Annotated in this window: 79 protein-coding genes, 2 tRNA genes and 2 pseudogenes; 40 read left to right on the plus strand and 43 right to left on the minus strand. The window is 58.5% G+C overall.

The window, feature by feature from the left end; all coding sequences use genetic code 11:
• The first annotated feature begins 121 nt into the window (after positions 1-121).
• Positions 122-1,840, plus strand: coding sequence for a lysophospholipid acyltransferase family protein (locus ACKLKD_RS18240; protein WP_080924519.1), 1,719 nt, complete (start codon positions 122-124; stop codon positions 1,838-1,840).
• Between the two features lie 142 nt (positions 1,841-1,982).
• Here ACKLKD_RS18240 and tauD read toward each other — a convergent pair whose 3' ends face one another.
• The 7 genes from tauD to ACKLKD_RS18275 form a co-directional block, all read right to left on the minus strand.
• Entirely contained in the window at positions 1,983-2,834 is an 852-nt protein-coding gene (gene tauD, locus ACKLKD_RS18245) for a taurine dioxygenase (protein ID WP_004147277.1), read from the minus strand.
• On the minus strand, positions 2,831-3,658 hold the full coding sequence (tauC, locus tag ACKLKD_RS18250) for a taurine ABC transporter permease TauC (protein WP_008805332.1): 828 nt from the start codon (positions 3,656-3,658) through the stop codon (positions 2,831-2,833). Before tauC ends, tauD begins: the two co-directional genes overlap by 4 nt.
• Complete coding sequence (gene tauB, locus ACKLKD_RS18255; protein ID WP_009307890.1) at positions 3,655-4,422, minus strand: taurine ABC transporter ATP-binding subunit; 768 nt, start codon at positions 4,420-4,422, stop codon at positions 3,655-3,657. Before tauB ends, tauC begins: the two co-directional genes overlap by 4 nt.
• A gap of 11 nt (positions 4,423-4,433) precedes the next feature.
• The gene (tauA, locus tag ACKLKD_RS18260; RefSeq protein ID WP_025713484.1) at positions 4,434-5,396 is read right to left on the minus strand and encodes a taurine ABC transporter substrate-binding protein; all 963 of its coding nucleotides are present in this window, start codon (positions 5,394-5,396) and stop codon (positions 4,434-4,436) included.
• Between the two features lie 225 nt (positions 5,397-5,621).
• Positions 5,622-6,554, minus strand: coding sequence for a homocysteine S-methyltransferase (mmuM, locus tag ACKLKD_RS18265; protein ID WP_025713483.1), 933 nt, complete (start codon positions 6,552-6,554; stop codon positions 5,622-5,624).
• Positions 6,541-7,950 (minus strand): S-methylmethionine permease, encoded by a 1,410-nt coding sequence (mmuP, locus tag ACKLKD_RS18270; protein ID WP_025713482.1) that lies wholly within the window; start codon positions 7,948-7,950, stop codon positions 6,541-6,543. The genes mmuM and mmuP overlap by 14 nt, the downstream gene beginning before the upstream one ends.
• An 82-nt stretch (positions 7,951-8,032) precedes the next feature.
• Positions 8,033-8,161: a hypothetical protein gene (locus tag ACKLKD_RS18275; RefSeq protein ID WP_165931837.1), complete on the minus strand. Its 129-nt coding sequence runs from the start codon at positions 8,159-8,161 to the stop codon at positions 8,033-8,035.
• A 62-nt stretch (positions 8,162-8,223) separates the two neighbouring features.
• On the opposite strand from ACKLKD_RS18275, the gene eat reads away from it, so the two are divergent.
• The 3 genes from eat to eutC are packed head-to-tail and all read left to right on the plus strand — an operon-like array spanning position 8,224 to position 11,774.
• Entirely contained in the window at positions 8,224-9,603 is a 1,380-nt protein-coding gene (gene eat / locus ACKLKD_RS18280) for an ethanolamine permease (RefSeq protein ID WP_042939282.1), read from the plus strand.
• 9 nt (positions 9,604-9,612) lie between these two features.
• On the plus strand, positions 9,613-11,001 hold the full coding sequence (locus ACKLKD_RS18285; protein WP_080924520.1) for an ethanolamine ammonia-lyase subunit EutB: 1,389 nt from the start codon (positions 9,613-9,615) through the stop codon (positions 10,999-11,001).
• Positions 10,998-11,774: an ethanolamine ammonia-lyase subunit EutC gene (gene eutC / locus ACKLKD_RS18290; protein ID WP_023297110.1), complete on the plus strand. Its 777-nt coding sequence runs from the start codon at positions 10,998-11,000 to the stop codon at positions 11,772-11,774. Before ACKLKD_RS18285 ends, eutC begins: the two co-directional genes overlap by 4 nt.
• Before the next feature lie 439 nt (positions 11,775-12,213).
• Here eutC and ACKLKD_RS18295 read toward each other — a convergent pair whose 3' ends face one another.
• Positions 12,214-12,357: a hypothetical protein gene (locus ACKLKD_RS18295; protein WP_042929599.1), complete on the minus strand. Its 144-nt coding sequence runs from the start codon at positions 12,355-12,357 to the stop codon at positions 12,214-12,216.
• Between ACKLKD_RS18295 and ACKLKD_RS18300 the strand changes: the two genes are divergently transcribed.
• Genes ACKLKD_RS18300 through ACKLKD_RS18320 form a run of 5 tightly spaced genes read left to right on the plus strand, consistent with a single transcriptional unit; the run spans position 12,350 to position 16,881 of the window.
• Complete coding sequence (locus ACKLKD_RS18300) at positions 12,350-13,456, plus strand: ABC transporter substrate-binding protein (RefSeq protein ID WP_004147267.1); 1,107 nt, start codon at positions 12,350-12,352, stop codon at positions 13,454-13,456. The two genes, ACKLKD_RS18295 and ACKLKD_RS18300, sit on opposite strands and share 8 nt — an antisense overlap.
• Before the next feature lie 19 nt (positions 13,457-13,475).
• Positions 13,476-14,375: a branched-chain amino acid ABC transporter permease gene (locus tag ACKLKD_RS18305; protein WP_002890128.1), complete on the plus strand. Its 900-nt coding sequence runs from the start codon at positions 13,476-13,478 to the stop codon at positions 14,373-14,375.
• On the plus strand, positions 14,375-15,424 hold the full coding sequence (locus tag ACKLKD_RS18310; RefSeq protein WP_087805530.1) for a branched-chain amino acid ABC transporter permease: 1,050 nt from the start codon (positions 14,375-14,377) through the stop codon (positions 15,422-15,424). Before ACKLKD_RS18305 ends, ACKLKD_RS18310 begins: the two co-directional genes overlap by 1 nt.
• The gene (locus ACKLKD_RS18315) at positions 15,411-16,193 is read left to right on the plus strand and encodes an ABC transporter ATP-binding protein (RefSeq protein ID WP_087805532.1); all 783 of its coding nucleotides are present in this window, start codon (positions 15,411-15,413) and stop codon (positions 16,191-16,193) included. The genes ACKLKD_RS18310 and ACKLKD_RS18315 overlap by 14 nt, the downstream gene beginning before the upstream one ends.
• Positions 16,186-16,881, plus strand: a complete 696-nt coding sequence (locus ACKLKD_RS18320) for an ABC transporter ATP-binding protein (protein ID WP_004204908.1) — start codon at positions 16,186-16,188, stop codon at positions 16,879-16,881. Before ACKLKD_RS18315 ends, ACKLKD_RS18320 begins: the two co-directional genes overlap by 8 nt.
• Positions 16,882-16,997: 116 nt before the next feature.
• Here ACKLKD_RS18320 and ACKLKD_RS18325 read toward each other — a convergent pair whose 3' ends face one another.
• The gene (locus tag ACKLKD_RS18325; protein WP_002890108.1) at positions 16,998-17,168 is read right to left on the minus strand and encodes a hypothetical protein; all 171 of its coding nucleotides are present in this window, start codon (positions 17,166-17,168) and stop codon (positions 16,998-17,000) included.
• A 761-nt stretch (positions 17,169-17,929) separates the two neighbouring features.
• Here ACKLKD_RS18325 and ACKLKD_RS18330 point away from each other — a divergent pair.
• The 4 genes from ACKLKD_RS18330 to ACKLKD_RS18345 are packed head-to-tail and all read left to right on the plus strand — an operon-like array spanning position 17,930 to position 20,987.
• Positions 17,930-18,739: an ABC transporter substrate-binding protein gene (locus tag ACKLKD_RS18330; RefSeq protein ID WP_002890106.1), complete on the plus strand. Its 810-nt coding sequence runs from the start codon at positions 17,930-17,932 to the stop codon at positions 18,737-18,739.
• Between the two features lies 1 nt (position 18,740).
• On the plus strand, positions 18,741-19,559 hold the full coding sequence (locus ACKLKD_RS18335) for an amino acid ABC transporter ATP-binding protein (protein WP_025713478.1): 819 nt from the start codon (positions 18,741-18,743) through the stop codon (positions 19,557-19,559).
• Positions 19,556-20,308 carry an amino acid ABC transporter permease gene (locus tag ACKLKD_RS18340; protein ID WP_165931838.1) on the plus strand — a complete coding sequence of 251 codons (753 nt, stop codon included), beginning with the start codon at positions 19,556-19,558 and terminating at the stop codon, positions 20,306-20,308. The genes ACKLKD_RS18335 and ACKLKD_RS18340 overlap by 4 nt, the downstream gene beginning before the upstream one ends.
• The gene (locus ACKLKD_RS18345; RefSeq protein WP_012968861.1) at positions 20,298-20,987 is read left to right on the plus strand and encodes an amino acid ABC transporter permease; all 690 of its coding nucleotides are present in this window, start codon (positions 20,298-20,300) and stop codon (positions 20,985-20,987) included. Before ACKLKD_RS18340 ends, ACKLKD_RS18345 begins: the two co-directional genes overlap by 11 nt.
• A 3-nt stretch (positions 20,988-20,990) precedes the next feature.
• Here ACKLKD_RS18345 and ACKLKD_RS18350 read toward each other — a convergent pair whose 3' ends face one another.
• The 6 genes and pseudogenes from ACKLKD_RS18350 to ecpR all read right to left on the minus strand — a co-directional run bounded on the left by ACKLKD_RS18350 (position 20,991) and on the right by ecpR (position 27,786).
• The gene (locus ACKLKD_RS18350) at positions 20,991-21,701 is read right to left on the minus strand and encodes a fimbria/pilus periplasmic chaperone (RefSeq protein ID WP_087805534.1); all 711 of its coding nucleotides are present in this window, start codon (positions 21,699-21,701) and stop codon (positions 20,991-20,993) included.
• Positions 21,670-23,313, minus strand: coding sequence for a fimbrial adhesin EcpD (ecpD, locus tag ACKLKD_RS18355; protein WP_012968862.1), 1,644 nt, complete (start codon positions 23,311-23,313; stop codon positions 21,670-21,672). Before ecpD ends, ACKLKD_RS18350 begins: the two co-directional genes overlap by 32 nt.
• Positions 23,303-25,828, minus strand: coding sequence for a fimbrial biogenesis outer membrane usher protein (locus tag ACKLKD_RS18360; RefSeq protein ID WP_087805537.1), 2,526 nt, complete (start codon positions 25,826-25,828; stop codon positions 23,303-23,305). Before ACKLKD_RS18360 ends, ecpD begins: the two co-directional genes overlap by 11 nt.
• Before the next feature lie 25 nt (positions 25,829-25,853).
• Positions 25,854-26,522, minus strand: a complete 669-nt coding sequence (locus ACKLKD_RS18365; protein WP_025713474.1) for a hypothetical protein — start codon at positions 26,520-26,522, stop codon at positions 25,854-25,856.
• Positions 26,523-26,581: 59 nt separating this feature from the next.
• The gene (gene ecpA / locus ACKLKD_RS18370; RefSeq protein ID WP_025713473.1) at positions 26,582-27,169 is read right to left on the minus strand and encodes a common pilus major fimbrillin subunit EcpA; all 588 of its coding nucleotides are present in this window, start codon (positions 27,167-27,169) and stop codon (positions 26,582-26,584) included.
• A 74-nt stretch (positions 27,170-27,243) separates the two neighbouring features.
• Positions 27,244-27,786 (minus strand): annotated as a pseudogene (gene ecpR, locus ACKLKD_RS18375) (ECP biosynthesis operon DNA-binding transcriptional regulator EcpR).
• Positions 27,787-28,615: 829 nt separating this feature from the next.
• Here ecpR and phnC point away from each other — a divergent pair.
• The 5 genes from phnC (at position 28,616) to ACKLKD_RS18400 (ending at position 32,730) form a co-directional block, all read left to right on the plus strand.
• The gene (gene phnC, locus ACKLKD_RS18380; protein WP_025713471.1) at positions 28,616-29,458 is read left to right on the plus strand and encodes a phosphonate ABC transporter ATP-binding protein; all 843 of its coding nucleotides are present in this window, start codon (positions 28,616-28,618) and stop codon (positions 29,456-29,458) included.
• A 22-nt stretch (positions 29,459-29,480) separates the two neighbouring features.
• A complete protein-coding gene (phnD, locus tag ACKLKD_RS18385; protein WP_025713470.1) occupies positions 29,481-30,419 on the plus strand; it encodes a phosphonate ABC transporter substrate-binding protein in 939 nt (312 codons plus the stop codon).
• A 67-nt stretch (positions 30,420-30,486) separates the two neighbouring features.
• Positions 30,487-31,359, plus strand: a complete 873-nt coding sequence (gene phnE, locus ACKLKD_RS18390) for a phosphonate ABC transporter, permease protein PhnE (protein WP_025713469.1) — start codon at positions 30,487-30,489, stop codon at positions 31,357-31,359.
• Entirely contained in the window at positions 31,356-32,240 is an 885-nt protein-coding gene (gene phnE / locus ACKLKD_RS18395; RefSeq protein WP_025713468.1) for a phosphonate ABC transporter, permease protein PhnE, read from the plus strand. The genes phnE (ACKLKD_RS18390) and phnE (ACKLKD_RS18395) overlap by 4 nt, the downstream gene beginning before the upstream one ends.
• 319 nt (positions 32,241-32,559) lie before the next feature.
• A complete protein-coding gene (locus tag ACKLKD_RS18400; protein ID WP_085386411.1) occupies positions 32,560-32,730 on the plus strand; it encodes a LysR family transcriptional regulator in 171 nt (56 codons plus the stop codon).
• Positions 32,731-33,078: 348 nt separating this feature from the next.
• On the opposite strand, the gene ACKLKD_RS18405 is transcribed toward ACKLKD_RS18400, so the two are convergent.
• Both ACKLKD_RS18405 and ACKLKD_RS18410 read right to left on the minus strand, forming a co-directional pair.
• The gene (locus ACKLKD_RS18405; protein ID WP_087805541.1) at positions 33,079-33,756 is read right to left on the minus strand and encodes an HAD family hydrolase; all 678 of its coding nucleotides are present in this window, start codon (positions 33,754-33,756) and stop codon (positions 33,079-33,081) included.
• Between the two features lie 94 nt (positions 33,757-33,850).
• Positions 33,851-34,720 (minus strand): DMT family transporter, encoded by an 870-nt coding sequence (locus ACKLKD_RS18410; RefSeq protein WP_087805544.1) that lies wholly within the window; start codon positions 34,718-34,720, stop codon positions 33,851-33,853.
• Positions 34,721-35,132: 412 nt separating this feature from the next.
• On the opposite strand from ACKLKD_RS18410, the gene ACKLKD_RS18415 reads away from it, so the two are divergent.
• Positions 35,133-35,699, plus strand: a complete 567-nt coding sequence (locus ACKLKD_RS18415) for an NlpC/P60 family protein (protein ID WP_025714945.1) — start codon at positions 35,133-35,135, stop codon at positions 35,697-35,699.
• Between the two features lie 43 nt (positions 35,700-35,742).
• Here ACKLKD_RS18415 and phoE read toward each other — a convergent pair whose 3' ends face one another.
• Positions 35,743-36,795 carry a phosphoporin PhoE gene (gene phoE, locus ACKLKD_RS18420; RefSeq protein ID WP_025714946.1) on the minus strand — a complete coding sequence of 351 codons (1,053 nt, stop codon included), beginning with the start codon at positions 36,793-36,795 and terminating at the stop codon, positions 35,743-35,745.
• A gap of 290 nt (positions 36,796-37,085) precedes the next feature.
• Between phoE and proB the strand changes: the two genes are divergently transcribed.
• The 4 genes and pseudogenes from proB to ACKLKD_RS18440 form a co-directional block, all read left to right on the plus strand.
• Positions 37,086-38,189, plus strand: coding sequence for a glutamate 5-kinase (gene proB, locus ACKLKD_RS18425; RefSeq protein ID WP_025714947.1), 1,104 nt, complete (start codon positions 37,086-37,088; stop codon positions 38,187-38,189).
• Between the two features lie 10 nt (positions 38,190-38,199).
• A complete protein-coding gene (gene proA, locus ACKLKD_RS18430) occupies positions 38,200-39,453 on the plus strand; it encodes a glutamate-5-semialdehyde dehydrogenase (RefSeq protein WP_080924522.1) in 1,254 nt (417 codons plus the stop codon).
• A 113-nt stretch (positions 39,454-39,566) separates the two neighbouring features.
• Positions 39,567-39,642, plus strand: a tRNA-Thr gene (locus tag ACKLKD_RS18435).
• 175 nt (positions 39,643-39,817) lie between these two features.
• A pseudogene (locus ACKLKD_RS18440) lies at positions 39,818-39,940 on the plus strand (Arm DNA-binding domain-containing protein); the annotation flags it as partial.
• Positions 39,941-40,245: 305 nt separating this feature from the next.
• Here ACKLKD_RS18440 and ACKLKD_RS18445 read toward each other — a convergent pair.
• The 3 genes from ACKLKD_RS18445 to ACKLKD_RS18455 all read right to left on the minus strand — a co-directional run bounded on the left by ACKLKD_RS18445 (position 40,246) and on the right by ACKLKD_RS18455 (position 42,048).
• Positions 40,246-40,710 (minus strand): HNH endonuclease, encoded by a 465-nt coding sequence (locus ACKLKD_RS18445; protein ID WP_025714949.1) that lies wholly within the window; start codon positions 40,708-40,710, stop codon positions 40,246-40,248.
• A gap of 273 nt (positions 40,711-40,983) precedes the next feature.
• Positions 40,984-41,733 carry an SAM-dependent methyltransferase gene (locus tag ACKLKD_RS18450; protein WP_080897020.1) on the minus strand — a complete coding sequence of 250 codons (750 nt, stop codon included), beginning with the start codon at positions 41,731-41,733 and terminating at the stop codon, positions 40,984-40,986.
• A gap of 57 nt (positions 41,734-41,790) precedes the next feature.
• Positions 41,791-42,048, minus strand: coding sequence for a YjhX family toxin (locus ACKLKD_RS18455; protein ID WP_002889848.1), 258 nt, complete (start codon positions 42,046-42,048; stop codon positions 41,791-41,793).
• 461 nt (positions 42,049-42,509) lie between these two features.
• Between ACKLKD_RS18455 and glaH the strand changes: the two genes are divergently transcribed.
• The 6 genes from glaH (at position 42,510) to csiR (ending at position 49,825) form a co-directional block, all read left to right on the plus strand.
• Positions 42,510-43,487: a glutarate dioxygenase GlaH gene (glaH, locus tag ACKLKD_RS18460; protein WP_025714951.1), complete on the plus strand. Its 978-nt coding sequence runs from the start codon at positions 42,510-42,512 to the stop codon at positions 43,485-43,487.
• Between the two features lie 27 nt (positions 43,488-43,514).
• The gene (lhgO, locus tag ACKLKD_RS18465; protein WP_080897021.1) at positions 43,515-44,783 is read left to right on the plus strand and encodes an L-2-hydroxyglutarate oxidase; all 1,269 of its coding nucleotides are present in this window, start codon (positions 43,515-43,517) and stop codon (positions 44,781-44,783) included.
• Positions 44,784-44,806: 23 nt separating this feature from the next.
• Positions 44,807-46,255, plus strand: coding sequence for an NADP-dependent succinate-semialdehyde dehydrogenase (gabD, locus tag ACKLKD_RS18470; RefSeq protein ID WP_087805546.1), 1,449 nt, complete (start codon positions 44,807-44,809; stop codon positions 46,253-46,255).
• Positions 46,256-46,267: 12 nt separating this feature from the next.
• Complete coding sequence (gene gabT, locus ACKLKD_RS18475; protein WP_025714954.1) at positions 46,268-47,551, plus strand: 4-aminobutyrate--2-oxoglutarate transaminase; 1,284 nt, start codon at positions 46,268-46,270, stop codon at positions 47,549-47,551.
• A 135-nt stretch (positions 47,552-47,686) separates the two neighbouring features.
• Positions 47,687-49,087: a GABA permease gene (gene gabP, locus ACKLKD_RS18480; RefSeq protein WP_002889795.1), complete on the plus strand. Its 1,401-nt coding sequence runs from the start codon at positions 47,687-47,689 to the stop codon at positions 49,085-49,087.
• A gap of 45 nt (positions 49,088-49,132) precedes the next feature.
• On the plus strand, positions 49,133-49,825 hold the full coding sequence (gene csiR / locus ACKLKD_RS18485) for a DNA-binding transcriptional regulator CsiR (protein ID WP_025714955.1): 693 nt from the start codon (positions 49,133-49,135) through the stop codon (positions 49,823-49,825).
• Positions 49,826-49,922: 97 nt separating this feature from the next.
• Here the strand turns inward: csiR and crl are convergent, their stop codons facing one another.
• The 3 genes from crl to gpt form a co-directional block, all read right to left on the minus strand.
• Entirely contained in the window at positions 49,923-50,321 is a 399-nt protein-coding gene (gene crl, locus ACKLKD_RS18490) for a sigma factor-binding protein Crl (protein ID WP_025714956.1), read from the minus strand.
• A 57-nt stretch (positions 50,322-50,378) separates the two neighbouring features.
• A complete protein-coding gene (gene frsA / locus ACKLKD_RS18495; protein WP_025714957.1) occupies positions 50,379-51,623 on the minus strand; it encodes an esterase FrsA in 1,245 nt (414 codons plus the stop codon).
• A 105-nt stretch (positions 51,624-51,728) separates the two neighbouring features.
• Positions 51,729-52,187 carry a xanthine phosphoribosyltransferase gene (gene gpt, locus ACKLKD_RS18500; RefSeq protein WP_002889733.1) on the minus strand — a complete coding sequence of 153 codons (459 nt, stop codon included), beginning with the start codon at positions 52,185-52,187 and terminating at the stop codon, positions 51,729-51,731.
• 257 nt (positions 52,188-52,444) lie between these two features.
• On the opposite strand from gpt, the gene pepD reads away from it, so the two are divergent.
• Positions 52,445-53,902, plus strand: a complete 1,458-nt coding sequence (gene pepD / locus ACKLKD_RS18505) for a cytosol nonspecific dipeptidase (RefSeq protein WP_025714958.1) — start codon at positions 52,445-52,447, stop codon at positions 53,900-53,902.
• Positions 53,903-53,944: 42 nt separating this feature from the next.
• On the opposite strand, the gene ACKLKD_RS18510 is transcribed toward pepD, so the two are convergent.
• Positions 53,945-54,397, minus strand: coding sequence for a GNAT family N-acetyltransferase (locus tag ACKLKD_RS18510; RefSeq protein WP_080897022.1), 453 nt, complete (start codon positions 54,395-54,397; stop codon positions 53,945-53,947).
• 2 nt (positions 54,398-54,399) lie between these two features.
• A complete protein-coding gene (dinB, locus tag ACKLKD_RS18515) occupies positions 54,400-55,455 on the minus strand; it encodes a DNA polymerase IV (RefSeq protein ID WP_025714960.1) in 1,056 nt (351 codons plus the stop codon).
• A 159-nt stretch (positions 55,456-55,614) separates the two neighbouring features.
• Between dinB and ACKLKD_RS18520 the strand changes: the two genes are divergently transcribed.
• A complete protein-coding gene (locus tag ACKLKD_RS18520) occupies positions 55,615-56,481 on the plus strand; it encodes a glycerophosphodiester phosphodiesterase family protein (RefSeq protein WP_025714961.1) in 867 nt (288 codons plus the stop codon).
• Between the two features lie 221 nt (positions 56,482-56,702).
• On the opposite strand, the gene nqrM is transcribed toward ACKLKD_RS18520, so the two are convergent.
• From nqrM to ACKLKD_RS18555, 7 genes are read right to left on the minus strand one after another with little or no spacing between them, the layout of a single operon-like run.
• Complete coding sequence (gene nqrM / locus ACKLKD_RS18525; RefSeq protein ID WP_165931887.1) at positions 56,703-56,918, minus strand: (Na+)-NQR maturation NqrM; 216 nt, start codon at positions 56,916-56,918, stop codon at positions 56,703-56,705.
• A 2-nt stretch (positions 56,919-56,920) separates the two neighbouring features.
• Positions 56,921-58,144 (minus strand): NADH:ubiquinone reductase (Na(+)-transporting) subunit F, encoded by a 1,224-nt coding sequence (nqrF, locus tag ACKLKD_RS18530; protein ID WP_087805550.1) that lies wholly within the window; start codon positions 58,142-58,144, stop codon positions 56,921-56,923.
• A 12-nt stretch (positions 58,145-58,156) separates the two neighbouring features.
• Positions 58,157-58,753, minus strand: coding sequence for an NADH:ubiquinone reductase (Na(+)-transporting) subunit E (gene nqrE / locus ACKLKD_RS18535; protein ID WP_004177335.1), 597 nt, complete (start codon positions 58,751-58,753; stop codon positions 58,157-58,159).
• A gap of 6 nt (positions 58,754-58,759) precedes the next feature.
• Complete coding sequence (locus ACKLKD_RS18540) at positions 58,760-59,398, minus strand: NADH:ubiquinone reductase (Na(+)-transporting) subunit D (protein ID WP_002889716.1); 639 nt, start codon at positions 59,396-59,398, stop codon at positions 58,760-58,762.
• A complete protein-coding gene (locus ACKLKD_RS18545) occupies positions 59,391-60,185 on the minus strand; it encodes a Na(+)-translocating NADH-quinone reductase subunit C (RefSeq protein ID WP_025714963.1) in 795 nt (264 codons plus the stop codon). Before ACKLKD_RS18545 ends, ACKLKD_RS18540 begins: the two co-directional genes overlap by 8 nt.
• Complete coding sequence (locus ACKLKD_RS18550) at positions 60,178-61,416, minus strand: NADH:ubiquinone reductase (Na(+)-transporting) subunit B (protein ID WP_025714964.1); 1,239 nt, start codon at positions 61,414-61,416, stop codon at positions 60,178-60,180. The genes ACKLKD_RS18545 and ACKLKD_RS18550 overlap by 8 nt, the downstream gene beginning before the upstream one ends.
• A gap of 3 nt (positions 61,417-61,419) precedes the next feature.
• Entirely contained in the window at positions 61,420-62,763 is a 1,344-nt protein-coding gene (locus ACKLKD_RS18555) for a Na(+)-translocating NADH-quinone reductase subunit A (protein WP_087805551.1), read from the minus strand.
• A gap of 411 nt (positions 62,764-63,174) precedes the next feature.
• On the opposite strand from ACKLKD_RS18555, the gene dpaA reads away from it, so the two are divergent.
• Positions 63,175-63,915, plus strand: coding sequence for a peptidoglycan meso-diaminopimelic acid protein amidase (gene dpaA, locus ACKLKD_RS18560; RefSeq protein ID WP_025714966.1), 741 nt, complete (start codon positions 63,175-63,177; stop codon positions 63,913-63,915).
• Here dpaA and ACKLKD_RS18565 read toward each other — a convergent pair.
• Together ACKLKD_RS18565 and lpcA are read right to left on the minus strand one after the other, a co-directional pair.
• Complete coding sequence (locus ACKLKD_RS18565) at positions 63,886-64,653, minus strand: class II glutamine amidotransferase (protein WP_004204630.1); 768 nt, start codon at positions 64,651-64,653, stop codon at positions 63,886-63,888. The genes dpaA and ACKLKD_RS18565 overlap by 30 nt on opposite strands.
• A gap of 74 nt (positions 64,654-64,727) precedes the next feature.
• Complete coding sequence (gene lpcA, locus ACKLKD_RS18570) at positions 64,728-65,309, minus strand: D-sedoheptulose 7-phosphate isomerase (RefSeq protein WP_004145825.1); 582 nt, start codon at positions 65,307-65,309, stop codon at positions 64,728-64,730.
• A gap of 239 nt (positions 65,310-65,548) precedes the next feature.
• On the opposite strand from lpcA, the gene fadE reads away from it, so the two are divergent.
• The 3 genes from fadE to ACKLKD_RS18585 all read left to right on the plus strand — a co-directional run bounded on the left by fadE (position 65,549) and on the right by ACKLKD_RS18585 (position 70,289).
• Positions 65,549-67,993 (plus strand): acyl-CoA dehydrogenase FadE, encoded by a 2,445-nt coding sequence (gene fadE, locus ACKLKD_RS18575; RefSeq protein ID WP_087805555.1) that lies wholly within the window; start codon positions 65,549-65,551, stop codon positions 67,991-67,993.
• Positions 67,994-68,171: 178 nt separating this feature from the next.
• Positions 68,172-68,942, plus strand: a complete 771-nt coding sequence (locus ACKLKD_RS18580; RefSeq protein ID WP_042930147.1) for an amidohydrolase — start codon at positions 68,172-68,174, stop codon at positions 68,940-68,942.
• Between the two features lie 246 nt (positions 68,943-69,188).
• Positions 69,189-70,289: an AI-2E family transporter gene (locus ACKLKD_RS18585; protein ID WP_025714969.1), complete on the plus strand. Its 1,101-nt coding sequence runs from the start codon at positions 69,189-69,191 to the stop codon at positions 70,287-70,289.
• Positions 70,290-70,317: 28 nt separating this feature from the next.
• On the opposite strand, the gene eamB is transcribed toward ACKLKD_RS18585, so the two are convergent.
• Positions 70,318-70,908 carry a cysteine/O-acetylserine transporter gene (gene eamB, locus ACKLKD_RS18590; protein ID WP_025714970.1) on the minus strand — a complete coding sequence of 197 codons (591 nt, stop codon included), beginning with the start codon at positions 70,906-70,908 and terminating at the stop codon, positions 70,318-70,320.
• Positions 70,909-71,011: 103 nt separating this feature from the next.
• On the opposite strand from eamB, the gene ACKLKD_RS18595 reads away from it, so the two are divergent.
• On the plus strand, positions 71,012-71,893 hold the full coding sequence (locus tag ACKLKD_RS18595; protein ID WP_080897024.1) for a LysR family transcriptional regulator: 882 nt from the start codon (positions 71,012-71,014) through the stop codon (positions 71,891-71,893).
• Between the two features lie 59 nt (positions 71,894-71,952).
• Here the strand turns inward: ACKLKD_RS18595 and ACKLKD_RS18600 are convergent.
• A tRNA-Asp gene (locus tag ACKLKD_RS18600) sits at positions 71,953-72,029 on the minus strand.
• Positions 72,030-72,162: 133 nt separating this feature from the next.
• Positions 72,163-72,894, minus strand: coding sequence for a DNA polymerase III subunit epsilon (gene dnaQ / locus ACKLKD_RS18605; protein ID WP_004204621.1), 732 nt, complete (start codon positions 72,892-72,894; stop codon positions 72,163-72,165).
• A gap of 64 nt (positions 72,895-72,958) precedes the next feature.
• On the opposite strand from dnaQ, the gene rnhA reads away from it, so the two are divergent.
• The gene (gene rnhA, locus ACKLKD_RS18610; RefSeq protein WP_004204620.1) at positions 72,959-73,426 is read left to right on the plus strand and encodes a ribonuclease HI; all 468 of its coding nucleotides are present in this window, start codon (positions 72,959-72,961) and stop codon (positions 73,424-73,426) included.
• On the opposite strand, the gene ACKLKD_RS18615 is transcribed toward rnhA, so the two are convergent.
• The gene (locus ACKLKD_RS18615; RefSeq protein ID WP_025714972.1) at positions 73,423-74,145 is read right to left on the minus strand and encodes a class I SAM-dependent methyltransferase; all 723 of its coding nucleotides are present in this window, start codon (positions 74,143-74,145) and stop codon (positions 73,423-73,425) included. The genes rnhA and ACKLKD_RS18615 overlap by 4 nt on opposite strands.
• Positions 74,146-74,177: 32 nt before the next feature.
• Between ACKLKD_RS18615 and gloB the strand changes: the two genes are divergently transcribed.
• Together gloB and mltD are read left to right on the plus strand one after the other, a co-directional pair.
• Positions 74,178-74,933 (plus strand): hydroxyacylglutathione hydrolase, encoded by a 756-nt coding sequence (gene gloB, locus ACKLKD_RS18620; protein WP_080897025.1) that lies wholly within the window; start codon positions 74,178-74,180, stop codon positions 74,931-74,933.
• Between the two features lie 71 nt (positions 74,934-75,004).
• Positions 75,005-76,372 (plus strand): murein transglycosylase D, encoded by a 1,368-nt coding sequence (mltD, locus tag ACKLKD_RS18625; protein ID WP_025714974.1) that lies wholly within the window; start codon positions 75,005-75,007, stop codon positions 76,370-76,372.
• A 59-nt stretch (positions 76,373-76,431) separates the two neighbouring features.
• Here mltD and ACKLKD_RS18630 read toward each other — a convergent pair whose 3' ends face one another.
• The 3 genes from ACKLKD_RS18630 to ACKLKD_RS18640 form a co-directional block, all read right to left on the minus strand.
• Entirely contained in the window at positions 76,432-77,202 is a 771-nt protein-coding gene (locus tag ACKLKD_RS18630) for a class I SAM-dependent methyltransferase (protein ID WP_080897026.1), read from the minus strand.
• Between the two features lie 87 nt (positions 77,203-77,289).
• A complete protein-coding gene (locus ACKLKD_RS18635) occupies positions 77,290-78,087 on the minus strand; it encodes an endonuclease/exonuclease/phosphatase family protein (RefSeq protein ID WP_087805559.1) in 798 nt (265 codons plus the stop codon).
• A gap of 102 nt (positions 78,088-78,189) precedes the next feature.
• Entirely contained in the window at positions 78,190-79,380 is a 1,191-nt protein-coding gene (locus ACKLKD_RS18640) for an MFS transporter (protein ID WP_025714977.1), read from the minus strand.
• 104 nt (positions 79,381-79,484) lie between these two features.
• Here ACKLKD_RS18640 and yafC point away from each other — a divergent pair, with 104 nt between their 5' ends.
• On the plus strand, positions 79,485-80,390 hold the full coding sequence (yafC, locus tag ACKLKD_RS18645; protein WP_008805249.1) for a DNA-binding transcriptional regulator YafC: 906 nt from the start codon (positions 79,485-79,487) through the stop codon (positions 80,388-80,390).
• A gap of 45 nt (positions 80,391-80,435) precedes the next feature.
• On the opposite strand, the gene dkgB is transcribed toward yafC, so the two are convergent.
• Positions 80,436-81,239, minus strand: coding sequence for a 2,5-didehydrogluconate reductase DkgB (gene dkgB / locus ACKLKD_RS18650; RefSeq protein ID WP_025714978.1), 804 nt, complete (start codon positions 81,237-81,239; stop codon positions 80,436-80,438).
• Between the last annotated feature and the right edge of the window lie 158 nt (positions 81,240-81,397).

Below are 81,397 nucleotides of genomic sequence, written 5' to 3' on the forward strand. Positions count from 1 at the left end.
CGGATGAGGCGTTAGCCGCTATCCGGGAAACCTCCCCCGCTGCGACCGAAACTTCACCCAACTGTAATCTGAACGACATCTCTACCTTCTACTGTCTGGGCAGGACGGAGGAGGAGCCACTATGTTTAGTCTCGACAACGTACTCGATGACCTGTGGCCTCAGGCGAGGCCCGCCCCCTGGCAAAAGAAACTGTTAAAAAAGCTGTTTTATGAGGAAGAGTTTCAACAATTTGCCGACCGTCATCGCCATCTGAAGGGGCTTGATACGGTCGAACAGGTACTGGAATACCTCAATATCCGTTGTGCCATCCCGGCACACGATCTCGAACAAATCCCCGAATATGGCCCGCTGGTCATTATCGCCAACCACCCCACCGGCACCCTCGATGGCCTGGCGCTCCTGTATGCGGTATCCCGCGTGCGCCGCGATGTCAAAGTGGTCACCAACCGCATGCTCACCCACCTTGAGCCCCTGAGCTCGCTGTTTATCCCGGTGGATAACATTCATGGCCGCACCGCTAAAGCAGCGCTGCAGCAGATGGACCAGCAGCTGCAGGCCGGCGGGGTGCTGATCTTCTTCCCGGCGGGGGAAGTCTCCCGTCTGACCCGTCGCGGCATCCGCGATAAAAAATGGCACTCCGGCTTTATTAAGCTGGCGGCAAAATATCGCGCCCCGCTGCTGCCGGCGTGGATTAACGCCCGCAACAGCGCCCTGTTTTACGCCAGCACGCTGGTCTCCGACAACCTGCCGCTGCTCCTGCTGATGCAGCAGATGTTTCGCCGGCGCAACAGCAGCCTGCCGGTGCGCATCGGCCAGCAGATCCCCTGGTCGAGCTGGTTCGATGCCAAGTCCAGCGCTCGCGAGCTTACCGGCCGCTGCTATCAGCACCTTGAACAACTGCGCAAAGGGCTGCCGGGGCAGTTCAAAACCGAAAGCGCCATCGCCCGTCCGGAAGACCGGGCATTGCTCAAACGCGAACTGCATAAGGCCGAGTGTCTGGGCCGCACCGCCGACGGCAAAGTGATTTACCTCTGGCAGCGCAACGGCCAGGAGGACGCGCCGCTGCTGCGCGAGCTGGGGCGTCTGCGGGAAATCGCCTTCCGCGCGGTCGGGGAAGGCAGCGGCAAACGGCGGGATATCGACGGATATGACGACGACTATCTGCATCTGATCCTGTGGGATGAAGACGATCTGGAAATCGTCGGCGCTTACCGCTTTATGCCGACGGCCATCCAGCTGGCACAGCGCGGCCTGAAAGGGATCTACAGTTACAGTCTGTTCCATTACGACGGGCGGATGGACGATGTCCTGCAGCACGGCATTGAGCTGGGGCGCAGCTTTATCCAGCCGCGCTACTGGGGGCGTCGCGGGCTGGACTACCTGTGGTCCGGCATCGGCGCTTATCTGGCGCGCTATCCGCACTATCGCTATCTGTTTGGTCCGGTGTCGATTTCTGGCGGATTGCCGCCCGCCGCCCGCGATCTGCTGGTGGCATTCTACCGGATGTGGTTCCCGGCGACGCATCCGCTGGCGGAGTCGCGTCGACCTTATCCGGCGTCGCTGCCCGACGTGCTGGCGCAGTTTGGCGGGGAGGATTACAACGACGACCTGGCCCGGCTGAAGTCCCTGCTCGGCAACCTCGGCTGCGCGATCCCGCCGCTGTATAAGCAGTACTCGGAAGTGTGCGAGCCGGGCGGCGTGCAGTTTATCGATTTCGGCAGCGACCCGGATTTCAACAACTGCGTGGATGGTCTGGTGCTGGTGGATCTCACCTACCTGAAGGCCAATCGCTACCAGCGCTATATTGGCGCGCATCTGGGTGCGCAAAAATCGGCATAAAAGCTTTTTCCCGGCTTGCGGCGCGTTGCGCCTTAGCCGGGCTACCGTTTCCGACGGATCGGTAGCCCGGAAAAGGCGCGTCAGGCGCCGCCTCCGGAAAGCAGCGGGCAATGTTCTCCGCGGCTCGCGGCTGATACAAGCCTTACCCCGCCCGGTAATACGGCTTATCGCCGAGGATCGTCGCCCGGTGCATGATCCGCCGCTGAGGCAGATAGTCGGCGTTGGCGTAATGCTGCGTCACCCGGTTATCCCAGATAGCGACATCGTTCGGCTGCCAGCGCCAGCGCACCTGAAACTCCGGTTTAGTGACATGAGCAAACAGGAAGTTCAGCAGCGCTGCGCTCTCTTTCTCACTCACCTCGACAATTCGCGTGGTAAAGCCTTCATTAACGAACAGCGCCTGCTTGCCGGTCACCGGGTGGGTACGCACTACCGGATGCAGCAGCGGCGGATGCTTCGCCACCGCTTCCTGCCAGCGCCGATGCTCGGCTTCGGTCTTGTTGTACTTATACTCCTGGAACGATTTGCGGAAATCGTGTTCGGCATGCAGGCCGCTCAGCAGCTGCCGGAAGGGTTCTGACAGCGCTTCCCAGGCGGCGATGCCGCTGGTCCACAGGGTGTCCCCGCCGGTCGTCGGCAGCTCTTTCGCCGCCAGAATGGCGCCGGCGGGCGGCGTGTCGATAAAGGTGACATCGGTATGCCAGTTGTCATTATCCGGCGGATTATCGTTGTGGGTATCGAGGACGATAATCTCCTCCACCCCTGGGGCGTGAGGGTAGACCGGATGGATATGCAGGTCGCCAAACCGCAGCGCCAGATCGCGCTGTTGCGCCGGGGTGATATTCTGCTCGCGCAGGAATACCACCTGATGACGCAGCACCGCGTGATACAGCTGTTCAAACTGGTTGTCGCTCAGCGGACGGGTTAAATCTGCCCCGCTCACCTGCGCGCCAATATACGGCCCCAGCGGGGTAATGCTCAGACGTTCACTCATTGTACTTCTCCATGCCAGGGCGTCAGGCGCCGCTGCAGCGCGCGCAGACCCAGTTCCAGTAAAAAGGCGATAATGGCAATCACCGCGATCCCCGCCAGCACCACATCGGTGGCGAGAAACTCGCCGGCAGACTGCACCATAAATCCTAATCCGCGGGTGGCGGCGATCAGCTCAGCGGCCACCAGCGTTGACCAGCCCACCCCGAGACCAATGCGCAGCCCGGTGAGGATCTCCGGCAGCGCGCCGGGCAGGATCACCAGCCACAGCACCTGCGCCCGGCTGGCGCCCAGCGAACGGGCGGCGCGAATCCGCACCTGCTGCGCGCTTTTTACCCCTGCCAGCGCCGACATGGCTACCGGCGCGAAAATCGCCAGGTAGATCAGCAGGATCTTAGAGGTTTCACCGATGCCAAACCAGATCACCATCAGCGGTAAGTAGGCCAGCGGCGGCACCGGACGATAGAGTTCGATCAGCGGGTCGAGGATCCCGCGCACCGTTGAGTTGAGCCCCATGGCGATCCCCACCGGCACGCCGATAAGCACTGCCGCCAGCAGGGCGATAACGATCCGCGTCAGGCTCGCCGCCAGGTGCTGCCAGAGCGTCGCATCCATAAAGCCCTGCGGCCCGGCGATAGTGATAAGCTTTTGCAGCACCTGGCCCGGCGGCGGCAGAAACAGCGGACTAATCAGCTGCAGCGCCGCGACCGCCCACCAGACGGCCAGCAATACCGCCAGGGTCGCCACGCTGAGGGTAAGCTGACGGGAGAGCGGCCAGCGCCATTTCAGCGTCGTCTGACGCGGTTTGTCGTTCAGTACCACGCTCATGAGAAAGCCTCCCGTTGGTCAAACACCCGGCTCAGAATGTATTCCCGCTGTTCAATAAACTGCGGGTCGGATTTGATGCTGCGGCAGGATTCGCCCGCGACAAAGCGACGGCTGAAATCAAGCCGCAGTCGCTCCACCACCCGTCCCGGCCCCGGCGACAGCAGCACCAGCTCGGTGGCCATAAAGATAGCCTCTTCAATGTCATGGGTGATCAGCAGCACCTGTTTGCCGGTCTCATGCCACAGCTTCAGCAGCAATGTCTGCATCTGCTCGCGGGTAAAGGCGTCAAGCGCGCCGAAGGGTTCATCCAGCAGCAACAGCTGCGGATTCGCCGCCAGCGCCCGGGCGATGCCCACCCGCTGACGTTGACCGCCGGACAGCTGCCAGATAAAGCGCTTTTCCGCCCCTTCGAGGCCGACCTTCTTCAGCATCTGCGCCGCCGCTTGCCGGCGCTGCGCTTTATCCACGCCCGCCAGCTGGAGGCCCAGCGCCACGTTATCCTGCACATTGCGCCACGGCAGCAGACCTTCATTCTGGAAGACCACCCCGCGCTCTGCGCCCGGCCCGGTCACCCGCTGACCTTCGAGGGTGATGCTGCCGTGCTGATAGGGCACGAATCCGGCAATCAGGTTCAGCAGAGTGGTTTTACCGCAGCCCGAAGGCCCCAGCACCACCAGCAGCTCCCCACTCTCCAGCGTCAGATTGATATCCGCCAGCGCCGGTTTACCGCCGTAGTCGGCGGAAAGATGCGAGATTTGCAGCATCGCCGCCTCCTTTACTTCACAAAGCGGTCAGTAACGTACTGACGATAATCGGTTCCCGCCGCAGGCACTTTGCCCTGCTCTTTCAGGAAGCGCGCGGTATCGACGATGGCCTGATTGACCGGCCCGTTCAGCGCCTGCGCCTGCTCAGCGGCGGTCAGGTAGGTGTTCCCCTTCACCAGCCCGGGGACATCAGCCTCCGGCACGCCGCTCAGGCGCGCCAGCTTGCTGATGTTGTCCGGCTGTTTCAGCCATGCCTCCGGGTTGGCGATGTAGGGCTGCTGGGCGTCGATGGCGCTTTTAGCGAACGCTTTGACGATCTCCGGATGCTGCTCGGCGAAGTCCTTACGGACTACCCAGACGTCAAGCGTCGGCGCGCCCCACTCCCCCACCAGGGAAGAATCGGTCAGCACCTTGCCCTCTTTTTCCAGTTCGTTAACCGCTGGCGCCCAGACGTAAGCGCCATCGATATCCCCGCGCTGCCAGGCGGCAATGATCGCTGGCGGCTGCAGGTTAATAATCTGCACCTGACCCGGCTTGATGCCCCAGTGTTTGAGCGCCGACAGCAGGCTGTAATGGGTGGTGGAGATAAACGGCACGGCAATGCGCTTGCCGATCAGATCTTCCGGTTTGGTGATGCTCTTTTTCACCACCAGCGCTTCGGAGTTACCGAGCTTTGAGGCAAGCAGGAACACTTCGATCGGCACCTGCTGACTGGCGGCCACCGCCAGCGGGCTGGAGCCGATATTGCCGATCTGCACATCGCCGGAGGCCAGGGCACGCACCACGCTGGCGCCGCTGTCGAATTTCCGCCAGTCGACGGTCGCGCCGCTGGTTTTGGCGAAGGTGTTGTCCGCCTGGGCGACTTTCGCCGGCTCAGCGGAGGTTTGATACGCCACGGTCACGTTGACCGCCTGCGCCTGGAAGGCGGCGACGGCCAGCGCCGCCAGAAGAGTAATTCGCGATGTGAATGCCATAGTGTCTGCTTCCCCTGAGTTGTTATAGGTGCAGTATTTCCGGCATCAGGATGCAGATGAAGTAATTAAAAATTCTGGCTAATAGCGAATCGTTTTTAGAACAAAAGCGGGAAAGGATAGTTGGTTTTGTGCGGTTGATGAGTGGCAGAGGGTTGGCGCCGGGTGGCGGCGACGGATCGCGCAAGGTGTAGGCCGGGTAAGCGCAGCGCCACCCGGCAAAAAAACTCAGCGCTTCGCGTTAAGCTCAGCAATATCCTTCGGCGTGGTGCGGCAGCAGCCGCCAATCAGCTTCGCCCCGGCCGCCAGCCACTGCGGCAGATAATCCGCCAGGGTGGCGCAGGCTTCGCCATGATGGTGCCAGGTCTTGCTCACCGCGTCATAATGTTCGCCGGAGTTAGGATAGACCACCAGCGGCAGCGTCGTCAGGCTGTGCAGATGCGCCAGCGCCGCGGGCGTATTTTCCAGCGCGATACAGTTGATCCCCACCGCCACCACCTGCGGGTTATCCGCCAGGGCGGCCATCACCTCGCGCAGCGGCGTGCCGTCGCTGAGATGTTCGGCATCGCGCAGCGTAAAGGCGTACCAGGCGCGGGCGCGGGGATACGCTTGCAGCAACGCCGTCAGGGCCTGGATCTCGGCGAAGGACGGCAGGGTTTCACAGGCCAGCAGATCGGCGCCGGCATCCAGCAGCGCTTCGACGCGCGGGCGGTGGAAGGCCTGGAACTCTGCCGCGCTGCGCTGATAATCGCCGCGATACTCCGAGCCGTCGGCGAGAAACGCGCCATACGGCCCCACCGAACCGGCCACCAGCAGCGTACCGGCCTGCGGGTTCTCGGCGAGGTACGCCTCGCGCGCTTTGCGCGCCAGTTCGACGCTTTTGCCGATCAGCGCCCGGGACTGCGCCTCATCCAGCCCGCGCGCGGCAAAGCCCGCCGGAGTGGCCTGATAGCTGGCGGTGATCGCCACCTGCGCCCCGGCGCGAAAGTAGTCGAGATGCACATCGCGGATCAGCTGCGGGTTCTCCAGCAGCACTTTCGCTGACCACAGGCTGTCGGCCAGATCGCAGCCGCGCGCCTCCAGCTCGGTGGCCATGGCGCCGTCCAGCAGCACAAACGGCTGGGCGGCAAGCAGGGCGGTAAACGGATTAGTCTGCGACATGTTGGGGCTCCTGAGTCATATTCCGTGAACGAGTAAGATACCAGGCACCATAGCACAGGGCCACAAAGGGGATCCCGCACCACAGCGCAATTCTCTGGCTCGGGTCAAAGGCAAGGCCCACGCAGGCCACCAGGCACAGCACAAAGCCCAGCACGGGCACCACCGGATACCAGGGAGCGCGATACTGCAGATCGCTCAGCGCCCTGCCCTGCTGCAGATGGCGGCGGCGGAACATAAAGTGCGAGGCGCAGATGCTTAACCACACCGCCACCACCGCAAAGCCGGAGATCGCCGACAGCGCCACAAACACCGTATCGGGCGCCACCACGCTGGAGAACAGCGCCAGCACGCCGCCCAACATACTGACCGACAGGGCGGTCACCGGCACGCCCCGTTTATTGACTTTGGCAAAGCAGGCCGGCAGCGTCTTCTCGTTCGACAGCGACCACAGCATCCGTCCGGAAGCGTACAGGCCGGAGTTGGCCGCCGACAGGATCGCCGTCAGGATCACGAAGTTGAACATGTCCGCCGCGTAAGGGATGCCCACCTTCTCAAACACCAGCACGAAGGGGCTTTTCTCCACCCCCGCCTGCTGCATTGGGATCAGCGCCGCCAGCACAAACACGGTGCCGATAAAGAAAATAATCAGCCGGGCAATAGTGGTGCGGATGGCGACCGGAATAACCTTATGCGGGTTTTCCGTTTCCCCGGCGGCAATGCCGATAAGCTCCGTTCCGGAGAAGGCGAAGTTCACCGCCACCATGGTCATCAGGATCGGCAGGCCGCCATGCGGGAACCAGCCTTCGGCGGTGATATTATTCAGGCCCGGCGCCGGCGAGCCATCCTGCATCGGAATGAAGCCGAAAATGGCCGCGCCGCCGAGAACAATAAACGCGATGATGGTGATCACTTTCACCAGCGAGAACCAGAACTCGCCTTCGGCGAAGAAGCGCGTCGAAATGATATTAAGGCCGAAGATCACTGCGCAGAACACCACGCACCAGATCCAGACCGGCACCTGCGGGAACCAGTACTGCATGCAGAAGCCGGCGGCGGTGAAGCTCGACCCCAGCGCCACCGTCCACGTCAGCCAGTAGAGCCACGCCACGGTATAGCCTGTCGCCGGGCCAAGATAGCGCGCTGCGTAAACGTGGAAGGCGCCGGTCTCCGGCATCGCCACCGACAGTTCGCCGAGGCACTGCATCACCAGCCAGACCACCAGGGCACCAATCAGATACGCCAGCAGCGTCCCGGCCGCGCCGGTGGTGGAGATGATATACCCGGTATTAAAGAATAAGCCGGTGCCAATCACGCCGCCGAGCGACAGCATGATCAGATGGCGCGTTTTCATGGTGCGCTTCAGTTGCCCACCTTGTTGTTGTGTTGTGCTTTGCATTTTATTTTCTCACGCCAGCCCGCTTGCCCGGGTCTTGATGCGTATAAACGTATAGACATCTAAACATCCAAAAGAAGAGGTGTTATACCGTGCCGCCGCGGAAAAAGCAAAGCCGCTGCACCAGGGCACGCGCCGACAGCGTGCAGCCTGCCCCATTTTTGCGCAGCGCCGGCTGGCGCGCCACGCGCTGATGCCTTATCGCGGCAGGCAACGTTCTGGCACTCTCTTTGCAGCCTGTCGTTCAGAACCTTTCTATCTGGCGAGGCAACACGTATGACAGAGCACACCACCACCTTAAAAAGAACACTCGGCAGTTTTCGTTTATGGGGGATCGCCGTCGGACTGGTGATATCCGGGGAGTACTTCGGCTGGAGCTACGGCTGGTCACAGGCGGGCACGATGGGATTTATGGTCGTCGCCCTGGCGGTCGCCGCCATGTACTGCGCCTTTATTTTCAGCTTTACCGAGCTGACCACCGCCATCCCGCACGCTGGCGGCCCTTTCGCCTATGCCTACCGCGCCTTCGGGCCCACCGGCGGCTTTATTGCTGGTTTTGCCACCCTGATTGAATTCGTCTTCGCCCCGCCGGCCATCGCCATGGCCATCGGCGCCTACCTCAACGTGCAGTTTCCGGCGCTGGATCCGAAATGGGTCGCCTGCGGCGCTTACGTGATCTTTATGACGCTCAATATTCTCGGCGTCGGCATTGCCGCCACCTTTGAGCTGATCGTCACCCTGCTGGCCATCTTCGAGCTGCTGGTGTTTATGGGCGTGGTCGCGCCCGGCTTCTCCTGGAGCCACTTCACCACTAACGGCTGGGCAGGCGCGGAAAGCTTCAGCGGCCTGGCGCTGCCGGGGATGTTCGCCGCCATTCCGTTCGCCATCTGGTTCTTCCTCGCCATTGAGGGGGCTTCCATGGCCGCCGAAGAGGCCAAAGATCCGCAGCGCACCATTCCGCGCGCCCTGGGCGGCGGCATTCTGACGCTGACGGTGCTGGCGATCGGGGTGATGGTCTTCGCCGGCGGCGTTGGCGACTGGCGCGCGCTGTCCAATATCAACGATCCGCTGCCCCAGGCGATGAAGACGGTGGTGGGCAATGGCAGCGGCTGGCTGCATATGCTGGTGTGGCTGGGGCTGTTTGGCCTCGTCGCCTCCTTCCACGGCATCATTATGGGCTATTCGCGGCAGATCTACTCCCTCGCCCGCGCCGGCTATCTGCCCGCCGGGCTGGCGACCCTCAACCGCCGCACCCGCACCCCGCATCTGGCGATCCTCGCCGGCGGCGTGGTGGGGATCGCCGCGATCTTCTCCGACTCGCTGATCACCATCAGCGGCATGCCGCTGACCGCCTGCATCGTCACCATGTCGGTTTTTGGGGCTATTGTTATGTATATCACTTCCATGGCGGCGCTGTTCAAACTGCGCCGTAGCGAGCCGAAGCTGATCCGTCCGTTCCGCGCCCCGCTCTACCCGCTGGCGCCGGCCTTTGCCCTCGGCATGGCGGTGCTCTGCCTGGTGGCGATGGTCTGGTATAACCTGCTGCTGGCGCTGATTTTCGCGGCGATGATGCTCGGCGGCTACCTGTGGTTCCGCAAAACCGCAGCGGCCCGTGAACGGGCGCCAGTGGATCCTCAACTGCGCACGGTCTCCTGAGGAGGCGGCATGTATAAAACCACGCTATCGGGCCAGGTATGGCGCTTTGATAGTCTGAAAACGCTGATGGCGAAAGCGTCGCCGGCCCGCTCCGGCGACGCCCTCGCAGGGGTTATCGCCACCTCAGCCGAAGAGCGGATGGCGGCGAAAATGGCCCTTGCCGATGTGCCGCTGACCGACATACTCGACAACCCGCTGATCCCTTACGAGCAGGATGAAGTGACTCGCCTGATCCTCGACACCCATGATGCGCAGGGCTTTGCCGCCCTGCGTCACCTGACGGTCGGCGATTTTCGCGACTGGCTGCTGGATGATGCTACCGATACCGCCACGCTGCAGCGGGTCGCCCGCGCCATCACCCCGGAGATGGCGGCGGCGGTCAGTAAGCTGATGCGCAATCAGGATCTGATCCTTGCCGCCAGCAAATGCCAGGTGGTGACGCGCTTTCGCAACACCATCGGCCTGCCCGGCCACCTCAGCGTGCGCCTGCAGCCCAACCATCCCACCGACGATCTGAAAGGCATCGCCGCCAGTATGCTCGACGGGCTGCTGTACGGCGCCGGGGACGCGGTGATTGGCATCAACCCGGCCAGCGACAGCTTACCGGTGCTGGCGCAGCTGAACGTCATGCTGGACGATATTATTCAGCGCTTCGCCATCCCCACCCAGTCCTGCATCCTGACTCACGTCACCAATACGCTGCAGCTGATTGAGCGCGGCGCGCCGGTGGATCTGGTGTTTCAGTCGGTGGCGGGAACCGAAGCGGCCAACAGCGGCTTCGGCATCAATCTTGCCATGCTGCAGGAGGCCCGCGAGGCGGCCCTCAGCCTCAGGCGCGGTACCCTCGGCAACAATGTGATGTATTTTGAGACCGGCCAGGGAAGCTGCCTGTCGGCCAACGCCCACCACGGCGTCGATCAGCAAACCTGTGAGGCGCGGGCCTACGCCGTCGCCCGTCACTTTGAACCGCTACTGGTCAATACCGTGGTCGGCTTTATCGGTCCGGAGTATCTCTATGACGGCAAGCAGATTATTCGCGCCGGGCTGGAGGATCATTTCTGCGGCAAGCTGATGGGCCTGCCGATCGGCTGCGACGTCTGCTATACCAACCACGCGGAAGCGGATCAGGATGATATGGACACCCTGCTGACCCTGCTGTGCACCGCCGGGCTCACCTTCCTGATCGGTGTGCCCGGAGCGGACGATATCATGCTCAATTACCAGAGCACCTCGTTCCATGACGCGCTGTACGCCCGTCGCCTGCTGGGCTTAAAACATGCCCCGGAGTTCGCCGACTGGCTGGCGAAGATGCAGATTATCGATCCGCACGGCACGCTGCGGCTCACCGACGCCCGCCATCCGCTGCTGTCCGTCCTTCCGCAAGGAGCCTCCGTATGAATCGTCCCGATGCCTGGAACCCGCTGCGTGAATTTACCGATGCGCGGATCGCCCTGGGCCGCAGCGGCGCCAGCCTGCCGACCCGCGAAGTCCTCAACTTTGGTCTGGCCCACGCCAGAGCGCGGGATGCCATTCATCAGCCGTTCGCCAGCCAGCAGCTGGTGGCGCCGCTGGCGGCGCTCGGCCTCGACGCCCTGACGGTGCGCAGCGCCGCGCCGGACCGTCACACCTATCTTCGGCGTCCGGATCTCGGGCGGCAGCTCGCCGACGAAAGCCGCGCCGACCTCGCCGCCAGCGGCGTCCGCCCCGCCGATCTGCTGCTGGTGATCGGCGATGGCCTCTCTTCCTGGGCGGTAGAGCGCCAGGCGGTGCCATTGATCCGCGCCCTGCTGCCCTATCTGCAGACGCTGGGTATCGGCCTGGCGCCGGTGGTGCTGGCGCATCAGTCGCGGGTGGCGCTGGGGGATGATATTGGCGAAACCCTGAAAGCCCGCGCGGTGGCGATCCTGATTGGCGAACGACCGGGTCTCTCCTCACCGGACAGCCTCGGCGTCTACCTCACCTGGCAGCCCCATCGGCAGCGGCTGGAATCGGAGCGCAACTGTATCTCCAATATTCGTCCGGAGGGATTAAGCCATGACGCCGCCGCCTTTAAACTGGCCTGGCTGCTGGAGCAGGCTTTTTTACGCCGCGTCACCGGCGTGCAGTTAAAAGATGAAAGTGATAATCCGGCGCTGCATGGAAAAATAAAACCGTTAACCCCTTTAAAATAATAAGTCACACCAGCCGCAGAATAGATTTTTAATATTATCTTGCGCATCTGACTATTATATTCCGCCGCGTGCTGAAATTGCCCGGCGGCGCTTCGCTTGCGCGGGCCTACGGAAGCCGTTCAACCGGTTTATATGGCGTATTTTCCAGGCCGGATAAGGCGCCAGTCGCCATCCGGCAAAATGCGTTCACCGTCCCCAAAACCGTGTTGTCATCAGCCTTATACCCTTGCCTGCAGGTAATAAGAATATTGCATGAGTAAAAACGAAACGGACGTTGTAAGGTAAATCAGCGCATTAAAAATACCCGTCATACTTCAAGTTGCATGTGCGTTGGCTGCGTTCTCTCCCCAGTCACTTACTTCGGTAAGCTTCCGGGGACTCGCTCACTTGCCGCCTTCATGCGACTCGAATTATTTAGGGTATATATCTCGTTATCTATTCAACATAACAGCCAATAATTCGTCGGACACGCTGGCGAATTATTCCTCAATGTTATGCAGTCATTGATGGTTAAAGATAAATAATCGACCGACGGAGAAATACCCATGAAATCGTTTTCCGGGAAAGCGTCTTTAATGGCCACGCTGGTTGCCGCGCTGGTCGGCGCCAGCAGCGCGCAGGCAGCGGAAATTAAAATCGGGGTGGTATTACCCCTGAGCGGCGCCCTCAGCGGCTACGGCCAGCCGTCGCAGAAAGGGCTGGACATTATTCAGGCCATCACTCCGACCTTAAAAAATGGCGATACCATCAAGCTTATCGTTATCGATGATAAAAGCGACAAAGTCGAAGCGGCCAACGCCATGCAGCGCCTGGTCTCCAGCGATAAAGTGGATGCCGTGATCGGGGAAGTCACCTCCTCCAACACCCTGGCGATGACCAAGATCGCCGACGACAGCAAAACGCCGCTGGTCTCCTCCACCGCCACCAACGACCGCGTCACCCGTAACCATCCGTACGTCAGCCGGGTCTGTTTCTCGGACAGCTTCCAGGGGGTGGTCGGGGCCAATCTGGCCTCCCGCGATCTGAAAGCCAAAACCGCCGCCATCGTGTTTGATAGCAGCAACGACTACTCCGTCGGCCTGGCGAAAGCGTTCCGCACCCAGTTCCTGAAAAACGGCGGCACCATTCCCATCGAGGTACAGGCCCCGGGCGGCAGCAAGGACTTTAAAGCCCAGCTGGCGAGCGTCAAGGCGAAGAATGTCGACATGATTTACATGCCGATCTACTACACCGAAGGGGCGCTGATTGCCGTGCAGTCTAAACAACTGGGGCTCAACAAACCGGTGGTGGGCGGCGACGGTCTGGCCGCGGATCAGGTCTTCTTCGATGTCGGTAAAGACGCGGTCAACGGCTATATGACCACCGATTATTACTCGCCGAACGCCAAAGAGCAGACCCCGGCCGGGGAAACCTTCATCAAAGCCTGGGAAGCAAAATACCAGCAGCCGACCCATACCTGGGGCGCAATGGCGGCGGACGCCTATAACGTCATCGTCAACGCCATGAACCAGTGCAGCGATCCCCACGATCGGGTCTGCGTGAATGAAAAAATCCGCGCCACCAAAGATTTCCAGGGCGTGACCGGCACGCTGACGTTACAGAACGGCGATGCCATTCGCAGCGCGGTCATCAACGAAGTGAAAGATGGCAAGCTGGCGTTTCGTACCGTGGTTAACCCTTAAGTTGTGACGAGGCTACAAAATGGACGGCGCCATTTTTCTCCAGCAAGTGGTCAATGGAATGAGTCTTGGGGGCATGTACGCCCTGATTGCCATCGGTTATACGATGGTTTATGGCGTGCTACGGCTGATCAACTTCGCCCATGCGGACGTGATGATGGTCGGCGCGTTTAGTACGCTGTTTTTATTTTCTTCGGTTGGGCTACCCTTCGGGGTAGCCGTTTTCCTGACCCTCGGGCTGTGCGGCCTGTTTGGTATGCTGATTGACCGGGTCGCCTATCGTCCGCTGCGTCAGGCCTCGAAAATCTCCATGCTGATCACCGCCATCGGCGTCAGCTTCTTCCTCGAAAACCTGTTTAACGTGCTGTTCGGCGGCAGCTCACGCTTCTTCTCCGCCCCTGACTTTTTCAACCAGACCCGCGCCTTCGGCAGCGTCATCATTACCAACGTGGCGTGGATTGTGCCGCTGATCACCGTCCTGCTGCTGCTGGCGATCCTCTGGCTGCTGTACCGCACCCGCTATGGGATGGCGATCCGCGCAGTGGCCTTTGACGTCAACACCGTGCGCCTGATGGGCATTGACGCCAACCGGATCATCTCCCTGGTCTTCGCCCTCGGCAGTAGTCTCGCGGCGCTCGGCGGCGTGTTCTACTCCATCAGCTACCCCACTATCGATCCCCTGATGGGCGTGCTTATCGGCCTGAAGGCCTTCGCCGCCGCCGTGCTGGGCGGGATCGGCAGCGTCACCGGCGCGGTGCTGGGCGGCTTTATCCTCGGTTTTACCGAAGTGGTCGCCGTGGCGATCTTCCCCGAACTGGGCGGCTATAAAGATGCTTTCGCCTTCCTGTTCTTGATTCTGGTCCTCTTGTTCCGCCCGGTCGGCATTATGGGCGACGAACGTCTGGAAAGGAGCCGTTTCTGATGCTCAACGCGACGACGACCGCCGGTGCGCAGTTGCGCAACCTGGCCATTATTGTCATCTGTATCGCGCTGCTGGCCGGAATCAACGTGGTTTTCAATGACTACATTGTTCGTGTCATCAGCACCATTTTTATCTTTATGATCCTCGCGGTCAGCTACAACCTGATCAACGGCGTGACCGGCCAGCTGTCGCTGGAGCCGAACGGCTTCGTGGCGGTGGGCGCCTACGTCACCGCCCTGCTGATCCTCTCCAGCGACAGCAAGGTAGACATGTTTGAAATGGCCGCCCCCAGCCCGTGGATCCTCAGCCTGCACGCGGGCTTCCTCCCTGCCCTGCTGATAAGCGGCCTGTGCGCGGCGGCGCTGGCGGTGTGCCTCGCCGTACCGGTCTTCCGGGTGCGGGGCGACTACCTGGCCATTGTCACCCTCGGCTTTGGGTTTATCATCAAGATCCTCGCCATTAACAACCCGCAAATCACCAACGGCGCCATCGGGCTGAACGATATTCCGCAGCAGCCGCATCTCCTGTTCTGGTGCGGGCTGTTCGCCCTGCTGGCCACCGGCATGATCCTCCAGCTTGTGTGGTCGAAGTATGGCCGGATGATGAAAGCCATTCGCGACGATGAAGATGCGGCGATCGCCATGGGGGTCAACACCTTCCGCATCAAAACCTGCGCCTTCGCCACCAGCGCCTTCTTCGAAGGGATCGGCGGCGGTCTGCTGGCTTCGCTGCTGACCACCATTTCCCCGGGGCTGTTCGACTTTATGCTCACCTTCCAGCTGCTGATTATTATCGTCCTCGGCGGACTCGGCAGCACCACCGGCGCCCTGCTCGGCACCGTACTGGTGGTCGGCAGCGGCGAGTGGCTGCGCTTCCTCGACCAGCCGCTGCAGTTTTTTGGCCACGATCTCGGCGCGTATCCGGGCCTGCGAATGGTGGTGTTCTCGCTGCTGCTGCTGATCATCATGCTTTTCGCCCGCGAAGGGCTACTGGGAAAAAAAGAGATTTGGCAGATCGGAAGAAGGAGCCGCGGCTATGGCGGAAAATAACGTTATCCTGCAAGTGCAGGACGTTACCATGCAGTTTGGCGGCCTGCGGGCCATCGACAACGTCAGCTTCCATGTTGACGAGGCGGAGATCTTTGGCCTTATCGGCCCGAACGGCGCGGGCAAAACCACTTTGTTTAACGTCATCACCGCCAACTATAAACCCACCCGCGGCAACGTCACCCTGGCGGGCACGTCGCTGAAGGGGCTGAAGCCCAACCAGGTGGTGAACGCCGGGATCGCCCGTACCTTCCAGAATATCCGTCTGTTTAACTCCATGACGGTGCTGGAGAACGTGATGGTCGGACTCGACCGCGCCAGCCGCTACTCCCTGCTGGAGGCGGCGCTGCATATTGGCCGCTACTTTCCGGCCGAACGGGCGGCGAAAGCCAAAGCCATGGCCATTCTGGAGGACATCGGCATCGCCCACTTCGCCCATATGCAGGCCACAAACCTGAGCTATGGCAACCAGCGCAAAGTGGAGATCGCCCGCGCGCTGGCCACCGCGCCGAAGCTGCTGCTGCTCGATGAGCCGGCCGCCGGGATGAACCCGAAGGAGACCGAGGATCTGGCGGAGCTTATCTTCCGCATGCGCCATGACTATCAGCTCAGCGTCCTGCTGATTGAGCACGATATGCCCTTCGTCAACCGCCTGTGTGAGCGGGTGATGGTTCTGGAGTACGGTAAGCCGCTGTTCAGCGGCCTGATGGCCGAGGCAATCCAGCATCCGGACGTCATTTCCGCTTATCTGGGAGAAGCCAATTATGCTTAACGCCCGGGAACTTAAGGTCTTTTACGGCGTGATCCAGGGGCTGAAAGGCGTTGATATCGACGTCTATGACCGGGAAATCGTCACCCTGATCGGCAGCAATGGCGCCGGTAAAACCTCCACCCTGAACGGGATCGTCAACCTGGTGCGCTCCAGTGGGCGCGTCAGCTTCCTCAACGACGATATCTCACGTAGCCAGACCCACCAGATTGTGCGCCGCGGGCTGGCGCTGGTGCCGGAGGGACGCCGGGTCTTTACCAACCTGACCATCGAAGAGAACCTGCGCATGGGCGCTTACAATAATCTCGCCGGCTACACCCGCCTGCGCGATCGCATGTATGCCCTCTTTCCACGGCTCAAGGAGCGGCGCCATCAGATGGCGGGCACCATGAGCGGCGGCGAGCAGCAGATGCTGGCCATCGCCCGGGCGCTGATGAGCGAGCCGGTGTTATTGATGCTGGATGAACCGAGCCTCGGACTGGCGCCGAAAATTGTCGGCGAGCTGTTCGGCATCATTAAGCAACTGCGCGAAGAGAATATGACGGTGCTGCTGGTGGAGCAGAATGCGACGGCAGCGCTGGCGATCGCCGATCGGGCGTATGTCCTGGAGAATGGCCGGATCACCTTGTCAGGCGCGGCGCGGGAGATGCTGACTAACCCGGAAATTAAGCGGATGTATCTGGGGGGATAAGCATGATCAAAACTGCCTGGGCTGCGGCGGCGCATCCTGTGATGCCGCAACCTCAGGCAGTCTCTTGCTACACAAAGCACACCTCGTTCCAGTAGGCTTCACGCGTCCTGCGTCGCTCAGTATGTCTTATCATGACGGAACCACCGGGTTTCCACGTTGCCAATATCCACGCCGTAGAGGCTGGCCACCGGCAGGATCGCCTCCATGACGCGCTGGGTATCCTGCTGTCCGGCTTCACCGTTGGACAAAAAAGCCAGCCAGCCCGTTAATCGTTGCCACAATGCCACTTTCGTTTTCTCCTCTGTCGGGAAGCGAATCGCCTGGGTCTATTTCAACCACAGTTGGCCGGGGGCGGGAAATATTAATTCCGAATTTGCAATCCTGGCTGGCGCATATTACGCCCGGTCCTTTCCCCTCACCCTAACCCTCTCCCTGAGGGAGAGGGAACCGCCCGGCAATCGTTACTGCCCCGGTATACACCGCGGGGCCACAGGGAAAGGCACATACCATTTTTAACGGATATGTTCTGATTGCTATGAAATGGCTCCTGAAACCTACGGGCGTGCAGCGGGCCGATTCCCGCTGAAATCGGCGAACCGGAGGTCGGCAGACAAGGGCTGGCCGCCACGGAGGGCGGCCAGAGGCGATTCGAGACACGACGTCGAGTTGAGCCGACCGCAGGCTGATGACCGGGAGGTGAGCGTAGTGCGCAGCACCGATTTCTCTGCGGGACCGGGGGGATTGTAAAGGGGGAGACGGTTTTCTCCCCCTTTACCCGTTCACCGGCAAAGAACCACCATTTTCTCGCAAACGCAAAGTGAACGGAAAATTACCCCTATCCCTCCCCCTCCCACTCTCTCCGGAGGGAGAGGGAACCGCCCGGCAATCGTTGCCGCCCCGGTAAAACGCCAGCGGCGCATAAAGAATACCCACAGGTTTGTTAAGTTCTTTTTCGTTATAGATAAGAATTTTTTCTTCTTTGCCGCCGACGGGGAATTTGTGGGAGCGTGATGTCCACAAAACAAAACAGGGATTCAGGGGAAAAACTATGCGCAACAAAACCACAAAAATAGCACTGGCGCTGGGTATGCTGCTGCTCGCCTCGCAGGCACAGGCAGACCAGCTGGCTGACATCAAAGCCGCCGGCGTCGTGAAAGTCGCCACCTTCGACGCTAACCCGCCGTTCGGCTCGGTGGATGCCAAAACCCACCATATCGTCGGCTACGATGTCGACTTTGCCCAGGCGCTGGCGAAAGCGCTCGGCGTCAAACTCGAGCTGGTGGCGACGAACCCGGCCAACCGTATTCCGCTGCTGCAGTCCGGCAAAGCCGACCTGATCGTCGCCGACATTACCATCACCCCGGAGCGGGCCCAGGTCATTGATTTCTCGACGCCGTATTTCGTCACCGGCCAGCAGTTCCTCGTGCCGGCCGGCTCTCCGGATAAGCTCGATGAGTACAGCAAAGCGCGCATCGGCGCGGTGAAAGGCACCACCGGCGAACAGGCCCTGCACCAGCGTTTCCCGCAGGCTCGCGTTCTCTCCTATGACGATATTCCGCTGGCCCTGACCGCCCTGCGCAACGGCAACGTCCAGGCCATCACCCAGGACAGCACCATCCTCGCCGGTCTGCTGGCGGAAGCGCCGGATAAAGCCAAGTTTAAAATTCTGCCCGACCTGCTCAGCAAAGAAGAGATTGGCGTGGGCGTGAAGAAAGGCGAACCGGCCCTGCTGAAGGCCGTTAACGATGAGCTGGTGAAGCTGGAGAAAACCGGCGAAGCCGCAAAAATCTACGATGTCTGGTTTGGCCCTGCCACCAAAACGCCGCAGCCGCGCGCCTTTACCATAGAAGCGAAATAATATGTTCTCGGGTTTACTCTCCCACTCCGCGGCCCCGGCCGCGGATTTTTCACGTCTGCGGCGCGCCAGCATTACGTTCCGTGATGTGGCCAAGCGCTACGGCGATCATCAGGTGCTAAATGCGATCAACCTGCAGGTCGAGCCCGGCGAAGTGGTGGCGATCCTCGGCCCTTCCGGGTCGGGAAAATCGACCCTGATCCGCTTGATCAACCAGCTCGAATCCTTAAGCGGCGGCGAGATCCTGATCGACGATAAACCGACCAGCCGGCTGAGCGGCAGCGCCTTGCGCCAGCTGCGCAGCCGCGTCGGTTTTGTCTTCCAGCAGTTCAACCTTTACGCCCACCTGACGGCGCAGGAGAACATCACTCTGGCGCTGGAGCGCGTCCACGGCTGGGGAAAAAGTGCGGCTCAGGAGCGGGCGCTGGCGCTGCTGCGCCAGGTCGGGCTGGAAGAAAAAGCGCAGCAGATGCCGGCGCAGCTCTCCGGCGGCCAGCAGCAGCGGGTGGCGATCGCCCGCGCCCTGGCCTCCTCGCCGCAGATTATCCTGTTCGATGAGCCCACCTCGGCGCTCGACCCGGAGATGATCGGCGAAGTGCTGCAGGTGATGAAAACCCTCGCCCACAGCGGGATCACCATGCTGGTGGTGACTCATGAGATGCAGTTTGCCCGCGAAATTGCCGACCGGGTGGTGTTTATCGACGGCGGCGACATTCTCGAGGTCGCCCCGCCGGCTGAGTTTTTCGCCCATCCGCAGCATGCCCGCGCACGGCGTTTTCTGCAGAAGGTGCTGGATCCGCTGCACCAGGAGAGCCTCGAGTGACGCCGATGCTTGACTGGCACGGCGTCCTGAGCGGGCAGCCGTTGCAATGGATTATCTCTGGTTTTCTCACCACCGTCTGGGTCAGCGTCGCCGGGATCCTGCTCGCCACCCTGCTGGCGGTCCTGCTGCTGGCCCTGCGCCTCGGCGGCGGCCGCGCGGGGCGCGGGCTGGTGGCCGCGTGGGTCTCGCTGTTTCGCAATACCCCGCTGCTGGTCCAGCTGCTGTTCTGGTACTTTGCCGCCTGGAACCTGCTGCCGCTGGCGGTGAAGGAGGTGGTGAACGACGTACACGCCTGGTCCATTTTGCCGGGTAACGTCTGGTGGCTGACGCCAGAGTTCCTCTGCTCGATGTGGGGGCTGGGGGTCTTTACCTCCGCCTTTCTGGTGGAAGAGATCGCCTCCGGACTGCGCGCCGTCAGCCACGGGCAGCGGGAAGCCGCGCTGTCGCAGGGCTTTACGCCGTGGCAGGAGCTGCGCTTTATCCTCCTGCCGCAGGGGCTGGCCAACGCCTGGCAGCCGATTGTCGGCCAGTATCTTAACCTGATGAAACTCTCATCGCTGGCCAGCGGCATCGGCTTTGCGGAACTGACCTATCAGGTACGACAGATTGAGAGCTATAACGCGCACGCCCTGGAGGCGTTTGCCGTCGGCACTGCGCTGTACCTGGCGCTGGGGGTGGCGATGGGCGTGGCGCTCACGCGTCTCGGCCCGGGAAGAAAACTGCAACGGAGCGCCCAACATGAACGCTAATCTGGCGGTGATCGCCGATAACCTCGATTACCTGCTGTGGGGGCGACTGGCGGAGGGCCAGCCCGGCGGCGTGGCGCTGACCCTGCTGATGGCCATCGGCGCCACCCTGCTGGCGCTGCCGGGAGGCATTGCGCTGGCGGGCCTGGCCTGGCGCTACGGGGGGCTGGTGCGGCGTCTGCTGTTTCTGTGGGCGGAAATTATTCGCGGCATCCCGCTGATATTTGTCATCTTCTGGCTGTGGTATCTGTTGCCGATGCTGACCGGCGGCGATCTGCCCGGCGCGGTGACCGTGACCCTGGCGCTGGCGTGGTTTACCGCCGCATCGGTGATGCACTCGGTGCTGGCCGGGCTGCAGTCGCTGCCGAAAGGACAGTATGAGGCGGCGCTGACCCAGGGGTTCGCCCCCGGGCAAACGCTGCGCCTGGTGCTGCTCCCGCAGGCGCTGCGTAACGTTCAGCCCTCGCTGGTGGGGATCTTTATCGGCCTGCTGAAAGACACGTCGCTGGCGTTTATCGTCAACGTCCCGGAGCTGACTACCGTGGCCGGCCAGGTCAACAACCGGGTGCAAATCTATCCCCTGGCGATCTTCGTCTTCACCGGCGCGGTGTACTATCTGCTGTGCTGCGGTCTGAGCCTGCTGGCCAGCCGGCGTTTTACCCGCCGCGCGACCACCGGATAAGGCTCACTCCGCGGGACGGGGCTTCACCGGGCAGGTATCGCTGATCTTAATAAATTTGTCGTTATAAACCAGATAGTGGTTCCCCGGCTGGCGCAATGCCGGCTGGCGAACCACGTCGCCGGGACGCAGGTACCACGCGTCCCCCTCCTCTTCGGTCGAATCGCATCCGGGTTTAATCAGCAGCTTGAACCAGGTATTGCCGGTGTTGCTCACCGTCCCGGCCACCTTATCGAAAGACCATTTAAACTGCACATCGCGCGGGCGCACCACCAGAATGGTATCCATCACCACCACCGGCTCCATGCTGACTTCGCCGCCGGTCGGGCTGCGCCTCGTCAGGTTACGGGTGGGAATTTCGCGAAACGAGACCCGATAGTAGCGCTCGCGGTTATCCCGCGGGCCATGATAGTAAAATTTAAAATATTCGCTCTCACCTGCCTGCAGCACCAGCTGGCGGGGGGCAAACAGCAGTTCGCCATCCACTGGCCGGGAGCGTACTTCGCTGCCGCCCGGACGATCGATGGCGCTGACGGCGATGCGGTATAGCCGCGCGCTTTTATTGTTGTTGACCACCCGTTTGCTGGCGAAATCCGCTTCGGCCGGCAGGGAAAAGGTCAGGTTGCCGACCGAGATCGCCTGAGCCAGCGGCGCTGCCAGCAGGCAGCCCACCGTCAGCAGGGCCTTAGTTAATGTTGCGCCACGTCGCCTGGACATGAATCTCTCCTGAAGCGCTGACTTCGCCAAACCAGCCGTTATCGTCTACCGTCCGCAGCGAAATGGCGTTATCCATCGGAATCGAAAATTTCACCGTGGTCTTATCCATCTGCCCCACTTCGCCGGAGATATCGGTCCATGGCGTGGTCAGCCACAGCGCATCGGTCATATCCCGCCAGCTGTCATCGCACCCGGCATCGTAGGTCTGCGTCGTGCCGCTGCGGGTGATAAAAGAGAGCGTCGCCGGGAACGGCACTTTCGCCGTACCGTCATCAGAGCTGAAGAGACAGTAGGAACGCCCGCCAATCACCTGCGCCGGTCCGGTCACCTTGATCAGCACTTCATCGGCGGCCGTTTTACCGCTGGTGGTGACGATGTAGCCGAAATCGAGCGCCGGTTCGCCGCTGCCGACATATCCCTCGCGCGACGGCGCCGAGGTATATTCGTCCGAGATAATGCTGATGCTGAAATCACGGGGCTTGATAATCAGCGTGTTGGAGGTGGAAAACTCATACCAGCCTGACTCCGGCGAGGTGGTGTTCTGAAAGCGAAAGTTGAACAGATCCTTGGTGTTGATATCGCTGATCCCGAGATTCACCATCTGCTTAAAGAAGTTGCTGGAGAAGAAAACATAGATCGAGTCTGAGCTCTTCATCTCGTTGAAAGTGTAGTAATAAGCGGTATTGCTCACCGGCTTCCAGGAGCTGCCGTTGAGGCTGAACTGCATATCGTACGCCCCGACGGCCGAGGCCAGCGACGAGTTGGCGATCGCCGGGAAAATATGGATCGAGGTGTTGCTTAAGCCGTTGGTCTGCAAGGTATAGTTTACCATCTTACAGCTTAATCCTGCGCGGCTGCCGATGGTCTGCGTCTGGCAGTCGGCGTTCCCTTCTCCCAGGGTCGGCACGCCGTCGCTGTTGATAAACACCTCCGCCAGCGAGTGGGTATTAATCAACCGCAGGTTCGCGGCTTTGGTGTGGGTGACGTTGCGCACATACCAGTTACCGGAGGCCTGATCCTTACAGCGCGCACCGCTGCTGGCGTCGTAGTTCACCGAGGTCTGACAGGCATTGATGGTCATCGTAAAGCTGCCGCCGACCGGCATCTGCTGCAAATATTGATAAAACGCGTCCGACATCATGCCGTGCATCCACTTCGCGCCGCCGCTGGTCACCGTCGCGCCATAAAACCCGCTGGCGTCGGTGGTTTGCGGCAGGATCAGGCTGGTGGCCATATCGCACCCGGCGTACCAGTTGATGCAGCGCAGGCCGGTTAAGGGGTGCGAAACCGGCGAGTTTTCCAGCCACATATCAAACTTCCAGTTGGCATTGAGCCCGGTGTTGTAGCCGTTATCGATATAACCGAGACTCTGCTGATAAATGGTGCCGGAGCCGGTGTATTTTAAGCCGGTCCAGCGGTTAGCGCCGGTCATACGCGGATCCAGCGCCCCGCCGGGGGTGACGAAAAAGTTGTCGTCGGAGTTGTTTTCAACAAACACAAACTCGCGCGCCGGCGCATCCGACCAGGTGGTCTTGGTCACCGCCGCCCTGAGTGCGGCTGCCGGCCAAAGCAGCGCGAGGATCGCCAGCGCCATCAGTGCATTAACTTTCATTCTCTTCTCCTGTCTGCTGCACCGCCGCCCACGACGAGAGGCCGCTGCAGACCACATCCCCGACCCAGACGGCGCCGCGTGCCTGGCTGAGCTCCAGCGCCACTTCGCAGGTTTTATTGCCGCCGTAGCTGAAATCGATAGTGGGGTATTTCTTATCCACGTCCATGACAAACTCGCCGTTTTCATCGGTCCGGGTACGGCCGATATGGTTGTTAATCCGCGCATTCGCCAGCAGCGTGCCGTCTTCTGCACGAATACGACCGGAGACGGTGACCATCTGCTTCACCTCTGGCTCAATCACTGCGACGTTGCCCGGATAAAGGGTCAGATGACTCTTACGCCCGCTGACGATGTCGTAGCTATCGAGCGAGTTTTTGCTGTTCTGCAGCTCCACCTCATAGCGGCCATAGGGAGAGAGCGGCAGGTAGTTACGCTTGCCGCTGAGCGGGAAAATCCGCCCGTTAACCCTGGCGCTAATCTGACCATCGTCCTCCAGCCCGGTGTTGAAGATCACTCCGGCGTTACCGTCGGTTCGTCCGCTGGCGGCGATGTTTTTGCCCTGCCAGCCGACGCTGCCGCTGGCGGTGAGGTTAGTGTTGACGTAGCCGTCCGCCGCACTGTTGACGTTCAGCGTGCCGCTGGCGTAGCGGGCGTCGAACTGGGCATACGCTCCGCCGCTGAGGGTTTTGTCATCCCCGGTATCGCCGGAGATGGCCCGCGACAGATTGGCGCCGATGGTGCGAATAGTGCCTTCATCAAACTGCTTGCGCGCTGAGAGGTTAGCCATGGTGTAGCCGTTCTGATGGGTCATCCCGGCGCTGAACCAGTTGCCCAGCGGCAGCGAGAGATCGAGGGCGATATATTTCCCGGTGTTGGCGCTGCTGTCGCCATTGTTATAGCGCTGGATCCCCGCCCGCAGGCCGAGCGATCCAAAGGCGCCGCTGTAGACCGTCTGATAGTAATCCGCGGTGTAGTAATGACTGTTGTAGCGGCGGTCATCGTTGTAGCTGACACTGAACGTCCCCAGCTTCGACCACAGCGCGTTCAGGTTGAGGGTGCCGCCGATCGCCCGGTTGTCGGCATCGCTGCGCCGCAATTGATCGCCAATGCGGGTTCTCTCCTGGTTGACCCACACTGAACTGAAGCCCCCCGGCAGCGTGGCGCTAATGCTGCCGACGCTGCTCCAGGAACTGTCGCTGGCCAGCATATTCTGCAGGTTAACGTTGATCGACTCACCCAGCGGCAGCGTCAGGCGGGTTTCACCCACCGCCTGGTTGTCGTAGCCATAGCCCGTAGCCGCCCAGCTCAGGGTGCTGAGCGACCCGGAGGTCGAAAGGCCCGCCAGCCAGCTCTCTTTTGCCGGCCGGGTCTTTTTTCCGCTTTCCGACCAGCGATCCATATGGAAACTGCCGCCCCATACCTGCCACGCCAGCGGCGCGCCGATGCCGCGTCCGCGGCTGAACAGCTTATTGACCCGCTGGGTGCGTTTGCTGACCACGCGCCCGTTGACGATCACCTCCACTTCGACATCGTAAATACCGTACGGCAGGCCGCGGGTATCCACTTCATGGTTGCCCATGGCGAAGTTCTGGACGCTCAGCAACCGGCCGTCACGGGTGAGATGCACCTCGCCCGCCGCCGGTAAAAAGGCAATCACCGGCGTGGCCGACTGGCTGTTGTCGAAGACGGTGGAGCTGGCCTGGTTTCCCCAGGAAAGGCCGTAAATCTTGCCGGCCGAAATGGCGGTCATCGGTCCCAGGGACTGCAGGTTCCAGGTGTCGAGCATCCCGCCGGCAAAACGGTGGCCGGCGAAATCGCGCTCATACATGGCCTTATATAATTCACTGTCCTGTTGGCCGCTGCCGATCCCATACAGCGAGCCGTCGAGCACCACGTGATGCTCCCGCAGCGCGGTAACGTTGTTCAGCGACAGATAGCTGGAGGTGTTGCTCCCGCCATTGCGCATCTGGTTGTTATAGACGCCGAGGTTATAGCTCAGGTTGCTGCTGAGGGTATTGACGCTGGACTGACCGATGTCTTCGCTGCGCGAGCGCAGCACGGTGCCCAGCGCCTCGCGCTTGACCACCAGCTGCAGCAGGAGCTGGCGCAGGCTAAGATCCAGCTGGGCGCTGTCGGTCAGGGGAATGGTGAGTGCCTCGCTGAACGGGGCGTTGGCCAGGCCGACCAACTGCTGACGGGTCTGTTCACTGACGCTGGCGTTACCTTCACTGTCCTCCAGCCGGATCTGCCGGACGCGCAGCTGGCCGCCGTCCAGCCAGATAAAGGCGCTGCCGATCCGCTGATCGTCCTTGATGCCCTGGCTGCCGGCAAGATGAATATAGAGCGGGATGCTCATGCCGTCCTGCAGCGCCTGGCTGAAGGCCTGCGGAATAATCACCCCGCCAATCTGCTGCGCGCCTGGGGCAGCCGCGCTGGCGTCGGGCTGAACGAACAAAAATATCATGCCGAAGGCAAGCCGCGTTTTCAGTCCTGGGGAAATCCGTCGTAGAGGCATCGTCGTTATCCATCTGCACAACTGTCTATTTCACGGGAACAAACTGCTCACCCTGCCAAAGCGCAACCCGTCCTTTTTTATCTGCCGTATTCACCTGCGTAAAACGGCGCGATTTACCCGGCATCAGGTAGTAATTCTCTTTACACTCCTTACCGTCGGCGGCCTTCAGGCAGGGGCCGTAGGCGAGGATCCGCAATGTCGCATTCCCGGTGTTGGTCAGAGAGCCGTTGGCGTACTGAAAGCGGTAATTCACCTGACGCGGCGCCACCACCAGAATGGTGCCGATGCGGGCGGACGCCGTGGCCACCGCGCTGCGTTTAGCGTTATCGCGCTGGGCATCGCTGAGCGCCTGATCGAACCAGACAATGCGGTAGTAGCGCTCTTTGTCATCCGCCGGGCCTTTGTAGAAGAAGCGGATGACATCGCTGGCCTGGGCGGGTAGCAGCAGGCTGGCGGGGGTAAGCAGCACCTCATCCGGTTTGTCCATCGGGATAACCTGCCCGCCGTCCAGCGGGGAAGAGAGCCGTTCGAGATGGATATTGATCAGTCGACCACTGTCTGTGCTGTTCTTGATTGTTTTGCTCAGCGTGCTGCTGTCGCTGTTCATAAAGGATGAGATATCGCCGACATCCAACGCCTGCGCCGGCGACACCCCGACAAGCAGCAGCCCGAGGGCCAGAAGATGCTTTTTCATAACAATTCCGTCCGTGAAAAAAAGCAGGGGGAGAGCCCCCTGCTGGTACAGCAGAAGGATCAGCTGGTCCAGGTGGCGTCGAACTGTACGCTGACGTCGCCGCTCCAGATCCCTTCCGGCAGGGTGCTGTAATCGGTCACGGCGGTAGAACCGTCGGTGGTGCCGCTGATGATGGAGAAGGTGAAACCATCCTGCGCGGTGGTACGGCCGCCGACGTTGTAGCCATTTGCCAGCGCGCTGAGGTTGCCACCCAGTACACCGTTGGCGGTATCGATCATCACGGTATCCGCGGCTTTTTCGACCGCTGTGCCGTTATAATCCACACCCACGCTCAGCGTGGAGCCGGAGGTGTTCAGCTGGGTTAAGGTGTTGGTGATAAGACGTGAGGTCAGCTTAAAGGCAGTCGCCGTTGCGTCACCCTCAATCGCCACGTCAAACAGACCTTTCTGCGAGTTAAAACCTTTAATGCCTTCGGCGTACTGGAACGCCAGGCTGCCGAGCGGGGTCACAACCAGCTTGCTGGTGGTGTCTTTTTTAGCGGTCGCCGACCAGGTCGCAACAGCCTGAGCCGTTACGTCAGCAGCCTGCGCCACACCCATACCGGTAAACGCTGTTACCAGAGCTATTGCCAGAACCTTTTTTTTCATCGCTTTTTCATCCTGAGTTGAATTAAGGACATGATGTCCCGGTGAACCATTTAAAAAACAATATTGCCTGGGTGTTACTGAACTAACTTATATATTTTGGAATACAGCTTGGCCTCAGCATTGCGCCGATGGGTATACACTGTCTTCACGCTACAATTTTCAATTCTGGCGATCGATTTCGGCTGCATTCCCTGGGCGGTCATGCGGATTATTTTCATTTCCCGGTCAGTAATTTTATCTTTCTTAATATCTTTACGCAGAAACCTGCCATTAATCACATAGGCCAGCTCTTTTCGAATATCACGACTCAGGCCAACATATACCACGCCACGAATATCACTATTGTAATACCAGTAATTTGCTAAGGCTTCCGACTTTCTGGCCGCAATCAATACGACCTGTTTCCCCTTTACCGCGGAGAGTCATTCGCTATCGCGCCTGATAAACTCGTTTAACGAAGCCGTATTGAGATTGATAAACACAAAATCCTTTCTAATTTTCTCCTGCGACAGATAAATTAATTCGTCAATATCCACAATCAGTTCGGACAGACCTTTATAGAAGTAGGAGTCATGGGCAGACCAAATATACTTATCGGAACAGCATTTATATTCCATATAGATTTTAACCTCATAGTCCTTGAAGTAATCATTTTCACAACGTCACTGCTTGCCAGGCCTACAAAGTTTACTGGCGCATTCGATTCCTTTAGTAAATCGCCATTAAATAAGACATGCATTACTTATCAATATTTGATAAGCGAGATTTAATTATTTTGTGCTTGGCGTTGAATTTAAGTTTTTTCCTATGGAGTGTCAACACGCGGACGGGCGATGGATTTCGCGTCTGGGTCAATATTTACAAAAACTGAAAATATGATATTTTTGCGATGAGGAAAAAGACATTTATTTTCATGAGGTTATTGGCAATATAGCTGTCGATTCTTATTTGTTTTTTATATTGACCAGGATCTTCACCCTAATATCTTAGGAACATTCTTAATAGTGATTATTAAGCGGTTATTGAATAAACCAGAGAAATTAAAAAAAGAAGGATATAAAACCAAAAATACTCTATAACCAGGATGATTCACCAACACATAATAACCATGAATAGATTAACCTGCCGCACAAATAGTTATACATATGTTAATCCTGAGCGATGTTGAATGCTAAACAAAGGCAGACGCATTATCTATTCGATAAAACAGACCCGAATAACAAGATTAAGCGAAGATTGCCGACGACTTCCTGCTGCCCTGCCTCCGCGCCACCCGAAAGCATAGTCGCTTTTCAATGCTTCGCCAGCGCGCTGCAGGCTGCGGGCTGCGGGCTGCGGGTTGCCGCTCTGTCGCGCCTGTTCACGGTTTGTTCGCAATACCGTCATCGAATTTTCATATAAAGACCTATTAATAGTGCCCAGTTAATGACGAACCTGGACACTCTTATGAACAGCTCTCTTGCCGCAGTGGCCGAAACTGATTTTCAGGCGTTCACTGATCTCAATGCCAGCCGGCAGCGGAAGGTCTTAAGCGTGCGTAACCTGACGAAAGCCTATCATGCCCAGCACAAGGTGTTGGACGGCATCAGCTTTGACCTGCACGCCGGCGAAATGGTTGGGGTCATTGGCCGCTCCGGCGCCGGTAAATCGACGCTCCTGCATGTCCTCAACGGCACCCATAGCGCCAGCGGCGGCGAAATTCTTAGCTATCCGGAAGTCGGTATGCCGCACGATGTCTCACAGCTGAAAGGCCGCGCGCTCAATGCCTGGCGCAGCCACTGCGGGATGATCTTTCAGGACTTCTGTCTGGTGCCGCGCCTCGACGTCCTGACCAACGTCCTGCTGGGCCGCCTGAGCCAGACCTCCACCCTGAAATCGCTGTTGAAAATCTTTCCTGAAGCCGACCGCGCGCGCGCTATTGCGCTGCTCGAATGGATGAACATGCTGCCGCACGCGCTGCAGCGGGCGGAGAACCTCTCCGGCGGGCAGATGCAGCGGGTGGCAATTTGCCGGGCGCTGATGCAAAACCCCGGCATTTTGCTGGCCGACGAGCCGGTCGCTTCGCTGGATCCGAAAAACACCCAGCGCATCATGGATGTGCTGCGCGAGATCAGCGAGCAGGGCATCAGCGTGATGGTAAACCTGCACTCGGTAGAGCTGGTGAAGACTTACTGCACCCGGGTTATCGGCGTCGCCAGCGGCCAGCTCATTTTTGACGATCACCCCTCCCGGCTGACGCAGGATGTGCTGCAGCAGCTGTACGGCGATGAAGTCAGCCAATTGCATTAATTTCACTCACACGGGCAACATAATGAAAAAATATATGACTGGCGCAGTTCGTTTATCCGCACTGGCCGCGGGCATGATGATGGCATGGCAGGCGGCGGCAGCGCAGCCAAAAGAGCTGAATCTGGGCATTCTCGGCGGCCAGAACGCCACCCAGCAAATCGGCGATAACCAGTGCGTAAAGGCCTTCCTCGATAAAGAGCTGAACGTGGATACCAAACTGCGTAACTCTTCCGACTATTCCGGAGTGATCCAGGGTCTGCTGGGGGGCAAAGTCGACGTCGTGCTGAGCATGTCCCCCTCCTCCTACGCCTCGGTTTATCTCAATAATCCCAAAGCGGTGGATATCGTCGGCATCGCCGTGGACGACAAAGATCAGTCTCGCGGCTATCACTCCGTAGTAATCGTCAAAGCCGACTCCCCGTACAAAACGCTGGACGATTTAAAAGGTAAAGCCTTCGGCTTCGCCGATCCCGACTCCACTTCCGGGTATCTGATCCCTAACCATGCGTTTAAAGAAAAATTTGGCGGTAATGCCGACAACAAATACAACAACACCTTCTCCAGCGTCACCTTCTCCGGCGGCCACGAGCAGGACATCCTCGGCGTGCTGAACGGTCAGTTCGCGGGCGCGGTGACCTGGGCCTCGATGGTCGGCGATTACAACACCGGCTACACCACTGGCGCGTTCAACCGCCTGATTCGCATGGATCATCCGGATCTGATGAAGCAGATCCGCATTATCTGGCAATCACCGCTGATCCCGAACGGCCCGATCCTGGTAAGCAATGCGCTGCCGGCGGACTTTAAGGCGAAGGTCGTGGCGGCAGTGAAAAAACTGGACACCGAGGATCACGCCTGCTTTATCAAAGCGATGGGCGGTACCCAGCACATCGGTCCGGGCAGCGTGGCTGACTTCCAGCAGATTATCGACATGAAACGCGAGCTGGTGAGCGCACGTTAATCCTGCCTCAACGCCGCCTGCTTGCCCCCAGGGTGAGCGGCGGCGCTACGTTGAAGATCCCCGACGCATGAAGACGACCCACACCGAATTTGAACGCTATTACCAGCAGGTACGCTCGCGGCAAAAGCGCGATACCGTCTGCTGGTCGTTACTCCTGCTGGCGCTCTATTTTGCCGCCGGCAGCGCCGCAGAATTTAATCTGCTGACCATCTGGCACTCGCTGCCCCACTTCTTTGACTATATGGCAGAGACCATTCCGCCTCTGAGTGCCGGTAACCTGTTCGCCGATGTGCAGACCAAAGGCTCGCTGGCCTGGTGGGGCTATCGCCTGCCGATCCAGCTGCCGCTCATCTGGGAAACCCTGCAGCTGGCGCTGGCCTCGACGCTGGTGGCGGTCGCCATTGCCACCATCTTCGCGTTCCTCGCCGCCAACAACGCCTGGACCCCGGCGCCGGTACGCTTTGCCATTCGGGTACTGGTGGCGTTTTTGCGCACCATGCCCGAGCTGGCGTGGGCGGTGATCTTTGTCATGGCGTTCGGCATCGGCGCGATCCCGGGATTTCTGGCGCTGATGCTGCACACCGTCGGCAGCCTGACCAAACTGTTCTACGAGGCGGTGGAGAGCGCGCAAAACAAACCGGTACGCGGCCTGGCGGCCTGCGGCGCGTCGCCGCTGCAGAAAATCCGCTTCGCCCTGTGGCCGCAAGTGAAACCGCTGTTTCTCTCCTACGGCTTTATGCGGCTTGAAATCAACTTCCGTTCGTCGACGATTCTCGGCCTGGTGGGCGCGGGCGGCATCGGTCAGGAGCTGATGACCAACATCAAACTCGACCGCTACGATCAGGTGAGCATCACTCTGCTGCTGATCATTGTGGTGGTGTCGGCGCTGGACATGCTGTCCGGTCGTCTACGCCTGTGGGTACTGGAGGGGAAAAAATGAGCGTCTGGGACATGCAACCGGATATCGCCGCCAGTCGGCGGCAGCATAAACAGCTCTATCAGGTCCAGGGGCGCTACCTGCGCTACGTCGGGGTGGTGGCGTTGGCCTGCGTGCTCTATTACGTCTGGTTTTTTCTGCAGTTCGGCATCAGCGGCGAACAGCTGACCACCGGCCTGCAGCAGATTGGCCGCTACCTGGCGCGGATGTTCGTCTGGCACGACTTCTGGAACTGGCCGTTCGGCTATTACTTCACGCAAATCGTCATCACTCTGGCAATCGTCTTCGCCGGGACGCTGACCGCCACGGTGCTGGCGCTGCTGCTCTCCTTTTTTGCCGCCCGCAACATCATGCGCGGCGTGGTGCTGGGGACCCTGGCCCTGCTGATGCGCCGTCTGTTTGATGTGCTGCGCGGGATCGATATGGCTATCTGGGGGTTGATTTTCGTGCGCGCGGTGGGTCTCGGGCCGCTGGCCGGCGTGCTGGCGATCATCATGCAGGACACTGGCCTGCTGGGACGGCTGTACGCGGAAGGACACGAAGCTGTGGACCGCTCCCCCGGGCGCGGGCTGACCGCCGTGGGCGCGAACGGCCTGCAAAAGCATCGCTTTGGCATTTTTACCCAGTCGTTCCCGACTTTTCTCGCGCTGAGCCTGTATCAGATTGAATCCAACACCCGCTCCGCGGCGGTGCTGGGCTTTGTTGGCGCCGGCGGTATTGGGCTTATCTATGCCGAGAATATGCGCTTGTGGAACTGGGATGTGGTGATGTTTATCACCCTGCTGCTGGTGGCGGTGGTGATGATCATGGATACCCTTTCCGCCTGGCTGCGCCGTCGTTATATCGGCGGCGCCGCGGTGCCGCTGTATCAGGGCGGACGCTAGCGCGCCTTTGCGCCGGATGGCGTCTTCGCCTTATCCGGCCTACTCGTCCGGCTCCGACTGTCTCCAGGCCCGGCAAGCAACTGCGCCGCCGGGCGCTGGCATCAGGCACGGAGCTGCGTTTATGCCGGGTGGCGGCTGCGCCTTACCCGGCCTACTTGTCCGGCTCCGACTGTCTGTTGGCCCGGCAAGCAACGGCGCCGCCGGGCGATGGCATCAGGCACGGAGCTGCGTTTATACCGGGTGGCGGCTGCGCCTTACCCGGCCTACTCGTCCGGCTCTGACTGTCTCCAGGCCCGGCAAGCAACTGCGCCGCCAGGCGATGGCATCAGGCACGGAGCTGCGTTTATGCCGGGTGGCGGCTGCGCCTTACCCGGCCTACAACCCCAAATCACCGCTGGCGCAGGGGCTGCTGAAACTGCCGGTGCTGGCGGCCTCAACATCGCTGAGACGTTCCCGGAAGGCCGGGGCAGCCCGCATGGATGCGGGCTGAGGGCCGTGTTTTGCAGGGACGCTGCCTCGGCCCGACCCGAAGCCTGCAGGGATAAGTCGAAGGCACCACACAGTGGCGATGTTGCTGGCCGGAGCCCGGGGGTACAGGGGGCGGCGGCGACTGGCCGCCCCCTGTGCGCTCCCAGCGCCATGAGTGACATAGCGCAGAAAAAATATTGGGAGCGCAATCTGTCCGGAAATAACATAGAAGTTGTAGCCCTGCCAGGCGCTGTATGCACAGGGAAATTTACGCTTGTACCGTTTTTCCGCCGGGTGGCGGCTGCGCCTTACCCGGCCTACAGGGCTTATCCGGCCTGGAACGACTGAGCCCACAGGCCTGTAGAAAAATTTATCCGCTCCGCGATTCCAGCCGCCAGCTCAGCACCGGCCAGCCGTATCCGGCAGCGGCTGCCTGCAGCTGCGGACAGGGATTGACCAGCCGCACGCGATCCGCATGCAGGCACAACGGCAGATCGTTAATGGAATCGGTATAAAACGTCACCTCGCCGTCATACTGCGGATGCGCCTCGCGCCACTGCGCCAGACGCGCCACCTTCCCCTGCTGATAGCTGGGGATCCCGGTGATTTCACCGCTGTAGCCGCCGTCGACCATCGCCACGTCAATGCCCAGCGCCTGATCAATCTCCAGCGCGGCGGCCACTGCCTGCACCAGCAGGCTAACCGAGGCGGAGATAATCAGCCTCTGCTCCCCCTCGGCCCGTAGACGACGGATAAGTTCCCACGCCTGCGGATAGACCCGGGGCAGGATCGCCTCGCGCACGTAGCGGGCCACCAGCGCGTCAACGTCCGACTTTGGTATTCCGGCCAGCGGGGCCTGGATCAGGGCCACATAATCGGCGATATTCATCTCTCCCCGGTCATAATCCGCCATCAGCCGCGCCTCGCGGGCAAGATACCCCTTCTGCGTCGCCAGCCCTTCGCGAACCATAAACTGGCTCCAGATCGTACTACTATCGCCCTGTATCAGGGTGTTATCGAGATCGAAAATCGTCAGCGAGTTGCCCATGTACTTTCCCTTGTTGATCAAAATAAGCGGCCGGGATCATGCGTAAATAAGATGACAGGAAAATGAACCGGACGCCGCAGCGCCCGGTTCGCCATCAGCCGACGCGGACCTTCGCGGTGCGGAACACCAGCACGATCCCGCCGATGATCGCCACCATACCCACCATCGCCGCGACCGGCAGCCGATTGCCCAGCAGCAGATAGTCCAGCAGCGCCGTGATAACCGGCACCAGATAAAAGAGGCTGGTGACATTAACGATATTTCCCGCGCTCAGCAGACGGTACAGCAGCAGCTGGGCAACCACCGAAATCAACAGCCCGAGAAACAGCACCGGAATAATCAACCCGGCGTTAACGGTAAACTGAAAGCCGCTGACCGGGGCGATCAGCAGGCACAGCCCCAGACTGACGGCGTACTGCAGCGGCAGGACATCCGCCGGCGCCTGACGGCTGCGTTTTTGCCACAGCGCGCCAAAGGTCATCAGCAGCAGCGCCGCCAGCGCAAACAGGATCCCCGCCGTCGCCATCGGCGAGGCCGCCAGGCTGCGCCACACCAGCAGCACCAGCCCCGCCAGGGCAAGCAGCAGCCCTGACAGCCGCCGCCCCTGCAGGCGGCGCTCCACCACGCAAAGCGTAAGGATGGGCTGGATCCCCATGATGGTGGCGATAAGTCCCGGCGTCACGCCGTTGGCCATCGCCTCGAAGTAACAGACCGAATAGCCGCCAATCAGCATCAGACCGGTGGCCGCTGTTTGCAGGCGGGTGCCCGGCGCGGGCAGCCAGCGCCGACGGACGATAGCCAGCGGCGCCAGCGCGACCAGGGCAACCAGAAAACGAAAGACCAGCAGCGCCATCGGCGAGGCGTTATCCAGTCCCCAGCGGGTGAAGATGGCCGCGCTGCCCCACAGCAGCACAAAAAGGGCCGTTGTCGCCTGCGAGGCGAGCAGAGAATAGCGAACGTGCATAGCATGCTCCAGAACGTCAAACACAAGGTATCAAGCGTCATACCGGCAGGTAAGCGCCTGCTAAAGACGGCGTTAAGCGCCGAAAACTACCCGGTCTGGAGGGGGAGGCGGTGGACAGACAGTGGCGAAGCGATAATGAGGCGCAGACGTTATCCACCCCGCGTCGAAAGCGGCGCCGGGCAAAGTCTCACCAGAGATGGCGTAATGCGTCATGAAATGCCTCGTGGAATGTTTAATCAGAATCCTGGCACAGGCCGTTCGGAAGTGACAACTGCCTTTTATGGGTGATCCGCCTCGCAGGTTGTTTATTTTTAATCGTAAATAAACGTAAAGGCGGCCTCGGCTTATTTAGCCGTTGTTTTTAATCGGCTATAAAACAAAGCAGTCTGCTTGCTACTTCGAAAATAACGATATGAAGCCAAAACTGACGCATGCTCTCTTTTTAATTCCTTTTTTGTTGTTGGCAGGATGCTCCTCCTCACCGAAACAGGCAAAGAACACCAACTCTCATGCGGAGATGACCATTGATGGCGGTTCGGACGATCTGATCCCGGTGGTGGCGGCCCTGCATGACCAGATGCACACCTGGCAGGGTACCCCTTATGAATGGGGCGGTACTGAACAAAGCGGCGTCGACTGCTCGGGTTTCGTCTGGCGCACGCTGAAGGATCGCTTTAACCTGCCGATGGAGCGGATCACCACCCGCGAGCTGCTGCACATGGGCGTGCGGGTCAATAAGCGGGATTTACGTCCCGGCGATCTGGTTTTCTTCCGTACCCGGGCCGGCATGCACGTTGGCTTTTACGATACCGATCATAATTTCCTTCACGCCTCGAGCAGCCAGGGCGTGATGCGCTCTTCGCTGGACAACCCTTACTGGGAGTCGGCGTTCTACCAGGCGCGCCGTTTGCCGAAGGAGTATAACGCGCAGATCACCATGAACAGCGACACCCTGCATCTGGCGAAGAATCGCCGCTAAAAAAAAGCCGCAGCAGGGCTGCGGCGGATGGTTCTGCGATTAATCAGAACTGATAGGTCATGCCCAGCGCCACGATGTCGTCATCATTGATGCCGAGTTTGTTATCGCTTTTCAGCTGGTTGATTTTGTAATCCACGAAGGCGTTCATGTTTTTGTTGAAGTAGTAAGTCAGGCCCACGTCAATGTAGTTAACCAGATCTTCGCTCCCTACCCCTTCGATATCCTTCCCTTTCGACAGCACATAGCCGAGGGACGGACGCAGACCGAAGTCGAACTGATACTGCGCCACCGCTTCAAAGTTCTGCGCCTTGTTGGCAAAACCGCCGCTGATCGGGGTCATTTTGCGGGTTTCAGAGTACATGGTCGCCAGGTAGATATTGTTGGCGTCATATTTCAGGCCGGTCGCCCAGGCTTCCGCTTTCGAACCCTGGCCACGAGCCAGCAGGTTCTGATCGTTGGTACGGTCGGAGCTGGTGTAGGCCGCGCTGATGGCGAAGTCGCTGCCGCCGAAATCATAGCTTAATGAGGTGCCGACGCCGTCGCCGTTCTGTTTCTTCGCTTCACGGCCTTCGTTTTTACCCTGGTACTGCAGGGTCAGATCCAGGCCATCCACCAGACCGAAGAAGTCGGTGTTGCGGTAGGTCGCCAGGCCGCTGGCGCGCTTGGTCATAAAGTTATCGGTCTGGGCAGAGGAATCGCCGCCGAATTCCGGGAACATATCGGTCCAGGCTTCCACATCGTACAGGGCGCCAAGGTTACGACCGTAATCGAAAGAACCGTAATTTTTCAGCTTCACGCCGGCGAACGCCAGACGAGTCTTCTGGCTGGAGTCGCTCTCGGTTTTGTTGCCGGAGAATTCAGATTCCCAACGGCCATAGCCGGTCAGGTCCTCGTTAATCTGCGTTTCGCCTTTAATACCGAAACGCACGTAAGTTTGATCGCCATCTTTGCTGTCATAATCGCTGAAATAATGCATGGCTTTAATCTTGCCGTACACATCCAGCTTGTTCGCGTTCTTGTTATAAACTTCCGCTGCCTGCGTCGCCGTTGAAGCCACAAAGCCCATCATCATTAATGCCAGAGTACTCTTTTTCATTATTCAGTCCTGGTGATTTATTTATACGCGCTATTCAATTGCGGGCGCTCGCCCCATCAAAAACTGGAGGTTTTTTAACGCCGGGATATTAAATATTTATGACAATGTGGAACTTTTTATAAAAAAGAGTATTTAAATGTATCTGACATATTTTTGTCACATCCCCTCTCCAGAATGCCCGATCCCGCGCAATAAAATGGCGCGCCCGCCGCCCCGGGTGTTGGCAAGCGGGCCGACTCCTGCTACAACATCAGCTCGATATCGATATTCCTTTTGAACGGCAGAGAATCATGAGTGAAAGCCAGACGCTGGTGGTAAAACTGGGCACCAGTGTTTTAACAGGCGGGTCCCGTCGCCTGAACCGCGCCCATATCGTCGAGCTTGTGCGCCAGTGTGCACAGCTGCACGCCATGGGACACCGTATTGTCATCGTGACCTCCGGGGCCATTGCCGCCGGGCGCGAGCACCTTGGTTACCCGGAACTGCCCGCCACCATCGCCTCCAAGCAGCTGCTGGCGGCGGTGGGACAAAGCCGCCTTATCCAGCTGTGGGAACAGCTGTTTTCTATCTATGGCATTCACGTTGGCCAGATGCTGCTGACCCGCGCCGATATGGAAGACAGAGAGCGGTTCCTTAACGCCCGCGACACCCTGCGCGCCCTGCTGGATAACAGCATCGTCCCGGTCATTAACGAAAACGACGCCGTCGCCACCGCTGAAATCAAAGTAGGCGATAACGACAATCTCTCCGCGCTGGCGGCGATCCTCGCCGGGGCGGATAAACTGCTGCTGTTAACCGACCAGCCAGGCCTGTTCACCGCCGACCCGCGCAGCAACCCGCAGGCGGAGCTGATTAAAGACGTCTACGGCATCGACGACGCGCTACGCGCCATCGCCGGCGACAGCGTCTCCGGACTCGGCACCGGCGGCATGGGCACCAAGCTGCAGGCCGCGGACGTCGCCTGCCGGGCGGGGATTGATACCATTATCGCCGCCGGCAACCGCCCGGACGTCATCGGCCATGCGATGGAAGGCCTGCCGGTAGGCACCTGCTTCCACGCCCAGGAATCCCCGCTGGAGAACCGTAAGCGCTGGATCTTCGGCGCGCCGCCGGCGGGTGAAATCACCGTCGATGCGGGCGCAACCCAGGCGATCCTCGAAAGAGGCAGCTCGCTGTTGCCAAAAGGCATCAAAATCGTCAGCGGCAACTTCTCCCGCGGCGAAGTGATCCGCATCCGCAATAGCGAAGGACGCGATATCGCTCACGGCGTCAGCCGCTACAACAGCGATGCGCTGCGCCTTATCGCCGGCCAGCACTCGCAGCAAATCGATGCCATTCTGGGCTACGAATACGGCCCGGTGGCCGTCCACCGCGATGATATGATCATCCGTTAAGGAGCTGAAAATGCTGGAACAAATGGGCATTGCCGCCAAAGCGGCCTCCTGGCAGCTGGCGTTACTCTCCAGCCGGGAAAAGAACCAGGTACTGGAAAAGATCGCCGATTATCTGGAAGCGCAGACCGACGATATTCTGCGCGCCAACGCGGAAGATTTAGCCGAAGCGCGCGCCAATGGCCTGAGTGAAGCGATGCTCGATCGCCTCGCGCTGACCCCGGCGCGCCTGCGCGGCATCGCCAGCGATGTGCGCCAGGTGTGCAATCTGGCCGATCCGGTCGGCCAGGTGATCGACGGCGGGCTGCTGGACAGCGGTCTGCGTATTGAACGTCGCCGCGTCCCGCTGGGGGTGATTGGCGTGATTTATGAAGCACGTCCCAACGTGACGGTCGACGTCGCCTCCCTGTGTCTGAAAACCGGCAACGCGGCGATCCTGCGCGGCGGGAAAGAGACCTGGCGCACCAACGCCGCCACGGTGAAGGTGATCCAGCAGGCGCTGCAAGAGTGCGGTCTGCCGGCCGCCGCGGTACAGGCTATCGAAAGCCCGGATCGCGCGCTGGTGGGCGAAATGCTGAAGATGGATAAATACATCGATATGCTGATCCCCCGCGGCGGCGCTGGCCTGCACAAGCTGTGCCGTGAGCAGTCAACGATCCCGGTGATCACCGGCGGGATTGGCGTTTGCCATATCTTCGTTGATGAAACGGCCGAGATCGCCCCTGCGCTGAAGATCATCGTCAACGCCAAGACCCAGCGGCCGAGCACCTGTAATACCGTGGAAACGCTGCTGGTGCACCGCAACATCGCCGACACCTTCCTGCCGGCGTTAAGCAAGCAGATGGCCGAGAGCGGCGTCACCCTGCACGCCGCCCCTTCCGCCCTCTCCGCGCTGCAAAACGGCGCGGCGAAGGTCGAGCCGGTGAAAGCGGAGCAGTATGACGACGAGTATCTGTCGCTGGATCTGAACGTCAAAGTGGTGGCTGATATGGATGAGGCTATCGCCCATATCCGCGAGCATGGCACCCAGCACTCCGACGCTATCCTGACCCGCACCCTGCGTAACGCCAACCGCTTTATCAATGAAGTGGACTCTTCCGCCGTCTACGTGAACGCCTCCACGCGCTTCACCGACGGCGGCCAGTTCGGCCTTGGCGCGGAAGTAGCGGTCAGCACCCAGAAGCTGCACGCCCGCGGCCCGATGGGGCTGGAAGCGTTAACCACCTACAAGTGGATTGGTTTCGGCGACGATACCATTCGTGCGTAAATGAGAACGGGCGATGCAAAAATAGGCAGTTGATTCCACTGGCTATTGACGCATCGCCCGCTAAGTTCTAACCTTTTGCCTCGTGATTCACGCTCGTGAACACCTCTTGCAGGGCCGATATAGCTCAGTTGGTAGAGCAGCGCATTCGTAATGCGAAGGTCGTAGGTTCGACTCCTATTATCGGCACCATCCTACCTATTTTAACGTCTCCCCAAGTCTACTCAAATACCCTTTAAACCCTTATAATATGCGGTTTTACAGCCCCTATTGTCTCTGCTCGTCTACTCACGTTCACAGAAATCTACAGTGAGTTGGGGGTATCAATGGGGGTATTCGCTGTTCGGTATAAAGGAGATACCCCCAGATGAAGCTTAATGCCAGACAGGTCGAGACTGCCAAGCCCAAAGATAAACCCTACAAGATGGCGGATGGTGGTGGCCTCTGCTTATTGGTTAAAACCAACGGGTCACGCTATTGGCGTTTAAAGTAAAAAATCACGTTAACGTCTCCACACGGTGATAGCTGGCATTCTATCGTCACAGCATTCACCCATGACCAGCGTATTGCGGTATTTGCCTGCCAACAGGATGGTTTAGTCCGACACGCAGAGTACCCACTACCTGATGTATCACTAGTTGGATATCCTTATTATGATTTGGGTAAATTAGATCCCCATTCCCCCCTGGCCTGCGCTACTGATACACATAGTCGTATTACAGTTTTTGGTTTGCTAAATGGTAAGCTGAAAATTCGCAGGCAGAATTCTGCTAACCCGCCGCTTTCTTATCCTTATTATTGCCACTCAACCTCATCTCTGTTGCCCTTACTGACGTTGCACTCGTTGCACATGATTTGCAGATTGGCAATATCGAGGGCTAAATGCGGATAAAGAGAACGCGGTTTTATATGATCAACGTGCATCACCATCCCGTCACTGGCGCCGCGCCCGCATACGCAACATTTATTGCCGTAGCGCTGGAACGCCTGGTAACGTAAACGCCGCCACTCCCTTGAGCGGTAGAACGTATCAGCCTCTTTAGCAGCTTGCTGCCGCAGCGCCTGCTCACGTCGGTACTGTTCGAACAAAACGACATGCTCTTCAGCTTTAGGGTAATTTCCCCAGGCATCCGTCGCTGGCGTTGTGTCGGGCTTCTCCTGTACCGTCGTCGTGTCCGGAGGATAGAGTTTGACCGTAACCTTTTGAACCAGTTTGAAAAGTACCCATACGACTACGGCCAGAATGACTAATGTTTCCACTCCCTCGCCTTATTCTCGTTCAAAGATGATTGCTGCTATTTATTTTATGTAAGCGCCATATTGATGGGCATTATACGCTTGTATCGATGAATTCGCGTTAGCGCAAGGCTAACCAGCCCCCACAGCTCACCCACCACCAGGCGACTCATCGCTTTTGCGCCCCTTCTCTCCCAACCGTACGTTGTGATAGCCCAGAACACGTCATGGTCAGCTACGACGAACTGAAGGTCTGAAGGTGGTCGGTAGCGCCTTACGACGCTACCGACATGCCGGTTAACGCGCCATCAGAACAAACACGCCCCAGCCGAGATATTCCCGGGTCCAGGTGACATGGTGCAGCGGCGCGGTGGTCAACTGCTGGCGAACCTCCGGCGCGAAGTCATCGTGCGGATTGGCCTCCAGCCAGCGGCGCATCGTCAGCCATTTCGCCGCTTCATAACGATCCCAGCCCTCCTGGTCGGCCAGCACCATCTCCACCACGTCATAGCCCAGTTCGCCAAAGTGAGCGACCAGCGCCGGCAGCGTCAGGAAGTCATCGGGTGACTGCGCGCCGCAGGCGGTCGCCTCTTCTGCGGTGGCCGGAAGTTTGCGCCACCATGGCTCGCCGATGAGCAACATGCCGCCTGGGTTAAGGCTCTGCTTCAGCAGCTCAATCGTGCCGGCCACTCCGCCGCCGATCCACGTTGCCCCCACGCAGGCGGCAATATCGCATGGCTGGCTGGCGACATATCCGCTGGCATCCTGATGCACAAAGGTCACCCGGTCGCTGACGCCGAGCGCCTCTGCCCGGGCGGCCGCCTGCTGACTGAACAGCAGACTCATGTCCACCCCGGTGCCGACGATCTGATGATCGCGCGCCCAGCTACAGAGCATCTCGCCGGAGCCGCTGCCGAGGTCAAGAATGGTGGTGCCCGGCGCCATTCGCAGCGCCCGTCCCAGCGTGGCGTACTTTTCCGGAGTAAAAGGGTTATGAATACGGTGTTCGCTTTCACTGATGGTAAAAATGCGAGGGATATCGATCATGAGGTTTTCTCCTTGAGAGCCATACGCCCGGACAGCGACCCTGCCCGGGTCGCTATTTCAGCGGTTGTCCGCTTGCGCGCGAACGTTATTCAAACCGGTCGTGTTGATCCGGTACGGCTGGCCGTTCACCGACTTAATCAGCTTTTTGGTTTTGAGCTTTTTGAAGACCGCAAGGGTGCAGTCGCTCAGCAACAGCCCTTCGCGGGTGTAGCATTCAACGGCGGTAATGCGGCCGGAGGTATCGCGGACGTGCGCAATACGGCCACCTTTGGCGAGTACGTGTAAGGTCCGTTGTTCCTGACGGGATAAATTCATACTGAAACCTGTTCATTATCATGTGCGAAAACATGCCTACACCCGCAGGTGTGTGCGTAAGGTTTAAGCGCAGCGATAATCAGTCCGGCCTGGGCAGGTCGGGAAGCTGATTATCTGATAATGACATTCTCCAGCATCGAAGCCTCTATGAGCATTGAAAGGTATTTACCCGCTGAATACTAACACCCTCGTTTCATAAGGGTATTGCACAGATTAAAAACTGTGATCGGTGTTACGATTTACCCTAAACCTTCTCCACATTTTGCGCTATCCGTCATCCGCTCTGTTCCTCAACGTTAGCCACCACCTTATCTCCCCTCCGTATTGTTAAATAATTGTTGTTAGATCACAAAATAGAAACAAAAAGCCTATTTCGTACGCATTTTATAAAAATGTAGATATTTTTAATTTATGGCTACGAAATGAACATCACCCTGACCTTATAGTGAGGAACGATCCTGATGAACGCCCTGACCGCAGTAAAACCGACACCCGCACCGTTAGCCCAGCAATACCCTGGCTTTACCGTCGCCCCTTCCGCCCAGTCGCCGCGCCTGCTGGAGCTCACCTTTTCCGCCGAAACGACCACGCAGTTCCTGCAGCAGGTCGCGCAGTGGCCGGTGCAGGCGCTGGAGTACAAATCTTTCCTACGCTTCCAGGTCGGCAAGATCCTCGACGATCTGTGCGGCAACCAGCTGCAGCCGTTGCTGATCAAAACATTGCTCGATCGTGCGGAAGGCGCGCTGCTGATCAATGGCGAAGGGATCGATAACGTCAGCCAGGCCGAAGAGATGGTCAAGCTGGCCACCGCCGTCGCCCACCTGATTGGCCGCTCCAACTTCGACGCCATGAGCGGCCAGTATTACGCCCGCTTCGTGGTGAAAAACGTCGATAACTCCGACAGCTATCTGCGCCAGCCGCACCGCGTGATGGAGCTGCACAACGACGGCACCTACGTCGAAGAGCAAACCGACTACGTGTTGATGATGAAGATCGACGAGCAGAACATGCAGGGCGGCAATTCCCTGCTGCTGCATCTGGATGACTGGGAACATCTCGACGAATTTTTCCGCGACCCGCTGGCTCGCCGCCCGATGCGCTGGGCCGCGCCGCCGAGCAAAAACGTCAGCAAGGATGTTTTCCACCCGGTGTTCGACGTCGATTCGCTGGGCCGCCCGGTCATGCGCTATATCGACCAGTTCGTCCAGCCAAAAGATTTCGAAGAGGGTACCTGGCTGAGCCGCCTTTCCGACGCGCTGGAGACCAGCAAAAACATCCTTTCAATACCGGTGCCGGTGGGCAAATTCCTGCTGATTAACAACCTGTTCTGGCTGCACGGCCGCGACCGCTTTACGCCGCACCCGGACCTGCGCCGCGAGCTGATGCGCCAGCGCGGCTACTTTGCGTATTCCACGAATCATTACCAGACTCATCAATAAGGGTTCTCAGACGAAGGAATTGAGCGGATGTATGATTTCGTGATTATCGGCGGCGGCATCATCGGCATGTCGACCGCCATGCAGTTAATTGAGATTTACCCGGACGCCCGCATTGCGCTGCTGGAAAAAGAGTCCGGCCCGGCCTGCCATCAGACTGGCCACAACAGCGGCGTGATCCACGCCGGGGTGTATTACACCCCCGGCAGCCTCAAGGCGCAGTTTTGCCTCGCCGGCAACCGCGCCACCAAAGCGTTTTGCGAGCAGAACGGCATCCGCTATGACGTCTGCGGCAAAATGCTGGTCGCCACCTCGCCGCTGGAGATGGAGCGGATGCGCGCCCTGTGGGATCGCACCGCCGCCAACGGCCTGCAGCGCGAGTGGCTAAGCGCCGGGGAGCTACGCGAGCGCGAACCGAACATCAGCGGGCTCGGCGGGATCTTCGTCCCTTCCAGCGGCATCGTCAGCTACCGCGACGTGGCGGCGGCGATGGCGAAAAACTTCGAATCGAAAGGCGGAACGATCGTCTACGACGCCGAAGTCAGCGCCCTGAAAGAGCACGCCAGCGGCGTGGTGATCCGTACCCGCCAGGGCGGCGAATATGAGGCCTCGACGCTGATCGCTTGTTCGGGCTTGATGGCCGATCGGCTGGTGAAAATGATTGGCGTCGATCCCGGCTTTATCATCTGCCCGTTCCGCGGGGAGTATTTCCAGCTGGCGCCGCAGCACAACCAGATCGTCAACCATCTGATCTATCCGATCCCCGATCCGGCGATGCCGTTCCTCGGCGTCCACCTGACCCGCATGATCGACGGCAGCGTCACCGTCGGCCCCAACGCCGTGCTGGCTCTGAAGCGCGAAGGCTACCGCAAGCGCGATATCTCGCTGGCCGATACCCTGGAGATCCTCACCTCGCCCGGCATCCGCCGGGTACTGCAAAACAACCTGCGCTCCGGACTGGGCGAAATGAAGAATTCGCTGTGCAGAAGCGGCTATCTGCGGCTGGTGCAGAAATACTGCCCGGGTCTGACGCTGAGCGATTTACGCCCTTGGCCCGCCGGCGTGCGGGCGCAGGCCGTCTCGCCGCAGGGCAAGCTGATCGACGATTTTCTCTTCGTCACCACCGCGCGTTCCATTCACACCTGCAATGCGCCATCGCCGGCGGCCACCTCCGCTATCCCGATCGGCGCGCACATCGTCAGCAAGGTACAGACCCTGCTGGAAAGCCAGAGCAACCCCGGACGCACGCTGCGTGCGGCACGTAGCGTGGAGACACTACACGCCGCTTTTACCCGTTAACCCCCTGAAGACAGGAAGCGATTATGCAACTCAACGATATGACACTGTTTCGCCAGCAGGCGCTGATCGATGGTCAGTGGCGCGATACGCCCAACGGCGATGTGATTGCGGTGACCAACCCGGCCAACGGCGAGCAGCTCGGCAGTGTGCCGAAAATGGGCGCCGACGAAACCCGCGAAGCAATTGAAGCCGCCAATCGCGCTCTTTCCGCCTGGCGTGCCCTGACCGCCAAAGAGCGGGCGAATATTTTGCGCCGCTGGTTCGATCTTATGCTGGAGAATCAGGACGATCTCGCCCGCCTGATGACCCTCGAGCAGGGAAAACCGCTGGCGGAAGCCAAAGGCGAAATCAGCTACGCCGCCTCCTTTATTGAGTGGTTCGCCGAAGAAGGTAAGCGCATTTACGGCGATACCATTCCCGGCCATCAGGCCGACAAACGCCTGCTGGTGATTAAGCAGCCCATCGGCGTTACCGCCGCCATCACCCCGTGGAACTTCCCGGCGGCGATGATCACCCGCAAAGCCGGCCCGGCGCTGGCCGCCGGCTGCACCATGGTCCTGAAACCGGCCAGCCAGACGCCGTTTTCCGCGCTGGCGCTGGCCGAACTGGCGAATCGCGCCGGGATCCCCGCCGGAGTGTTCAACGTGGTCACCGGCTCCGCCGGCGCGGTCGGCGGCAAACTGACCAGCAACCCGCTGGTGCGCAAGCTCTCCTTTACCGGCTCGACCGAGATTGGCCGCCAGCTGATGGAGCAGTGCGCGAAAGACATCAAAAAAGTCTCCCTGGAGCTGGGCGGCAACGCGCCGTTTATCGTCTTTGACGATGCCGACCTCGATAAAGCCGTCGAGGGGGCGCTGGCGTCGAAGTTCCGCAACGCCGGACAGACCTGCGTCTGCGCCAACCGCCTGTACGTCCAGGACGGGGTGTATGACCGTTTCGCCGAGAAGCTGCAGCAGGCGGTGGAAAAACTGCGCATTGGCGACGGCCTGCAGGACGGCGTCACCACCGGCCCGCTGATCGACGAGAAAGCCGTGGCCAAAGTTGAAGAACACATTGCCGATGCCATCGCCAAAGGCGCGAAGGTGGTCACCGGCGGCAAACCGCACGCCCTGGGCGGCAACTTCTTCCAGCCGACCATCCTGGTCAACGTTCCCGACAGCGCCAAAGTGGCGAAAGAGGAGACCTTCGGCCCGCTGGCCCCGCTGTTCCGCTTTAAAGATGAAGCCGACGTCATTGCCCAGGCCAACGATACCGAATTCGGCCTCGCTGCCTATTTCTACGCCCGCGATCTGAGCCGCGTCTTCCGCGTCGGCGAAGCGCTGGAGTACGGCATCATCGGCATCAACACCGGCATTATCTCCACCGAAGTCGCGCCGTTCGGCGGCGTCAAGGCCTCCGGCCTCGGCCGCGAAGGGTCGAAGTACGGCATCGAAGACTATTTAGAAATCAAATATATGTGTATTGGCCTGTAACAGGAGCGACGGATGAACAGCAATAAAGCAATGATGGCGCGTCGCAGCGACGCAGTCCCGCGCGGCGTCGGCCAGATCCACCCTATTTTCGCCGAACGGGCGGAGAACTGCCGGGTGTGGGACGTCGAAGGGCGGGAATATCTCGATTTTGCCGGCGGGATCGCGGTGCTCAATACCGGGCATCTTCATCCGCAGATTGTCGCCGCCGTGGAAGACCAGCTGAAAAAGCTGTCGCATACCTGCTTCCAGGTGCTGGCCTACGAGCCCTACCTGGCGCTGTGTGAAAAGATGAACCAGAAGGTGCCCGGTGATTTTGCCAAGAAAACCCTGCTGGTCACCACCGGGTCGGAAGCGGTGGAGAACGCGGTGAAAATCGCCCGCGCGGCAACCGGGCGCAGCGGCGCTATCGCCTTCACCGGCGCCTATCACGGCCGTACCCATTACACCCTGTCGCTAACCGGGAAAGTGAACCCGTATTCCGCCGGTATGGGGTTAATGCCGGGCCACGTCTACCGCGCCCTCTACCCGTGCGCGCTGCACGGCGTCAGCGATGACGAGGCGATCGCCAGCATTCATCGCATCTTCAAAAACGATGCCGCGCCGGAAGATATCGCCGCCATCATTATCGAGCCGGTGCAGGGTGAAGGCGGATTCTATGCCGCCTCCCCGGCCTTTATGCAGCGCCTGCGCGCCCTATGCGACGAGCACGGCATCATGCTGATCGCCGATGAGGTCCAGAGCGGCGCGGGCCGCACCGGCACGCTGTTCGCCATGGAGCAGATGGGCGTGGCGGCGGATATCACCACCTTCGCCAAATCCATCGCCGGTGGCTTCCCGCTGGCGGGTGTCACCGGTCGTGCCGAGGTGATGGACGCCATCGCCCCCGGCGGACTCGGCGGCACCTACGCCGGCAACCCCATCGCCTGCGCCGCCGCCCTGGCGGTATTGCAGATTTTCGAGCAGGAAAACCTGCTGGAAAAAGCCAACCAGCTCGGCGACACCCTGCGTCAGGGCCTGCAGGCGATCGCTGAAGATCACCCGGAGATCGGCGATGTGCGCGGTCTGGGGGCGATGATCGCCATCGAGCTGTTTGAAGAGGGCGACCGCAGCAGGCCGAACGCCAGGCTGACGGCGGATATTGTCGCCCGCGCCCGCGACAAAGGCCTGATCCTGCTCTCCTGCGGGCCGTACTACAACGTACTGCGCATCCTGGTGCCGCTGACCATCGAACAGGCGCAGATCGAGCAGGGGCTGAAGATCATCGCCGACTGCTTTAGCGAGGCGAAACAGGCATAGAACAACAGACATGCGGACACGAAGTACGTTTGTAAGGGAATGAAGACGAGACCTGCAAAACAACAATAATACGCGTGCCCCGGCGCGGGAACGTCGGGGCGCTCTCCCAGGTGACACACTTCGAGAGGGTAAATGATGGGGCAACTGTCGCAATCACAGGATTTAGGGGCGGGGCTGAAGTCGCGCCACGTCACGATGTTATCTATCGCCGGGGTGATCGGCGCGAGTTTATTTGTCGGTTCCAGCGTCGCCATTGCCGAGGCGGGCCCGGCGGTGCTGCTGGCCTATCTGTTTGCCGGGCTGCTGGTAGTGATGATAATGCGTATGCTGGCCGAAATGGCGGTTGCCACGCCGGATACCGGCTCCTTTTCCACCTACGCCGATAAAGCCATCGGCCGCTGGGCGGGGTATACCATCGGCTGGCTGTACTGGTGGTTCTGGGTTCTGGTTATTCCGCTGGAAGCCAATATCGCGGCGATTATTCTGCATTCGTGGGTCCCGGGCGTCCCGGTGTGGTTGTTCTCGCTGGTCATCACTCTCGCTCTCACCGGCAGTAACCTGCTGAGCGTCAAAAACTACGGCGAATTCGAGTTCTGGCTGGCGCTGTGCAAAGTGATCGCGATACTGGCGTTTATCGTCCTCGGCGCGGTCGCCATTACCGGCTTTTATCCGTATGCCGAGGTCAGCGGCATTTCGCGTCTGTGGGATCACGGCGGCTTTATGCCGAACGGCTTCGGCGCGGTGCTGAGCGCGATGCTGATCACCATGTTCTCGTTTATGGGCGCAGAGATCGTCACCATTGCCGCCGCCGAATCGGACACGCCGGATAAACACATCGTCCGCGCCACCAACTCGGTGATCTGGCGTATCTCTATTTTTTATCTGTGCTCGATCTTTATCGTCGTCGCCCTGATCCCCTGGAATATGCCGGGGCTGAAGAGCATCGGTTCCTATCGCTCAGTGCTGGAGCTGCTGCATATTCCCTACGCGAAGCTGATTATGGACGGTGTGATCCTCCTGTCGGTCACCAGCTGTCTGAACTCGGCGCTGTATACCGCCTCGCGGATGCTCTACTCCCTGAGCCGTCGCGGCGATGCGCCGGCCATCATGGGCCGGACCAACCGCAGCAAAACGCCGTACGTGGCGGTCCTGCTCTCCACCGGCGCGGCGTTCCTCACCGTAGTGGTGAACTATTATGCCCCTGCGAAGGTGTTTAAATTTCTCATCGACAGCTCCGGCGCCATCGCCCTGCTGGTCTATCTGGTGATTGCCGTTTCACAACTGCGGATGCGCAAAATCCTTCAGGCACAAGGCGGCGAAATCCGTCTCAGAATGTGGCTCTATCCGTACCTGACCTGGCTGGTGATCGCCTTTATCACCTTCGTGCTGGTGGTGATGCTGTTCCGTCCGGCACAGCAGCTGGAGGTGATCTCTACCGGCCTGTTAGCATTGGGAATTATTTGTACGGTACCGATTATGTCGCGCTGGAAAAAGCTGGTATTGTGGCAAAAACTGCCGCTGCAAAATACGCGTTAACCCTGTTCCCGGCGCCCGCCGGGAAGAGTATTCAGGAGTAAGAACATGACCGCCATTTCCCAGGCGACGGCCATTGACGGGTACCGTTGGTTGAAAAACGACATCATCCGCGGGGTCTACCAGCCCGATGAGAAGCTGCGGATGAGCCTGTTAACCTCGCGCTATGCCCTGGGGGTCGGTCCGCTGCGCGAGGCGCTCTCGCAGCTGGTGGCCGAGCGGCTGGTGACGGTGGTTAATCAGAAAGGCTATCGGGTGGCGCCCATGTCGGAACAGGAGCTACTCGATATCTTTGACGCGCGCGCCAACATGGAAGCCATGTTGGTGCGTCTCGCCATCGAACGCGGCGGCGACGAGTGGGAAGCGGAGCTGCTGGCCCGCGCCCATCTGCTCAACAAGCTGGAGTCCTCTGACGCCAGTGAGCGCTTACTCGATGAATGGGACCAGCGCCATCAGGCGTTTCATACCGCCATCGTCGCCGGCTGCGGCTCGCAGTACTTACTCCAGATGCGCGAACGGCTGTTCGATCTGGCGGCGCGCTACCGCTTCATCTGGCTGCGCACCACCGTGCTGTCGGTAGAGATGCTGGAAGATAAGCATGTTCAACACCAGACCCTGCTGGACGCCATTCTGGCGCGCGATGCCGGGCGAGCCAGCGCGCTGATGCGCGAGCACTTACTGACCCCGATCCCGATTATTCAGCAGGCGATGGCTGGCAAGCTGCAGCCACAGGTAGGGTGAGTCAGAGGGCGGGGTTGGGAGTACTGATGAGGCGGCAAAGTCTTCGCTACGCTTCTCCACGCCGCACGGGCGCGGAGAAATCGTATCCGTAGATCAATCAGGCCCGCAGGCGAACCGGTTCGCTGAAATCGTCGGCCGGTTCCAGCTTCAGATTAAAGGTGGTCAACAGCGCCGCGGCGCGGTCGTGAAACTCGCGTAGCGTTTTTTCCAGTCTGTCGCTCACTTCCGGGTCGTCAATGTCGACCGCCTGCCATGTGCCCTCTTTATTGAACAGGCCAAACTGGTAGCTGTAGGTGAAACGTGACTCTTGTGCTTCCATTTCCATCCACCAGCCCCAGAACTCACGCTTCTCCGGTGCGGGCTTAACGTTGACGCAAACTGCCAGGCAATCGAAAAAGAAACGGTTGTCATGGCACTGCTCTTCGCGAATGTAAGGCCCCAGCGCCGTGAATTTCTTGATCAACTTACTTTTCAGGTGTCCACTCGGTAACGTCATTGCGATCTCCTTTAGTGATGCAACTGTTTTACCAAACCAATAGAATTTAGCAATAAATTAACCAAATCTATGATTAATCCAGCGGGCGATCTGTCGTAATGCGTGATCAAAATTGCGATACACCGGGTTAAACGGGATCTCCAGCAGTTTGCCATCGGCGGATGACGAGGTGATTAACCGCGACTCCTCTTCGGGGCTGAACGGATCGTCCTTCCAGAAGCCGGAAAGCATCGGCGTTGGGCAACGGCGCCCCAGCAGTCCCTGGGTTTTTAAAGAATAGCGGTTGAGCTCCACGCGCAGCGCTTCGTCAGACGCGTCATGCATGCCCAGCCGCGAGGCCAGCACGTCGAGATACATCTCCGGCACGCGGCCCTGATGCAGGGGATCCACCAGCAGGCCGTGAACCACCGGGCCCAGGCAGGCTACAGCCTTCAGCCGCTGCGGCTCCAGATAGCCCAGACGCACCGCGATATTGGCGCCAAAGCGGAAGCCGAAAGCGGCGACCCGGGTATGGTCAATCCACGGCACATTTTCCAGATGGCGCAGCGCGTGCTGATGCAGCAGGCTGGTGTCCTGATTTAGCGTCCATTTTGACGAGAAGCCGATGGAGGGCATATCAATGGTCAGCATGGCAATGCCGAGCGGTGAGAAGTAATTCTCATACAGGTTGTAATAATCAGTCTGCAGCGAGTCCAGTCCCCCGCACATTAGCACCGTGGGAAACGGCCCCTCGCCTTTCGGCATATGCAAAAAGCCGGTTATCGGCGAACCGCCAGGGATAGTGAACTCCAGCTCGCGCAGCGAGCCCGGCAGCCGCTGGGCCGCTTCTTCATAGGCCCGGTTGGCCAAAGCCTGCGCCTGTTCGGCCAGCTCATCGCCTTTAATATGCGGATAAGCGGCAATGCTATACAGATTCGAGGCGTGCAGCCAGTGACGGCCGCTCAGCAAAGGATCGGCTTCCTGTCCGGCCTTTTGTTGCCACAGCATCGCCTCTTTCGCCCACTCAAAGATCCAGTTGCCGCCGCGATAGCCGATGACGGTATCGAACAGCTCCGGATCGGTTCGTTCGGCCTCGCTCATCACAATGCGCGCCTGCACATCAAGGATCTCCTGCGGGGTCACACCGCGCCAGATCCACATCAGGCGGTTGATCAACCGGTACCAGTGATCCACATGATTGCCGCTCAGCGCCGACTGCATCGCCTGGGGTTTTCCGGCAGAAAACCGACGCACCAGCGTAGAAGTTTCGGGATGTTTGAAGCGAGGTTTAAACAGCGTTTCGCTGAGGTTAGCCTGTGACATGTGCAGTCTCCGTCGTAGTGCCACTCCTGTTATTGTAACCTGCTAAAGGATAAAAAAAACCACGCCCGGCAAGCCGGGCGTGGTAAATAGCACTGTCCTGTAGAATTAACGACCTGCGATAGGCGGTACAAATACCACGCCCATATCCCACGGCTGCTCAATCCAGGTATCCTGCGGAATATCCACCACGTAATCGTCCACCAGCGGGCGGCCTGCCGGCTTGGCGAAAATGGTGACAAAGTGCGCTTTTGGATACATTTCGCGGATCGCCACGGCGGTACCGCCGGTATCTACCAGATCGTCGATGACGATAAAGCCTTCGCCATCGCCTTCCGCGCGTTTCAGCACTTTCAGCTCGCGCTGGTTATCATGGTCGTAGCTGGAAATGCATACGGTATCAACATGACGAATGCCCAGTTCACGCGCCAGTAAGGCTCCCGGTACCAGTCCACCGCGGCTCACGGCAATAATGCCTTTCCATTGCTCAACCGGCAGCAGACGGCTGGCCAGTTTGCGGGCGTGAATCTGCAACATGTCCCAGGTGACGACGTATTTTTCGCTCATGTGAAGTGTCCCAGCCTGTGTAATACGGCTTAAATAATGTTCGAGGGGGAAAATGGTTGCGCGAGATTATAGAGATCTGACGCACTAAAAACCAGTGTTAAGCGGTTTGCGCAACGCTTTTTGCGTTGTTTACACTACCTGCGGCGGTGGAAAGTGGTATTCTCAACCCCATCGCGCAAGCCCGGGCTTGTTGTGTATTTTAATGCTAACCCTCGTCCTGCAACCGCTGTATGCAGGCGTCTGTAAGGAGACTTACCGTGTCTGAACTGTCTCAATTATCCCCGCAACCGCTTTGGGATATTTTTGCCAAGATTTGCTCCATCCCGCACCCGTCCTATCACGAAGAGCAGCTCGCCGAGCACATCATGGGTTGGGCAAAAGAAAAAGGCTTACACGCGGAACGCGACCAGGTTGGCAACATTCTGATTCGTAAAGGCGCGACTGCCGGTATGGAAAACCGCAAACCGGTAGCGCTGCAGGCACACCTCGATATGGTGCCGCAGAAAAATAACGACACCGTCCACGACTTCGTTAAAGATCCGATCCAGCCGTACATTGACGGCGAATGGGTGAAAGCGCGCGGCACCACGCTGGGCGCGGACAACGGCATCGGGATGGCATCCGCACTGGCGGTGCTGGCCGACGACAGCGTCGCTCACGGCCCGCTGGAAGTGCTGCTGACCATGACCGAAGAGGCCGGTATGGACGGCGCGTTTGGTCTGCAGGCCAACTGGCTGCAGGCCGATATCCTGATCAATACCGACTCCGAAGAAGAAGGCGAAATCTACATGGGTTGCGCCGGCGGAATCGATTTCACCTCTAACCTGGCGCTGACCCGCGAAGCGATTCCGGCCGGCTTCCAGAGCTTTAAAGTAACCTTAAAAGGGCTGAAGGGCGGCCACTCCGGCGGTGACATTCACCTGGGTCTGGGTAACGCCAACAAGCTGCTGTCGCGCTTCCTCGCCGGCCACGCCGATGAGCTGGATTTGCGTCTGGTCGATTTCAACGGCGGTACGTTGCGCAACGCCATCCCACGCGAAGCATACGCGACCGTCGCCGTCGCCGCGGATAAAGCCGATGCGCTGAAAGCGCTGGTGAATACTTACCAGGCGCTGCTGAAAAACGAGCTGGAGGCCAAAGAGAAGAACCTGGTGGTGCTCCTGGAAGCGGTCGATAACGACAAAGCGGCGCTGACTCAGGCTTCCCGCGACGGTTTCATCCGCCTGCTGAACGCCACGCCGAACGGCGTTATTCGCAACTCTGACGTGGCGAAAGGCGTAGTGGAAACCTCGCTGAACGTCGGCGTCGTCACCATGACCGATGACAACGTACAGATCCACTGTCTGATCCGCTCGCTGATCGACAGCGGTAAAGACTATGTCGTCAGCATGCTGGATTCACTGGGCAAACTGGCCGGGGCGAAAACCGAAGCCAAAGGCGCTTACCCAGGCTGGCAGCCGGATGCCAACTCGCCGGTGATGCACCTGGTGCGCGAGACCTATCAGCGTCTGTTCAACAAGACGCCGAACATCCAGATTATCCACGCCGGTCTGGAATGCGGTCTGTTCAAAAAACCGTATCCGGAGATGGACATGGTCTCCATCGGGCCAACCATTACCGGCCCGCACTCCCCGGATGAGCAGGTACATATCGAGAGCGTCGGCCAGTACTGGACACTGCTGACCGAGCTACTGAAAGCCATTCCGGCTAAATAAGCACCACAACCGGCGGCTGTCTGCCGCCGGTTTTCCCCCGCATCACCGTAGTGCCACGCGTTTTTCCATTCGGTAGTTAATAAACCACTCCCCACGGGCAGCCACCCGCTGCTCCGCCACCACGTCAAAACCATGGGCCGTAAAACAGGGCTTTGCGGTAATGCTCGCGTCCACCGTCAGGATTTGCTCTGGATACTGAGCGCAGAGCGCCTCGATAAGCGCGCCGCCGATACCCTGGCGGGCATGATCCGGCGAGACAAAGAGTAAATCGATATGCGTCCCGATGGCGGTGATAAAGCCAACCGGCTGGCTGTTGACCACAGCCACCCGCCCGATTGAGTCAGCCAGCTTTTGTCGCCAGCGCGTCTCATCCACCTGCGCCCAGGCCGCGATCTGCGCCGGAGTATAGTCCCGACTGGCCGTTTCCCGCACTGCGCGCAGGAAAATCTGGCAGAGCAGGGACAAATCACTGTCGCGGTAAGCACGAATATCCATGGTTAAATCCCTAATAAAAGCTGCCTTTCCAGCTGCGGATCGAGCAGCGTCACGTGGAGCCCAACCAGGCGCACGCCCCGTCCGCCGCGGCGCTCATCCCAGGCTTTCTGCGCGGTGGCAATCAGATCTTCTTTGTTCAGCCGCGGCCAGACGTGCTCCTGAGTGGTCAGCTGGAAGTCATTGAATTTCAATTTAATCCCCTGACGGGCGATCAGCAGGTCCGGTTTGACCTTCGCCAGCCGCCGCTCCAGCTCGGGATAAAGATGTTCGATAATCGCTTCGCACTCTGACCATTCATGAATATCTTCCGCTAAGGTGCGCTCCACGCCCACCGATTTTCGTTGCCGATCGTTATGGATTTCCCGCTCATCAATCCCGTGGCTGCGCTCCCACAGAATACGTCCGAATTTACCGAAGCGCTTGAGCAGCATAGCCAGATCGCTGTTCTGCACATCGCCACAGGTACGCAGACCCATATTTTCCAGCTTCGCCGCCGATACCTTCCCGACGCCGGGTATTTTCGCCAGCGGCAGCGCCCGCACAAACTCGGCTACCTGATGGGGAGCGATAACGAACTGGCCGTTCGGTTTATTCATGTCGGAGGCGATTTTGGCGAGAAACTTTACCGGCGCCACGCCCGCCGAGGCGGTGAGATGCAGCTCCCGTTCGATGGTTTCGCGGATCTCCTGAGCTATCAGGGTGGCCGACCCGTGACAATGCACGCTGTCGCTGACGTCAAGGTAGGCTTCATCCAGCGACAGCGGCTCAATGCGCGAAGTATAGCGGGAGAAAATTTCGCGGATATGGTTCGAGGCTTCTTTGTAGGCATCGAAGCGGCCGGGAAGTAGCGTGAGATGAGGGCACAGCTTGAGCGCTGTCGCCGTCGGCATGGCGCTGCGCACGCCAAACTTACGCGCAGGATAGTTCGCGGTACTAATCACGCCACGCTGTACCCGACTGCCGCCTATCGCGAGCGGAATATCGCGCAACGCCGGATTGTCGCGCATCTCCACCGCCGCAAAGAAACAGTCCATATCGACATGGATAATTTTACGCATCGTCAGACTCAACACTGTATACCCATACAGCATAGCAAAATCAGGTACGAATTTTATGCTTTTTTTATTTCATCGGCTAAAAAAGCGGTTAAAACATAAAACTGCAATAAATAATGTTTATTTTCATTGAGTTAAAAGATAAATCAGGAAGATGTAATCATGAAGAAAATACTTACCGCGCTTTGCCTGCTGGCCACCGCCACCGCCAGCGCCTGGGCCGCACCACAGCTGATAGCCCACCGCGGCGGCACCGGCGATGCGCCAGAAAATACCCTGCCGGCCATTAAGCTGGCGCTGGAAAATCACGCCGAGGCCATCTGGGTGACGGTACAGCTAAGCCGCGACGGCGTGCCGGTGCTCTATCGGTCAAGCGATCTTTCCGCCCTGACCAATGCCGAGGGTAAGGTCTCAAGCTTAAGCGCCGCCGAGCTGGCGAACGTCGATGCTGGCTGGAAATGGGGGGATGACAGCCACCCGTGGCGCGGTAAGCAGGCCACTATTCCGACCTTGCAAAGCGTTTTACAGCAATGGCCGCACACTTTTTTCTATATCGATATCAAATCTCCGGATGCCGATCCGGCGATAATGGGTGAACGCCTGCTCGAAGTGTTAAAAGCCACCAACAGCCTCGATCGCGTGCGGGTTTATTCTACCGAAGACCGCTATATCGCCGCCCTGCCGCCAGCCATCCCTCGCTTTGTCACTCGCAGTGAAACCCGCACCAGGCTTGCCAATATTTCGCTCAGCCATCAGTGCCAGCCAGGGAGTCAACGCGATGGTGAGCAGTGGTATGGACTGGAGCTGAAGCGCAAGGTGGAGGTGGTGGAGAAGTTTACCCTTGGGGAAGGGAGCTCCCCGGCGACGCTTACCTGGGATAAAGAGGCGATGGATTGTTTCCGTTCGCAGGGCAAAGCGCACATTATTTTCTTCGGTATCAACAGTGCGGAAGACTACCGCACGGCGAAGGAGCTGGGCGCCGACGGGGTGATGGTGGATTCTCCGGCACAGGCGAAAAGCTGGCAGTAAGGGAGTCAACGGCTAAAAAGGCCACGAAAGCGGCCTCACATTGCTGGCATGTTGTTGCCGGGTGGCGGCTGGCGCCTTACCCGGCCTACAAAACCGAAGCAGCAGACCCGGCAAGCGCAGCGCCACCGGGCACGGAGCCGCTTTATGCCGGGTGGCGGCTGCGCCTGACCCGGCCTACAAAACCGAAGCCGCAGGTCCGGCATGCGCAGCGCCGCCGGGCATTACAAAATACGCTGCTGCTGGCGCTGCGCCTCGCGGGCGAGACGTTTCTTACGCGCATCGCACGGTTCCGGACAGTCGCAGACTTTCTCCAGCCCCAGCGACGAGATCCCGCCGCAGCTGCCTTGAATACTCTTACGCTTCACCAGGTAGCCCAGCGACATGCCGAGGATCAACAGCGCAAAAATCACAAAGGTTGCGACAAATACCGTCAGCATCATCAGCCTCCAAAGTCGTCGAGCATGATGTTCTCATCTTCGACGCTCAGGTCTTTGAGCATTTTAATCACCGCGGCGTTCATCACCGGCGGCCCGCACATATAGAACTCGCAATCTTCCGGGGCCGGGTGATCGCGCAGATAGTTTTCATACAGAACATTATGGATAAAGCCCGTATGCCCGGTCCAGTTATCTTCCGGCAGCGGATCGGAGAGCGCGACGTGGAAGGTAAAGTTTGGGTTGTCGCGCGCCAGCTGTTCAAACTCCTCATCGTAGAACATCTCGCGCAGCGAACGGGCGCCGTACCAGAAGCTGATTTTGCGCGTGCTGTGCAGCCGCTTAAGCTGATCAAAGATATGCGAGCGCATCGGCGCCATGCCGGCGCCGCCGCCGATAAACACCATCTCAGCGTCGGTCTCTTTAGCAAAGAACTCGCCGAACGGCCCGGAAATCGTCACCTTATCGCCAGGCTTCAGCGACCAGATATAGGACGACATGATCCCCGGCGGCGCATCCGGTACTTTCGGCGGCGGCGTGGCGATGCGCACGTTGAGCATAATGATGCCCTTCTCTTCCGGATAGTTAGCCATCGAGTAGGCGCGCAGGGTCGGCTCTTTCACCTCAGAGACATAGCGGAACAGATTGAATTTGTCCCAGTCTGAGCGATATTCATCGGGAATATCAAAGTCGGCATAGGCCACTTTATGCGGCGGGCATTCAATCTGAATAAAGCCCCCGGCGCGGAACGGCACCACCTCCCCTTCCGGGATCCGCAGCTTGAGCTCTTTAATGAAAGTGGCTTTGTTATCGTTAGAGATAACTTCGCACTCCCATTTTTTGACGCCAAAAATCTCTTCCGGCAGCTCGATCTTCATGTTCTGCTTCACCGCCACCTGGCAGGCCAGACGGCAACCGGCTTTGGCATCCCGCTTGGTAATATGCGAAAGCTCGGTCGGCAGGATATCGCCGCCGCCCTCTTTAACCGTCACCCGACACTGGCCGCAGGAGCCGCCGCCGCCGCAGGCGGAGGAGACAAAAATCCCGTTGCTGGACAGCGTGTTCAGCAGTTTGTCGCCCGCCGGGGTGCGGATCTGCTTATCCGCTTCGTTATTGATCTCAATAACCACGTCGCCCGCGTTCACCAGCTTTGAGCGCGCTGCCAGGATAAGCCCTGACAGCACCAGCACAATCAGCGTGAACATCACGACGCCAAGAATAATTTCCATACTTATTCGCCCTTATAGCTGCACGCCGGAGAAGGACATAAAGCCCAGCGCCATCAGTCCGGTGGTGATAAAGGTGATCCCTAACCCGCGCAGACCGGCGGGCACGTTGGCGTACTTCATTTTTTCGCGGATCCCCGCCATCGCGACGATCGCCAGCATCCAGCCGATGCCGGAACCAAAGCCGTAAACAATGGATTCCGGGAAGTTGTAATCGCGCTGCACCATGAACGACACGCCGCCGAAAATCGCACAGTTGACCGCAATCAGCGGCAGGAAGATCCCCAGCGCGTTGTACAGCGCCGGGAAGTATTTATCGAGGATCATCTCAAGTATTTGCACCAGCGCGGCGATCACTCCGATAAAGGTGATGAAGTTAAGAAAGCTGAGATCCACCCCCTCAACCAGCGCGCCGTCGCGCAGCACCAGGTTATAGACCAGGTTATTGATTGGCACGGCAAGCCCCAGCACTACCGTCACCGCGACGCCGAGGCCGAAGGCGGTGGAGACCTTTTTCGACACCGCAAGAAAGGTGCACATCCCAAGGAAGAAGGCCAGCGCCATGTTCTCAACGAACACCGCGCGGACAAACAGGCTGATATAATGAGCCATCACCGATTACTCCTTTTCCTGCTGCTCAGGCTTCCAGCTACGCAGGGCCCAGATCAGCAAACCGATAATGAAGAACGCGCTCGGCGCCAGCAGGAACAGGCCGTTCGGCTGATACCAGCCGCCGTTCTGTACCGTTTCCAGCACCGTGATACCGAACAGCTTGCCGCTACCGATAAGCTCGCGCAGGAAACCGACGATAATCAGGATCGCGCCATAGCCGAGACCGTTGCCAATACCGTCCATAAAGCTCGCCAGCGGCGGCGACTTCATGGCGTAGGCTTCGGCGCGCCCCATCACGATGCAGTTGGTGATGATAAGCCCGACGAATACCGACAACTGCTTGGAGGTCTCATAGGCGAAAGCCCGCAGCAGTTGATCCACCACGATAACCAGCGAGGCGATGATCGCCATCTGCACGATGATGCGCACGCTATTGGGAATATGGTGGCGGATCATCGAGATAAACATGCTGGAGAACGCCGTCACCAGCGTCACCGCAATGGTCATCACGAAGGCGGTTTCCAGTTTGGTGGTTACCGCCAGCGCGGAGCAGACGCCGAGCACCTGCAGGGCGATGGGGTTATTGGCGATAAGCGGCCCCACCAGCACGCGCTTCACCTCTTTCATATCGCTCTGTTCAGCCATTATTCAGCCCTCCCTCACGCACTTTTTTCAGGAACGGACCAAAGCCCAGTTCGCCCATCCAGAAATCAAAGCTATGCTGCACGCCGTTTGACGTCAGCGTGGCGCCGGATAAACCGTCAACCGCGTGGAGATCGCCGGCGCGCGCGCCGCCTTTCACCACCCGGAGTGCCGGCATGCCGCTGTCATCCAGCACCTGCTTGCCAATAAACTGCTGGCGCCAGTTCGGGTTCTCAACTTCGCCGCCCAGCCCCGGGGTTTCCCCCTGATCGTAATAAGTGATGCCTTTCACCGTGCGGCCATCGACGTCCAGCGCCACAAAGGCGTACATCATCGACCACAGGCCATTGCCGTAGATCGGCAGTACCATCTGCTCAATCTTCTGCTGCGCGTCGCGCACCAGATAAATTTCCGCCAGGTTGCTACGCCGCTTAATGCCGGCCGGATCCTGACTGGCGTCGAGCGCGATGCTCTGCTGCGGATCTTTCAGCGCCTGGGCCTGATTAAATTTACCCGGGTCTTTATCCAGCAGCTCGCCGGTCGCCAGATTCACCAGCCGCGGGGTAATGCGCGCCGCGAAGGTATCGGCTACCGCATCGGCATCCATCCCGGGCTGCATCAGGCCGGCGACGGCCAGAATATTGCGCTGCTTATCCAGCGCCCGCTGCGCCTGCTGGCGGGATTTCAGCCCCACGGCCGAGCCCGCTACCACGATGGAGCAGACCAGACAAAGCACCAGCACCACCAGCAGCGTTTTGCCGATGCTATCGTTACTTTTCTTCTCAGCCACGCGACTTCCTCCGCTTAATATTGGCCTGCACCACCAGGTAATCGAACAGCGGTGCGAAGAGGTTGGCGAAGAGGATGGCCAGCATCATCCCTTCCGGATAAGCCGGGTTCACCACGCGGATCAGTACACACATCACGCCGATCAGCACGCCGTAACTCCATTTTCCTTTATCGGTAAACGAGGCGGATACCGGGTCCGTCGCCATAAACATCATGCCGAAGGCAAAACCACCGAGCACCAGGTGCCAGTACCACGGCATAGCGAACATCGGGTTGGTGTCGGAGCCGATAACGTTAAACAGGGTGGCAGTGGCGATCATGCCGATCATCACCCCGGCGACAATGCGCCAGGACGCGACGCGGCCAAAAAGAATGATCGCCCCGCCAATCAGGATCATCAGCGTCGAGACTTCGCCTATTGAGCCGGGAATGTTGCCGAGGAAGGCGTCCATCCAGCTCACCGGGATGCCGGTCGCCACATTCACCAGCGCTTCACCGCCGCCGCTGGCCCACTGGGAGAGCGGCGTGGCGCCGGAGAAACCGTCTGCCGCCGTCCATACCAGGTCGCCGGAAATCTGCGCCGGATAGGCAAAGAACAGGAACGCGCGCCCCGCCAGCGCCGGGTTGAGGAAGTTGCGCCCGGTGCCGCCGAAAATCTCTTTGGCAATCACCACGCCGAATGAGATCCCCAGCGCCGCCTGCCATAGCGGCAGCGTGGGCGGCACAATCAGCGCAAACAGAATCGAGGTAACGAAAAAGCCTTCGTTGATCTCATGTTTGCGCACGATAGCGAACAGCACTTCCCAGAATCCACCGACGATAAAGACGGTGAGGTAGATAGGCAGAAAGAAGACCGCGCCCAGGGTCATCATGCTAAGCCAGCCGGCGTCGGCGTTGAAGCTGACCCCTAACCACTGGGCGACGCTATAGTGCCAGTTGTTGGCAATGACCTGCTGCAGCTGTTCGGCGCCGTACAGTTTGTGCAGCGCCGGAATGGTCTGCAAGCCGACGTTGTACATGCCCCAGAACATCGCCGGGAACACCGCAAACCAGACAAGGATCATCATCCGCTTGAGGTCGATGGCGTCGCGCACGTGCGCCGCGCCGCGGGTGACCTGCCCTGGCGTGTAGAAGATGGTCGCCGCCGCTTCATACAGCGGGTAATATTTTTCCAGCTTGCCGCCATGCGTGAAATGCGGCTCAAGTTTCTCAATCAGGTGCTTTAAGCCCATCTCTTATCCTTCCTGCTCAATCTGGGTTAACACGCTGCGCAGCGCCGGGCCGTATTCATATTTGCCCGGACAAACGTAGGTGCAGAGCGCCAGATCTTCTTCATCCAGCTCCAGACAGCCCAGCGCCTGGGCGCTATCGGTGTCCCCGGCCAGCAGATCGCGCAGCAATATGGTCGGCAGAATATCCAGCGGCATGACCCGCTCGTAGTTGCCGATAGGCACCATCGCCCGCTCGCCGCCGTGAGTATCAGTGGAAAAATTAAAGCGCTTGCGCTTAAAGAAATGACCAAGGGTGGTGCGGGTAATCGAGAACTTCTCTTTGCCCGGCATCACCCAGCCAAACAGCTCTTTTTCCCGACCTTCCCGAACCACGCTCACCTGCAGATGGAAACGCCCGAGGAAAGCGTGCGGGCCGTGGGCGCGGGTGCCGCTAAGTACCGAGCCGGAAATAACGCGGTTTTCACCCGCTTCCAGCTCGCCCGCCAACAGATCGTCCAGGCTGGCGCCCAGCGTCGTTTTGACCAGCCGCGGCGACTTTACCTGCGGGCCGCCGAGCGCAATCACCCGTTCGCAGTTCAGCTCGCCTTCAAGGAAAAGCTGACCGATAGCGATCGCATCCTGATAATTGAGGTGCCAGACCTGCTTATTCAGGCTCACTGGCTCCAGGAAGTGAATATGCGTTCCCGGCAGCCCCGCCGGGTGCGGCCCGGAGAACTGATTAAAACAGACCTGGCCGGCAGGATGGCCACCCAGCTTGCCGCCGCTGGGCTGGCAGACGTGCACTTTCCCGTCGGTCAGACGCGTCAGCACGGTAAGTCCGGCGTCAAAAGCGGCGCGTTCGGCCAGAATAATCGGCTGCGGCTCTGCTGCCAGCGGGTTGGTATCCATGGCGTTGACAAAAATAGCGGCGGGCACGCTGCCCGGGCGCGGCGTTTTACTGAACGGCCGGGTACGCAGTGCGGTCCACAGGCCCGACGCCAGCAGTTGCTGCTGTACGGTGTCGCGCGGCAGGTCGGCCAGCGCGTCCGCGGCGTAGCGGGTAAACGTCACCGCGTCATTGCCCTCGATATCTATCACCACCGACTGCAACACGCGCCGTTCACCGCGATGAATCGCGCTGACGACCCCGCTCGCCGGGGCAGTAAAGCAGACGCCGGGGATCTTTTTATCTTCAAACAGGATCTGACCTTTTTTGACCCGATCGCCTTCTTTGACCGCCATCGCGGGACGCATACCGACGTACTCTTCACCGAGTAGCGCGACGCGCTTCACCGCTGGCGCGGGAGAAATCTGCTGTAATGGCATGCCAGCTATGGGCAAATCCAGCCCTTTCGTGATTTTAATCATATTGTTAGCAGGTATCCGTAACCTCAACCCCGATGCATGCCGGGGCCAGCTTATTGACAGAATGGCAGAGAAGAAAGGGCGAAACAGCGCCCGTAGCGCTCAGAGCGGAAGAGAAGCATCCTTTCTTACTCTGGTGATGAACCGGCGCAAGTGTAACATTTCGTGAGCGACGGCTGTAGCGCGAGGGGCAATAAGTGCTTCTAAAATGCGAGCTATTGCGCAAAGTTCTCACTGTGTTTTTGTCGCAGGCAGGTTATAAAGTGAGGCTAAATTGTAAACGCCGCCACGTCGCCCTTGCGAAAAAATGCCGTGATGCTAATGTGAGCGCTCTAAATCCAGAAAACTCTGATTTCGGGTCTCTCTTGCCGTCCTGGCAATGTGGCTATTTTGTTTTATCAAGGAACAAGCAGTATGCGCAAAATCGCATTATTTATTGCGATGCTTCTGCTGCCGTGCGTGTCATTTGCCGGGCTGCTCAGCAGCAACAGCCCGACGACGCCGGTTAGCAAAGAATACAAGCAGCAATTAATGGGTTCACCGGTTTACATTGAGATCTTTAAAGAAGAGCGCATGCTCGACCTTTACGTCAAAATGGGTGAGACCTACCAGCTTCTCGATAGCTATCGGATCTGTAACTACTCCGGTGGCCTCGGTCCGAAACAGCGCCAGGGCGATTTCAAGAGTCCGGAAGGGTTCTATAACGTCACCCGCAGCCAGCTCAAACCTGACAGCCGCTTCTATAAAGCGATTAACATCGGCTTCCCGAACGCCTACGATCGCGCCCATGGTTATGAAGGGAAATATTTGATGATCCACGGCGACTGCGTCTCTATCGGCTGCTACGCCATGACCGACAGCGGGATCGATGAGATCTTCCAGTTCGTGACCGGCGCTTTAGTCTTCGGCCAGCCAAGCGTGCAGGTGAGTATCTATCCGTTCCGCATGACCAACGCTAACATGGAACGCCACAAATACTCCTACTATGCGGATTTCTGGAAACAGCTTAAGCCTGGCTATGACTATTTCCAGCAGACCCACAAGCCGCCGATCGTGTCAGTGACCGACGGCCGCTATGTGGTGAGCAAGCCGCTCAGTCACGAAGTTGTCCAGCCGCAGCTGGCCTCAAACTATACGCTCCCCGAGACAAAATAACGCCCACTCGCCTGGCATGATCTTGTGCCAGGTTTCATTGGCCGTCAGCGGCTGCGTGGCGATAACCGTGACCACATCGTTGGGTGTGGTCTCGCGTTGAAAGTCGATCTCCACATCCTGGTCCAGCAGTTTTGCCACCCCGAACGGCGCCCGCCGGGTGATCCAGTGCAGATTGGTCGAGCAGAACGCCATCACGTAGCGTCCGTCCGACAGCAGCATGTTGAACACCCCTTTCTCACGCAGCTCACCCGCCAGGGTGGCGATATACTTGAAAACGCCCAGCATATTGCCCGGCGTGCGCGGGTAGCGCTCGGTTAAGCGGTGCAGCAACCAACAAAACGCTTTTTCACTGTCGGTCTCGCCCACCGGATGGAAATTGCCGGTTTTCAGCGATTTATAGCCTTTAAGCTGCCCATTGTGCGCGTAGGTCCAGTTGCGCCCCCACAGTTCACGGGTAAACGGATGGGTGTTCTCCAGGGCCACCATCCCGCGATTGGCCTGACGGATATGGGCGACGACGGAACAGGACTTAATCGGGTAATCCTGGACCAGTTTCGCGATCGGCGACTGAAAGCTCGGCTGCGGATCTTTGAATGTGCGACAGCCTTTACCTTCATAGAAGGTGATGCCCCAGCCGTCTTTATGCGGCCCCGTCCCGCCGCCGCGCTGCACCAGCCCGGTAAAGCTAAAACAGATATCTGTTGGCACATTGGCGCTCATCCCGAGCAGTTCGCACATAGGTCACCTCACCATCACAAATCATGACGGCGCCGGAGCGAGGCCGCCGTCAACAGTACACACTCGCCTGCCTGTTAGCCTTTCGCCATCTCTTTTTCGATCAGCATAATCAGGATATGGATCACTTTGATGTGGATCTCCTGGATGCGGTCGGCGTAACCAAAGTGCGGCACGCGAATTTCAACATCGGCGGACCCCGCCATTTTGCCGCCGTCTTTGCCGGTCAGGGTGATCACTTTCATCCCCTGCGCGCGAGCGGCTTCAATCGCTTTGATCACGTTGCCGGAGTTGCCGGAGGTGGAGATCCCCAGCAGCACATCGCCTGCACGGCCGACGGATTCAACGTAGCGGGAGAACACATACTCATAGCCAAAATCATTGCTCACGCAGGAGAGGTGGCTGACGTCGGAGATCGCGATGGCCGGGTAACCCGGGCGGTTTTCGCGATAACGTCCTGTCAGCTCTTCCGCAAAATGCATCGCATCGCAATGGGAACCGCCGTTACCGCAGGACAGCACTTTCCCACCCGCCTTAAAGCTATCCGCCAGCAGGACAGCGGCACGCTGGATAGCATGGATATTGGCTTCGTCCTGCAGAAAGTTAGCCAGCGTTTCCGCGGCTTCGTTCAGTTCGTTACGAATAAGATCCTGGTACATGAGGATAATCCTTCAGTATGAGTGGAATAACCCTGGCAGTGTACCGGATAGCCGCCGAAGCGAGAAGCAGCAGGCAGCGTTATCCCCCGTCCTTTTGATTTTATGTGCCGCTTTTGCATACAACAATGTGAGTAAGGTTGTAATTATTTTGTAAACACATTGCTAAATAAAAACGCATACACTACAACCAATACATCACAAGTGGTCAGACCTCCTACAAGCTCAGGGAGAATTTCTCTATGATGATTTTGAGTATTGTTGCAACCATCGTTTTACTCGGTGCGCTCTTCTATCACCGGGTCAGCCTGCTGCTCAGCAGTGTAATTTTGCTCGCCTGGACCGCGGCGCTCGGCGCGGCCGGACTGTGGAATATCTGGCTGCTGCTGCCGCTGGCAATTATTCTGTTGCCGTTCAACTTTGCGCCAATGCGTAAATCCATGATTTCCGCACCGGCATTTCGCGCTTTCCGTAAGGTGATGCCGCCGATGTCGCGTACGGAAAAAGAAGCCATCGACGCCGGCACCACCTGGTGGGAAGGCGATCTGTTCCGCGGCAACCCGGACTGGCACAAGCTGCATAACTATCCGCAGCCGCGCCTGACCGCCGAAGAGCAGGCATTTATTGACGGCCCGGTGGAAGAAGCCTGCCGGATGGCTAACGACTTCGCCATCACCCACGAAATGGCCGACCTGCCGCCGGAGCTGTGGGCCTATCTGAAAGAGCATCGCTTCTTCGCGATGATCATTAAGAAAGAGTATGGCGGGCTTGAGTTCTCGGCTTACGCTCAGGCACGGGTACTGCAGAAACTCTCTGGCGTCTCCGGTATCCTGGCGATCACCGTCGGCGTCCCGAACTCGCTGGGCCCGGGCGAATTGCTGCAGCATTACGGTACTGAAGAGCAAAAGAATCATTATCTGCCGCGTCTGGCTCGCGGTCTGGAAATCCCCTGCTTCGCCCTCACCAGTCCGGAAGCGGGCTCTGACGCCGGCGCTATCCCGGATACCGGCGTGGTGTGCATGGGCGACTGGCAGGGTCAACAGGTGCTGGGGATGCGCCTGACCTGGAACAAACGCTATATCACCCTGGCGCCAATCGCCACCGTGCTGGGGCTGGCCTTCAAACTCTCTGACCCGGACCGTTTGCTGGGCGGTGAAGAAGAGCTGGGCATCACCTGCGCGCTGATCCCCACCTCAACGCCGGGTGTGGAAATTGGCCGCCGCCACTTCCCGCTGAACGTCCCGTTCCAGAACGGCCCAACCCGCGGCAAGGATATCTTCGTGCCGATCGATTACATCATCGGCGGCCCGAGCATGGCCGGTCAGGGCTGGCGCATGCTGGTTGAATGTCTGTCCGTGGGCCGCGGCATTACCCTGCCTTCCAACGCCACCGGTGGCCTGAAATCCGTCGCCATGGCGACCGGCGCTTACGCCCATATTCGCCGCCAGTTCAAAATTTCCATCGGCAAAATGGAAGGGATTGAAGAGGCGCTGGCGCGCATCGCCGGTAACGCCTACGTGATGGACGCCGCGGCGTCTCTTATCACCTACGGCATTATGCTCGGCGAGAAACCGGCAGTGTTGTCCGCGATTGTGAAATATCACTGTACCCACCGCGGCCAGCGCTCAATAATTGACGCGATGGATATTACCGGCGGGAAAGGCATCATGCTGGGCGAAGGTAACTTCCTCGCCCGGGCCTATCAGGGCGCACCGATCGCCATCACCGTTGAAGGCGCAAACATTCTGACCCGCAGCATGATGATCTTCGGTCAGGGGGCGATTCGCTGCCATCCGTACGTGCTGGAAGAGATGGCCGCCGCGCAGAATAACGACCTGAACGCCTACGATAAGCTGCTGTTCAAACACATCGGCCATGTCGGCAGTAATAAAGTTCGGAGTTTCTGGCTGGGCCTGACCGGCGGACGCACCAGCAGCGCGCCGACCCGTGACGCCACCCGTCGCTATTACCAGCAAATGAACCGCCTGAGCGCTAACCTCGCGCTGCTGTCAGACGTGTCGATGGCGGTACTGGGCGGCAGCCTCAAGCGTCGCGAACGTATCTCCGCGCGTCTGGGCGATGTGTTAAGCCAGCTGTACCTGGCCTCGGCGGTGCTGAAACGCTATGACGATGAAGGACGCAATGAAGCCGATCTGCCGCTGGTTCACTGGGGAGTGCAGGATGCACTGCACCAGGCGGAGCAAGCCATTGACGATCTGTTGGACAATTTCCCGAACCGTCTGGTGGCAGGCGTCATGCGTCTGGTCGTCTTCCCGACCGGCCGTCATCATCATGCGCCGTCGGATAAGCTGGACCATAAAGTCGCCAAAATTCTGCAGGTGCCCAGCGCCACCCGCTCCCGTATCGGTCGCGGTCAGTACCTGACGCCGAGCGAGCATAACCCGGTTGGTCTGCTGGAAGAAGCACTGCTGGAAGTGATGGCGGCCGATCCTATCCACCAGCGGATCTGCAAAGAGTTGGGTAAAAATCTGCCGTTCACCCGTCTGGATGAGCTGGCACATAACGCGCTGGCCAAAGGATTAATTAATCAGGAAGAAGCCGCTATTCTGACCCGTGCAGAGCACAGTCGCCTGCGCAGCATTAACGTCGACGACTTTGCACCAGAGGAGCTGGCAACGCAGCCGGTAAAGCTGCCGGAAAAAGTTCGCAAGGTTGAAGCCGCATAATAAAACAATCACCACATCACACGCCGGGCGGGGAATTTTCCCCGCCTTTTTTTCGTCATCCCCTCCTTCGTGGCTTCTGTCAGTAGCATTTTTTTAACAAAATATTCCGCTGACCGCCGCGAGGCTGATATGGTGTTACAGTTAACCTAACCCCCTCATGAGAATGGAGTTGACCATTGTGCCTGGCCTGAAAATTACGCTGTTGCAACAACCGCTGGTCTGGATGGACGGCCCTGCCAACCTGCGCCATTTTGATCGCCAACTGGAAGGGATTATCGGGCGCGATGTGATTGTTTTACCGGAGATGTTCACCACCGGCTTTGCCATGGAAGCGGCAAAACAGTCTTTACCCGAAGCCGACGTGGTGGAGTGGATGCATGCCCGGGCCGCGCAAACCCAGGCGCTGATTGCCGGCAGCGCCGCGCTGCAAACCGAACACGGCGCCGTTAACCGCTTCCTGCTGGTCGAGCCCGACGGTACGGTGCACCATTACGATAAACGGCACCTGTTCCGGATGGCCGATGAACATCATCACTATGAGGCCGGAAACCAGCGCGTGGTCTTTGAATGGCGCGGATGGCGGATCCTGCCGCTGGTCTGTTACGACCTTCGCTTCCCGGTATGGTCGCGTAATCTGAACGACTATGATTTGGCGCTGTACGTCGCCAACTGGCCGGCGCCGCGCTCCCTGCACTGGCAGTCGCTGCTGGTCGCCCGCGCGATTGAGAACCAGGCCTACGTCGCCGGCTGTAACCGGGTCGGCACCGACGGCAATGGTCATCATTACCGCGGCGATAGCCGAATTATCAGCCCCCAGGGGGAGATTGTCGCCACCGCCGATCCGCATCAGGCCACCCGTCTTGACGCCGAACTGTCGCTGACTGCCCTCCAGGAATATCGGGAAAAATTTCCCGCCTGGCGCGATGCCGATCCTTTTACCCTCGATTAATATTTCCTCCGCTTTCTTCCTCATTCAGCGGCTAAAGAAAGCGGAATTTTGACTGTCAGCACACCACAGAATATTTGCCGGGCGCATTTCATTTCTGTTCTACACTGATTAAAAGACTCCATAACCAAACGGGCGGAGATCACCTTCAACTCACTTCTGCGTTGTAAATCATGAATTTTCTGTTGCTGGCGTTTTGTTAAATCACGCTGAGCGTTGCGTAAGAATATTATGTGAGCGTAATAGAAAATGGATAATAATAATCTGCTGTTAATAGAGAAGCGGCTGGTCACCCGTTTTCTCGATATGTTTATTCGGTTCGGGCTTATTCTGGCGCTAGCCTCATTCTGTTTTACCGTCTTTTCTCCCTTTATCAATATGATGCTCTGGGCGCTGATCCTCGCCGTGGCGCTCTATCCTTTACATCAATATTTTGCCGGACTGTTAGCCGGCAGACAGGGGCTGGCCTCGCTGGTGCTGGTGTTGTTAGGTATTTTACTGATCGTGATCCCCACGGTGCTGATGATCACCTCGCTGGCGGAAAGCGCCAGCGCCATGATTGATAAGATGGGCAGCCAAAGCTTTACCATTCCCCCGCCCTCCTCGCGCATTGCCGCGTTACCGATCATTGGCGAACGGCTTAGCGCCCTGTGGATGAGAGCTTCCGTCGATCTCCCGGGACTGCTCAGTAATTACCGCTCGCAAATCGGCGACATTGCCAAACAGTTTCTCAGCATTTTAGCCAGCATGGGCGGCGGGCTGATTGGCTTTATTATTTCGTTTATCGTCTCGGGAATTATGATGGCCTGGGGCGCAGCAGGCGCCATCAGCGCCCAGCGTATTGCCATCCGTATTACCGATGAGAATAAAGGCATAACCCTTACCCGCCTGTGTACCAGCACCATCCGCGCGGTCGCCCAGGGCGTCATCGGGGTGGCATTGATCCAGGCGCTGCTGGTCGGTGTGATCATGCTGATAGCCAGCATTCCCGCCGTCGGGATCTTCTTTATTCTGGCCCTGATCCTCGGCATCGCCCAGGTGCCGGTGATCCTGGTGACGGCCCCGGCCATTGCGCTGATGTGGAGTATCGGCACTCACAGTACCGGAATGGATATCTTCTACACCATCCTGCTGATCGTCGCCGGCATGGCCGATAACGTCCTCAAACCGTTGCTGCTGGGGCGCGGGGTCGATGCGCCAATGCCAGTGGTACTGTTGGGCGCCCTCGGTGGAATGGCCTCTAACGGCATTCTCGGTATGTTCCTCGGCGCCACCCTGCTGGCCATCGGGTATCGGATCTTCATGACCTGGGTCAATGAAGGGCAACCCGCCCTGCCGCAGGATAAATAACCTCAAGGGAGCGTTACGCTCCCTTAATTCATTCCATAAACATCCGCACCGCACACCAGACCAGCAGCAGCGCCAGCAGCAAATTTAATTTTCTGCCATGACGTTCAAAAATCGGTTGAAACAACTGCCCGGCCAGCGCCCAGCAAAGATTACCGGCTATCCCAATTGCCGACAGCAACAGACCTGTCACCACCAGCCAGAATGGCTCGCGGGTCACCGGCAAAACAAAAGTCGACAGGGCCGTGATGCCGTACAGAATAATTTTGACATTCACAAACTGCAGACCGAGGCTGGCCCAGAAGCTGACAGGCCGCTCCGCCTGGCCGCCGCTGGCAGGGTCGCTGCGGGCAATATGCCAGGCCAGCCACAGAATATAGCCCGCGCCGATCCAGCGTAACAGGGAGGTAATCCCCCCATCCAGGGTGACGAGAGTGAACGTCAGCCCGGCACAAATCAGCATGATGATCACAAATCCGAGGCTCATGCCGGCCAGGACCCGCATGCTCCGTCGGAAGCCATGAGCAGTGACGCTGCTCAGTGCCAAAATATTATTCGGCCCGGGCGTCAGGGCGGTGATCAGGGTATAGGTTAAAAATGCGCTAATCAGGGTAGGTGTCACGGGTTTTCTCCTCTTGTCTGGCAGACAGTACCCGAAGCTGATAATTTAAAAAAATGAATGTTTTTTCATTCTGACTTCGAGAATATCGATATAAAGAGGAACTATGGATCTGCGACGCTTTATCACCTTCAAAACGGTTGTCGAAGAAGGGTCCTTTCTGCGCGCGGCGCAAAAGCTGTGCTGCACCCAATCCACCGTGACCTTTCATATCCAGCAGCTGGAGCAGGAGCTTGCCATCCCGCTGTTTGAGAAAATCGGCCGGCGGATGTGTCTCACCGCCGCCGGTAAAAATGTCCTGCCGCATGTCTACGACCTGACCAAAGTGATGGCGTCGATTCGTCAGGCGGCGCGCCAGGACGATGAGCCCAGCGGTGAACTCCGCGTGGCCACCGGCGAAACCCTGCTCGCATATAAAATGCCGCCGGTGCTGCAGCGTTTTAAGCAACGCGCCCCGAAGGTCCGGCTGTCACTGCAGTCGCTCAATTGCTACAGCATCCGCGATGCGCTGCTCGCTGACGAAGTCGACCTGGGGGTGTTTTACCGGGTGGGTAACGATGATGCGCTGAACATGCTCGAGCTTGGCCCGCAGCCGCTGGTGCTGGTCGCATCTGTCGATCAGGCGCCGGTCGATTTTTTACGCCCGCAGCAGCATATTCCGCTGAGCTTTATCATCAACGAGCCCCAGTGCGTGTTTCGGCAGATTTTTGAAAGCACCCTGCGCCAGCGCGGTATTACTATGGAGAACACCATTGAACTGTGGAGTATCGAAAGCATCAAGCAGTGCGTGGCGGGCAACCTTGGGGTGAGCTTTCTGCCGCGCTTTGCTGTGGAGGAGGAGCTGAAGCGCGGGATGCTGGTCGAGCTGCCGTTCAGCGAGACGCCGCTGACAATCCATGCGCTCTGCGCCCGTCACGCCGGGAAGGCAATCAGTCCGGCGATGCAGGTATTTATGCAGTGCATGCAGGAAGCACTGCAGGAGAGCTAAACTCCGGGGATGAAAACGACGAAAGCCTGAATCATTGCTGATTCAGGCTTTCTGAATAGTGGCGGAACGGACGGGACTCGAACCCGCGACCCCCTGCGTGACAGGCAGGTATTCTAACCGACTGAACTACCGCTCCGCGTTGTTGTTCCGTTGGGAACGAGGCGAATATTACGGATTCCCCTCTACCCCGTCAACGCTTTTTCTACCGTTTTGAATCGTTTGCTGCAAAAATCGCCCAACCGCCTACTTTTAATCCATTTTAGTGGTTATCAGGCACGCCACAGGCAGCTTCCGCCTTTCTTTTGTACCAGGTCGAGGCGGGATTCATGGTTCACCAGTTCCTCATCAGAAGCATAAACCACGCGTAACTGGCTGGCGGCGCGAACGACGCGCTGAATGCCCATCTCTCCCGCCTGCTGCTGGCTTTCACCTTCCATAGAGAACGCCATCGACGTCTGGCCACCGGTCATCATCAAATAGACATCGGCCAGGATCTGGGCATCGAGTAATGCCCCGTGCAGCGTACGCTTGCTGTTATCTATTTCGTAGCGCGAACATAATGCATCCAGACTGTTGCGCTTGCCGGGGAACATCTTCCGCGCCAGCGCCAGACTGTCGGTAATTTTACAAAAGGTCTCGGTTTTCCCGATGCCGCGGTTGAGCTTACCGAACTCATAATCCATAAAGCCGATATCGAACGAAGCGTTATGGATGACCAGCTCCGCGCCGCGGATGTAATCCATAAACTCATCGGCAACGTCGGCAAAGGTGGGTTTATCCAGCAGAAATTCGTCAGCGATCCCATGCACGCCGAACGCCTCAGGATCCACCAGCCGGTCGGGCTTCAGATAGACGTGGAAATTGTTACCGGTCAGGCGGCGGTTGATCACCTCCACCGCGCCGATCTCAATGATCTTGTGTCCTTCGTAGTGCGCTCCGATCTGGTTCATACCGGTGGTTTCGGTATCGAGAACAATCTGGCGCGTAATTGCAGTGCTCATAGCGGTCATTTATGTCAGACTTATCGTTTACAAATCGATTTCAATTACAGGAAGTCTACCAGAGATGCTCAAACAGGTAGAAATTTTCACCGACGGCTCTTGCCTGGGAAATCCAGGACCCGGCGGTTACGGCGCCATCATGCGCTACCGCCAACACGAAAAAACGTTCAGCGCCGGCTACCGTCTGACCACCAATAATCGTATGGAACTGATGGCGGCGATCGTCGCCCTGGAAGCATTAAAAGAGCATTGCGAAGTGGTGCTCAGCACCGACAGCCAGTATGTTCGTCAGGGGATCACCCAGTGGATCCACAACTGGAAAAAGCGTGGCTGGAAAACGGCAGAGAAAAAACCGGTGAAAAACGTCGACCTCTGGCAGCGACTGGATGCCGCGCTTGGCCAGCATAAAATCAAATGGGAATGGGTGAAGGGCCACGCCGGCCATCCTGAAAACGAACGCTGCGACGAACTGGCCCGCGCGGCGGCCTCCCATCCCACTCAGGACGACATCGGCTACCAGCCGGAAAGCTAATTCTGCCCCTTGCGCCACTGTCGGGTGGCGCCGACTGCCGGCCGCAGCTGCGTTTTCGCTTTGCCGGATTTCATCGGATTGAGCGTCAGCGGGATGGTCCGTTTGCGGGCGATAATCAACTGCAAACAGCCTAACGCCGGCAGATGGGTACTCAACAGTTTTCCGCCATGACGTGACCAAGGTAAAACCTGGTAACGCCCATAGTGCAGCACTTCAAAGTTGAGCAGCGACAGCCAGTCCAGCTGCCGCATCAGCGTAAACATACGGCTATTGTACGGCGTACCTTTGCGCAGGACCGGCACCAGCTTACGCAACCCCATCAGGCTGACCGGATTAAATCCGGTCAGAATCATCCAGCCATCATCAATCAGTACGCGATCGGCTTCCCGCAGCAGACGATGCGGATCGCTACACCACGGCAACGTATGCGCCAGCAGGCAGGCGTCGACAGACTTTTCGGCAAAGGGTAAATGCAGCGGATCGGCCCGAACCTGCATCGGGTTTCCTGCCAGCGAGACATTGACCTGGTGCGAGATGGCGCAAGCTTCGGTATTGATTTCCGCGCTCAGATTGCCAATCTTAAGCAGATGAAAGCCATATAATTTAGCCAGCCACGGTTTCATCTGCTGCTCCAGCGTTTCGCGATAGTATTCGCCCCACGGCATACTGGACCAATGCTCAGGCGCTGTCACTGTGTGAGGTATCCTTGCCGGCTTCATTGCCACCTTCCGCTACGCTTTAGAGGTAATTTATGAATCTTATCAGCATTCCCGCGTTTCAGGACAACTACATCTGGGTTCTCAGTGAGAATAACGGCCGCTGCGTCATCGTTGACCCGGGCGAAGCCGCACCGGTTCTGGCGGCAATCGAAGAAAACCAGTGGCAGCCCGAAGCCATTTTACTGACTCATCATCATCAGGATCACGTCGGCGGCGTAAAACAACTACGGGAGAAATTCCCTTCTGTGGCGGTTTACGGTCCGGCGGAGACCCAGGATAAGGGAGTCACTCAGGTGGTAGGCGATGGCGATCGGCTGTCAATTCTCGGGCACGATTTTTCCATTTTCTCCACGCCAGGTCACACATTAGGACATATCTGTTACTACAGCGAACCTTATTTGTTTTGCGGCGATACGATGTTTTCCGGCGGCTGTGGAAGGCTGTTCGAAGGTACTGCAGAGCAGATGTATCAATCATTTATGAAAATTAACGCTCTTCCGGAAGAAACCCTCATATGTTGCGCACATGAATATACGTTAGCAAATATGAAGTTTGCTTTAAGTATCCTGCCAGATGATAGGGATATAAACGATTACTATCATAAAGTTAATGAGTTACGTGCAAAAAAACAAAAAACACTACCCGTAACTCTGAAAAATGAGCGCCGTATAAATTTATTTTTACGCGTAAATGATGTTGATTTAATTGATAAAATTAACAAAGAAACAAATTTGCAACACTCTGTGGCGCGATTTGCATGGTTAAGGTCAAAGAAAGATGACTTCTGATATTTAATTCTTGTCATCGGACAACTTCGCCGTTATCCTTGGTCGTCTTTTAAGCAACTATTGACACACACATGAAGGCACGAGCGATATTATTCGCCTCTGTCCTGCTGGTGGGGTGCCAGGCGTCTAAGCATGATGGCACCGTCGAACAGCGAGCACAGAGCCTTTCTGCGGCTGGTCAAGGGGAAGCAGGCAAGTTCACAAGTCAAGCGCGCTGGTTAGATGATGGAACCTTCTACGCGCAAGACCAGGATCTGTGGACTTCCATAGGCGACGAGCTAAAGATGGGAATTCCGGATAACCCCCGGATTCGCGAACAGAAACAGAAGTACTTAAGAAATAAGAGCTATCTCCACGATGTAACTTTACGGGCAGAGCCGTATATGTACTGGATAGCCGGGCAGGTTAAGAAACGTAACATGCCAATGGAACTGGTATTACTACCCATAGTGGAGAGCGCTTTTGACCCACACGCGACGTCTGGCGCCAATGCCGCAGGCATCTGGCAGATCATTCCGAGCACAGGGCGCAATTATGGTTTAAAACAGACCCGCAGTTACGATGCGCGTCGTGACGTCGTCGCGTCTACTACCGCGGCGCTGGACATGATGCAACGTCTGAACAAAATGTTCGACGGCGACTGGTTGTTAACGGTCGCAGCCTATAACAGCGGTGAAGGTCGGGTCATGAAGGCAGTAAAAGCGAACCGTTCGCGTGGTAAACCCACCGATTTCTGGTCGCTGTCTCTGCCGCATGAAACGAAAATCTACGTACCGAAAATGCTGGCATTGAGCGACATTCTCAAAAACAGCAAGCGTTACGGCGTAAAGCTGCCTACGGCCGATGAAAGCCGTGCGCTGGCGCGCGTTCGCCTCGACAGCCCGGTTGATATTTCTCAGCTCGCGGACATGGCAGGAATGCCGGTCAGCAAACTGAAAACCTTCAACGCTGGCGTAAAGGGGTCAACGCTGGGCGCTAGCGGGCCAAAGTACGTCATGGTGCCGCAGAAGCACGCCGCTCAGCTGCGTGAATCGCTGGCCTCTGGCGACATTGCCGCCGTGCAGCCAACGCAGCTCGCGGACAATACGCCGCTGACCAGCCGTAGCTATAAGGTACGCTCTGGCGACACGATTTCCGGGATTGCTTCGCGTCTCGGCGTCACGACCCGTGATTTGCAGCAGTGGAACAATCTGCGCGGTTCAGGGTTGAAAGTCGGGCAGAATCTGGTTGTCGGCGCCGGCAGCAGCGCACAGCGCCTGGCGAACAACAGCGATAGCATCACCTATCGTGTTCGCAAAGGTGATTCGCTGTCGAGCATCGCCAAACGTCACGGTGTTAATATCCGCGACGTGATGCGCTGGAACAGCGATACCGATAATCTGCGGCCTGGCGATCAGCTAACGCTGTTTGTGAAAAACAGCGATCGACCAGAGTCCTGATACCTCAGGGTTCGATAAAAAGGCACCGACTTCCCCCGGTGCCTTTTTTGTTGCCCGAGTTAGACGGCCTTATGCGCTTCGAACAGGATGGTATCGCTGGTAAACGATCCGTCCTGCTGTAACTCGAAGTACGCTTTGACCTCCGCCGAAGCGCTCTGCTGATATAAGCGAATCGCCTCCACCAGCGGCTCAGGTGTACGCATCCGCGCCACCCATGAGCTGAACTCCAGCGGCAGGCGATCGGTCGATAAATGATTAATCACCAGACCTGCGTCATTGGCCAGCGCCAGCCACTCGCCGCTGGAATAATTACGCACGTGCGAGGTATCGCGCAGCGCTTCCACGGTCTGCAACCAGATATCACGCACCGGATGACCCGGCGACATCACATCCATAATGATCATCACCCCGCCCGGCTTCAGCACCCGTTTCACCTCACGCAGCGCCTGGCCGACATCATGCCAGTGGTGAGCGGAGTAGCGGCTAATCACCACATCAAAACTGGCATCAGCGAACGGCAGCGTTTCGGCATATCCCTGCTGGGTCACGATATTGCTAAAGCCTTTCTCTTTTGCCGCCGCGGTAACCACTTCCAGCATCTGGCTTGATAAATCATAGGCGGTCACCTTGGCAACCTGTCCCGCCGCGGCAAAGCTGGCGTGCCCTGCCCCGCAGCCCATATCCAGCACTTTCGCCTGGGGGAAATCGGCCAGCCGTTCCGCCAGCCGCTGCAGATCGCGCCCGGAGGCGTGCACGGCGCTGGTCAGATAGGCGCTAGCCTGGGAGCCGAACTGCTTTTCGACGTTGTCATGGTGAGAGCGTGTTGTCATTGTGTTGTCCTTCGGTTGTGTGAGTAATTTAGGGCAGCATCATGCTGAACGCAGACCTGCCCGATGGCAGGCCTGACATACCTTAAATTAATCAGGCTTGCCGGGACTGAATTCGACTAGTAGCGGGTTGTGATCGGAGGCGCGGGTCACCAGCACGGAAGCATCGTGCACGCTTAACCCACGATAGAACACAAAATCGAGCGGACGGCCAAACGCACGGCGGCGCTGGTCATCAGAGAAACGAACTTCGCGTAACGACATCTCGCGCGCAAAGCGGTACAGCGCGTTCATCCGCGGCCGGCTCCAGGCATTGAAGTCTCCAGCCATGATCACCGGCCCGCTGTGATGGGCAATCTGATCGCCAATCGGCAGCAGCTGTTTGCTGTAAACGTCGACGCCGAGGCTAAAGTTGACGGCATGGATGTTGACCACCATCAGCAGCCGCGCATCGGGCAGCGGATAGACGGTCACTAATGCTGATTTCGGCAGGCGCAAAATAGGCTCACGCTCGCGCAGTGGGCAGCAATAGATGGGGTGAGCAGAGGCCAGCGTCATGACGCCAGAAGGATGCTGCGGCAGCACCAGAGCGGGTACCTGATCGGCAGCCAGGTAGTTGGTGGTCGCAAACCTGACCAGCTCAGGTGTGGTTTGCGCCTCCTGCAGCAGGACTAAATGCGCATCTTTGCCAAAGTTCTTAAGGACCGACTGCCACTCTGCGCGCTGTTGTTTGAAGATATTCCATACCAGCACGCGGATTTTGTCATCGCTGCTTAACGGCGTGCCGGCCGGATAAACCGGACTCACGCCCGCAAACGCCCCCGGAGGCAATATTCTCTCCGCAGGTTGTCCGGCGACGTAGCGCATGGCATAGGTATTCTTTCGCAATTTGGGCATTAATCCTCAATAACAGAAACCAGCCCAACAACGACTGGTTCTTCTGTTATAGGGATTTTCCCACCCACTTTCAATGCAATTTGCGATTAACGCTTAACCTTCGACAGAAACCGCTGCTGAACGGCGCGGCGATTTATCTAAACGACCGCTCAGTACCACCAACAGCAAGGCGACCAGTACGATCACCGCACCAATCCACGGCGTCTGCGCCAGGCCGTACCGCTCAACCGTCTGCCCGCCGACGATTGACCCCAGAGCAATGCCCACATTGAAGGCGGCAATATTCAGGCCGGAAGCGACGTCGACGGCGCCAGGCGTGTACTGTTCGGCTTTTTGCACCACATACACCTGCAGACCCGGCACGTTGCCGAAAGCGAAGATGCCCATCACCAGCACCGTTGCCAGCGCGGCATAGTGGATGCTGGCGGTCATCTGGAAGACCAGCAGCAGCACCACCAGCGCGGCAAAGATGAACGTCAGCGCGGAGACGGCGCCATGCTTATCGGCCAGTTTGCCCCCCCACACATTACCGATAGCGACCGAGACACCATAGCCCAACAGGATCCAGCTCACCGCTGACGGACTAAAACCGGCCAGCTCCTGCATCATCGGCGCAAGAAACGTAAACGCGGTAAATACGCCACCGTAGCCCAGCGCGGTAATGGCGTAGATCATCAGCAGACGCGGATGGGTTAATACTTTCATCTGATCGCGCAGGCTGGCGCTGGCGCGGCCCGGAATATTATTCGGTACCAGAATCAGGCTGCTGATAAGGGCAATGACGCCCAGAATCGATACCGCAAGAAACGTTTCCCGCCAGCCAAAATGCTGGCCGATGAAAGTCCCGAACGGTACCCCGGTTACCAGTGCGACCGTCAGGCCGCCGAACATAATGGCAATGGCCGAGGCCGCTTTCTCTTTTGCCACCAGGCTGGTGGCGATTGTCGAGCCAATAGAGAAGAACACGCCGTGTGCCAGGCCGGTCAGCAGACGGGCCAGGATCAGCGTTTCATAGCCCGGGGCCTGCCAGGCCAGCACATTACCCGCCGTAAACAGGACCATCAACGCCAGCAGTAGCTGTTTACGCGGCATACGCCCCGTTAACGCCGTCAGCACCGGAGCGCCGATAGCTACGCCCAGCGCGTAGATAGAGACCAGCAGTCCTGCAGAAGGCAAAGAGATAGAGAGTTGCTGGGCGATGGTCGGGACCAGGCCGACAATCACAAATTCAGTGGTGCCAATTGCGAAGGCACCGACAGTTAAGGCAAATAGCGCCAGTGGCATAATTTACTCCGTAGCATCAGGATTAAGATGACACGTAGTATGAAGGGTTGTATAAATAACAAAAACTATCAAAGTATCAATAGAATTTTGCTACAGGTGCAATAATGAGAGCCACATCAGAGGAGATCGCCATCTTTGTGGCGGTGGTGGAAAGCGGGAGTTTCAGCCGGGCGGCCGAGCAGCTCGGACAAGCCAACTCTGCCGTCAGCCGGGCGGTCAAGAAGCTGGAATCAAAGCTGGGTGTGAGCCTGCTCAATCGGACCACCCGCCAGCTCAGCCTGACCGAAGAAGGCGAGCGCTATTTTCGCCGGATGCAGGTGGTCTTGCAGGAGATGGCAGCGGCAGAGAATGATCTGCTGGAGACACGCACGACCCCGCGCGGTCTGCTGCGGGTAGATGCGGCAACGCCGGTGATGCTGCATTTTCTTATGCCGCTGGTAAAGCCATTTCGCGAGCGCTACCCGGAAATGACGCTATCGCTCGTCTCTTCAGAGACGTTTATCAATCTGATTGAGCGAAAAGTAGATGTGGCTATTCGGGCCGGGACCTTAACGGACTCCAGCCTGCGCGCCCGACCGCTGTTTACCAGCTATCGTAAGATCGTCGCCTCGCCCGACTATGTCGCGCGCTACGGTATGCCGCAGCATCCGTCAGATCTGAAACAGCATCACTGCCTCGGCTTCACCGAACCGGTATCGCTGAATACCTGGCCGGTCTCCTGTTGCGATGGTCAGCTGTTAGAGATCGAGTCGGCGGTGTCATCCAACAGCGGCGAAACGCTCAAGCAGCTGTGCCTGACCGGTAACGGCATTGCCTGTTTGTCGGATTACATGGTGGATAAAGAGATTGCCAGCGGAGAGTTTGTCGAACTACTGGCCGATAAGCGCTTACCGGTGGAGATGCCCTTCAGTGCCGTCTATTACAGCGACCGGGCGGTCAGCACCCGCATCAGGGCATTTATTGATTTTCTGAGCGAGCATGTAAAACAGCTCCCGAAGGAGCTGTCGTAATACGATTTCAGGCGGCAGTGCGAACGGCATGCCGGCATCGGGAGATTAATCCCACTGCGGCGCCAGACCTTCCGGACTCACCAGACGATCGTTGCAGTCCAGTGCGGCGATCGCTTGACGATCTTCATCATCCAGCTGCAGATCCTGCGCTTTCAGGTTGCTGGCCAGGTTGTCACGCTTGGTGGACGATGGGATAACCGCATAGCCTTCGCCCATTGCCCATGCCAGGATAACCTGCGCCGGGGTCGCACCATGTTTCGCCGCGATGCGAGCAATCACTTCATCTTTTAGCGCCTTGCCGTAGGCCAGCGTCATGTAAGAAGTGATATGGATGCCGTGCTCACGCGCCCAATCGACGACTTTACGGTTTTGCAGGTACGGAGAAAGCTCAATCTGGTTAGTCGCGATGTTTTCCGCACCAACGGCGGCAATCGCACGCTCCATCAGCGGAATAGTGAAGTTGGAGATACCAATCTGACGGGTCAGTCCCAGTTTCTTCGCTTCCATCAGGGCCGCCATAGACTCTTCAACCGCAACCGCATCGTTCGGTGACGGCCAGTGGATCAGCGTCAGGTCAACATAGTCCGTGCGCAGCTTCTGCAGGCTCTCTTTCAGGCTGGCGATGAGTTTGTCTTTGCTCAGGTTTTCGATCCAGATTTTGGTAGTGATGAACAGCTCATCACGCGGCACGCCGCTTTCGGCGATAGCCTGACCCACCGCGGCTTCGTTGTCATAGATTTGCGCGGTGTCGATAGCACGATAGCCCAGCTCCAGCGCGGTTTTTACGGATGCGATAACAACATCATCTTTCAGACGGAAGGTGCCAAGACCAAATGCAGGGATTGCCATGATTTTCCTCGTTATTTCTTCATTTCGGTTAACGGATAGAATTATGGCTGAGGGTGAAGTGGAGAAAAAGAGTGATTAATGCAGAGGATTTTTGCTGATTTAGCAATAATCGAAAACAGAGCAAACAAAAAAGCCCTGAGCAAATGCTCAGGGCTCTT

The organism is Klebsiella sp. 10982 (assembly GCF_048589245.1).
GTDB classification, from domain to species: Bacteria; Pseudomonadota; Gammaproteobacteria; order Enterobacterales; family Enterobacteriaceae; genus Klebsiella; species Klebsiella quasivariicola.

Excerpts from the sequence above, each read along its gene's own strand:
- glaH (WP_025714951.1), top strand. The coding sequence starts at position 42,510 with ATGAACGCCCTGACCGCAGTAAAACCGACACCCGCACCGTTAGCCCAG.
- tauC (WP_008805332.1), bottom strand. The coding sequence starts at position 3,658 with ATGAGCGTGGTACTGAACGACAAACCGCGTCAGACGACGCTGAAATGG.
- ACKLKD_RS18595 (WP_080897024.1), top strand. The coding sequence starts at position 71,012 with ATGGATCTGCGACGCTTTATCACCTTCAAAACGGTTGTCGAAGAAGGG.
- ACKLKD_RS18330 (WP_002890106.1), top strand. The coding sequence starts at position 17,930 with ATGCGCAACAAAACCACAAAAATAGCACTGGCGCTGGGTATGCTGCTG.
- ACKLKD_RS18300 (WP_004147267.1), top strand. The coding sequence starts at position 12,350 with ATGGCCACGCTGGTTGCCGCGCTGGTCGGCGCCAGCAGCGCGCAGGCA.
- nqrM (WP_165931887.1), bottom strand. The coding sequence starts at position 56,918 with ATGCTGACGGTATTTGTCGCAACCTTTGTGATTTTTGCGCTGTTGATC.
- eutC (WP_023297110.1), top strand. The coding sequence starts at position 10,998 with ATGAATCGTCCCGATGCCTGGAACCCGCTGCGTGAATTTACCGATGCG.
- gloB (WP_080897025.1), top strand. The coding sequence starts at position 74,178 with ATGAATCTTATCAGCATTCCCGCGTTTCAGGACAACTACATCTGGGTT.
- ACKLKD_RS18550 (WP_025714964.1), bottom strand. The coding sequence starts at position 61,416 with ATGGGCTTAAAGCACCTGATTGAGAAACTTGAGCCGCATTTCACGCAT.
- ecpA (WP_025713473.1), bottom strand. The coding sequence starts at position 27,169 with ATGAAAAAAAAGGTTCTGGCAATAGCTCTGGTAACAGCGTTTACCGGT.
- ACKLKD_RS18410 (WP_087805544.1), bottom strand. The coding sequence starts at position 34,720 with ATGCACGTTCGCTATTCTCTGCTCGCCTCGCAGGCGACAACGGCCCTT.
- ACKLKD_RS18285 (WP_080924520.1), top strand. The coding sequence starts at position 9,613 with ATGTATAAAACCACGCTATCGGGCCAGGTATGGCGCTTTGATAGTCTG.
- ACKLKD_RS18345 (WP_012968861.1), top strand. The coding sequence starts at position 20,298 with ATGAACGCTAATCTGGCGGTGATCGCCGATAACCTCGATTACCTGCTG.
- ACKLKD_RS18365 (WP_025713474.1), bottom strand. The coding sequence starts at position 26,522 with ATGAAAAAGCATCTTCTGGCCCTCGGGCTGCTGCTTGTCGGGGTGTCG.
- ACKLKD_RS18455 (WP_002889848.1), bottom strand. The coding sequence starts at position 42,048 with ATGAATTTATCCCGTCAGGAACAACGGACCTTACACGTACTCGCCAAA.
- dinB (WP_025714960.1), bottom strand. The coding sequence starts at position 55,455 with ATGCGTAAAATTATCCATGTCGATATGGACTGTTTCTTTGCGGCGGTG.
- ACKLKD_RS18585 (WP_025714969.1), top strand. The coding sequence starts at position 69,189 with ATGGATAATAATAATCTGCTGTTAATAGAGAAGCGGCTGGTCACCCGT.
- phoE (WP_025714946.1), bottom strand. The coding sequence starts at position 36,795 with ATGAAAAAGAGTACTCTGGCATTAATGATGATGGGCTTTGTGGCTTCA.
- fadE (WP_087805555.1), top strand. The coding sequence starts at position 65,549 with ATGATGATTTTGAGTATTGTTGCAACCATCGTTTTACTCGGTGCGCTC.
- dkgB (WP_025714978.1), bottom strand. The coding sequence starts at position 81,239 with ATGGCAATCCCTGCATTTGGTCTTGGCACCTTCCGTCTGAAAGATGAT.
- gabD (WP_087805546.1), top strand. The coding sequence starts at position 44,807 with ATGCAACTCAACGATATGACACTGTTTCGCCAGCAGGCGCTGATCGAT.
- proB (WP_025714947.1), top strand. The coding sequence starts at position 37,086 with ATGAGTGAAAGCCAGACGCTGGTGGTAAAACTGGGCACCAGTGTTTTA.
- crl (WP_025714956.1), bottom strand. The coding sequence starts at position 50,321 with ATGACGTTACCGAGTGGACACCTGAAAAGTAAGTTGATCAAGAAATTC.
- nqrE (WP_004177335.1), bottom strand. The coding sequence starts at position 58,753 with ATGGCTCATTATATCAGCCTGTTTGTCCGCGCGGTGTTCGTTGAGAAC.
- nqrF (WP_087805550.1), bottom strand. The coding sequence starts at position 58,144 with ATGGAAATTATTCTTGGCGTCGTGATGTTCACGCTGATTGTGCTGGTG.
- lhgO (WP_080897021.1), top strand. The coding sequence starts at position 43,515 with ATGTATGATTTCGTGATTATCGGCGGCGGCATCATCGGCATGTCGACC.
- ACKLKD_RS18630 (WP_080897026.1), bottom strand. The coding sequence starts at position 77,202 with ATGACAACACGCTCTCACCATGACAACGTCGAAAAGCAGTTCGGCTCC.
- proA (WP_080924522.1), top strand. The coding sequence starts at position 38,200 with ATGCTGGAACAAATGGGCATTGCCGCCAAAGCGGCCTCCTGGCAGCTG.
- eat (WP_042939282.1), top strand. The coding sequence starts at position 8,224 with ATGACAGAGCACACCACCACCTTAAAAAGAACACTCGGCAGTTTTCGT.
- ACKLKD_RS18305 (WP_002890128.1), top strand. The coding sequence starts at position 13,476 with ATGGACGGCGCCATTTTTCTCCAGCAAGTGGTCAATGGAATGAGTCTT.
- ACKLKD_RS18320 (WP_004204908.1), top strand. The coding sequence starts at position 16,186 with ATGCTTAACGCCCGGGAACTTAAGGTCTTTTACGGCGTGATCCAGGGG.
- yafC (WP_008805249.1), top strand. The coding sequence starts at position 79,485 with ATGAGAGCCACATCAGAGGAGATCGCCATCTTTGTGGCGGTGGTGGAA.
- ACKLKD_RS18415 (WP_025714945.1), top strand. The coding sequence starts at position 35,133 with ATGAAGCCAAAACTGACGCATGCTCTCTTTTTAATTCCTTTTTTGTTG.
- ACKLKD_RS18640 (WP_025714977.1), bottom strand. The coding sequence starts at position 79,380 with ATGCCACTGGCGCTATTTGCCTTAACTGTCGGTGCCTTCGCAATTGGC.
- ACKLKD_RS18520 (WP_025714961.1), top strand. The coding sequence starts at position 55,615 with ATGAAGAAAATACTTACCGCGCTTTGCCTGCTGGCCACCGCCACCGCC.
- ACKLKD_RS18555 (WP_087805551.1), bottom strand. The coding sequence starts at position 62,763 with ATGATTAAAATCACGAAAGGGCTGGATTTGCCCATAGCTGGCATGCCA.
- rnhA (WP_004204620.1), top strand. The coding sequence starts at position 72,959 with ATGCTCAAACAGGTAGAAATTTTCACCGACGGCTCTTGCCTGGGAAAT.
- ACKLKD_RS18310 (WP_087805530.1), top strand. The coding sequence starts at position 14,375 with ATGCTCAACGCGACGACGACCGCCGGTGCGCAGTTGCGCAACCTGGCC.
- csiR (WP_025714955.1), top strand. The coding sequence starts at position 49,133 with ATGACCGCCATTTCCCAGGCGACGGCCATTGACGGGTACCGTTGGTTG.
- ACKLKD_RS18450 (WP_080897020.1), bottom strand. The coding sequence starts at position 41,733 with ATGATCGATATCCCTCGCATTTTTACCATCAGTGAAAGCGAACACCGT.
- frsA (WP_025714957.1), bottom strand. The coding sequence starts at position 51,623 with ATGTCACAGGCTAACCTCAGCGAAACGCTGTTTAAACCTCGCTTCAAA.
- phnC (WP_025713471.1), top strand. The coding sequence starts at position 28,616 with ATGAACAGCTCTCTTGCCGCAGTGGCCGAAACTGATTTTCAGGCGTTC.
- ACKLKD_RS18315 (WP_087805532.1), top strand. The coding sequence starts at position 15,411 with ATGGCGGAAAATAACGTTATCCTGCAAGTGCAGGACGTTACCATGCAG.
- mmuP (WP_025713482.1), bottom strand. The coding sequence starts at position 7,950 with ATGCAAAGCACAACACAACAACAAGGTGGGCAACTGAAGCGCACCATG.
- tauB (WP_009307890.1), bottom strand. The coding sequence starts at position 4,422 with ATGCTGCAAATCTCGCATCTTTCCGCCGACTACGGCGGTAAACCGGCG.
- dnaQ (WP_004204621.1), bottom strand. The coding sequence starts at position 72,894 with ATGAGCACTGCAATTACGCGCCAGATTGTTCTCGATACCGAAACCACC.
- ACKLKD_RS18615 (WP_025714972.1), bottom strand. The coding sequence starts at position 74,145 with ATGAAGCCGGCAAGGATACCTCACACAGTGACAGCGCCTGAGCATTGG.
- mmuM (WP_025713483.1), bottom strand. The coding sequence starts at position 6,554 with ATGTCGCAGACTAATCCGTTTACCGCCCTGCTTGCCGCCCAGCCGTTT.
- tauA (WP_025713484.1), bottom strand. The coding sequence starts at position 5,396 with ATGGCATTCACATCGCGAATTACTCTTCTGGCGGCGCTGGCCGTCGCC.
- gabP (WP_002889795.1), top strand. The coding sequence starts at position 47,687 with ATGGGGCAACTGTCGCAATCACAGGATTTAGGGGCGGGGCTGAAGTCG.
- ACKLKD_RS18540 (WP_002889716.1), bottom strand. The coding sequence starts at position 59,398 with ATGGCTGAACAGAGCGATATGAAAGAGGTGAAGCGCGTGCTGGTGGGG.
- ACKLKD_RS18405 (WP_087805541.1), bottom strand. The coding sequence starts at position 33,756 with ATGGGCAACTCGCTGACGATTTTCGATCTCGATAACACCCTGATACAG.
- ACKLKD_RS18565 (WP_004204630.1), bottom strand. The coding sequence starts at position 64,653 with ATGTGCGAACTGCTCGGGATGAGCGCCAATGTGCCAACAGATATCTGT.
- ACKLKD_RS18400 (WP_085386411.1), top strand. The coding sequence starts at position 32,560 with ATGGCATCAGGCACGGAGCTGCGTTTATGCCGGGTGGCGGCTGCGCCT.
- ACKLKD_RS18350 (WP_087805534.1), bottom strand. The coding sequence starts at position 21,701 with ATGTCCAGGCGACGTGGCGCAACATTAACTAAGGCCCTGCTGACGGTG.
- phnE (WP_025713469.1), top strand. The coding sequence starts at position 30,487 with ATGAAGACGACCCACACCGAATTTGAACGCTATTACCAGCAGGTACGC.
- ACKLKD_RS18335 (WP_025713478.1), top strand. The coding sequence starts at position 18,741 with ATGTTCTCGGGTTTACTCTCCCACTCCGCGGCCCCGGCCGCGGATTTT.
- phnD (WP_025713470.1), top strand. The coding sequence starts at position 29,481 with ATGAAAAAATATATGACTGGCGCAGTTCGTTTATCCGCACTGGCCGCG.
- tauD (WP_004147277.1), bottom strand. The coding sequence starts at position 2,834 with ATGAGTGAACGTCTGAGCATTACCCCGCTGGGGCCGTATATTGGCGCG.
- gabT (WP_025714954.1), top strand. The coding sequence starts at position 46,268 with ATGAACAGCAATAAAGCAATGATGGCGCGTCGCAGCGACGCAGTCCCG.
- phnE (WP_025713468.1), top strand. The coding sequence starts at position 31,356 with ATGAGCGTCTGGGACATGCAACCGGATATCGCCGCCAGTCGGCGGCAG.
- mltD (WP_025714974.1), top strand. The coding sequence starts at position 75,005 with ATGAAGGCACGAGCGATATTATTCGCCTCTGTCCTGCTGGTGGGGTGC.
- gpt (WP_002889733.1), bottom strand. The coding sequence starts at position 52,187 with ATGAGCGAAAAATACGTCGTCACCTGGGACATGTTGCAGATTCACGCC.
- dpaA (WP_025714966.1), top strand. The coding sequence starts at position 63,175 with ATGCGCAAAATCGCATTATTTATTGCGATGCTTCTGCTGCCGTGCGTG.
- ACKLKD_RS18510 (WP_080897022.1), bottom strand. The coding sequence starts at position 54,397 with ATGGATATTCGTGCTTACCGCGACAGTGATTTGTCCCTGCTCTGCCAG.
- ACKLKD_RS18240 (WP_080924519.1), top strand. The coding sequence starts at position 122 with ATGTTTAGTCTCGACAACGTACTCGATGACCTGTGGCCTCAGGCGAGG.
- ecpD (WP_012968862.1), bottom strand. The coding sequence starts at position 23,313 with ATGAAAGTTAATGCACTGATGGCGCTGGCGATCCTCGCGCTGCTTTGG.
- lpcA (WP_004145825.1), bottom strand. The coding sequence starts at position 65,309 with ATGTACCAGGATCTTATTCGTAACGAACTGAACGAAGCCGCGGAAACG.
- ACKLKD_RS18360 (WP_087805537.1), bottom strand. The coding sequence starts at position 25,828 with ATGCCTCTACGACGGATTTCCCCAGGACTGAAAACGCGGCTTGCCTTC.